Source organism: Streptomyces spinosus (genome assembly GCF_020400655.1).
Taxonomy (GTDB): Bacteria; Actinomycetota; Actinomycetes; order Streptomycetales; family Streptomycetaceae; genus Streptomyces; species Streptomyces argyrophylli.
Window position 1 is genome coordinate 225,609 of the sequence record NZ_JAINRC010000004.1, and the last position, 113,952, is coordinate 339,560.

At 72.7% G+C, this 113,952-nt stretch carries 99 protein-coding genes, 1 tRNA gene and 3 pseudogenes (2 of these 103 running past the window's edge); 45 read left to right on the forward strand and 58 right to left on the reverse strand.

All coding sequences use genetic code 11. The annotated features are described in order from the left end of the window. Positions 1-246 carry the final stretch of a MocR-like pyridoxine biosynthesis transcription factor PdxR gene (gene pdxR, locus LG395_RS10275; RefSeq protein WP_225809165.1) on the forward strand. It extends 1,194 nt beyond the left edge of the window, so only the last 246 of its 1,440 coding nucleotides appear in the window; its start codon lies off the left edge, out of view; it ends in the stop codon at positions 244-246. A gap of 33 nt (positions 247-279) precedes the next feature. Here the strand turns inward: pdxR and LG395_RS10280 are convergent. The 3 genes and pseudogenes from LG395_RS10280 to LG395_RS10290 all read right to left on the reverse strand — a co-directional run bounded on the left by LG395_RS10280 (position 280) and on the right by LG395_RS10290 (position 2,010). After that, positions 280-808 (reverse strand): annotated as a pseudogene (locus LG395_RS10280) (SAM-dependent methyltransferase). A gap of 86 nt (positions 809-894) precedes the next feature. Further along, positions 895-1,149: a DUF397 domain-containing protein gene (locus LG395_RS10285; protein WP_171157330.1), complete on the reverse strand. Its 255-nt coding sequence runs from the start codon at positions 1,147-1,149 to the stop codon at positions 895-897. Then, on the reverse strand, positions 1,150-2,010 hold the full coding sequence (locus tag LG395_RS10290) for a Sco1979 family transcriptional regulator (protein ID WP_171157327.1): 861 nt from the start codon (positions 2,008-2,010) through the stop codon (positions 1,150-1,152). A gap of 212 nt (positions 2,011-2,222) precedes the next feature. Here LG395_RS10290 and LG395_RS10295 point away from each other — a divergent pair. The 3 genes and pseudogenes from LG395_RS10295 to LG395_RS10305 form a co-directional block, all read left to right on the forward strand. Next, positions 2,223-2,876, forward strand: a pseudogene (locus tag LG395_RS10295) (ATP-binding protein); the annotation flags it as partial. Between the two features lie 455 nt (positions 2,877-3,331). Next, positions 3,332-3,778 carry a hypothetical protein gene (locus LG395_RS10300; protein ID WP_171157326.1) on the forward strand — a complete coding sequence of 149 codons (447 nt, stop codon included), beginning with the start codon at positions 3,332-3,334 and terminating at the stop codon, positions 3,776-3,778. A gap of 356 nt (positions 3,779-4,134) precedes the next feature. Then, positions 4,135-6,279 carry an ATP-binding cassette domain-containing protein gene (locus LG395_RS10305; RefSeq protein ID WP_263982406.1) on the forward strand — a complete coding sequence of 715 codons (2,145 nt, stop codon included), beginning with the start codon at positions 4,135-4,137 and terminating at the stop codon, positions 6,277-6,279. A gap of 16 nt (positions 6,280-6,295) precedes the next feature. Here LG395_RS10305 and LG395_RS10310 read toward each other — a convergent pair whose 3' ends face one another. The 4 genes from LG395_RS10310 to LG395_RS10325 form a co-directional block, all read right to left on the reverse strand. After that, a complete protein-coding gene (locus LG395_RS10310; protein ID WP_171157321.1) occupies positions 6,296-6,472 on the reverse strand; it encodes a DUF8839 family protein in 177 nt (58 codons plus the stop codon). A 205-nt stretch (positions 6,473-6,677) separates the two neighbouring features. Continuing rightward, the gene (locus LG395_RS10315) at positions 6,678-7,364 is read right to left on the reverse strand and encodes a DUF899 domain-containing protein (RefSeq protein ID WP_171157319.1); all 687 of its coding nucleotides are present in this window, start codon (positions 7,362-7,364) and stop codon (positions 6,678-6,680) included. Positions 7,365-7,670: 306 nt separating this feature from the next. Next, positions 7,671-9,440 carry an FUSC family protein gene (locus LG395_RS10320; protein WP_225809167.1) on the reverse strand — a complete coding sequence of 590 codons (1,770 nt, stop codon included), beginning with the start codon at positions 9,438-9,440 and terminating at the stop codon, positions 7,671-7,673. A 217-nt stretch (positions 9,441-9,657) separates the two neighbouring features. Continuing rightward, on the reverse strand, positions 9,658-10,425 hold the full coding sequence (locus LG395_RS10325) for a nucleotidyltransferase domain-containing protein (protein ID WP_171157317.1): 768 nt from the start codon (positions 10,423-10,425) through the stop codon (positions 9,658-9,660). 178 nt (positions 10,426-10,603) lie between these two features. Between LG395_RS10325 and LG395_RS10330 the strand changes: the two genes are divergently transcribed. Next, on the forward strand, positions 10,604-11,023 hold the full coding sequence (locus tag LG395_RS10330) for a RidA family protein (protein WP_225809168.1): 420 nt from the start codon (positions 10,604-10,606) through the stop codon (positions 11,021-11,023). Further along, complete coding sequence (locus LG395_RS10335) at positions 11,020-11,475, forward strand: GNAT family N-acetyltransferase (protein ID WP_225809169.1); 456 nt, start codon at positions 11,020-11,022, stop codon at positions 11,473-11,475. The genes LG395_RS10330 and LG395_RS10335 overlap by 4 nt, the downstream gene beginning before the upstream one ends. A gap of 47 nt (positions 11,476-11,522) precedes the next feature. Here LG395_RS10335 and LG395_RS41640 read toward each other — a convergent pair. Both LG395_RS41640 and LG395_RS10340 read right to left on the reverse strand, forming a co-directional pair. Beyond that, positions 11,523-11,641: pseudogene (locus LG395_RS41640) on the reverse strand (aspartate/glutamate racemase family protein); the annotation flags it as partial. A gap of 304 nt (positions 11,642-11,945) precedes the next feature. Then, positions 11,946-12,641, reverse strand: coding sequence for a uracil-DNA glycosylase (locus LG395_RS10340; protein ID WP_171157314.1), 696 nt, complete (start codon positions 12,639-12,641; stop codon positions 11,946-11,948). Positions 12,642-12,884: 243 nt separating this feature from the next. Here LG395_RS10340 and LG395_RS10345 point away from each other — a divergent pair, with 243 nt between their 5' ends. Next, positions 12,885-13,565 (forward strand): RNA-binding S4 domain-containing protein, encoded by a 681-nt coding sequence (locus LG395_RS10345; RefSeq protein WP_225809170.1) that lies wholly within the window; start codon positions 12,885-12,887, stop codon positions 13,563-13,565. A 79-nt stretch (positions 13,566-13,644) separates the two neighbouring features. Here the strand turns inward: LG395_RS10345 and LG395_RS10350 are convergent, their stop codons facing one another. The 3 genes from LG395_RS10350 to LG395_RS10360 form a co-directional block, all read right to left on the reverse strand. Then, positions 13,645-14,103: a DoxX family protein gene (locus LG395_RS10350; RefSeq protein WP_225809171.1), complete on the reverse strand. Its 459-nt coding sequence runs from the start codon at positions 14,101-14,103 to the stop codon at positions 13,645-13,647. Positions 14,104-14,251: 148 nt separating this feature from the next. Beyond that, positions 14,252-14,932: a class I SAM-dependent methyltransferase gene (locus LG395_RS10355; protein WP_225809265.1), complete on the reverse strand. Its 681-nt coding sequence runs from the start codon at positions 14,930-14,932 to the stop codon at positions 14,252-14,254. A gap of 74 nt (positions 14,933-15,006) precedes the next feature. Then, entirely contained in the window at positions 15,007-15,918 is a 912-nt protein-coding gene (locus LG395_RS10360) for an acyltransferase domain-containing protein (protein WP_225809266.1), read from the reverse strand. 127 nt (positions 15,919-16,045) lie between these two features. Between LG395_RS10360 and LG395_RS10365 the strand changes: the two genes are divergently transcribed. Further along, on the forward strand, positions 16,046-16,369 hold the full coding sequence (locus LG395_RS10365) for a DUF6343 family protein (RefSeq protein ID WP_225809172.1): 324 nt from the start codon (positions 16,046-16,048) through the stop codon (positions 16,367-16,369). A gap of 48 nt (positions 16,370-16,417) precedes the next feature. Here the strand turns inward: LG395_RS10365 and LG395_RS10370 are convergent, their stop codons facing one another. The 3 genes from LG395_RS10370 to LG395_RS10380 form a co-directional block, all read right to left on the reverse strand. Next, on the reverse strand, positions 16,418-16,798 hold the full coding sequence (locus LG395_RS10370) for a tetratricopeptide repeat protein (RefSeq protein ID WP_014672069.1): 381 nt from the start codon (positions 16,796-16,798) through the stop codon (positions 16,418-16,420). Positions 16,799-16,888: 90 nt separating this feature from the next. Continuing rightward, complete coding sequence (coaE, locus tag LG395_RS10375) at positions 16,889-17,542, reverse strand: dephospho-CoA kinase (RefSeq protein ID WP_225809173.1); 654 nt, start codon at positions 17,540-17,542, stop codon at positions 16,889-16,891. A gap of 45 nt (positions 17,543-17,587) precedes the next feature. Continuing rightward, complete coding sequence (locus LG395_RS10380; RefSeq protein ID WP_103812881.1) at positions 17,588-18,526, reverse strand: PAC2 family protein; 939 nt, start codon at positions 18,524-18,526, stop codon at positions 17,588-17,590. Positions 18,527-18,732: 206 nt separating this feature from the next. Between LG395_RS10380 and LG395_RS10385 the strand changes: the two genes are divergently transcribed. Next, positions 18,733-19,692, forward strand: coding sequence for a right-handed parallel beta-helix repeat-containing protein (locus LG395_RS10385; RefSeq protein WP_225809174.1), 960 nt, complete (start codon positions 18,733-18,735; stop codon positions 19,690-19,692). 71 nt (positions 19,693-19,763) lie between these two features. Here the strand turns inward: LG395_RS10385 and rpsA are convergent, their stop codons facing one another. After that, positions 19,764-21,254, reverse strand: coding sequence for a 30S ribosomal protein S1 (rpsA, locus tag LG395_RS10390; RefSeq protein WP_046426488.1), 1,491 nt, complete (start codon positions 21,252-21,254; stop codon positions 19,764-19,766). 369 nt (positions 21,255-21,623) lie between these two features. Here rpsA and LG395_RS10395 point away from each other — a divergent pair, with 369 nt between their 5' ends. Together LG395_RS10395 and hrpB are read left to right on the forward strand one after the other, a co-directional pair. After that, positions 21,624-22,460, forward strand: a complete 837-nt coding sequence (locus tag LG395_RS10395; protein ID WP_225809267.1) for a class I SAM-dependent methyltransferase — start codon at positions 21,624-21,626, stop codon at positions 22,458-22,460. A gap of 85 nt (positions 22,461-22,545) precedes the next feature. Continuing rightward, complete coding sequence (gene hrpB, locus LG395_RS10400) at positions 22,546-25,071, forward strand: ATP-dependent helicase HrpB (RefSeq protein ID WP_225809175.1); 2,526 nt, start codon at positions 22,546-22,548, stop codon at positions 25,069-25,071. 408 nt (positions 25,072-25,479) lie between these two features. Here the strand turns inward: hrpB and LG395_RS10405 are convergent, their stop codons facing one another. Further along, a complete protein-coding gene (locus LG395_RS10405; RefSeq protein ID WP_225809176.1) occupies positions 25,480-27,264 on the reverse strand; it encodes a lytic transglycosylase domain-containing protein in 1,785 nt (594 codons plus the stop codon). A gap of 318 nt (positions 27,265-27,582) precedes the next feature. Between LG395_RS10405 and LG395_RS10410 the strand changes: the two genes are divergently transcribed. Continuing rightward, a complete protein-coding gene (locus tag LG395_RS10410) occupies positions 27,583-28,452 on the forward strand; it encodes a DUF4184 family protein (protein WP_225809177.1) in 870 nt (289 codons plus the stop codon). 918 nt (positions 28,453-29,370) lie between these two features. Here LG395_RS10410 and polA read toward each other — a convergent pair. Then, positions 29,371-32,097 carry a DNA polymerase I gene (gene polA, locus LG395_RS10415; protein ID WP_225809178.1) on the reverse strand — a complete coding sequence of 909 codons (2,727 nt, stop codon included), beginning with the start codon at positions 32,095-32,097 and terminating at the stop codon, positions 29,371-29,373. 678 nt (positions 32,098-32,775) lie between these two features. Between polA and LG395_RS10420 the strand changes: the two genes are divergently transcribed. The 9 genes from LG395_RS10420 to LG395_RS10460 all read left to right on the forward strand — a co-directional run bounded on the left by LG395_RS10420 (position 32,776) and on the right by LG395_RS10460 (position 42,806). Next, complete coding sequence (locus LG395_RS10420) at positions 32,776-35,088, forward strand: FdhF/YdeP family oxidoreductase (RefSeq protein WP_225809179.1); 2,313 nt, start codon at positions 32,776-32,778, stop codon at positions 35,086-35,088. A 46-nt stretch (positions 35,089-35,134) separates the two neighbouring features. Then, positions 35,135-35,626 (forward strand): hotdog fold thioesterase, encoded by a 492-nt coding sequence (locus LG395_RS10425; protein WP_225809180.1) that lies wholly within the window; start codon positions 35,135-35,137, stop codon positions 35,624-35,626. A gap of 65 nt (positions 35,627-35,691) precedes the next feature. Continuing rightward, complete coding sequence (locus LG395_RS10430; protein WP_171157301.1) at positions 35,692-36,114, forward strand: hypothetical protein; 423 nt, start codon at positions 35,692-35,694, stop codon at positions 36,112-36,114. Next, entirely contained in the window at positions 36,111-36,746 is a 636-nt protein-coding gene (locus LG395_RS10435) for a Tat pathway signal sequence domain protein (protein ID WP_225809181.1), read from the forward strand. Before LG395_RS10430 ends, LG395_RS10435 begins: the two co-directional genes overlap by 4 nt. Before the next feature lie 291 nt (positions 36,747-37,037). Continuing rightward, positions 37,038-38,270 (forward strand): branched-chain amino acid ABC transporter substrate-binding protein, encoded by a 1,233-nt coding sequence (locus LG395_RS10440; protein ID WP_225809182.1) that lies wholly within the window; start codon positions 37,038-37,040, stop codon positions 38,268-38,270. A gap of 111 nt (positions 38,271-38,381) precedes the next feature. After that, complete coding sequence (locus LG395_RS10445) at positions 38,382-39,311, forward strand: branched-chain amino acid ABC transporter permease (RefSeq protein WP_225809183.1); 930 nt, start codon at positions 38,382-38,384, stop codon at positions 39,309-39,311. Between the two features lie 5 nt (positions 39,312-39,316). Then, positions 39,317-41,143 (forward strand): branched-chain amino acid ABC transporter permease, encoded by a 1,827-nt coding sequence (locus tag LG395_RS10450; RefSeq protein ID WP_225809184.1) that lies wholly within the window; start codon positions 39,317-39,319, stop codon positions 41,141-41,143. A 5-nt stretch (positions 41,144-41,148) separates the two neighbouring features. Next, a complete protein-coding gene (locus LG395_RS10455; protein ID WP_225809185.1) occupies positions 41,149-42,093 on the forward strand; it encodes an ABC transporter ATP-binding protein in 945 nt (314 codons plus the stop codon). Then, on the forward strand, positions 42,090-42,806 hold the full coding sequence (locus LG395_RS10460; protein ID WP_014672089.1) for an ABC transporter ATP-binding protein: 717 nt from the start codon (positions 42,090-42,092) through the stop codon (positions 42,804-42,806). Before LG395_RS10455 ends, LG395_RS10460 begins: the two co-directional genes overlap by 4 nt. 68 nt (positions 42,807-42,874) lie before the next feature. Here the strand turns inward: LG395_RS10460 and LG395_RS10465 are convergent, their stop codons facing one another. Beyond that, positions 42,875-43,531, reverse strand: a complete 657-nt coding sequence (locus LG395_RS10465; RefSeq protein WP_171157295.1) for an ANTAR domain-containing response regulator — start codon at positions 43,529-43,531, stop codon at positions 42,875-42,877. Positions 43,532-43,630: 99 nt separating this feature from the next. Between LG395_RS10465 and LG395_RS10470 the strand changes: the two genes are divergently transcribed. Beyond that, positions 43,631-43,705, forward strand: a tRNA-Leu gene (locus tag LG395_RS10470). A 105-nt stretch (positions 43,706-43,810) separates the two neighbouring features. Continuing rightward, on the forward strand, positions 43,811-44,584 hold the full coding sequence (locus tag LG395_RS10475; RefSeq protein ID WP_225809186.1) for a transcriptional regulator: 774 nt from the start codon (positions 43,811-43,813) through the stop codon (positions 44,582-44,584). A 29-nt stretch (positions 44,585-44,613) separates the two neighbouring features. Here the strand turns inward: LG395_RS10475 and pyk are convergent, their stop codons facing one another. Beyond that, positions 44,614-46,050 carry a pyruvate kinase gene (gene pyk, locus LG395_RS10480; protein WP_171157293.1) on the reverse strand — a complete coding sequence of 479 codons (1,437 nt, stop codon included), beginning with the start codon at positions 46,048-46,050 and terminating at the stop codon, positions 44,614-44,616. Positions 46,051-46,267: 217 nt separating this feature from the next. Here pyk and LG395_RS10485 point away from each other — a divergent pair, with 217 nt between their 5' ends. Beyond that, positions 46,268-48,073 (forward strand): bifunctional metallophosphatase/5'-nucleotidase, encoded by a 1,806-nt coding sequence (locus LG395_RS10485; RefSeq protein ID WP_225809187.1) that lies wholly within the window; start codon positions 46,268-46,270, stop codon positions 48,071-48,073. Positions 48,074-48,096: 23 nt separating this feature from the next. Here LG395_RS10485 and LG395_RS10490 read toward each other — a convergent pair whose 3' ends face one another. The 4 genes from LG395_RS10490 to LG395_RS10505 all read right to left on the reverse strand — a co-directional run bounded on the left by LG395_RS10490 (position 48,097) and on the right by LG395_RS10505 (position 54,403). Continuing rightward, positions 48,097-49,509 carry a lysine N(6)-hydroxylase/L-ornithine N(5)-oxygenase family protein gene (locus LG395_RS10490; protein ID WP_225809188.1) on the reverse strand — a complete coding sequence of 471 codons (1,413 nt, stop codon included), beginning with the start codon at positions 49,507-49,509 and terminating at the stop codon, positions 48,097-48,099. Next, entirely contained in the window at positions 49,506-50,888 is a 1,383-nt protein-coding gene (locus tag LG395_RS10495) for a pyridoxal phosphate-dependent decarboxylase family protein (RefSeq protein WP_225809189.1), read from the reverse strand. The genes LG395_RS10490 and LG395_RS10495 overlap by 4 nt, the downstream gene beginning before the upstream one ends. Before the next feature lie 543 nt (positions 50,889-51,431). Next, positions 51,432-53,924, reverse strand: a complete 2,493-nt coding sequence (gene pepN / locus LG395_RS10500; RefSeq protein WP_225809190.1) for an aminopeptidase N — start codon at positions 53,922-53,924, stop codon at positions 51,432-51,434. A gap of 128 nt (positions 53,925-54,052) precedes the next feature. Then, on the reverse strand, positions 54,053-54,403 hold the full coding sequence (locus tag LG395_RS10505; protein ID WP_171157288.1) for a chorismate mutase: 351 nt from the start codon (positions 54,401-54,403) through the stop codon (positions 54,053-54,055). A gap of 645 nt (positions 54,404-55,048) precedes the next feature. Between LG395_RS10505 and LG395_RS10510 the strand changes: the two genes are divergently transcribed. Further along, positions 55,049-55,930, forward strand: coding sequence for a hypothetical protein (locus LG395_RS10510; protein ID WP_171157287.1), 882 nt, complete (start codon positions 55,049-55,051; stop codon positions 55,928-55,930). 59 nt (positions 55,931-55,989) lie between these two features. On the opposite strand, the gene LG395_RS10515 is transcribed toward LG395_RS10510, so the two are convergent. After that, a complete protein-coding gene (locus tag LG395_RS10515; protein WP_225809191.1) occupies positions 55,990-57,429 on the reverse strand; it encodes an MFS transporter in 1,440 nt (479 codons plus the stop codon). Positions 57,430-57,542: 113 nt separating this feature from the next. On the opposite strand from LG395_RS10515, the gene LG395_RS10520 reads away from it, so the two are divergent. Further along, the gene (locus LG395_RS10520) at positions 57,543-58,022 is read left to right on the forward strand and encodes a MarR family winged helix-turn-helix transcriptional regulator (protein ID WP_171157283.1); all 480 of its coding nucleotides are present in this window, start codon (positions 57,543-57,545) and stop codon (positions 58,020-58,022) included. A gap of 88 nt (positions 58,023-58,110) precedes the next feature. Here the strand turns inward: LG395_RS10520 and LG395_RS10525 are convergent, their stop codons facing one another. The 4 genes from LG395_RS10525 to LG395_RS10540 all read right to left on the reverse strand — a co-directional run bounded on the left by LG395_RS10525 (position 58,111) and on the right by LG395_RS10540 (position 66,271). After that, entirely contained in the window at positions 58,111-58,842 is a 732-nt protein-coding gene (locus LG395_RS10525) for a vWA domain-containing protein (protein WP_225809192.1), read from the reverse strand. 164 nt (positions 58,843-59,006) lie between these two features. Continuing rightward, complete coding sequence (locus LG395_RS10530; RefSeq protein ID WP_171157279.1) at positions 59,007-60,470, reverse strand: glutamate synthase subunit beta; 1,464 nt, start codon at positions 60,468-60,470, stop codon at positions 59,007-59,009. After that, entirely contained in the window at positions 60,463-64,977 is a 4,515-nt protein-coding gene (gene gltB, locus LG395_RS10535; RefSeq protein WP_225809193.1) for a glutamate synthase large subunit, read from the reverse strand. Before gltB ends, LG395_RS10530 begins: the two co-directional genes overlap by 8 nt. A 562-nt stretch (positions 64,978-65,539) precedes the next feature. Then, entirely contained in the window at positions 65,540-66,271 is a 732-nt protein-coding gene (locus tag LG395_RS10540) for a VIT1/CCC1 transporter family protein (RefSeq protein ID WP_171157275.1), read from the reverse strand. A gap of 262 nt (positions 66,272-66,533) precedes the next feature. Here LG395_RS10540 and LG395_RS10545 point away from each other — a divergent pair, with 262 nt between their 5' ends. The 7 genes from LG395_RS10545 to LG395_RS10575 are packed head-to-tail and all read left to right on the forward strand — an operon-like array spanning position 66,534 to position 74,495. Next, complete coding sequence (locus LG395_RS10545; protein WP_225809194.1) at positions 66,534-67,874, forward strand: ADP-ribosylglycohydrolase family protein; 1,341 nt, start codon at positions 66,534-66,536, stop codon at positions 67,872-67,874. Next, on the forward strand, positions 67,871-68,989 hold the full coding sequence (locus LG395_RS10550; protein ID WP_225809195.1) for an ADP-ribosylglycohydrolase family protein: 1,119 nt from the start codon (positions 67,871-67,873) through the stop codon (positions 68,987-68,989). The genes LG395_RS10545 and LG395_RS10550 overlap by 4 nt, the downstream gene beginning before the upstream one ends. An 8-nt stretch (positions 68,990-68,997) precedes the next feature. Beyond that, on the forward strand, positions 68,998-70,182 hold the full coding sequence (locus LG395_RS10555) for an ADP-ribosylglycohydrolase family protein (RefSeq protein WP_225809196.1): 1,185 nt from the start codon (positions 68,998-69,000) through the stop codon (positions 70,180-70,182). Further along, on the forward strand, positions 70,170-71,531 hold the full coding sequence (locus LG395_RS10560) for an ADP-ribosylglycohydrolase family protein (RefSeq protein ID WP_225809197.1): 1,362 nt from the start codon (positions 70,170-70,172) through the stop codon (positions 71,529-71,531). Before LG395_RS10555 ends, LG395_RS10560 begins: the two co-directional genes overlap by 13 nt. Beyond that, entirely contained in the window at positions 71,528-72,421 is an 894-nt protein-coding gene (gene rbsK, locus LG395_RS10565) for a ribokinase (RefSeq protein WP_225809198.1), read from the forward strand. Before LG395_RS10560 ends, rbsK begins: the two co-directional genes overlap by 4 nt. After that, entirely contained in the window at positions 72,418-73,686 is a 1,269-nt protein-coding gene (locus LG395_RS10570) for a CaiB/BaiF CoA transferase family protein (RefSeq protein WP_225809199.1), read from the forward strand. The genes rbsK and LG395_RS10570 overlap by 4 nt, the downstream gene beginning before the upstream one ends. Further along, positions 73,683-74,495: an HpcH/HpaI aldolase/citrate lyase family protein gene (locus LG395_RS10575; RefSeq protein ID WP_171157263.1), complete on the forward strand. Its 813-nt coding sequence runs from the start codon at positions 73,683-73,685 to the stop codon at positions 74,493-74,495. Before LG395_RS10570 ends, LG395_RS10575 begins: the two co-directional genes overlap by 4 nt. A 66-nt stretch (positions 74,496-74,561) precedes the next feature. Here the strand turns inward: LG395_RS10575 and lgt are convergent, their stop codons facing one another. The 11 genes from lgt to hisI all read right to left on the reverse strand — a co-directional run bounded on the left by lgt (position 74,562) and on the right by hisI (position 83,462). After that, a complete protein-coding gene (gene lgt, locus LG395_RS10580) occupies positions 74,562-75,518 on the reverse strand; it encodes a prolipoprotein diacylglyceryl transferase (RefSeq protein ID WP_225809200.1) in 957 nt (318 codons plus the stop codon). A gap of 91 nt (positions 75,519-75,609) precedes the next feature. After that, positions 75,610-76,383 carry a DsbA family protein gene (locus LG395_RS10585; RefSeq protein WP_171157259.1) on the reverse strand — a complete coding sequence of 258 codons (774 nt, stop codon included), beginning with the start codon at positions 76,381-76,383 and terminating at the stop codon, positions 75,610-75,612. A gap of 111 nt (positions 76,384-76,494) precedes the next feature. Then, on the reverse strand, positions 76,495-77,313 hold the full coding sequence (trpA, locus tag LG395_RS10590) for a tryptophan synthase subunit alpha (RefSeq protein ID WP_171157257.1): 819 nt from the start codon (positions 77,311-77,313) through the stop codon (positions 76,495-76,497). After that, the gene (gene trpB / locus LG395_RS10595; RefSeq protein WP_171157256.1) at positions 77,310-78,593 is read right to left on the reverse strand and encodes a tryptophan synthase subunit beta; all 1,284 of its coding nucleotides are present in this window, start codon (positions 78,591-78,593) and stop codon (positions 77,310-77,312) included. The genes trpA and trpB overlap by 4 nt, the downstream gene beginning before the upstream one ends. A 115-nt stretch (positions 78,594-78,708) precedes the next feature. Beyond that, complete coding sequence (gene trpM, locus LG395_RS10600) at positions 78,709-78,897, reverse strand: tryptophan biosynthesis modulator TrpM (RefSeq protein ID WP_171157254.1); 189 nt, start codon at positions 78,895-78,897, stop codon at positions 78,709-78,711. 20 nt (positions 78,898-78,917) lie between these two features. Continuing rightward, positions 78,918-79,727, reverse strand: a complete 810-nt coding sequence (gene trpC, locus LG395_RS10605) for an indole-3-glycerol phosphate synthase TrpC (RefSeq protein ID WP_225809201.1) — start codon at positions 79,725-79,727, stop codon at positions 78,918-78,920. A gap of 133 nt (positions 79,728-79,860) precedes the next feature. Further along, the gene (locus LG395_RS10610; RefSeq protein WP_171160088.1) at positions 79,861-80,304 is read right to left on the reverse strand and encodes a DUF2752 domain-containing protein; all 444 of its coding nucleotides are present in this window, start codon (positions 80,302-80,304) and stop codon (positions 79,861-79,863) included. 136 nt (positions 80,305-80,440) lie between these two features. Then, positions 80,441-80,698 (reverse strand): HGxxPAAW family protein, encoded by a 258-nt coding sequence (locus LG395_RS10615; protein ID WP_171157250.1) that lies wholly within the window; start codon positions 80,696-80,698, stop codon positions 80,441-80,443. Positions 80,699-80,858: 160 nt separating this feature from the next. Further along, a complete protein-coding gene (locus tag LG395_RS10620; protein ID WP_225809202.1) occupies positions 80,859-81,497 on the reverse strand; it encodes a TIGR02234 family membrane protein in 639 nt (212 codons plus the stop codon). A gap of 52 nt (positions 81,498-81,549) precedes the next feature. Next, complete coding sequence (locus tag LG395_RS10625) at positions 81,550-83,049, reverse strand: anthranilate synthase component I (RefSeq protein WP_225809203.1); 1,500 nt, start codon at positions 83,047-83,049, stop codon at positions 81,550-81,552. Between the two features lie 11 nt (positions 83,050-83,060). Next, positions 83,061-83,462, reverse strand: coding sequence for a phosphoribosyl-AMP cyclohydrolase (hisI, locus tag LG395_RS10630; protein ID WP_225809204.1), 402 nt, complete (start codon positions 83,460-83,462; stop codon positions 83,061-83,063). Between the two features lie 118 nt (positions 83,463-83,580). On the opposite strand from hisI, the gene LG395_RS10635 reads away from it, so the two are divergent. Together LG395_RS10635 and LG395_RS10640 are read left to right on the forward strand one after the other, a co-directional pair. After that, the gene (locus LG395_RS10635) at positions 83,581-84,216 is read left to right on the forward strand and encodes a TIGR03085 family metal-binding protein (RefSeq protein WP_171157242.1); all 636 of its coding nucleotides are present in this window, start codon (positions 83,581-83,583) and stop codon (positions 84,214-84,216) included. A gap of 12 nt (positions 84,217-84,228) precedes the next feature. After that, the gene (locus LG395_RS10640) at positions 84,229-84,627 is read left to right on the forward strand and encodes a VOC family protein (protein WP_171157240.1); all 399 of its coding nucleotides are present in this window, start codon (positions 84,229-84,231) and stop codon (positions 84,625-84,627) included. 7 nt (positions 84,628-84,634) lie between these two features. Here the strand turns inward: LG395_RS10640 and LG395_RS10645 are convergent, their stop codons facing one another. The 10 genes from LG395_RS10645 to hisD all read right to left on the reverse strand — a co-directional run bounded on the left by LG395_RS10645 (position 84,635) and on the right by hisD (position 92,347). Continuing rightward, entirely contained in the window at positions 84,635-85,888 is a 1,254-nt protein-coding gene (locus tag LG395_RS10645; protein ID WP_225809205.1) for an MFS transporter, read from the reverse strand. A gap of 21 nt (positions 85,889-85,909) precedes the next feature. Beyond that, positions 85,910-86,497: an ArsR/SmtB family transcription factor gene (locus tag LG395_RS10650; protein ID WP_225809206.1), complete on the reverse strand. Its 588-nt coding sequence runs from the start codon at positions 86,495-86,497 to the stop codon at positions 85,910-85,912. A 114-nt stretch (positions 86,498-86,611) separates the two neighbouring features. Next, the gene (gene hisF / locus LG395_RS10655; RefSeq protein WP_171160086.1) at positions 86,612-87,367 is read right to left on the reverse strand and encodes an imidazole glycerol phosphate synthase subunit HisF; all 756 of its coding nucleotides are present in this window, start codon (positions 87,365-87,367) and stop codon (positions 86,612-86,614) included. 25 nt (positions 87,368-87,392) lie between these two features. Continuing rightward, positions 87,393-87,782 carry a RidA family protein gene (locus LG395_RS10660; protein WP_171157234.1) on the reverse strand — a complete coding sequence of 130 codons (390 nt, stop codon included), beginning with the start codon at positions 87,780-87,782 and terminating at the stop codon, positions 87,393-87,395. Continuing rightward, complete coding sequence (priA, locus tag LG395_RS10665; protein WP_171157232.1) at positions 87,779-88,504, reverse strand: bifunctional 1-(5-phosphoribosyl)-5-((5-phosphoribosylamino)methylideneamino)imidazole-4-carboxamide isomerase/phosphoribosylanthranilate isomerase PriA; 726 nt, start codon at positions 88,502-88,504, stop codon at positions 87,779-87,781. The genes LG395_RS10660 and priA overlap by 4 nt, the downstream gene beginning before the upstream one ends. A 3-nt stretch (positions 88,505-88,507) precedes the next feature. Continuing rightward, positions 88,508-89,164: an imidazole glycerol phosphate synthase subunit HisH gene (gene hisH / locus LG395_RS10670; protein ID WP_171157230.1), complete on the reverse strand. Its 657-nt coding sequence runs from the start codon at positions 89,162-89,164 to the stop codon at positions 88,508-88,510. Further along, the gene (locus tag LG395_RS10675) at positions 89,155-89,319 is read right to left on the reverse strand and encodes a CG2302 family histidine operon protein (RefSeq protein ID WP_014672133.1); all 165 of its coding nucleotides are present in this window, start codon (positions 89,317-89,319) and stop codon (positions 89,155-89,157) included. Before LG395_RS10675 ends, hisH begins: the two co-directional genes overlap by 10 nt. Before the next feature lie 3 nt (positions 89,320-89,322). Next, entirely contained in the window at positions 89,323-89,916 is a 594-nt protein-coding gene (hisB, locus tag LG395_RS10680) for an imidazoleglycerol-phosphate dehydratase HisB (RefSeq protein ID WP_171157228.1), read from the reverse strand. Further along, complete coding sequence (locus LG395_RS10685) at positions 89,913-91,025, reverse strand: histidinol-phosphate transaminase (protein ID WP_171157226.1); 1,113 nt, start codon at positions 91,023-91,025, stop codon at positions 89,913-89,915. The genes hisB and LG395_RS10685 overlap by 4 nt, the downstream gene beginning before the upstream one ends. Then, a complete protein-coding gene (hisD, locus tag LG395_RS10690) occupies positions 91,022-92,347 on the reverse strand; it encodes a histidinol dehydrogenase (RefSeq protein WP_225809207.1) in 1,326 nt (441 codons plus the stop codon). The genes LG395_RS10685 and hisD overlap by 4 nt, the downstream gene beginning before the upstream one ends. 197 nt (positions 92,348-92,544) lie before the next feature. On the opposite strand from hisD, the gene LG395_RS10695 reads away from it, so the two are divergent. From LG395_RS10695 to ybaK, 4 genes are all read left to right on the forward strand, one after another. Beyond that, the gene (locus tag LG395_RS10695; RefSeq protein ID WP_171157222.1) at positions 92,545-94,122 is read left to right on the forward strand and encodes an oxidoreductase; all 1,578 of its coding nucleotides are present in this window, start codon (positions 92,545-92,547) and stop codon (positions 94,120-94,122) included. Positions 94,123-94,305: 183 nt separating this feature from the next. Continuing rightward, positions 94,306-95,379 carry a hypothetical protein gene (locus tag LG395_RS10700; RefSeq protein WP_225809208.1) on the forward strand — a complete coding sequence of 358 codons (1,074 nt, stop codon included), beginning with the start codon at positions 94,306-94,308 and terminating at the stop codon, positions 95,377-95,379. Between the two features lie 11 nt (positions 95,380-95,390). Further along, the gene (locus LG395_RS10705) at positions 95,391-96,131 is read left to right on the forward strand and encodes an LON peptidase substrate-binding domain-containing protein (protein ID WP_225809209.1); all 741 of its coding nucleotides are present in this window, start codon (positions 95,391-95,393) and stop codon (positions 96,129-96,131) included. A gap of 18 nt (positions 96,132-96,149) precedes the next feature. After that, on the forward strand, positions 96,150-96,650 hold the full coding sequence (ybaK, locus tag LG395_RS10710; RefSeq protein ID WP_171157217.1) for a Cys-tRNA(Pro) deacylase: 501 nt from the start codon (positions 96,150-96,152) through the stop codon (positions 96,648-96,650). 508 nt (positions 96,651-97,158) lie between these two features. On the opposite strand, the gene LG395_RS10715 is transcribed toward ybaK, so the two are convergent. The 4 genes from LG395_RS10715 to LG395_RS10730 all read right to left on the reverse strand — a co-directional run bounded on the left by LG395_RS10715 (position 97,159) and on the right by LG395_RS10730 (position 101,046). Further along, positions 97,159-97,782: an AAA family ATPase gene (locus LG395_RS10715; protein WP_225809210.1), complete on the reverse strand. Its 624-nt coding sequence runs from the start codon at positions 97,780-97,782 to the stop codon at positions 97,159-97,161. A 34-nt stretch (positions 97,783-97,816) separates the two neighbouring features. Beyond that, entirely contained in the window at positions 97,817-98,638 is an 822-nt protein-coding gene (locus LG395_RS10720; RefSeq protein ID WP_171157213.1) for an ABC transporter permease, read from the reverse strand. A gap of 112 nt (positions 98,639-98,750) precedes the next feature. Continuing rightward, positions 98,751-99,764 carry an ABC transporter ATP-binding protein gene (locus LG395_RS10725; protein WP_171157211.1) on the reverse strand — a complete coding sequence of 338 codons (1,014 nt, stop codon included), beginning with the start codon at positions 99,762-99,764 and terminating at the stop codon, positions 98,751-98,753. A gap of 58 nt (positions 99,765-99,822) precedes the next feature. Then, positions 99,823-101,046: an NYN domain-containing protein gene (locus LG395_RS10730; protein ID WP_225809211.1), complete on the reverse strand. Its 1,224-nt coding sequence runs from the start codon at positions 101,044-101,046 to the stop codon at positions 99,823-99,825. 223 nt (positions 101,047-101,269) lie between these two features. Here LG395_RS10730 and LG395_RS10735 point away from each other — a divergent pair, with 223 nt between their 5' ends. Next, positions 101,270-101,437 (forward strand): hypothetical protein, encoded by a 168-nt coding sequence (locus LG395_RS10735; RefSeq protein ID WP_171157207.1) that lies wholly within the window; start codon positions 101,270-101,272, stop codon positions 101,435-101,437. 81 nt (positions 101,438-101,518) lie between these two features. Here the strand turns inward: LG395_RS10735 and dnaE are convergent, their stop codons facing one another. Beyond that, positions 101,519-105,058, reverse strand: a complete 3,540-nt coding sequence (gene dnaE, locus LG395_RS10740) for a DNA polymerase III subunit alpha (RefSeq protein ID WP_171157205.1) — start codon at positions 105,056-105,058, stop codon at positions 101,519-101,521. A gap of 211 nt (positions 105,059-105,269) precedes the next feature. Between dnaE and LG395_RS10745 the strand changes: the two genes are divergently transcribed. The 4 genes from LG395_RS10745 (at position 105,270) to LG395_RS10760 (ending at position 109,973) form a co-directional block, all read left to right on the forward strand. After that, a complete protein-coding gene (locus LG395_RS10745; protein WP_225809212.1) occupies positions 105,270-106,595 on the forward strand; it encodes a DUF2252 domain-containing protein in 1,326 nt (441 codons plus the stop codon). A gap of 67 nt (positions 106,596-106,662) precedes the next feature. Next, on the forward strand, positions 106,663-107,343 hold the full coding sequence (locus LG395_RS10750; protein ID WP_225809213.1) for a hypothetical protein: 681 nt from the start codon (positions 106,663-106,665) through the stop codon (positions 107,341-107,343). A 66-nt stretch (positions 107,344-107,409) separates the two neighbouring features. After that, a complete protein-coding gene (locus LG395_RS10755; RefSeq protein ID WP_225809214.1) occupies positions 107,410-108,222 on the forward strand; it encodes a thioredoxin domain-containing protein in 813 nt (270 codons plus the stop codon). A gap of 80 nt (positions 108,223-108,302) precedes the next feature. Then, entirely contained in the window at positions 108,303-109,973 is a 1,671-nt protein-coding gene (locus LG395_RS10760) for an alkaline phosphatase D family protein (protein WP_225809215.1), read from the forward strand. Between the two features lie 18 nt (positions 109,974-109,991). On the opposite strand, the gene LG395_RS10765 is transcribed toward LG395_RS10760, so the two are convergent. After that, complete coding sequence (locus LG395_RS10765) at positions 109,992-110,564, reverse strand: dienelactone hydrolase family protein (protein ID WP_225809216.1); 573 nt, start codon at positions 110,562-110,564, stop codon at positions 109,992-109,994. A 105-nt stretch (positions 110,565-110,669) separates the two neighbouring features. Here LG395_RS10765 and LG395_RS10770 point away from each other — a divergent pair, with 105 nt between their 5' ends. Beyond that, positions 110,670-111,776 (forward strand): mechanosensitive ion channel family protein, encoded by a 1,107-nt coding sequence (locus LG395_RS10770; protein WP_171157193.1) that lies wholly within the window; start codon positions 110,670-110,672, stop codon positions 111,774-111,776. A gap of 13 nt (positions 111,777-111,789) precedes the next feature. Here LG395_RS10770 and LG395_RS10775 read toward each other — a convergent pair whose 3' ends face one another. Then, positions 111,790-112,530, reverse strand: a complete 741-nt coding sequence (locus LG395_RS10775; protein ID WP_171157191.1) for an SDR family NAD(P)-dependent oxidoreductase — start codon at positions 112,528-112,530, stop codon at positions 111,790-111,792. A 117-nt stretch (positions 112,531-112,647) separates the two neighbouring features. Then, positions 112,648-113,952, reverse strand: the 3' portion of a protein-coding gene (locus LG395_RS10780; RefSeq protein ID WP_171157189.1) for a Na+/H+ antiporter. 282 nt of this gene lie beyond the right edge of the window; 1,305 of the gene's 1,587 nt are visible here — the last part of the coding sequence; its start codon lies beyond the right edge, outside the window; the stop codon is at positions 112,648-112,650.

The window sequence follows — 113,952 nt, forward strand, 5'->3', positions numbered from 1 at the left end:
CACATCGAGGTGACGGGGATCGCGGCCGGGCTGCACGCGGTGCTGCGGCTGCCGCCCGGCACGGAGCGGTCGACGGTGAAGGCCGCCGTGTGGCAGGGCGTCGCGCTCGACGGTCTGGCCGCGTTCCGGCATCCACGGAGTCCGACGGACGCCGGCGACGGCCTGGTGGTGGGATACGCGACCCCGGCCGAACACGTCTACGGGGCCGCTCTGGAGGGGCTGTGCGGGGTGCTGCCGCCGGGGTAGGCGCGGACCGCCCGGGGAAGGTGGGGCGCCGGCCTACGGCCTGTGGGCCACCGCGCCGTACCCCGGAAGCACGCCGTCGTCCTGGTCCGGGACCGGTTCGCCCAGGTCCGGGCGGACCGGTTCGCCCAGACCTGGGTGCCACGTCTGGACGATCTCGAGGCCGGGGCCGAGCAGTTCGGGGCGGTGAAGAAGCGGGCGAACTCCTCGCGGGAACGCGGGGCGAGGGCGACTCCGGCGAGCTTGGGCTTCTCGACGGCCGCCGCCGGCTCCTCGGGGGCGAAGTCGGCCGTGGCGTGGTGCGGGTCCGGCTCGGTGGGTATGCCGGTGCCGATGTCGACGAACCGCCGTACGCCCTGCTCGGGCGGCCGGCGCGTGGCGCGGTGCATGAACGCGCGGTCGACCCGGGCCGTCACCGGCGCCCGGGGCCGAGGGCCGGCATCCGCCGGCCCGTCGCCTCGTCGTCGGGGTGGTCGTCCTTGCCGCCGAGATACCAGTCGTACATCCGCGCGGGATGCGGCTCGCCGGTGTCGGTCCCGACGACCGTCGGCTTCTGCCCCGTCATGCGGCACCCCGTGGGCGTCAGACAGGAAGAGTCATCAACTTGCTTGCACGGTAAGGGGGTCGAGTCAGAAACAACACACCTCGAAGTCAGGACAGCAGGAAATCGGCCTCCCCCGCCTTGGCGCCCTCTATGAACGCGGTCATCTCCGCCGTGGTGTAGATCAGGGCCGGTCCGTCCGGGTCGGTCGACTGGCGTACGGCGATCCGCCCGTCGGCCAGCTTCATCGCCTCCAGGCAGTTACCGCCGTTGCCGCCGCTCCAGGGCTTGTGCCACCCCTCGCTTCCCAACTCCCGCGCGGGCATGCCGTTGTAGACGTGTCCGCGCGGCTTGATGCGATCCATTCACAGCTCCTTGCGGAGATCCCGGAGGATCTCCTTCGTGCGTTGTGCAGTAGCGGCCTGCGCCGCCATGCGGTCCATGACCTCCAGGTGGGTCGCCACCTCGGTGCGCGCGTCGAGGTAGACGGCGCCGGTCAGGTACTCGCTGTAGACCATGTCGGGCAGTTCCGGCATGGCGAATCGGAACAGTACGAAGGGCCCGTACGTGCCCGGGTGCGGCCCGTTGGCGAACGGGGCGACCTGGAGCGTCACATGGGGCAGCTCCGTGGCCTGGAGCAACTTGTCGATCTGCGCGCGCATCACCTCCGGGCCGCCGACCGGGCGGCGCAGGGCGGTCTCGTCCATCACCACCCAGAAGCGGGGGGCGTCGGGACGGGTGAGCAGTTGCTGGCGTTGCATGCGCAGCGCGACGTGCCGCTCGATGTCCTCCGGGCTCGTCTGCCCGACGGCGCCGGACTTCAGCACTCCGCGCGCGTAGTCCTCGGTCTGCAGCAGGCCGGGGACGAAGTGCGGTTCGTAGGAGCGGATGAGGCCGGCCGCACCCTCCAGGCTGACGTACATGGAGAACCAGCCCGGCAGGATGTCGTGGAACCGCTGCCACCAGCCGGGCTTGTTCGCCTCCTCGGCCAGCTGGACGAAGAACTCGGCCTCGTCGTCGGGTACGCCGTAGGCCTTCAGCAGCAGTTGGAGGTACGGGATCTTGAGGGAGACCTCGGCCATCTCCATGCGGCGGACGGTGGCGGGGGCGACGCGGAGGACGCGGGCGGCCTCCTCGCGCTTCAGTCCGGCGCGTTCCCGCAGGTCCAGCAGGCGCCGGCCGAGGACCACCTGGCCCACCGTCGGCGCGGACCGCGGTTCGCTCACGCTCCCACCTCCACCGAAAGTTCGCTGACAGCCCTGCGGCGCCGCTCGAAGGTTCATTCGAAGACCGGGCCGGACCTCCGACGACTCCAATTGGCGCCGCGCGACGTGCTGTTGCCAGCAGTCTGCCACGAGCCCTGACCGAGTCACACAGCACTCTGCAATTTTCAGAGTGACTCTTGCCAAGTGTCCATGGCAGGGCGATAGTGGCAGGCGTGATTCCGTCCGCGCCTTTAGGAACAGACGCCGCCGCAGACCGTTCCGGTCGCGGCGCCGCTGCGGGTTCCCCCGCGCGAGCCGGTTCGAACGCGGGGGAGGCGACGACCTCCCCGGGGAGCACTGCGGAGCGCAGGTTCCGGTTCGAGCTGGCCGCACACCCGGGCTCCGTCGCCCAGGCCAGACGCCTGACGCGGGCCCGGCTGTCCGGCTGGGCGGTGTGCGCGGACACCTGTGACAGCGCTGCCCTGGTCATATCCGAGCTGGTCACCAACGCGATCGTGCACACCGCGAGCGGCCGGGTCGTGTGCGAGCTGCACGACCACGACGACATGGTGCGCATAGCCGTACGTGACGAGGGCTGTGCTCCTGGCGAACCCCACCCTTCTCCGCAGCGACCCGACGAGGAGCACGGGAGGGGGTTGCTCCTCGTCGACGCGCTGTGCCGGGCCTGGGGTGCCCAGGAGCACGGCCCCGGCCTGCTGGTCTGGGCAGAGCTGCCACGGCAGGACGACACCGCCCACGACACCGCCGAACCGCGCGACGACCTGGGCTGGGGCGCCCGCCCCAAGCCGGGCCGTCCGGACGACTCCGACGACGACCGCCCGGCCGAGGCGAGTGGGCGGGTGGCGCAGGACGAGCGGCGGGGCACGGCACCGGGGCAGCACCGGGACGCCGTACGGGAGGAACACCGGGACCCAGCCTCCGGCCGGCAGCGGGACGTGGCCTTCGGGCAGCTCGGGGACACGGCCCGGGAGCACCGCCGGGACGCCGTACCGGAGCAGCAACGGCGGACTCCCCGGCTGAACGGGCCGGGGAAGGCGGGGCAGCTCGGGCCTGGGGGGGCCGTGCAGCTCGGCCCCGGCGTGTTCGCGCCCGTGCCGCTCGGGCAGCTCGGGCCGGGTACGCCGAGCCCGCACGGGCGGGGGGAGCCGGAGCAACACCGGCATCTCCCCGCCGGGCAACCGGCACACCGGCTGCCCGAGCAGCACGGCTATGGGGCGGCGGAACAGCACCCGCACGCCGCGCACCCGGAGCAGCACCGGCTCCCGGCACCGGATCAGCCACCGCACCACGCACCGGCGTCCCCCCTTCACGGGGAGCGGCCGTGACCGGCGGGCGGCCCGGTGGCGGCGGCGCCGGCCAGGAACACGCCATCGGGCTGGACACGCTGGTACGGCTGCAGCGCCGGCGCCCGGCCCCCGGTCCGGCCCACCGCCTGTCCCTGCCGGACGGCATGACGGCTCCGCTCGGCTGCGACGCCGTCGCGGTGCCCGACCGCCTGGGTCCGCTCGTCGTACCCCGGTTGCCACGGCTGGGATGCGTGTACGCCGACGGCTCCCACTGGTGGTGGATCGTCCCGTCGGACTCCGACTACGCCCTGCCCTGGCCGTCCCCGGCCCACTACGCCGTCGGTGCCCTGGTCACCGGTACCGCCCGGCTCATCCATCGCCCGCAGGGCACGGTCCCGTACACCCCGCCGATCCCGCTGTACCTGGCCCTGTGCCGGGTGACGGGGACGGCGCCGGACTGGTCGCGGGCGGTCTCGGCGTAGCCGTCGCCGCCCGGGCACGGCCGTTTTCCGCCGTCCTGCGCGCCGTCCGGCGCCACCGGCGCTGCCCGCGTCCGGCCGCCATTCCCGCCCCCCTGTCCCCCAGGCCCGCCGGTCCTGCGGTCCGAGCCATGCCCCCACGCCACCCAGCGCCCGCCCGCCGCACCGCTCACGCGGATCGTGCTCCCTCCGCGCCCCTCGTACATCCGCTCGCGCCCTGCCGAGCCGGGACCCCCGGCCGCGATAGTGGCCGTTCCGTCGGGGTGCGGGAGGTCGCGGTGAGGGAGAAGCGGGAGGCGTCCGAGCCGGTGGTGTCGGCGTCGGAACGGCTGCTGTTCGGCGGACCGCTGCGGTACGACATGGGCTGGAACCAGCATGCGGACGCCTTCCTCACGCTGTCCTTCCGGGCGATGCTGACCCGGCTGCCCGGCATGCTGTCGTCCAGTCTCCGGCTGGCCCGGCAGGCCGACGCGCGCGCCGCGCGGGTGGTACTGGCCGCCGAGGCGGGCCGTGGCGTGGCCCAGGCGGTGAGCCTGCTGGCCGTGAACAACGCGCTCGGCAGGCTGCTCACCGGCCCCGGTATCGAGCAACGGCTGCGCGCGGCCGCCCCCGCCCTCGTCGTGATGGCCGCCGTGAGCCTGGTCGCCGCGCTGCTGCGGGCCGCCTCCGTCTACGCCACCGGGCGGCTGGAACCCAAGGTGGAGCGGGTGGCCACCGAGCTGTATCTGGAGCGGGCGGCGAACGTCGAGCTGGCCGCGATCGAGGACCACGCCTTCCACAAACTGCTGGACACGGCCCAGTACGGCGCCCGGTCCGCCCGGCACATGATCGGCTACAGCACCCGGGTGATCAACGCGATGATCTCGCTGGCCGCCGCGGCGGGCGTACTCACCGTGCTGCACCCGGCGCTGCTGCCCCTGCTGGTCACCATGACCCTGCCCAGCGCCTGGAGTGCGCTGACCAACGCCCGGCGCCGCTACGAGTCCTTCCACACCTGGGTCCAGCACGCGCGGGCCGGTCAGCTGATCAGCGGCCTGCTCACCGAGCCGGCCGCCGCACCGGAGATCCGGGTGCACGGCGTGGGTCCGTTCCTGCTGCGCCACTTCCGGTCCATGTCGGAGACCGCCGAGGCGGAGCAGGCCCGGCTGTCCCGGCTGGCCGCGCGGACCGGTCTCATCGCCGCGGCCTGGACGGGCCTGGCGACCCTCGCCACGTACGCGACGCTGGGCGCACTGCTGCTGGCCGGCACGATGGCCCTGGCGGTGGCCGGTACGGCGGTGATCGCCATCCGCACGGGTGCGGCGAGCCTGGACACGCTGGTGCTGGAGATCAACCAGCTGCACGAGGAGGCCCTCTTCGTCGGCGATCTCCAGCGGCTGTATGCCGCGGCGGCCGAGCGGGCCATCCCGGCGGGCGGCGAGCCGCTGCCGGAGGACCCGAAGGAGATCCGCTTCGAGAACGTCACCTTCAGCTACCCGCACGACGAGCCTCCGGCCGAGGGGCACCGGGCCGAGCAGCACCCGGCCGGCGGCCACGCGACCGCCCCGCCCGCGACCGTCCCCCACCCGGCCGGAGAACGCACGACCGGGAACCGCACGGGCGGAGAACCCACGACCGGGGACCAGCCGACCAGGGAGCACCAGCCGGGCGCGGGACGTGGGACCGGCAAGGAACCGGCCGGCGTGGAGGCGACCGGCAAGGACCCGTCCGGCAGGCCTGCCGCCGGCGGGCGCCCGGCAGCCACCACCCGTCGTCCCGCCGGCGCCACCCCACGCCCCGCCCTCGACGACGTCACCCTCACCCTCCCTCTCGGCCGGATCATCGCCCTCGTCGGTGAGAACGGCTCGGGCAAGACCACGCTGGTCAAGCTGCTCGCGGGGCTGTACACACCGGACCGGGGCCGGATCCTGTGGGACGGCGTCGACGCGGCCCGTGCCGACCGGCGGCTGCTCGCCGAGCGCATCGCGATGGTGGCCCAGGACTTCAAGCGGTGGCCGTTCACCGCCCGGGTGAACGTGGCCGTCGGCCGCTCCACCGCGCCGATGACCGAGGAACGGCTGGCCACGTCCATCGCCGAGGCGGGCGCCGAGGACGTGGTCGCGGATCTGCCACGCGGCCTGGACACGCTGCTGGCCCGGAACTTCAGCGGCGGACACGAGCTGTCCGGCGGCCAGTGGCAGCGGCTCGGCATCGCCCGGGCCGCCTACCGGCGAGGGAGCATCCTGATCGTGGACGAGCCGACGGCGGCGCTGGACGCGCGGGCCGAGCTGGAGGTGTTCGAGAAGATCCGGGCGCTGGCGGGCGGCGGGCAGACGGTCGTCCTGATCACCCACCGGCTGGCCTCGGTCCGGCACGCCGACCTGGTGCACGTGCTGGAGCACGGACGGCTGGTGGAGTCCGGCACTCCGGATGAGCTGCTGTCCAGGGGCGGTGTCTACGCGGAGCTGTACTCCCTCCAGGCGCGGCAGTTCACGGCGCGGGTGCCGGCCCCGGAGCCGGGCTGAGCCGCCCCGGCGGCACTCATTCGACCGTCCCGCCGCCGCGGACGATCACGAGGAAGGTGTCCGTCGCGAGGTCCATGACGACCTCGGCGGGCAGCCCTTCCAGTCGCCGGGCGTGGGCGAACTCCTCCGCGGGCCAGGAGCCCCGGGGACCACCGGCGGGAAAGCGTTCGAGCACCGTTCGCCCGTTCACCATCTCGCACCTCCAGAAAGCGTCGTACGTGTAGGGAGTTAACGCCCTGGAGAGGGGAAACGGCTCGGTCGGTGACGGGACTGAGACATTGTCGGAACCGGGTCGGCGCGGACCGTGAGGGTCCGCTCACCTTGTGACACGAACCGCACGCTCCGTATCGGGAGGTGCACCATACGTCCCGGAGTTCACGCCACGGGTATCAAAGGCATCAGTAGTCGTACTCGTCGTGCAGCCGGAGCCGCTCGCTTCCGGCCGGGCTGCGGCCGAGTGCGGTCAGGTCGAGCAGGGCCGAGGTGGTGCCCAGCCCCTCCAGCCCGTCGTCGTACACGGAGTAGGTGTGGAAGACGCGGTCGTGGTCGCGCAGGAAGCAGCTGAGCCCCGGGCGCTCGACCGGCCCGCCGTCCGTCTCGACGGTGGCCTCGAAGTCGCGGTTGAAGTCGCGGCCACGGTCACGGCCGCGCTCACGCTCGCCGTCGTCGTAGCCGTGCGCCGAGGAGTACCAGGGCACCGCCCAGCCCATCCGCGCCTTGAACGGCAGGATCCGGGTGAACGGTGCCCGCGAGACGGCCGCGAAGGAGGTGTTCCGGGCACGCAGGTGGGCGAGGTGGCCGACCTGGTCCAGGAAGGCCGCGCAGCACGGACAGCCGGTCTCCCATTCCGGGGCGAACATGAAGTGGTGGACGACGAGCTGGGCGCGCCCCTCGAAGAGGTCGAGCAGGGTGGCCTTGCCGTCGCCGCCCTCGAAGACGTAGTCCGGGTCGACCTCGACCATGGGCAGCCGCCGCCGCTCGGCGCCCAGTGCCTCGCGCGCCCGCCTGACCGCCTCCTCCTTGCGCAGCAACTCCTCGCGCGCCGCGCGCCACTGCTCGCGCGAGACGATCTCCGGGTACGACATGGGTCCTCCTGTCCGACGGTCGGTCCGGGATGGTGACCGCCGGCGGCAGCGGAACTCATCGCGCGGAACGGAGGATTTTCCGGCCAAGTCCTGCCCGGCTTTCGGCCAGGAGCGGTCCCAAGTGCCGCTCCCCCGGGGCTTCGCCCGTGGTCGCGCGCGGTCGGCGCCGGCAGCCGCTCCCTCAGCTCCCGTAGCACCGTGGGCACTTCGAGGGTGCGGTGCCGTCAGCTACGGGGAGGCCGGTGCCGGGGAGTGCGGCGCGGTCCAGGTCCTGCCACCGGCGCGCAACCCGCCGGGCGGATACGGCTAAGCGGCAGCCGCCGTGCCCACCGGTACCCGCATTCCCCGCCGCTCCAGCTCACCCAGCGCGTCTTGGAGGCGGCGGAGGTGGCGGGGGGTGAGCCGGCCGGTCTCGTCGAGGTGCACCGCGCAGGCCGTGGTCGTGTCCACGAGCCGTTCCAGCACCTCGGCGACGGCGTCCGTGCCCTCCGTGTGGCGGGCGAGGGCGGGCAGTTCCGCGGCGGCGACGGCGATGGCGGTCCGGGCCTCGGCGAGGGTCCGGTAGGCCTCCCGGCGCAGCGCCCACCGCTCGGCGCGGTCGCCGGACTCGCCGAGGACGTGCACGAGGTAGGCGTCGGCGGCGCTGCCTGCCGCGGCGAGCCGGGCCCGTACGCCGCCACCCCGCTCCCCCGGCATCGGCAGATGCCCCACGACCAGCACGAGCACGCAGGCCAGCAGCGTCTCGCCGATCCGGCTGACCGAGGCCTGCGGCTCCCCGCCGGCCATGACCAGGGCGAGGACGAGGACGGTGACGGCGGCGGTGAGCGCCGCGAAGTGCCGGGTGGCGACCGGGATGACCGCCCCGCAGACCGTCACCAGCGCGACCAGCCCGGCGGGGCGGGGCAGCAGCGCGGCGAGAGCGGCGAACACCAGGGCGCCGAGCACGGTCCCGGCGGCCCGGCACAGCACCCGTGAGGCGAGCGGGCCGAGGTCGGGCTTGACGAGGAAGACGGCGGTGGCGGGCAGCCAGTACCAGTGCTCGTGCTGTCCGTACCAGCGGGCGTGGTGCAGGGCCTGGGCGATGGCGGCGCTGGCTCCGAAGCAGAGGGCTACGCGCATCCCGTACTCGCGTCCGCCGGTGCCCAGCGCGGCCCGCACGGCGTGCCGGAAGCCGCGGCGGCGGCCGAGCAGACCTCGGTGGGCGCCGTCGCCCCGGTCGAAGGCGTCGGCGGCGTGCAGCAGGGCGTCGTCCAGGGCGCGCAGGGCGGGCGCCGACCGGTGCGGTGCGGGCAGCGGGCCGGTGCCCCTGTCGCCGCGGACGGCGGCGGCGAGCCGCCGGGGGCCCTGCGCCGCCCGCGCCGGTACGGCCTCTCCCGCCCAGTACAGGGCAGTGGCGGCCTCGGCCAGGGGCAGGGCGGCCGCGAACCGGGCGTGCAGCCGGCGTTCGGCGGCGGAACCGGTGTACCGGCGCAGCCGGGGTCCGGCGAGGGCGTCCTGGGCGTGGTCGAGCGCGGCGGTCAGCGCGGCCCGCCGGGCGGTGGCGTCCTCCCCGCCCACGGCGTCGAGGAGCGCGGCGATGGCGTCGTACACCCCGGCGACGGCGGCTCGCTCGCCGTCGAACCGGAAGTCACCGGCGAGCGAGCCGGGGCTGGGCAGGGCCAGGCGCAGCGCCAGCAGCCAGCCGGCGCCGGCCAGGAAGGCCAGGGCCCGCTGCCAGCCGTTCTCGGCCGCGGGCATCCCGGCGCCGATGGCCGCGGCGACGAGCAGTTGTGTGCCGGCGGCGGAGGCGACGGGCCCGACCGCGCTGACGCCGCCGGCGACCAGCCCCAGCCCGGTGAGGGCGAGGGTCAGCGGTACGGCGGCGAGCCCCTGCCCGGCGCACGTGCCGAGGAACAGCCCCAGTGCCCCGGCCAGCGCGGGCACCCCGAGCCGCTGCACGGACGCGCGCCGGCTGCCGGGCCTGTCGTTGATGCCGGCGAGCATCGCACCGATGGCGGCGAGCACTCCGGAGGCCGTCTGCCCGCCGAGCATCCCGGCCAGCAGCAACGGTCCGGCGGCGAGCGCTCCCCGGCACACCGCACTCCAGGGAACGGGACCGCGCTGGGCACGGAAGGCATGAGCGAGCCAGAGGGGTACAGCACGCCGCGACACAGGGCTCCTGTTCACACGAGGGCGGGGGTGGGCCTTCGGACGACGGTGGCCGGTGGAGGTACCTCCACGGTAGATCGCGTTCCCCGCGTGAACGGCACGCTCACGTTTCGGGCAGGTGAAAGGTGCCGGGTGCGAGGTTTCTTTATGAACGCAACGCCCCGGCGACGATGTCCTCGACCGCCGCCACCGCATCCGCCAAGGCGCCGGGGTCGGCCCGCAGCGCGGCCACGACCGCGTCGACCTCCCGCAGCCCCGCCCGCTCCAGGAGGCGTTTTTCGTTGGTCACCCATTCGCCGCGGGCCGCGAGGACGGCGTGGGCGGACTGTGCGGCGGCTGTGGCCAGGGCGCCGGCGGTTTCCGTGAGGCGGGCGTGGGGGGCGTGGTGGGACTTGGCGTAGGAGAGGGTGGCGCGGGCGGTGCCGGACCAGCGGTCGAAGGCGGTGCGGCGGAGTGCGGGTGGGTAGGCGGCCGGACGCGGGAGGTCGCCGCGCAGGACCTGGTGGAGCGCCAGTTCCGCGACGACCAGGTAGGTGGGGATGCCGGCCAGGTGGAACAGCAGCGGCTCCACCCGGAAGCGGCCCTGCTCCGCCTCGGCCAGTTCGTGTGCGACGACGTCCAGGTCCCGGTAGTGCACGTCGACGCGGCGTCCGTCGATGGTCAGCCAGGCCCCGCCGTTGAAGACACCGCCGCCCCAGCCGCCGATGTCGCAGACCTCGCCCGGCCAGCCGAGGGCACGCAGGTCGTCGGGGTCGAAGGGGCCCCGGTAGTAGACGGCCAGGTCCCAGTCGCTGTCCGGGCGGTGGGTGCCCTGGGCGCGGGAACCGCCGAGGGCCACGGCCCGTACGGCGGGCAGGGCGGCCAGGCGGTCGGCGGTGCCGGCGAGGAAGTCGGCGTCGGAGGACTGTGGCATGCCCTCAGCCTGGCGCAGCCACGCCCCGGTCCGCTGCCGGAATACGGCGAGCGCCTGTGAGGGCGCCCGTGCGGCTGGGGGTGACGGTGCCGGTGTAATTCGGATGCGGGCGGGCCCGGTGAGGTCCGATCATCGGGGGGTTGCCCGCCGACCGTTGCCGTTCGAGGAGCCGCTCACCGTGATCCGGCGCGTCACCGCCCCCGCCCTCTTCCCGCCGCCCACCTACTCCCACGCCTCCGTCGTCGAGGCCGGCACGAAGCTCGCGTTCCTCGCCGGGGCTGTGCCGCTCGACGAGCGGGGAGAGATCGTCGGCCCCGGCGACCCCGTACGGCAGGCCGAGCAGGTGATCGCCAACCTCGGGGAACAGCTCCGTGCCGTCGGCAGCGACCTGGAGCACGTGCTGTCGACGGACGTGTACGTCGTGAGCGGCGAGCCCTCGGCGCTGTCCGCGGTGTGGGAGGTGGTGGAGTCCTCGGGGCTGGGAGCGGGGCCGCACTCCTCCACCCTGCTCGGTGTCGCCTGCCTCGGCTACACCGGCCAGCTGGTGGAGATCACGGCCACCGCCGTGGTGCCGGAGCGGGCGGGAGACGGCCGATGACGGAAGCGGTCGTCCTGCGCCGCGCCGTCGCGGCGGACGCCCGCGCCGCCGCCGACGTCTACTTGCGCTCCTTCGACGCCGCCCTGCCGACGGTCGTCCGGCCGCACACCGACGACGAGGTCCGGGACCACATCCGGGACGTCGTGGTGCCGCTCCGGGAGACCTGGGTGGCCGAGGCGGCCGGGGCCGGGGTGGTCGGCCTGATGGTCCTGGACGGGGAGTCGCTGTCCCAGCTGTACCTGGACCCTGAGTGGCGGGGGCGGGGCATCGGCGACCGGTTCGTGGCGCTCGCCAAGGAACGCCGTCCCCGGGGCCTCAGCCTGTGGACCTTCCAGGTCAACGAGCCCGCCCACCGCTTCTACGAGCGGCACGGGTTCCTCGCCACCGAGTCCACGGACGGCAGCGGCAACGAGGAACGGGAGCCGGACGTCCGGTACGTCTGGCGTCCATGACGGTCACCTCCGGTGCCGGGCGCCCGCCCCTCCCATGGGCGCGCCGGCTCTCCCACCACCCGTCGCGCTCCCGTCATCCCGGCGCAGCCCAGGACCAGGACCTCGGCGCCGGCCCCCGCGCCCGTTCGGCGGCGGCCGGGAACGCCGACTCCGTGCGGGCCGGGTCCTGCGCGAGGCCGAGCCGCCGGGGTGCTGGCGGAGCTGCGGGACCCGCTCGCCGGGCGGCCCGGGCGACGACGGAGGACGACGCCGGATCGATCACGGTCGAGAAGTGACACCACCTTCTCGCCCCGCAAGGCGGGTTGTACGACGCCATCGCCTCCGGCGCCCCCGACCGAGCCCGTGCCCACGCCCTCGGTCACGTCCGCGCCAACCACCGCTCGACGGTACGGCACCTGTGCGGCCCGGCCCCGGCGGACGCCACCGCCACCGACCCCGGCCGGGGCATCCCAGCCGCGCCTGCGCGAGCTCTACGGCAGCCCGGCCGCCTGCGCCGCCGTGCGCAGTACCTCGCGGAGCATGCCGGCGGTGAGCCGGCCGGTGAAAGTGTTGCGCTGGCTGACATGGAAGCAGCCGAAGAGGTCCAGGCCGTCGAGCGCGACCCGGGTGCCGTGGGCGAAGGCCGGGCGGGGGCGGGGCACGGTCCAGCCCGCCGCCGCGAACGCGGGCAGCGCGGCCTGCCAGCCGAAGGCGCCGAGCACGACCACGGCCCGCAGGGTCGGCCGGAGCAGCGTCAGCTCCTGGACCAGCCAGGGACGGCAGGTGTCGCGCTCCCCCGGGGTCGGCTTGTTGGCGGGCGGAGCGCAGTGCACGGGCGCCGTGATCCGCACGCCGTACAGCCGAAGCCCGTCGTCGGCACTGACCGAGGTGGGCTGCGAGGCCAGCCCCACGTCGTACAGCGCCTGGTACAGCACGTCTCCCGAACGGTCCCCGGTGAACATGCGGCCGGTGCGGTTGCCGCCGTGCGCGGCCGGGGCCAGCCCGATGATCGCCAGCCGCGCGTCGGCCGGCCCGAACCCGGGCACCGGCCGCCCCCAGTACGTCCAGTCGGCGAACGCGGCCCGCTTTGTACGGGCCACCTCCTCACGCCATTCGACCAGCCGGGGGCACGCCCGGCAGTCCGCGACCCGCCGGTCGAGCCGGGCCAGGGCACTGCTGTCGTCCATGCGGCCACGGTATGCCCTGGGGGCGGGCGGCCCGCCGCGGGGAGGCCGGGTGCGGCGCGAGCCCGCGTACGGCCGGCGCCCGGGGCGCCGCCGCCCTCTGCGCCGAGGCACCACCCGGCAGGGTCCGGCTCAGCCGGTGCTCCGGGTGCGGTGGTTCCCGGGGTCCGCCGCGGCCACCGCGGCCACCGCGGCCACCGCGAAAACGCTTCCTGGTCCGCGGGTCCGGGGCGTTAAGGTCGGTGCATGGCTACCGATGACGCGGACGAGAACGTGGACCGTGGGACCGTCGAGGAAACCGGCGAGCCGGCCGCGGCCGGCCCCGCCCCCGACGGCCGGCCGCTCGATCCCAGGATCGCCGCCGCGGTGGCCGCCGCCGAGGCCGCCGGGCCCGCCGGCGGTGAGACCGTCCGTATCGACAGCTGGATCTGGGCCGTCCGCCTGATCAAGACCCGTTCCCTCGGCGCCACCGCCTGCCGGGGCGGGCATGTGCACGTGAACGGTGAGCGGGTGAAGCCCGCCCACTCCGTGCACGTCGGCGACGAGGTGCGGCTGCGGCACGAGGGCCGGGAACGGATCGTGATCGTCAAGCGCCTGATCCGCAAGCGGGTGGGCGCACCCGTGGCCGCCCAGTGCTACATCGACAACTCCCCTCCGCCTCCGCCCCGCGAGGCCACGGCTCCCGCCGGCCTCCGCGACCGTGGCACCGGCCGCCCCACCAAGCGGGACCGCCGCGAACTGGAACGCCTCCGCGGTGTCACCGGCCCGGGCATCCCGGCCGGCTTCCCCGGTTTGACCGATCCGGGCGGCCCCGGCGCGTCCGGCGGTCCTGGCGGGACCGGCGGCCGCGGCGGACGCGGTGGCCCTCGCGCTTCCGGTGGACGCGGCACCTCCGGCGGCTCGGGAGGACGGCCGCGCGGACGCTGAGCCGGCGAGACCGCGCTCGCGCCGGGCCGTCAGCTGCCGGGGCACCCGAAGCGTCCTTACCCGGCCCATGGCTCCGGTGTCACCGTCGGCCCAGCAGCCGCAGCAGTTCCCTGTTATGCGCTCGGCGGGTCCAGGCGATCAGGGCGAGGGGGACGATCAGGATCAGCGGGGTCGCCGCGTTCTGGCCGTCGAACGCGGTGACCTGGACGGTGAACGCCCCCACCATGAGCGCGGCGAGGGCGGTCGCCGCCACGGACTGCAGCACGGGGACCAACAGGGCGACGGCTCCGGCGAGTTCGAGTGCGCCGATGGTGTACATGGCCCCGCTGCCCCAGCCGATCCTGTCGAAGGACTCGACGGCCGTGGGGTGGGCCATGAGCTTGGGCAGGGCGCTCGCGACGCCGTAGAACAGTGCGAGCAGCACCTGCACCGCGCGCAGGGCGACCCGGGCTCCGCGCGCCCGGCCGGTGAGCACGCCGGCACGCTCGCCGGCGGGCGTCGTCATCGTGGAACTGGCGGGGGCGGTGGTCTTGGACATGAGGGCTCTCCTGGTGTGGCGGTCCCGATTGCTGTCACCGAGGCAGACCGGCCGGCGCTCCGGAACTCATCGGCGCACACCGCACCGGTCGAGCACGCTCGCCGTCCCGGTCGATGACGCGCGAACCCGCGTGCGGGAGCCAGGGTGACTACGCCGAGGGAACCGCCCGGACCCACATCCCGTCCGGTGTCAGATACCTGTCCACCCGCAGTCCCGCTTCCGCCAGCGCCGACTCGAACTGTTCCTTCGTCAGGGGTCTGGAGAGGAACGTCTGCGTCCAGACCGCGTCCGGGAACACATACTCCGCGTGGACCGAGTTCACCCCCTCCCCGGCCGGCCGCACCGAGGCGATCCGCACGGTGAAGCCGCTCGGGTCGACCCGCTCCCGGGGCACGTCCGTGTGATGGTCGGCGCCCTCGCGCTGGATCAGCACACATCCGCCGTGCGCGACGTGCCGGGCGCAGGTGCTCAGGATGCCCCTGCGCACGTCCTCGTCACCGGCGTGCACCAGGAACGACGCGAGCATCACCACGTCGAACCTCTCGCCCAGGTCGAGGCCCTCGATGGAGCTGTGTATCGTGCGCGCTCCGCGGACCCGGGCCAGCATGTCGGCCGACTCGTCCACCGCCGTCACCGTGAAGCCGCGCTCCAGCAGCGGATGGGTCACCCGGCCGACGCCGCTGCCGAGTTCCAGGATGTGCGCCCCGGCCGGTACGGCCGCGGCGATGATGTCCGGCTCCTCCCCCACCGGCAGGCGCGCGTACAACTCGACCGCGCAGCCGTCCGGGGTGATCACACCCGGTCCCGTGCCCTCGTAGCCCTCACGCATCTCGATCCTCATGCCCGGACAACGGTCCGCCTCCGCACGCCCGTTCCCACCCTCCCCCGGTTCACTCGTTCGAGCTATTCGGTCCGGAAGGGGAACCATCCGTGCCCGATGTACCAGTGGCCGCCCGCCCGCAGATGGTCCCCGACCGCCCGCTCCACGGACGTCCGGCGGGGCAGCGTGGCCACCGGCAGGTCCGGGTCCCCGAAGACGAACTGGACGGGCTCGGTGTCGGCCGGCTCGCCCTGCTCACGGGCGATGCGGAACCGTTCCTGGAACCGCACGATGTTGGAGTCGGCGGGCAGATACCGCCGCAACTGCGGGTCCAGCAGCCAGGAGTGGCACAGCACCGCCACCGGCCGCTCCTCGGGGAAGTGCCGGGCGAAGAACGCACGGGCCAGCGCCAGGGAGCGGTCGCAGGCGGACGGGGTCAGCGGGCCGTGGAAGTCGGGGACGTGCAGGTTCAGGCAGGGCGTCCCGGGAGTCGCGTCGAGTCCGGCCGGCGCCGTCACCCGCGCGTCGAGGTCCCCGAGCCTCGCCCGCTCGAACTGCAGCCGCCCCAGTTGGTACAGCTCGCCGCGGAAGTGCCGGACCAGCCAGCGCAGTGACCGCATCCCGGCCCTGCCGTGACGCCTGCGGTGAAGGGCGAGGTGACGGCCGAGGTCGGCCAGGGTACGCCGGGAGATCTCGGCCGGGATGCCGCGCGCCCGGTGGTACGCCCGGGTGCGGGGCAGCGCGGCGAGGAGGACGTGCACGGCGAAGGTGTCCGTCGGACCGGCCGGGGCCGAGGCGAGCAGGCCGGGCAGGTCGGGCGTGCGGCCGGTGTCCTCCGGCTCCCGGAAGAGCTCCTCGACGCATTCCGCCAGGAGCCGGAGCGTGCCGGGATCAGCGGTCAGCCCGCGCCACTGGGCGACCAGTTCGTTGACGTCCTCGTGCGGCACGGCCAGGTCGAGGAGCAGTGCGGGCAGGTCGTCGGCGTCCGGCAGCACGGGCGGTCCCCCTTCGGCCTCGACGGGCGGCTCGGCACGCCCTCTCATCGAGGGCTCCCGTCGCCCCGTCGAGTGTTGATGCACGTCGTCGTCGAAGAGTACGTTGCAAAGGAGGAGTGGTGGTCCGATGCGTACGGGCAGTGAACCGGCGACCGCGCGCAGTGCGCTGCGGGCACGCTTCTGGCTGTGCCTGTGGGGGCTTGGCTGGGCGGTGTTCGGCACGGCGGCGTTCGCGCTCGCCGGGCGCCCGGGCTGGGCGGCGGCCTGTGGGGTGCTGTGGCTGCTGGTCACCGTCGACCTGACCGTGATCCTGCGGCACATCCGGCAGGGCCCGCACTACCAGCCGGGCCGGGACGTACCCCCGTACCCGCCGCCGGACGGCCCGCCGTATCCGGAGCGGCCGAAACACCACCACCCGTACCGGGGGGCATCGCGGCACCGCCATCCGTGACCGGCCGGCGCCGTCGGGTGACGACCGGCGCGCCGCTGCGCCCGTCCGTCACTCCTCGAAGCGTGCCGCCTTCAGGTACTGCGGGTTGGGGTCCAGCGCCGCCGCCAGCCGGAAGTGGCGCTTGGCCTGGTCGGGGCGGCCCTGACGCTCGTAGGTGCGGGCCAGCGCGAAGTGCGCGTACGCGTTGTCCGGCTCGCGCTCCAGCACGATGGTGAACTCGAGCTCGGCGGGACGCAGTTGCGCCGCGGCGAAGAAGGCGCGGGCGCGCAGCAGCCGGGCGGCGGTGTTCTCGGGGTGCGCGGCGATGACGCCGTCGAGCAGCTTCACCGCGCCCCGGGGGTCCCGCGCGTTGAGCAGTTGCTCGGCGGCACGGAAATCGATGACATGCGTTTCCGGAGTACGTCCGGTGGAACCGCTGGTCTCGGGCACGGCAGAGTCCTTCCCTCACTGCCGCGCTTCAACGCGCCGAGCCGGGCCGCTATTCCGTACCGGCAGGCTCTGACGGGCGTTTCGCGCCGCCTATCCCGTTCTGTCCGCTCCGTCGTCGCCCTCCGTGCCCTCAGGGGCCGCGCCGGCCTGCCGCGCCCGGTGGGCGAGGTCGTCCCAGACCTCGGCGACGCGCCTCTTCAGCGCGTCCAGGGGCACGTCGTTGTCGATCACGATGTCCGCGATCTCCCGGCGCTGCTCGCGGGTCGCCTGCGCGGCCATACGCGCGCGTGCGTCCTCCTCGGTCATCCCGCGCAGCCGTACCAGCCGGTCGAGCTGGGTAGCGGGGCTCGCGTCGACGACGATCACGACGTCGTAGAGCGGGGCGAGGCCGTTCTCGGTGAGCAGGGGCACGTCGTGGACCACCACGGCGTCCTCGGCCGCGGCTCTCTCCAGCTCGCGGGAGCGGGCGCCCACCAGGGGGTGCACGATCGAGTTGAGGAGGGCGAGCTTGTCGGGGTCGGCGAAGACGATGGAACCGAGCCGGGGCCGGTCGAGGCTGCCGTCGGCGGCGAGGACGTCCGTTCCGAAGGCGTCGACCACCGCCGCGAGACCGGGCGTGCCGGGCTCGACGACCTCGCGCGCGATGCGGTCCGCGTCGATCAGTACGGCCCCGTGCCGCACGAGCAGCCGCGACACCTCGCTCTTGCCGGCGCCGATCCCGCCGGTCAGGCCCACTGTCAGCATGAGCGGAAGCTTAGGCCCTGGCTGCGCCGGCGGGACCGGCGGAGGTCAGTTGTCGCCCTCGCGCTCCGCCAGGAAGCGCTCGAACTCCCGCCCGATCTCGTCGGCCGACGGGATCTCCACGGGCTCGGCCAGCATGTTGCCCCGGGTCTCGGCGCCCGCTGCGGCGTCGTACTGGTGCTCAAGGCCCTGGACCAGCGCGGTCAGTTCCTCGTCGCCCTCCTGGATCTGCCGGTCGATCTCGGTCTGCGTGCGGTGCGCGTCGGTGCGCAGCGCGTGGGCGACGCCGGGCAGGACCAGGCCGGTGGCGGCCGTGATGGCCTCCAGGACGGTCAGCGCGGCGTCCGGGTACGGCGAACGGGCGATGTAGTGCGGGACGTGTGCGGCGACGCCCAGGACGTCGTGCCCGGCCTCCATGAGGCGGTATTCGAGCAGCGACTCGGCGCTGCCGGGCACCTGCGCCTCCTCGAAGGGGCTGCGGTGGCCGGGGACGAGGTCGGTGCGGTTGCCGTGCGGGGTCAGGCCCACGGGGCGGGTGTGCGGGACGCCCATGGGGATGCCGTGGAAGTTGACGGACAGGCGGACGCCGAGCCGTTCCACTATCTGCCGCACGGCCGCCGCGAACCGCTCCCACTCCACGTCGGGCTCGGGGCCGGACAGCAGCAGGAACGGGGCACCGGTGGTGTCCTGGACGAGGCGGACCTCGATGGCCGGGGTCTCGTAGCCGGTCCAGCGGTCCCGCTTGAAGGTCAGCAGGGGCCGGCGGGCGCGGTAGTCCACGAGCCGGTCGTGGTCGAACCGGGCCACGACCTGGTGGGGCAGCGAGTCGAGCAGCCGGTCGACGATCTGGTCGCCGGTCTCGCCCGCGTCGATGTATCCGTCGAAGTGGTAGAGCATGACAAGGCCGGCCGACTCCTGGGCGAGCGCCATGTCCACCACGGCGAGGCCCTTCGGCTCCCATGCGTACAAACCCTGCGGATCAAGCACTGTGACCGCTCCTCCTCGTGTTCCCCATGGACAACGCGCCCCGGAACAGGGGAATTCCCGCGACACGCCGCTGATCAGCGAACTCCCACTGGACATCTTGACGGTCCGTCACCTGGTCCGTACCTTCACGACAGCCCGAGTTCAGCAGGCCGGTCGTCGTTCACGTATGAGGAACGGTGAGGAACGGCACGACAGGAAGGCACTCCATGCGCATCCGCACGCCGCTCACCTCCCTGTTCGCCGCCCTCGCCGCCGGCGGACTGCTCGTCACCGCCGCCGGCCCGGCCCCGGCCGCCACCACGATCGAGGTGACTACCGCCGCCCAGCTGAAGGCCGCGCTCGGCGCCGCCGCACCCGGCGACACGATCCACCTGGCGGACGGCACGTACACCGGGAACTTCAAGGCGACGACGCCGGGCACGGCGTCCGCCCGCGTCACCCTCACCGGCTCCCCCAGGGCCGTGCTCACCGCCGGCGGCGGCTACGGCCTCCACCTGAACGGCGCCTCCTACTGGACGGTCCAGGGCGTGACCGTGACCGGCGGCCAGAAGGGCATCGTGATCGACACGGCCGGCGGGGTCGTGGTCGACGGCGTCACGGTGCACGGCCTGGACATGGAGGGCGTGCACTTCCGCTCGTCCAGCACGGACGGCGTGATCAGGAACTCCAGGATCTACGACACGGGCAACGACGGACGCGGCATGGGCGAGGGCGTCTACGTCGGGACCGCGAACACGCTGTCCGACAGGAGCGACCGCGTACAGATCCTGGACAACACGATCGGCCCCGGCGTGGGCGGCGAGAACGTCGACATCAAGGAGGGCACGACCGGCGCCCGGATCATCGGCAACACCTTCGACGGCAGCGGCCTGACCGGCGCCAACTACGACGACTCCTGGGTCGACGTGAAGGGCAACGACGTCCTCGTCCAGGACAACACCGGCACCGGGACCAGCAACGACGGCTACCAGACCCACACCCAGCAGCCCGGCTGGGGCTGCGGCACGGTCTTCAGGGGCAACCGGTCGGACCTGACGGCCGCCACCGGGACGACCCGCCTGGCGATCGACGTCACCAACCTCGGGGCCGGCTGCACGACGACGGTCCACAGCAGCAACACGGTGACGGGCGGCAAGGGTCTGACCAACATCACGGTGACCCCGTGAAACACCGAGGGGCCGCACCTCGAAAGGTACGGCCCCTCAGCCTGCTATCGGCTAAGCCCAGCGGCTAGCGTTCAGCTCTGCCCACCGGCCAGCTTCTCGCGCAGCGCGGCCAGCGCCTCGTCCGAGGCCAGCGCACCGGAGGTGTCCGCGCCCTCGGAGGAGTACGAACCGCCGGTCGCGGCCGGAGCCGCAGCCTCGCCACCCTCGGCCGCGGCAGCGGCGTCGGCCTCGCGGGACTTGATGACCTGCTGCTGGTGCTGCTCGAAGCGGGACTGCGCCTCGGCGTACTGGCGCTCCCACTCCTCGCGCTGCTTCTCGTAGCCCTCGAGCCAGTCGTTGGTCTCGGGGTCGAAGCCCTCGGGGTAGATGTAGTTGCCCTGGTCGTCGTAGGACGCGGCCATGCCGTACAGGGTCGGGTCGAACTCGACCGCGGACGGGTCGGCACCGAAGGACTCGTTGGCCTGCTTCAGCGAGAGGCTGATGCGACGGCGCTCGAGGTCGATGTCGATGACCTTGACGAAGATCTCGTCGTTGACCTGGACGACCTGCTCCGGGATCTCCACGTGGCGCTCGGCCAGCTCGGAAATGTGGACCAGACCCTCGATGCCCTCGTCCACGCGGACGAACGCACCGAACGGCACCAGCTTCGTGACCTTGCCGGGCACGACCTGGCCGATCTGGTGGGTGCGGGCGAACTGCTGCCACGGGTCTTCCTGGGTCGCCTTCAGCGACAGGGAGACGCGCTCGCGGTCCATGTCGACGTCGAGGACCTCGACGGTGACCTCCTGGCCGACCTCGACGACCTCGGACGGGTGGTCGATGTGCTTCCAGGACAGCTCGGAGACGTGGACCAGACCGTCGACGCCACCCAGGTCCACGAAGGCACCGAAGTTGACGATCGAGGAGACCACACCGGAGCGGACCTGACCCTTCTGGAGGGTCGTGAGGAACGTCTGGCGGACCTCGGACTGGGTCTGCTCCAGCCAGGCACGGCGGGACAGGACCACGTTGTTGCGGTTCTTGTCCAGCTCGATGATCTTGGCCTCGAGCTCCTTGCCGACGTACGGCTGGAGGTCGCGGACGCGGCGCATCTCGACCAGGGAGGCCGGGAGGAAGCCACGCAGGCCGATGTCGAGGATGAGACCACCCTTGACGACCTCGATGACGGTACCGGTGACGATGCCGTCCTCTTCCTTGATCTTCTCGATGGTGCCCCAGGCACGCTCGTACTGGGCGCGCTTCTTCGAGAGGATCAGGCGGCCTTCCTTGTCCTCCTTCTGGAGGACCAGGGCCTCGATCTCGTCGCCCACGGCGACGACCTCGTTCGGGTCGACGTCGTGCTTGATCGAGAGCTCGCGGCTCGGGATGACACCTTCGGTCTTGTAACCGATGTCGAGCAGGACCTCGTCCCGGTCGACCTTCACGATGACGCCGTCGACGATGTCGCCGTCGTTGAAGTACTTGATCGTCTCGTCGATCGCTGCGAGGAAGGCTTCCTCGTTACCGATGTCGTTGACCGCTACCTGCGGGGTGGTGGCGGTGGTCTCGGTGCTGCTCGTCATGTGGGAAAGGGCTCCGGTACGGACATTGAAGTCGTAGGTACTGCTTACGCCGGGAGCCCGTTTCGCTCTGCAGAAGCCGGACAGCCAAGGAAGCGCCACTTTGAGCACCGGGTGCCCGGTGGCGCCTCGACAACCGAGGGGACATACAACAGATGCGAGCGCAGCCTGCTACGTCTGAGGTGCGCAGGCCCGCAGCGCAACTTGTAGCATACGGGGGCAGCCGGACATGGTCAATGCGCGAAGGCGCACACCCGGGGCAGATCGCCGTATTTCCGGCAGAAGAAACGTCCCGACAGGCCACGCGGGCAGGGGGACCGCTTCCGCACGGACCCCCGGCGGGCTGGACGGAAGAGTACGACGAGGGAGCCGATCATCCAAGAGCCTGAAGCGCACGGACCACAGGGGGCGGACGGGTTCGAGCCCGAGGCCACGCGTCGTGAAGCGGACGTCACGGAGAGCGCGCGGGCCAACCGGGGCTGGTGGGACCGCAACGCCGACGAGTACCAGACCGAGCACGGCACGTTCCTCGGCGACGACCGCTTCGTGTGGGGCCCGGAGGGCCTGGACGAGGTGGAGGCCGAGCTGCTCGGCCCGCCGGAGGAGCTGAAGGGCAGGTCGGTCCTGGAGATCGGCGCGGGCGCGGCGCAGTGCGCGCGCTGGCTGGCCGCCCAGGGTGCGCGCCCGGTGGCCCTGGACCTGTCGCACCGCCAGTTGCAGCACGCGCTGCGGATCGGCGGGTCGTTCCCGCTGGTCTGCGCCGACGCCGGCGCGCTGCCCTTCGCGGACGGCTCCTTCGACCTGGCGTGCTCCGCGTACGGGGCGCTGCCGTTCGTGGCCGACCCCCGGCTGGTGCTGCGCGAGGTCCGCCGGGTGCTGCGGCCGGGCGGGCGGTTCGTGTTCTCGGTGACGCACCCGATCCGCTGGGCGTTCCCGGACGAGCCGGGCCCGGAGGGCCTGTCGGTGTCCTCCTCCTACTTCGACCGCACGCCGTACGTCGAGCAGGACGAGCAGGGCCGCGCGGTCTACGTGGAGCACCACCGCACGCTCGGCGACCGGGTGCGGGACATCGTGGCCGGCGGCTTCCGCCTGGTGGACCTGGTGGAGCCGGAGTGGCCGGCCTGGAACACCTCGGAGTGGGGCGGCTGGTCGCCGCTGCGCGGGAACCTGATCCCGGGCACGGCGATCTTCGTGTGCGAGCGGGGGTGATCCCGCCGGGTGGCGCGGGCGCTGCCCGGGACCGGCCGGCACGCGCGCGTACCGGCCGTTCGCGGACCCGTACGACACTGGGGGCGTGATCCGTTACGACGCCCTGGACGCCCTGCCCGTGCGCGGCGCCCTTCCTGCCCTGGCCGAGGCCCTGGAGGGGCACGGCACCGCCGTCCTCGTCGCGCCGCCCGGCACCGGCAAGACGACGCTGGTGCCGCTGGTGCTGGCCGGGCTCGTCGGCGACGGCCCCGCGCGGCGGGTCGTGGTGGCCGAGCCGCGGCGGATCGCGGCGCGGGCGGCGGCACGGCGCATGGCGTGGCTGCTGGGCGAGAGGCCCGGCGGGAGCGTCGGCTTCACGGTACGCGGCGAGCGGGCCGTGGGGCGGCACACGCGCGTGGAGGTCGTGACGACCGGTGTCCTGCTGCAGCGGCTCCAGCGCGACCAGGAGCTGGCCGGAGTGGACGTCGTCGTCCTCGACGAGTGCCACGAGCGGCATCTGGACGCGGACACGGCGGCCGCGTTCCTGTGGGACGTGCGGCAGGCGCTGCGGCCGGAGCTGCGGCTGGTGGCCGCGTCGGCGACCACCGACACCGAGGGGTGGGCGCGGCTGCTCGGCGGGGCGCCGGTGGTCGAGGCGGCGGGCGTGGCGCATCCGGTGGAGGTCGTGTGGGCGCCCCCGGCGCGTCCGGTCCGGCCGCCGCAGGGGATGCGCGTGGATCCGGCGCTGCTCGCCCATGTGGCGTCGGTGGTGCGGCGGGCGCTGGCCGAGCGGACCGGGGACGTGCTGTGCTTCCTGCCCGGCGTCGGCGAGATCGCGCGCGTGGCGGGCCTGCTGGGGGATCTCGGTGACGTGGACGTGCTCCGGGTGCACGGGCGGGCGCCGGCCGCCGTGCAGGACGCGGTGCTCGTGCCCGGGGAGCGGCGCCGGGTGGTGCTGGCGACGTCCGTGGCCGAGTCGTCGCTGACCGTGCCGGGGGTACGGGTCGTGGTCGACTCCGGGCTGGCGCGGGAACCCCGCGTGGATCACGCGCGCGGGCTGAGCGGACTGACGACCGTACGGGCGTCGCGGGCGGCGGGGCGGCAGCGGGCGGGGCGGGCCGGGCGTGAGGCGCCGGGTGCCGTGTACCGGTGCTGGGCTGAGGCCGAGGACGGCCGCCTGCCGGCGTTCCCGGCGCCGGAGATCAAGGTGGCCGACCTGACCGCGTTCGCCCTTCAGGCGGCCTGCTGGGGCGATCCGGACGCCTCGGGGCTGGCGCTGCTCGATCCGCCGCCGGCCGGGGCGATGGCCGCGGCGCGCTCGGCTCTGACGGCGGTGGGGGCGGTGGACCCCGCCGGGCGGGCCACGGAGGTCGGCGCGCGGATGGCCCGGCTGGGGGTGCACCCGCGGCTGGGGCGGGCCTTGCTGGACACGGGCGGTCGAGGGGCCGAGGTGGTCGCCCTGCTCTCCGAAGAGGTGCCCCGGGAGTACGGGGACGATCTCGCCGGCGCGCTGCGCCGTGTCCGGCGCGGTGGTGACGCGTACGCCGCGCGGTGGTCGGCGGAGGTCCGGCGGCTGCGCGGCGTCTCGGAGGAGTTCTCCCACCCGCCGGCCCGCGACGGCCGGCGAGAGGGCGCCGTCCGGGGCGGCCCGGGCATCGGTGACGACCGGCTCGCCGGACTCGTCGTCGCCCTGGCCTTTCCCGAGCGGGTCGCCCGGCTCGACGGCGGGTCGTACCTCATGGCGTCCGGGACGCGGGCGGAACCGGCCGAGGGGTCGGCGCTGCGCGGTGCTCCCTGGATCGTCGTGGCCGTCGCCGACCGGCCCTCCGGCAAGGGCCACGCGCGCGTGCTGCTCGGCGCGACCGTGGACGAGGACGTGGCGCGGGCCGCCGCCGGCGCGCTTCGGACGGAGGAGGACGAGGTGCGCTGGGCCGACGGGGACGTCGTGGCCCGGCATGTCGAACGGCTGGGCGCGATCGAGATCGCGGTTCGGCCCCTGAAGGACGCCGGCCCGGCTCTCGTACGCGGCGCCCTCCTCGACGGGCTCCGGCAGGACGGGCTCGGGCTGCTCCGCTGGCCGCCGCAGGCGGAGCTGCTGCGGCAGCGGCTGGCGTTCCTCCGGGCGCACCTGGGCGAGCCGTGGCCGGACGTGTCCGACGCCGCGCTGCACGCGCGCGTGGACGAGTGGCTGGAACCCGAGCTGAGCCGGGCCGGGCGGCGGGCCGATCTCGCCCGGATCGACGCCGGACAGGCACTCGCGCGGCTGCTGCCCTGGGCGAGCGGGGAGGCCGCCCGGCTGGACCAGCTCGCCCCCGAGCGGATCGCCGTACCGAGCGGGTCCATGGTCCGGATCGACTACCGGGATCCCGAGCGCCCGGTCCTCGCAGTCAAGCTCCAGGAGATGTTCGGGCTGCGGGAGACGCCGGCCGTCGCGGGCGTGCCCCTGCTCGTGCACCTGCTCTCGCCCGCCGGGCGGCCCGCCGCCGTGACGGCCGACCTCGCCTCCTTCTGGGCGGACGGCTACCGGGCCGTCCGCGCGGAGCTGCGCGGACGCTACCCCAAGCACCCGTGGCCGGAGGACCCCGCGACCGCCGAGCCCACACGGCACACGACCGCGCGGCTCAGGCGCTGACCCGGTCGGGCCCCCCGCCCCGCGCCCGGTGTCCGCAGGATCCGGCGACCGCGCGGGGCCGGTGCCGCGCGGAACACGGCGCGGGCGCGCGGGACCGGGCTTGTCTTGCGGCGCGCCCCGGCCTGCCTTCCGGACGGGGCGCGGCCACGGGTGCTCGGGCACCGTCGTCGGCGGCGCTTGGGGGACGTCCGGCGCGACCGGTGAGTCCGGCGCGCCGACCGCGAGGACCAGGGCGAGTGTGCGGTGGCCCCGGCGGCTCCGGTGCCGCTGCCCCAGCCGGGTCCCCAGCCGGGTCCTGATGTGCCGTCAGACAGATTCGGCACCGTGGCAATGGCGGGAGCAGCGGTGCGCGTACGGAGAGGGCGCCCGCCCGCCGGAGCGGGTCGGGCGCCCTGTAGCCGCCGCGCGTCAGGAGGCCGGCGTGCCCGGGTCCGGGCTCGCCGGGGAGTCGGCGGCGGCGACCTTCAGTTCGACCGTGAGCGTGGCGCCGCCCGTGGTGGTGATGCGGAGCAGGAACGTGCCGGTGGTGTCGTCGGCGTACAGCTTCGGCAGGGTGAGCAGGCCCTTGTCGTCCGTCAGGAGGCCGGTGAGGGTGCGTACGGACTTGCCGTCGGCGTCCTTGAAGTAGGGGCCCTTGTCGTTCTCCGTGGCGTCGTCCGCCGACTTGACCAGTGTGGCGGTGGCCGCGACCTTGTCCGCGACGGCGCCCTTGTAGGTCGCCTTCACCTGGAGCTGGTCGGCGAACTCGCCGCCGGGCGTGCAGCTCAGCGGAGTGTCGTCGGTGCGGACCAGGGTGTCGGCGGCGCGCGCGGTGACGGTCGCCGCGAAGTCGACGCCCTTGACGGAACGGCCGACGACGGCGGCGGTGACCTTGAAGTCACCGGTCTTCTCGCCGGCCTGGAGCGCCGGGGCGAGCGCGATGCCCTTGGCGTCGGTAGCCACGGTGGCCACGGTCTCGCCGCCGGCGAAGGTGGCGTCGGTGTCCCCCGTGATGGTGAACCGGATCCTGATCTTGGCGACGGACTTGCCGCCCTTGGTCTCGGCACGGACGCTGACCGGCTCGGCGAACGCGTCGCCGGCCATGGCGCTGAGCTTGCCGGTGCCCACGCCCACCAGGTGGTCCACCAGATCGGTGGGCGTCTGCGGGTCCGTCGGCGGGGCGGGCGGCGGCGGCGGGGCGGGGGGGGGGGGCGGAGCGGGCGGCGTCGGCGACCCGGGGTCGGGGCTCCCGCTGCCGCCGTGGCCGCTCCCGCCGTGGTCGCTCCCGCCGTCGCCGCCAGGCTTGTGGGGCTTCGAGTCCGGCTTCGTCCTCGGCGGGCCCGAGGGCCTCGGGGAGTGCGTACCGCCGGAGTTGTCGTCGCTGCGGTGCTCGGGCACACCGCCGGTGCCGTCGGGGACGGCGTGGCTGCCCTTGCGGTAGTACTCCAGCCAGTTCAGGACCAGGTTCAGGTAGTCCTGCGAGTTGTTGTAGCTGAGGATCGCGCTGTGCAGGCCGCTCTCGGTCGACATGTCCCAGTCGTTGCGGCACAGGTAGTGGCCCGCGGCGAGCGCGGCGTCGTAGACGTTGTTGGGGTCCTTCTTGCCGTCCCCGTTGCCGTCGCGGCCCGCCCAGGTCCAGGTGGACGGGATGAACTGCATGGGCCCGACGGCCTGGTCGTAGGTGCTGTTGCCGTCGTACGCGCCGTCGTCGGTGTCCGGGATGAGCGCGAAGCCGTTGCCGTCGAGCTGCGGTCCGAGGATCCGGCCCACAGTGGTGCCGTCGGCGTCGACCCGGCCGCCGCGGGCGTGCCCGGACTCCACCTTGCCGATGGCTGCGAGCAGTTGCCAGGGCAGGTTGCAGCCGGGCTTGGACGAGCGCAGTTCCGCCTCGGCCTTCTTGTAGGCGTCGAGGACCGTCGCCGGGATGCCCGCCTCGGCCGCGCCGCGGGAGACGGGGGTGCCGGCGCTGGACGAGGGGCTGGGGTTGGGGCTCTTCAGCGGCGGCAGGTCCGTGTAGTACGGCGAGTTGCCGGTGGCGTTGCCGTCGGCGGACCCGTCCGTGGCGGGGGCGCTGGCGCCGGCCGCCGTCTGTCTGCCCTCGTCCTCGTGAGTCACTCCCGGAGCCTGGGACGCGGAGAGAGCCGCGACCGCCGCCGCGGCCACGGCGGTGGTCGCCGCTCCCTTGCGCAGCCGCCTGCCGAAATGCGCCGCCATAGAGTGAACCCCTCCCATTGGACGCCCGTGCGTCCGTCTCCTTCTGTCTGCCTCGCTCTGGTGTGACGGTTGACCCGGTGCTGTGGTTGCGCCTGTTCCGCCCTTCCCTCCGTGCGACGGGTGTACGGCCGTGCGCCCGCACGGCGACGCAGGTGACCCTACGACAAGTTGCTTGGATGCTGCACCGGTTCACGCCCGGATTTCACCGGTTGGCCAACTGTCGTTGCCCGCACCGCCCCGGACGGCGCTCACGCATACTGGGCTGACCTGATCACCGGCGCCGCGTCTCGGGGCCGCCGACCGCTCCAGGGGGCTCTGGTGCCGTTCACGCTCAGCCATGCGGCGGCCGTGCTGCCCGCGATCCGCCGGGACGGCAGCGGCCGTGGCCCATTGGTGCCGACGGTGCTCGTCGCCGGTTCCCTCGCGCCCGACATGCCCTACTACGCGGCCGGTGTCCTGCCGGGCGGAATGGAGTTCGGCGCGGTCACGCACGCGTTCGCCGGCGTCCTCACCGTCGACGTGCCCATCGCCTGGGCCCTGACGGGGCTGTGGCTGCTGGTACGGGAGCCGTCGCTCGCCCTGCTGCCACGGGCCCGGCAGGGCCGGCCGGCCGCTCTGCTGCGCTGCGGTGCGCCCCGCGCGCGGGTACGGGCCGCGTCGGCGGGGTGGTGGTACGCCTCCGCGGTGCTCGGCGCGCTCACCCATGTGGTGTGGGACGCGTTCACGCATCACGACCGGTGGGGCACGCGCCTGGTTCCGGCCATCGGGCGGGAGCGTCCGGCGGGCGTGCCGCTGTTCACGTGGCTGCAGTACGGCTCGTCGGCGGCGGCCGCCGTGGTGATCGCCGTGTTCCTGGTACGCGGGCTGCGGCGGGCGCCGGACGGGGTGCCGGTGGGGGTGCCGGTGCTGTCCGTGCGGGACCGGTGCCGGGCGCTCGTGGTGATCGGCGGCTGCGCGCTGGCCGGGGCGGTGCAGCGCACGGCGGGGTGGTGGGAGCGGCGGGGCACGGCCGCGGGGCCGTGGGAGCTGGTGCCCACCCTGTGCTTCGGGGCGGGCGCCGGGCTGGTCGTGGGACTGCTGCTGTACGCCGTCGGGATCAGGGTCTGGCGTCCGGCCGCCGGTCCCGGGGATCCAGGGGATCCCGGTGGGGTGGTCGGTGCGGGCCGCGGGCGGCCGGTCGCTCGGTGACGGAGGCGACGAAGACCGTGAGCGTCGGCCGGGGGCGTGCTCTCGGGATCAGGGTGAGGACGAGGGCGGCATAGCCGCGGGCAAGGTCGGCCCACTCACGCCAGTCGGTGGTGCGGGCCGCGCGGCCGGCGATCCTGCGCCGGAGATCCTTGGAGACGTTGCGGACGGTCGTGGCCAGGTCGGCCGGGATGCGGGCGGTGCTTGCGTCGGCCGCGAGGGCCGGCACCGGCGCGGCGGGCACGGCCTGCGTCGAGGCGGTGTCCGCCCAGACCCCGGCTGATGCCTCGGGCGTCCGGCGGTGAAGCATGCGTATACCCATGCCCGCAGTGTTGCGGCTGCGGGGGGTGGGAGGCGTTCTGGCGGGGTCCGTTCGGGTTGTGACGGATCCCTCTGGGGGATCGGCCGGGCGTTCGAGCCAGGTGGGTTGGCGAGGGGAGGGGCGAGGGCCGGGGCGAGGCCGGTCTGGACCCGGTGGGACGGCGGCGCCGGGCCGGGCCGAGGGGGCGCCGGGCTGCCTCGTGGGGGCGGCGGCAGGGACCGCCGGGCCGCGACGTGATTGGTGGCGACGCCGGGCCGGGTCGTGGGGGGTGGCGACGCCGAGCCGCGACGTGGGGGCCGCCGGGCTCCCTCCTGGGGGCGGCGGCACCGCCCCGCGTCCTGGGGGTGGCGATGCCGGGCCGGGTCGTGGGGGTGGCGATGCCGGGCCGGGTCGTGGGGGTGGCACCGCCGGGCCGGGTCGTGAGGGGCACCGGGCCGTCTCGTGGGGTGGCGACGCCGGGCCACGACCTCGGGGGCGACGCCGGGCCGCCTGGAGGAGGACCACCGAGCCGCGTCGAGGGGGACCGCCTTGCGGCGGAGCTTGGCCCGGTCCTGGCCGCGACGCCCGCCTCGCTTCGGTCCCCCCTCACGCGCCGTCGGCTAGTGGGCCGCCGATTCCCAGTCCGGGCCGACGCCCACCGAGACGTCCAGCGGGGCCCTGAGCTGGACGGCGCCCGCCATCTCACGGCGGACGATCTCCTCCGCCGCCGCCCGCTCGCCGGGGGCGATCTCCAGCACGATCTCGTCGTGGACCTGGAGGAGCATGCGGGACCTGAGGTCCGCCGCCCGCAGCGCGCTGTCCACTTTGAGCATGGCGATTTTCACGATGTCCGCCGCCGTGCCCTGGATGGGCGCGTTCAGGGCCATCCGCTCGGCCGCCTCGCGGCGCTGGCGGTTGTCGCTGTTGAGGTCGGGGAGGTAGCGGCGGCGTCCGAAGAGCGTCGCCGTGTAGCCCGTCGCCCGGGCCTCGTCGACCGCCCGGCGCAGATAGTCCCGCACGCCGCCGAAGCGCTCGAAGTACGCGTCCATCAGGGCGCGGGCCTCGGCCGCTTCGATATTCAGCTGCTGGGAGAGGCCGAACGCGGACAGGCCGTAGGCCAGGCCGTACGACATCGCCTTGATCTTGCGGCGCATCTCCGCGTCGACCGCGCCCGGCTCGACGCCGAACACCTGGGAGGCGGCCGTGGTGTGCAGGTCCTCACCGGAGGTGAACGCCTGGATCAGGCCCGCGTCCTCCGAGAGGTGGGCCATGACGCGCAGCTCGATCTGGCTGTAGTCGGCGGTCATCAGGGACTCGAAGCCCTCGCCGACCACGAAGCCCCGGCGGATCGCCCGGCCCTCGTCCGTGCGGACGGGGATGTTCTGGAGGTTGGGGTCGGTGGAGGACAGGCGCCCGGTCGCGGCCACCGTCTGGTTGAACGTGGTGTGGATACGGCCGTCACCCGCGATGCTCTTGATCAGGCCCTCAACGGTGACCCGCAGCTTGGCCTGCTCGCGGTGCCGGAGCATGATCACGGGCAGTTCGTTGTCCGTCTGGCCCGCGAGCCAGGCCAGGGCGTCGGCGTCCGTGGTGTAGCCGGTCTTGGTCTTCTTCGTCTTGGGCAGCGCCAGCTCGCCGAAGAGGACCTCCTGGAGCTGCTTGGGCGAGCCCAGGTTGAACTCGTGGCCGGCGGCCGCGTGCGCCTCCTTCACGGCCTGCTGCACGGCGCCGGCGAACATCTGCTCCATCGCTTCGAGGTGCGGCCGGTCCGCCGCGATGCCGTGACGCTCCATGCGGGCGAGCAGCGCGGAGGTGGGCAGCTCCATGTCCCGGAGCAGGTCGGCGGCGCCGACCTCCTCCAGGCGCTCCTCGAAGGCCGTGCCGAGGTCCAGGACGGCGCGGGCCTGGACCATCAGGGCCTCGGCCTCGGCGCCCTCGTCCGCGCCGAAGGCCAGCTGGCCGTCGGCCGCCGCGGCGGGGGCCAGCTCGCGGTGCAGGTACTCCATCGACAGGGCGTCAAGGTCGAAGGAGCGGCGGCCGGGCTTGATCAGGTAGGCGGCGAGCGCGGTGTCCATGCGCACGCCCTCGACGCTCCAGCCGTGCTCGGCGAGGACGCGCATGGCGCCCTTGGCGTCGTGGAACACCTTGGGGCGGGCAGGGTCGGCCAGCCAGGCGGCGAAGGCGTTCTCGTCGGCCTCGTCCAGCTCCGACGGGTCGAACCAGGCCGCCGCTCCCCCGGCCGTGGCGAGGGCGACCTCGGCGACCGAGCCGGCGCCCAGCGCCCAGGTGTCGACGGTGGCGACGCCCAGGGGGCCGGCGCCGTGCTCGGCGAGCCAGGGGGCCAGCTCGCCGGTGCGCAGGATCGTGCCGTCGATCTCGACGCCGTCGGTGACGACCGGTGTGGCCTCGGCCTCCTCCGTGCCGGGGTCGACGGCGAAGAGCCGCTCGCGCAGCGACGGGTTGCGGATCTCCAGGGTGTCCAGGACCATCGCGACGGCCTTGCGGTCGTACGGGGCCCGCTCCAGGTCGGCGACCGTCTTCTCCAGCTCGACCTGGCGTTCCAGTTCGGTGAGGAGGCGGTTGAGCTTGACGGACTCCAGGTGGTCGCGGAGGTTCTGCCCGGCCTTGCCCTTGACCTCCTCGACCCGCTCGACGAGCTCGGCGAAGGAGCCGAACTGGTTGATCCACTTGGCGGCGGTCTTCTCGCCGACACCGGGGATGCCGGGGAGGTTGTCGGACGGGTCGCCGCGCAGCGCCGCGAAGTCCGGGTACTGGGCGGGCGTCAATCCGTACTTCTCGAAGACCTTCTCCGGGGTGAACCGGGTCAGCTCCGAGACGCCCTTGGTCGGGTAGAGCACGGTGGTGTGCTCGGTGACCAGCTGGAAGGAGTCGCGGTCGCCGGTGACGATCAGCACCTCGAAGCCCTCGGCCTCGGCCTGGGTGGCGAGGGTGGCGATGATGTCGTCCGCCTCGTAGCCCTCGACGGCGAAGCGGTGCGCGTGCATCGCGTCGAGCAGCTCGCCGATCAGCTCGACCTGGCCCTTGAACTCGTCCGGGGTCTTGGAGCGGTTCGCCTTGTACTCGGTGAACCGCTCGGAGCGCCAGGTCTTGCGGGAGACGTCGAAGGCCACCGCGAAGTGCGTGGGCGCCTCGTCACGCAGGGTGTTGGCCAGCATCGACGCGAAACCGTAGATCGCGTTCGTCGGCTGGCCGGTCGCGGTCGTGAAGTTCTCCGCGGGCAGCGCGAAGAACGCGCGGTAGGCCAGCGAGTGCCCGTCCATGAGCATCAGCCGGGGACGGGAACCGCCGGGGGTCTTGTCGGTCTGCTTCGATGCTGTCTTCGCCACGTCCCCGATCCTGCCACGACCCACTGACAGCGCGGGCCGGCCGGTTCCGGCGGAGCACAGCCGGTCGCCTCCCGGTCGCTCACGGCGACAGGGACCCCGCGCACGCGAACGCGGCGGGGTGGGTGGGCGGGCAGGCGGGCGCGGTGGGGCGGGCGGAAGCGGGCGCGATGGGGCGGGGCGCGCGGCCGAGCGGGAGCAAGGTGCCGCGGTGGGGGCGCCGGCACTGGCCCGGGGAACGGGCCCCGCCGCCCCGCGCACCACGCCCCGCCGACCCAAGCAAACAGGCCCCGCCGCCCCGCGCACCACGCCCCGCCGACCCAAGCAAACAGGCCCCGCCGCCCCGCGCATCACGCCCCGCCGACCCAAGCAAACAGGCCCCGCCGGCCCAAGCAAACAGGCCCCGTCGGCCCGCGGCACCACGCCCCGCCGGCCCAAGCGAGCAGGCACCGCCGCCCGCGCCAACGGCCGCCGGCCCACGCGAGCCGGAACCCCGTAGAGCCGGCGCGAGCCACCGCGGCAGGGCCCGCGCACCCGGCGCGCCTCGGCCGACGCGGAGGAACGCCGTAGGCGCCCGCGAGCGATGCCGCCGCCCGCCTCCGGCCGGACCGGCGGCGTTGTCAGTGGGCCGTGGGAGGATCGTCGGCGTACTTGTCACGCGCAGTCGAAGGGGAGCGTGCGATGGCGACGAAGCCGCCCAAGGGTGATCCGGTCCAGGACGCGCCGCAGGTCGCGGAGCCCCGGCACGCGGCGGCGGGGTTGCCGGCCATCGGGCACACGCTGCGCATCGCCCAGCAGCAGATGGGCGTGAAGCGCACCGCGCTGACGCTGCTGCGCGTGAACCAGAAGGACGGCTTCGACTGCCCGGGCTGCGCCTGGCCGGAGCCGGACCACCGGCACACGGCGGAGTTCTGCGAGAACGGCGCCAAGGCGGTGGCCGAGGAGGCCACCCTGCGCCGGGTCACGCCCGAGTTCTTCGCCTCGCACTCCGTGGCGGACCTGTCCGGCCGCAGCGGCTACTGGCTGGGCCAGCAGGGCAGGCTCACGCACCCCATGTACCTCCCCGAGGGCGGCACGCACTACGAGCCCGTCTCCTGGGAGCGGGCCTTCGACATCGTGGCCGAGGAGATCGCCGCCCTCGGTTCCCCGGACGAGGCCGTCTTCTACACCTCGGGCCGCACCAGCAACGAGGCCGCGTTCCTGTACCAGCTCTTCGCTCGTGAGCTGGGCACGAACAACCTGCCGGACTGCTCGAACATGTGCCACGAGTCGTCCGGGTCGGCGCTCAGCGAGACCATCGGGATCGGCAAGGGCAGCGTCCTGCTGGAGGACCTGTACAAGGCCGACCTGATCATCGTCGCGGGCCAGAACCCGGGCACGAACCACCCGCGGATGCTGTCCGCGCTGGAGAAGGCGAAGGCCAACGGCGCGAAGGTCATCAGCGTCAACCCGCTGCCCGAGGCGGGCCTGGAGCGCTTCAAGAACCCCCAGACCCCGCAGGGCCTCCTCAGGGGTGCCGCCCTCACCGACCTGTTCCTGCAGATCCGCATCGGCGGTGACCAGGCCCTCTTCCGGCTGCTCAACAAGCTGATCCTGGAGACCGAGGGCGCGGTCGACGAGGAGTTCGTCCGCGAGCACACCCACGGCTTCGAGGAGTTCGCCGAGGCCGCGCGTGCCGCCGACTGGGAGGAGACGCTGACCGCGACCGGCCTCACGCGCGCGGAGATCGAGCGGGCCCTCGGCATGGTCCTCGCCTCGCGGCGGACCATCGTCTGCTGGGCGATGGGCCTCACCCAGCACAAGCACTCCGTCCCGACCATCCGCGAGGTGGTCAACTTCCTGCTGCTGCGCGGCGACATCGGCCGCCCGGGGGCGGGCGTGTGCCCGGTGCGCGGGCACAGCAACGTGCAGGGCGACCGCACCATGGGCATCTTCGAACGGCCCGCGCCGGCGTTCCTGGACGCCCTGGAGAAGGAGTTCGGGTTCGCTCCGCCGCGCGGGCACGGCTTCGACGTCGTACGGGCCATCCGCGCGCTGCGCGACGGCGAGGCGAAGGTCTTCTTCGCCATGGGCGGCAACTTCGTCTCCGCCTCGCCCGACACGGAGGTCACCGAGGCCGCGATGCGCCGCGCGCGGCTGACCGTGCACGTGTCGACCAAGCTGAACCGCTCGCACGTGGTCACGGGCGCGCGGGCGCTGATCCTGCCCACGCTGGGCCGGACCGAACGCGACGTGCAGGACGGCGGCGAGCAGTTCGTGACGGTGGAGGACTCCATGGGCATGGTGCACGCCTCGCGCGGGCGGCTGCGGCCCGCGAGCCCGCACCTGCGCTCCGAGCCGGCCATCGTCTGCGGTCTCGCGCGCCGGGTGCTCGGCGAGCGCAGCGTCGTGCCGTGGGAGGAGTTCGCCAAGGACTACGCGACCGTCCGTGACCGCATCGCACGCGTGATCCCCGGTTTCGGGGACTTCAACGCGCGCGTGTCCCGGCCCGGCGGCTTCGCGCTGCCGCACGCCCCGCGCGACGAGCGGCGCTTCCCGACCGCCACGGGCAAGGCGAACTTCACGGCGGCGCCGGTGGAGTATCCCGCGCTGCCCGAGGGCCGGCTGCTGCTGCAGACCCTGCGTTCGCACGACCAGTACAACACCACGATCTACGGCCTGGACGACCGCTACCGGGGCATCACGGGCGGACGCCGGGTGGTGCTGGTGCACCCCGAGGACGCCCGGTCGCTCGGGGTCGCCGAGGGGTCGTACGTCGATCTGGTGAGCGAGTGGCGGGACGGCGTGGAGCGGCGGGCACCCGGTTTCCGGGTCGTGCTGTATCCGACGGCCCGGGGGTGCGCGGCCGCGTACTACCCCGAGACGAACGTGCTGGTGCCGTTGGACGCCACCGCCGACACCAGCAACACCCCGGCCAGCAAGTCCGTCGTCGTACGGCTGGAGGACCACACCGGCACCGACGGGAGCCGTCTGGAACAATCGGCGACCGACTGAGCGTTTGCTCAGCGAGCAGAAGGCGGACGACGGACGGAGCCGGCCCATGGGTGAGCAGCAGCACGTGAAGTTCCCGCAGGAGGTCCTCGACGAGTACACGGCGCTCGGTGTGGACCTGCCCGCCCTGTTCTCGGCCGGGCATCTCGGCACGCGGATGGGCGTGCAGATCCTGGAGGCCTCGGCGGACAAGGTCGTCGGGACGATGCCGGTGGAGGGCAACACCCAGCCGTACGGGCTGCTGCACGGCGGCGCGTCCGCGGTGCTGGCGGAGACGTTGGGCTCGGTCGGCTCCATGTTGCACGGCGGCGCCTCGAAGATCGCGGTCGGGGTGGACCTGAACTGCACGCACCACCGGGGGGTCCGCTCGGGCCTGGTGACGGGCGTCGCCACGCCGGTGCACCGGGGGCGGTCGACGGCGACGTACGAGATCGTGATCAGCGACGAGGAGGACCGACGCGTCTGCACCGCCCGGCTGACCTGCCTGCTGCGCGACGTCCGTCCGGGCGACGGGGCGCCCGCGGAACCCGCCGCGAGCTGAGCCGGGTCTTTTCCGGTCTGATCCGGACCGTTGCCCCTCGCCCTCCCTCCCTCTAACTTCGGCACATGGGACGGCGAGGAGGCCCCCGGCGGGGGGTGGAGTTCCTGGCGCTCGGGCTGGCGTTGCCGGCGCTGCTGTGCCCGACGGGCTGCACCGGACCGGACGGCTCCGCTCCCTCCCCCACCCGCACCACGGTCACGGCCACGGGCTCACCCACGGCACGGCCGGCCTCGGACGCCGAGCTGTGCGCCAGGCTCGTCACCTACTGGGCCCGCAGGATGCTCGCCGACGACACCTACGGCGACTACCAGTCGATGGGCCTGTCCCACGGGCAGTACCAGATCCTCATGGACGTCGTGGCGGCGGGACGCTCCGCGCGGCAGCGTCAAGGCACGATCACCGCGCAGCGGTTGATGGACCGTCAGGCGCGGGCGGCGTGCACCGCGCGCTACCGCCACGGGACCCCGAGCGGAGGCCCCTGGACGTGAGCGGCATCGGCCCGCCGGAGCCCGGCGAGGGCACGCACGCGCGGGACGGCGGGCGGCCGCGCGACCCCCGTCCGCCCGGCCGGGCACGCGCGGCCCTGACCGCCTGGTACGCCCGCCGGCGACGGATCGCCATCGCCCTCGCCATCGCGGCCGTCGCCCTCGCGGGCGGCGGCTACCTGTACGCCACCAGGCCGCACCGGCCGCCCCCGCGCGAGGACCGCACGCCCACGCAACTCCCTTACCCCGCCCAGGTGGTGGACATGACCTACCTGGACGGCCAGGCCACTCCCGCGGGCGCCCCGCCGCGCAGCTTCAGCTTCGCCGTGCTGCTGAGCGTGGCCTCGGGGCCGCCGGTCACCGTGACCCGGGTGACCCAGCCGTACGCAGGGCTGTCCCTGGATACGGAGCCATCTGCTCCGTTTCGAACGAAGTCGGGTTCCGCCCGCAAGATCACGATCACGATGCACGTGACGGAATGCGAAAAAGCCCCCAAGAACGCCGGACTCCCTTTCCTGGACGTAACTCTGCGTAATACGCGCGCAATACAGGTACAGAGCTTCATCCTGGGCCCCCGTTACGCACAGGAGCTCTCACGCGCCCTGCAAGTAGCCTGCAGCAACAAAGTTGGGTAATCACCAAAACGGCTGAGACACCTGGATGGATCAAGGCGGGTCCTGCGGGTTCTCAGAATGCGGACGGTGCGAATCCACCTGAATTCCACCTTCCACCCCACCAGGTACCGCTCTGCATTACGTCGTGTCATAACAAGAGCGTCACAGCCTCGGTCAGACACTCCTCCACGTTCCCCACACACGCTTAGAGTCACGGCCAGTCACCGCGCCTTCGGATTGTCCAAATTCAGCGCGGCGCGCGACTCGGCCGCTTCCACGGGGAGGCGGTTGTGCCTGGGGAAAGGACTGATCGTGCGTCAACGTTCGCTTATCGCCATCACCGCCGCGCTGGCGGCGGGAGCGCTCACCCTCACCGCCTGCGGCTCGCGCGACAGCGGCGACAAGGGATCCGACTCCGACAACGGCGGCGGCACCGTCGTCATCGGCGTCGACGCCCCCCTGACCGGCGACCTGTCCGCCATGGGCCTCGGCATCAAGAACTCCGCGGACCTCGCCGTCCGCAACGCCAACAAGCAGAAGCTCGTCAAGGGCGTCACCTTCAAGATCGAATCCCTCGACGACCAGGCGCAGCCGTCCGCCGGCCAGCAGAACGCCTCGAAGTTCGTCTCCGAGCAGGACGTCCTCGGTGTCGTCGGCCCGCTCAACTCCTCGGTCGCCGAGTCGATGCAGAAGGTCTTCGACGACGCCAAGCTGGTCCAGGTCTCCCCGGCCAACACCGGCCCGGCGCTGACCCAGGGCCCGGACTGGCAGAACAAGAAGGTCCGCCCCTACAAGGCGTACTTCCGCACCGCGACCACGGACGCCATCCAGGGCCCGTTCGCCGCCCAGTACGTCTTCAACACCGCCAAGAAGAAGAAGGTCTTCGTCATCGACGACAAGAAGACCTACGGCTCCGGCCTGGCCGCCACCTTCACCTCGGAGTTCAAGAAGCTCGGCGGCAAGGTCGTCGGCACCGAGCACATCAACCCCGACGCCAAGGACTTCTCCGCGGTCGCCACCAAGGTGAAGAACTCCGGCGCCGAAGTCGTCTACTACGGCGGCGAGTACCCGCAGGCCGGCCCGCTCAGCAAGCAGATCAAGGCCGCCGGCGCCAAGATCCCGCTGGTCGGCGGTGACGGCATCAAGGACGACACCTTCATGAAGCTGGCGGGCTCCGAGGCCACCGGCGACCTCGCCACCTCCGTCGGCGCCCCGGTCGAGGACCTGCCCTCCGCCAAGCAGTTCGTCGCCGACTACAAGGCCGCCGGCTACAAGGAGGAGTACTCGGCGTACGGCGGTTACGCCTACGACTCCGCCTGGGCGATCATCGAGGCCGTGAAGAAGGTCGTCGACGCCAACGGCGGCAAGCTGCCCTCCGACGCCCGCGCCAAGGTCACCGAGGCCATGCAGGGCGTGGCCTTCGACGGCGTGACCGGCAAGGTCTCCTTCGACGAGTACGGTGACGCCACCAACAAGCAGCTCACCGTGTACGCCGTGAAGAACGGTGCCTGGGTTCCCGTCAAGTCCGGTACCTACACCGGCTGATCCCCGCCCGAACCCCCCACGAGCCGCGCGGGGCGCTGTTCCACTGGCGCCCCGCGCGGACTCGCATCCGGCCACATCCCTCGCACTTTCCGAACGCTCGGAGGACATGCGGTGAACGAACTGCCGCAGCAGCTGGTCAACGGCCTGCTACTAGGATCCATGTACGGGCTGGTCGCCATCGGCTACACAATGGTCTACGGCATTGTCCAGCTCATCAACTTCGCCCACGGCGAGATATTCATGACGGGAGCGTTCGGCGCTCTCACCGTCTGGCTCTGGCTCCCCGGCGGCACCACCATGTGGATCGCTCTGCCGCTGATGATCATCGGTGCCGTCGTCGTCGCGGTCGCCATCGCCGTCGGAGCGGAACGATTCGCCTACCGGCCACTCCGCAACGCCCCGCGTCTCGCGCCCCTGATCACGGCCATCGGCCTCTCGCTGGCACTCCAGCAGGCCGTATGGGCCTGGTACCCCGAGGCGAAGTCCGCGCGCACCTTCCCGCAGATCTCCGGCGGCCCCTTCGAGATCGGCAGCGTCACCATCCAGACCGGCGACATCTTCCTCGTCTGCGCGGCCCCGATCAGCATGGCCGTCCTCGCCTGGTTCGTACTGAAGACCCGCACCGGCCGCGGCATGCAGGCCACCGCGCAGGACCCGGACACCGCCAAGCTGATGGGCGTCAACACCGACCGCATCATCATGATCGCCTTCGCGCTCGGCGCGGCGTTCGCCGCCGTCGGAGCCGTCGCCTACGGCCTGAAGTACGGCGAGATCAACTTCCGGATGGGCGTCATCCTCGGTCTGAAGGCGTTCACCGCGGCCGTCCTCGGCGGCATCGGCAACATCTACGGCGCCATGATCGGCGGCGTGGTCCTCGGCGTGGCCGAGACCCTGGCCACCGCCTACATCGCCGACATCCCGGGCATGGACAAGTTCGGCAGCCAGTCCTGGGCCGACCTCTGGGCGTTCGTACTCCTCATCCTCGTACTGCTGTTCAGGCCACAGGGCCTGCTCGGCGAGCGCGTCGCGGACAGGGCGTGAGACCGATGACCACACAGACCACCGCACCCGACACTCCCGGCGCCCGCAAGGCGGACGCCCCCACCGGCCTGCTGCCCCTGCCCGAGAAGGCCGCCCGCGCCCTCGCCCTCGGCGGCAGCGCGCTGACGATCGTCTCCACCTTCCTCGCCTGGACCTGGACCGCCGACTTCCCCGGCGACCTCACCGTCTACGGCTACCCGGGCGGCCTCCAGGTCCTCGTCCTCATCGGCGCGCTCCTCGCCACCCTCTTCGCACTCGCCTCCTACGGCATCCGCGGCCTGGCATGGCTGGTCCCCGCCGGCGCCGACGCGGCCCTGCGGTTCGCCACCCTCGCCACCTTCGCCACCAGCTGGTACACAGTCCTCGCCATCAGCACCGAGCTCGGCGGACTCGTCAACCTGGAACCCGGCGGCTTTCTCGTCGCCGTCAGCAGCTTGGCCGCCCTGGCCGGCGCCCTCGCCCTGCCCTTCCAGCGCCCCGAGCCCGACCCGATCGACCCCGACGACACCGGCTGGGAGAAGTTCAAGCACGGCGCCACGTACAAGTGGGAGACCACCAAGGCGGTCTTCGCCGCCGGCTCCCCCCGCCCCGTCGCCACCCTGCCGTCGTACGCCGAGATCCTGATCATCGTCGCGATGCTCGCCCTCGGCCTCGTCGTCTTCACCTACGGCATCGGGACCGAGTACGACGAGCTGTTCATCGGCTTCCTGATCACGACGGGCCTCGGCTTCGCCACCCTGAACAAGGCCGGCCTCATCGCCCACGCCTCACAGATCGCCTCCCGACACACCAGCATCACCATCTGCGGCGCCTTCGTCGCGGCGGCACTGTTCCCCTTCACCCAGACCAACGACCAGTACGCGACCATCGGCGTCTACATCCTCATCTTCGCCACAGTCGCCCTCGGCCTGAACATCGTCGTCGGCCTCGCCGGCCTCCTCGACCTCGGATACGTCGCCTTCCTCGGCGTCGGCGCCTACGCCGCGGCCCTGGTCTCCGGCTCCCCCAGCTCCCCCTTCGACGTGCACTTCCCCTTCTGGGCCGCCGCACTCGTCGGCGCCGCCGCCTCCCTCGTCTTCGGCGTGCTCATCGGCGCCCCGACCCTCCGGCTGCGCGGCGACTACCTCGCCATCGTCACCCTCGGCTTCGGCGAGATCTTCCGCATCACCGCGAACAACCTCGACGGCACCTCCGGGCCCGACCTCACCAACGGCTCCAACGGCGTCTCCTCGATCCCCAACCTCGACGTCCTCGGCTTCGACTTCGGCGCCCCGCACGACGTGGGCGGCTTCACCATCGGCCGGTTCGCCAACTACTTCTTCCTGATGCTGATCGTCACCGCCGTCGTGGTGCTGGTCTTCCGCCGCAGCAGCAACTCCCGCATCGGACGCGCCTGGGTCGCCATCCGCGAGGACGAGACCGCCGCGCTCGCCATGGGCATCAACGGCTTCCGCGTCAAACTCGTCGCCTTTGCCGTCGGCGCCTCCCTCGCCGGACTCGCCGGCACCGTCCAGGCCCACGTCACCTACACCGTGACCCCCGAGCAGTACCTGTTCGCCGGCCCCATCCCGCCCAACTCCGCCTTCCTGCTCGCCGCGGTCGTCCTCGGCGGCATGGGCACCATCAGCGGCCCCCTCATCGGCGCCGCCCTGCTCTTCCTCATTCCGAACAAGCTCCAGTTCCTCGGCAACTACCAGCTCTTCGCCTTCGGCCTGGTACTCATGCTGCTGATGCGGTTCCGCCCCGAGGGCCTCATCCCCAACCGGCGCCGCCAGCTCGAATTCCACGAAGAGGCGGAAGCACCCACCCTCCTGACGAAGGCGGGGGCCTGACCACCATGACCACCGACACCACCACCAAGGACACCACCCCCGGCGCCCCCACGCCCGGCGAGACCGTCCTCGACGCCCGCGGCGTCACCATGCGCTTCGGCGGCCTCACCGCCGTACGCGGCGTCGACCTCACCGTCGGCGCCGGCGAGATCGTCGGCCTCATCGGCCCCAACGGCGCGGGTAAAACCACCTTCTTCAACTGCCTCACCGGCCTGTACGTCCCCACCGAGGGCGAAGTCCGCTACAAAGGCAACGTCCTGCCGCCCAAATCCTTCAAGGTCACCGCGGCCGGCATCGCACGCACCTTCCAGAACATCCGCCTGTTCGCCAACATGACGGTCCTGGAGAACGTGCTCGTCGGCCGGCACACCCGCACCAAAGAAGGCTTCTGGTCCGCCGTACTGCGCGGCCCCGGCTTCCACAGGGCCGAAAAAGCCTCCAAGGACCGGGCCATGGAACTGCTCCGGTTCGTCGGCCTCGACCACAAGGCCGAACACCTCGCCCGCAACCTCCCCTACGGCGAACAGCGCAAACTCGAGATCGCCCGCGCCCTCGCCAGCGAACCCGGCCTCCTCCTCCTCGACGAACCCACCGCCGGCATGAACCCGCAGGAGACCCGGGCCACCGAGGAACTCGTCTTCGCCATCCGCGACATGGGCATCGCCGTCCTCGTCATCGAGCACGACATGCGCTTCATCTTCAACCTCTGCGACCGCGTCGCCGTCCTCGTCCAGGGCGAGAAGCTCGTCGAAGGCGACAGCGCCACCGTCCAGGGCGACGAACGCGTCGTCGCGGCCTACCTCGGCGAACCCTTCGAAGACGCGCCCGGCGCCGACGAAGTGGCCGAGGTCGAAGCCGCCGAAGCACACGCCGGGACCACGGACGAGGCCACCGGCGCACGCGCCGACACCACGACCGACGCCGCGCCCGGCAAGGAGAACGACCGATGACCGCACTGCTCGAAGTCGAGGACCTCCGGGTCGCCTACGGCAAGATCGAAGCCGTCAAGGGCATCTCCTTCAAGGTCGAAGCCGGTCAGGTCGTCACCCTCATCGGCACCAACGGCGCCGGCAAGACCACCACCCTGCGCACCCTGTCCGGCCTGCTCAAGCCGGTCGGCGGACAGATCAGGTTCAACGGCAGATCACTGAAGAAGATCCCCGCCCACCAGGTGGTCTCCCTGGGCCTCGCCCACTCCCCCGAGGGCCGGCACATCTTCCCCCGCATGAGCATCGAGGACAACCTCCGCCTCGGCGCCTTCCTGCGCAACGACAAACCCGGCATCGAGAAGGACATCCAGCGCGCCTACGACCTCTTCCCCATCCTCGGGGAACGGCGCAAGCAGGCCGCCGGCACCCTCTCCGGCGGTGAACAGCAGATGCTCGCCATGGGCAGGGCACTGATGTCCCAGCCCAAGCTGCTGATGCTGGACGAGCCGTCCATGGGCCTGTCGCCGATCATGATGCAGAAGATCATGGCGACGATCGCCGAACTGAAGGCCCAGGGCACGACCATCCTGCTCGTCGAGCAGAACGCCCAGGCCGCCCTCTCCCTCGCCGACCAGGGACACGTCATGGAGGTCGGCAACATCGTCCTGTCCGGCACGGGACAGGACCTCCTGCACGACGAGTCCGTCCGGAAGGCCTACCTCGGCGAGGACTGACCTCCTGGACACGGCAAAGGCCCGCGCCCCCTTCTCCGGGGCGCGGGCCTTCGCCGTACGAGACGGGCTCAGTCCTTCTTGGACGCCTTCTTCTCCTCGCTGTCCACGATGACCGCCTCCGCGACCTGCTGCATCGACATACGGCGGTCCATGGACGTCTTCTGGATCCAGCGGAACGCGGCCGGCTCGGTCAGCCCGTACTCCGTCTGCAGGATCGACTTCGCGCGGTCCACCAGCTTGCGGGTCTCCAGCCGCTGGGTGAGGTCGGCGACCTCCTTCTCCAGCTGCTTCAGCTCGGTGAACCGGGAGACGGCCATCTCGATCGCGGGGACGACGTCGCTCTTGCTGAACGGCTTGACCAGGTAGGCCATGGCACCGGCGTCCCGGGCACGCTCGACGAGGTCGCGCTGCGAGAAGGCGGTGAGCATCAGGACCGGCGCGATGGACTCGCCGGCGATCTTCTCGGCCGCGGAGATGCCGTCCAGCTTGGGCATCTTCACGTCCAGGATGACCAGGTCCGGCTTGTGCTCGCGGGCCAGCTCGACGGCCTGCTCCCCGTCCCCGGCCTCGCCGACGACGGTGTACCCCTCCTCCTCCAGCATCTCCTTGAGATCGAGCCGGATCAGGGCCTCGTCCTCGGCGATGACGACACGGGTCGTCAGCGGAGGCACGTGCGACTTGTCGTCGTCGGGCACGTCTACGGGCTGGGGCGACTCGGGGGTCACGGGGGCTCCTCGTTCAGGGCAGGGTGCTGCTGACAAGAGCCTACCTAGCTACGGTATGGTGGACGCGCGGAGGGTCGAGGGAAACCTTTGATTCCGCGGGCCCCGGTAGCCCAATTGGCAGCAGGCAATGGATTCAAAACCCATACAGTGTCGGTTCGAGTCCGACCCGGGGCACCTTTCCTTGGATTCCAAGGTCAGCCAATGAAGCGGATGCTCTCATTCTCGTGAACATCCGCTTTTTGTCGCGTGTCGTGCTGATCGCTCACGCACCGTGTGAGCATGTACGACATCAGCACGGGCGAGCGAGCGGTGGCGCTGGCAGCGCAAGGGCGAAGCCTCAGCTCCGTCAGCCGGGAGACGGGGATATCCCGATACGCGATCCGCTCCTGGCAGACGCGCATCGAGCCGGCCGAACGCGTGGGCAAGCCCTGTCCGCGCTGCCGGGAGGTCCCCGATCCACCCGAGGACCCGGCTGCCTATGCCTACCTCCTCGGCCTCTACCTCGGCGACGGCTGCATCAACGCCCACCGCAGAGGCGTCTACACCATGCGCGTGGTGCTGGACAATGCATGGCCAGGCATCATCGACGCGTGCGAGGCGGCACTCCGCGCCGTGCGCCCGGACAACAGCGTCTTCCGTGTGCGGAAACGAGGCTGTGCAGCGGTCACCAGCACCAGCAAGCACTGGCCCTGCCTCTTCCCCCAGCACGGCCCCGGCAAGAAACACGAACGGCCCATCGTCCTCGAACCCTGGCAACAAGCCATCGTCGACGGCCACCCCTGGGAGTTCATCCGGGGCCTCATCCATTCCGACGGCTGCCGCATCACCAACTGGACGACCCGGCTCGTCGGCGGCGAGCGCAAGCGGTACGAGTATCCGCGCTACTTCTTCAGCAACAAGTCGGACGACATCCGGAAGCTTTTCACGGACGCCTTGGACCTGGTCGGCGCCGAGTGGACCACCCTGGCCCGCGGCAGCGACCCGTTCAGCATCTCCATAGCCCGCAAGGCCTCCGTAGCCCTCATGGACACCCACGTCGGCCCCAAGCACTGAACCGGGCCCCCAGGAGGGGGCCCCGGTCGTCACTTCGGGCTGTCGTCCTCGCCGATGTGGTGGACGCGGACCATGTTGGTCGAGCCGGAGACGCCGGGCGGGGAACCGGCTGTGATGACCACGACGTCGCCCTTCTGGCAGCGGCCGTACTTCAGGAGCAGTTCGTCCACCTGGTCGACCATCGCGTCGGTGGAGTCCACGTGCGGGCCGAGGAAGGTCTCCGCCCCCCAGGTGAGGCTGAGCTGGGAGCGGGTGGCCGGCTCGGGGGTGAAGGCGAGGAGCGGGATCGGGGAGCGGTAGCGGGAGAGGCGGCGGGCGGTGTCGCCGGACTGGGTGAACGCGACCAGGAACTTCGCGCCGAGGAAGTCGCCCATCTCGGCGGCGGCGCGGGCGACCGCGCCGCCCTGGGTGCGCGGTTTGTTCCGCTCGGTGAGCGGCGGCAGGCCCGCCGCCAGCATGTCCTCCTCGGCCGCCTCGACGATCTTCGCCATGGTGCGTACGGTCTCGACCGGGTATGCGCCGACACTGGTCTCGCCGGAGAGCATGACCGCGTCCGTGCCGTCGAGGACGGCGTTGGCGACGTCGGAGGCCTCGGCGCGGGTGGGCCGGGAGTTCTCGATCATCGAGTCGAGCATCTGGGTGGCGACGATCACCGGTTTGGCGTTGCGTTTGGCGAGTTTGACGGCGCGCTTCTGGACGATCGGCACCTGTTCGAGCGGCATCTCCACGCCGAGGTCTCCGCGTGCGACCATCAGCCCGTCGAAGGCGGCCACGATGCCTTCGAGGTCGGCCACGGCCTGCGGCTTCTCGATCTTGGCGATCACGGGGAGGCGGCGGCCCTCGTCGGCCATGATCCGGTGCACGTCCAGGACGTCGTCGCCGTTGCGGACGAAGGAGAGGGCGATGACGTCGAAGCCGGTGCGCAGCGCCCAGCGCAGGTCGTCCTCGTCCTTCTTGGAGAGGGCGGGGACGGAGACGGCCACTCCGGGGAGGTTCAGGCCCTTGTGGTCGGAGACGACGCCGCCCTCGACCACGCGGGTGTGTACGCGGGGGCCGTCGACGCCGGTGACCTCCAGGGAGACCTTGCCGTCGTCCACGAGGATGCGCTCGCCGGGGGTGACGTCGGCGGCGAGGCCGGCGTGGGTGGTGCCGCAGCGGTGGCGGTCGCCGTCGACGCCTTCCTCCACGGTGATGGTGAAGGTGTCGTCGCGTTCAAGGAGTACGGGTCCTTCGCTGAAGCGGCCGAGCCGGATCTTCGGGCCCTGAAGGTCGGCGAGGATCCCGACGCTGCGGCCGGTCTCGTCGGCCGCCTTTCGCACGCGCTGGTAGCGCTCCTCGTGTTCGGCGTGGGTGCCGTGGCTGAGGTTGAACCGGGCGACGTCCATTCCGGCCTCGACCAGTGCCTTGATCTGGTCGTACGAGTCGGTGGCGGGCCCCAGTGTGCAAACGATCTTTGCTCGGCGCATGGGTCGAGCCTATGGCTTACCGGCGGGTAGGGAATTGGCGCCGTATGACGACTCAACGGACTTTCGGCAAAGGGTTATTGACAAGTGTTGAATTGTGCGGCGGTTCGCTCCTATGAGCGATGGTCACCAGATCGCAACCTCCCGGACCTGTTGCCGTAAGTCATGCCCAGGTCAGAATCTACGCGCGTTGTCGTTCCACCGCCAAGGAGACCGAGACATGCCGTTGAACCGCCGGAAGTTCCTGAAGAAGTCCGCCGCGACCGGAGCGGGAGTGGCGATCGCCGGCGCGGCGGCGGCTCCGGCGGCCGAGGCGGCGGAGACCGGGAAGCCCGGTCATCCCGTGAAGCGGTACTCCCTGACCGTCATGGGCACCACCGACCTGCACGGGCACGTCTTCAACTGGGACTACTTCAAGGACGCCGAGTACGCCGACAAGGCGGGCAACGCGATGGGCCTGGCCCGGATCTCCACCCTGGTCGAGCAGGTGCGCAAGGAGAAGGGGCGCTGCAACACGCTGCTCCTCGACGCCGGTGACACGATCCAGGGCACCCCGCTCACCTACTACTACGCCAAGGTGGACCCGATCACCGCCAAGGGCGGCCCGGTGCACCCGATGGCGCAGGCGATGAACGCGATCGGGTACGACGCGGCGGCGCTCGGCAACCACGAGTTCAACTACGGCATCGAGACGCTGCGGAAGTTCGAGGACCAGCTCGACTTCCCGCTGCTCGGTGCCAACGCGGTGGACGCGAAGACGCTGAGGCCCGCCTTCCCGCCGTACTTCATGAAGACCTTCCACGTGCCGGGCGCCAAGCCGGTGAAGGTCGCCGTCCTCGGCCTGACCAACCCGGGCATCGCGATCTGGGACAAGGCGTACGTCCAGGGCAAGCTCGCGTTCCCGGGCCTGGAGGAGCAGGCGGCCAAGTGGGTGCCGAAGCTGAGGTCGATGGGTGCCGACGTGGTCGTCGTCTCGGCGCACTCGGGCACCTCGGGCACGTCGTCGTACGGCGACCAGGTGCCGTACGTGGAGGACGCGGCGGCCAATGTGGCCAAGCAGGTGCCGGGCATCGACGCGATCCTGGTGGGGCACGCGCACCTGGAGATCCCGGAGCTGAAGGTCGTCAACGAGCAGACCGGGAAGACGGTCGTGCTGTCCGAGCCGCTGTGCTTCGCCGAGCGGCTGACCCTCTTCGACATCGAGCTGGTGTTCAGCAAGGGCCGCTGGGAGGTCGAGTCGGTCTCCGCGTCGCTGCGCAACTCCAACACGGTCGCCGACGACCCGAAGATCACGAAGCTGCTCATGGACGAGCACGAGAAGGTGGTGGCGTACGTCAACCAGGTCGTGGGCCGGGCGACCGAGACCCTGACGACCGTGGAGGCCCGTTACAAGGACGCCCCGATCATCGACCTGATCACCAAGGTCCAGGAGGACGTGGTCAAGGCCGCGCTCGCGGGTACCGCGTACGCCTCGCTGCCGGTGATCGCCCAGGCGTCGCCGTTCTCCCGGACCTCGCAGATCCCGGCCGGTGACGTCACCATCCGGGACCTGTCGAGCCTGTACGTGTACGACAACACGCTGGTCGCCAAGTTGCTGACGGGTGCCCAGGTCCGCGCCTACCTGGAGTACTCGGCGGAGTACTACGTCCGGACGGCCGCCGACGCCACGGTGGACGTGGAGAAGCTGACCAACGCCGGTGGCCGCCCGGACTACAACTACGACTACGTCTCGGGTCTGTCGTACGACATCGACATCGCCCAGCCGGCCGGGTCGCGGATCAGGAACCTGACGTTCGGCGGGGCCGCGCTGGACGACGCCCAGCAGTTCGTGCTGGCCGTGAACAACTACCGGGCCAACGGCGGCGGTGCCTTCCCGCACGTGGCCACCGCCAAGGAGCTGTGGTCGGAGTCGACGGAGATCCGCACCCGGATCGCCGAGTGGGTGACCGCGAAGGGTGTCCTGGACCCGAAGGACTTCGCGTCGGTGGACTGGAAGCTGGTGCGCGACGGCAAGCCGGTGTTCTAAGGGTCACCCTTCCGGGGCGGCGTTCACCTGCCCTCGACGAGCGGGGTCAGCCGCTGCGGTTGCCTGCCCTGCGGTACCCGGGCCGCCGGCTCCTGAAGTCCGAAGGAGGTGAAGGCGGTCCGGGTGGGCAGCGGGTACGGCTCCTTCCCGGTGAGCGCGTTGAGGATGGTGGCGCTGCGCCAGGCGGCGAGGCCGAGGTCGGGGGTGCCGACGCCGTGGGTGTGCAGTTCGGCGTTCTGGACGTAGACCGAGCCGGTGACCGAGGGGTCCAGCACGAGGCGGTACTCCTCGTCGATGCGCGGGCGCTCGCCGCTGTCGCGGCGGATGTAGGGGTCGAGTCCGGCGAGGATGCGGTCGAGGGGGCGTTCGCGGTAGCCGGTGGCGAGGACGACGGCGTCGGTGGTGAGCCGGGAGCGGCTGTCCTGCTGGAGGTGCTCCAGGTGCAGCTCGATCTTGCTGGTGGCCATCCGGCCGGCGGTGCGGACGCGGACGCCGGGGGTGAGGACGGCGTCGGGCCAGCCGCCGTGCAGGGTGCGTCGGTACAGCTCGTCGTGGATGGCGGCGAGGGTGCCGGCGTCGACGCCCTTGTACAGCTGCCACTGGGCGGCGACCAGCCGGTCGCGGACGGGTTCGGCGAGGGCGTGGAAGTAGCGCGTGTAGTCGGGTGTGAAGTGTTCCAGGCCGAGCTTGGAGTACTCCATGGGCGCGAACGCCTCGGTACGGCCGATCCAGTGCAGTTTCTCCTGGCCGGCGGGGCGGTGCCGGAGCAGGTCCAGGAAGACCTCGGCGCCGGACTGTCCGGAGCCGACGACGGTGACGTGTCCGGCGGCGAGGATGCGGTCGCGGTGTTCGAGGTAGTCGGCGGCGTGGACGACGGGCACGCCGGGCGCGTCCACCAGGGGCCTGAGGGGGTCGGGCACGTAGGGGGCGGTGCCGATGCCGAGGACGACGTTGCGGGCGTAGGTGCGGCCGAGGGCCTCGGCCTCGCCGTCGGTGCCGAGCTGGGTGAAGTCGACTTCGAACGCGTCCTGTTCGGGGTTCCAGCGGACGCCGTCGACCTGGTGACGGAAGCGCAGTCCGGGCAGTTGCCCGGCGACCCAGCGGCCGTAGGCGTCGTACTCGGCGCGCTGGATGTGCAGGTGCTCGGAGAAGTAGAAGGGGAAGAGCCGTTCGCGCGTCCTGAGGTAGTTGAGGAAGCTCCAGGGGCTGGTGGGGTCGGCGAGGGTGACCAGGTCGGCGAGGAAGGGGACTTGGACGGTGGCGCCGTCGACGAGCAGGCCGGGGTGCCAGTGGAAGTCGGGGCGCTGTTCGTAGAAGACGGCGTCGAGTTCGGCGAGCGGCTGGGCGAGCGCGGCGAGGGAGAGGTTGCTGGGGCCGATGCCGACGCCGACCAGGTCGCGTGGGGAGGCGGCTTCGGGGCGTGGGGGGTGGGTCATCCGGGGAGGCTTCTTTCGGCGAGTTCGACGAGTTTGAGCAGGTGGGTGAGGTCGTCCGGCCGGGTGTGGGGGTTGAGGACGGTGGCCTTGAGCCAGAGCCGGCCGTCGAGCCGGGCGCGGCCGAGGACGGCCCGGCCCTCGTGGAGCAGGCGTCGGCGTACGGTGGCCACGGTGTCGTCGTCGGCCTCGGCGGGGCGGAACAGGACGGTGCTGATGACGGGGCGGTCGTAGAGTTCGAAGCCGGGGTGTTCGCGGATCAGTGTGGCGAACTCGCGGGCCCGGGCGCAGACCTGGTCGGTCAGGGCGCCGAGTCCGCTGCGGCCCAGTGCCTTCAGGGTGACGGCGATCTTCAGGATGTCGGGGCGGCGGCTGGTGCGCGGGGAGCGGCCGAGCAGGTCGGGGAGTCCGGCGTCGGTGTCGTCGTCGGCGTTGAGGTAGTCGGCGCGCTGGTGGAGTGCGGTGAGTTCGTGGGGGCGGGCGACGGCGAGGAGTCCGGCGGCGACGGGTTGCCAGCCGAGTTTGTGCAGGTCGAGGGTGACGGTGTGGGCGGCTTCGAGTCCGGCGAGTCTGTCGCGGTGCCGGTCGCTGAAGAGCAGGCCGCCGCCGTAGGCGGCGTCGATGTGCAGCCGGGCGCCGTGGGCGGTGCACAGGCCGGCGATCTCGGGCAGCGGGTCGATGAGGCCGGCGTCGGTGGTGCCTGCGGTCGCGGCGACGAGCAGGGGGCCGGGGAGCGCGGTGAGGGCTTCGTGCAGGGCGGCCGGGTCGAGGGTGCCGCGCGGTGCGGGGACGACGACGGGGTCGGGCAGGCCGAGCAGCCAGGCGGCGCGGGGCAGCGAGTGGTGGGCGTTGGTGCCGCACACGAGGCGTACGCCGCCGTGTGCTTCGCGGGCGAGCAGCAGGGCGAGCTGGTTGGACTCGGTGCCGCCGGTGGTGACGAGGGCGTCGGCGAGCCCGGCCGTGCGGGCGAGGGTGCGGGTGACGACGGCCTCGAGGGCGGAGGCGGCCGGGGCCTGGTCCCAGGAGTCCAGGGAGGGGTTGAGGGCGCTGGCGGCGAGGTCGGCGGCGGTGGCCACGGCGAGCGGTGGGCAGTGCAGGTGGGCCGTGCACAGCGGGTCGGCGGGGTCGGCGGAGCCCGCGGCGAGCGCGTGCACGAGGGTGCGCAGGGCGTCCGGGTCGCCGGTGTCGGGCAGGACGTCGCCGAGGGCGTCGGCGACGCGGGTGGCGACGGCGTCGGGTCCGCCGGCGGGCAGTGGTCCGCCGCGTTCGTCGTGGCCGGCGGCGAGTGCGTCGAGCACGGTGTCGAGGAGGGGCCTCAGGGCGGCGGGGCCGGTGGGGCCGGAGGCGAGGGGCGGCAGGCTCGTGGGCTCTCCTGCGCTCATGGGCTCTCCTCCGGGCAGGGGAACGTCCGGCGGGCGTCCAGGGCCCGGGGCTTCCGGCGTGTGGGTGGAGTTCCAGCTTGTACCGGAAGGGGGCCCTGTGTCCCGGAAGCCGGGCGAACGGAACCCGAAAGTGTGTACTGCCGTGCCCCTGCGAGGGGTTGGCGGGCCGGGCTCCCCCGGATCCGCGCCCGGTGGCCGGCGGCGTGGTCGGGTGCTCTCGGGCGGGGTGGGGGCCGGGGTTCCGGTGCGGCGGCACGGGCGGCGCCAACTCCGGGCCGCCGCAAGGGAACGGCTCCCTGAAGGAGGGCGCCGCGGTGGCGCCACGGGCGGCCGGCCGGGGGCGGTGGGGTGGGGCGCGCCACGTCGGCCGGCTCGGGCGGCCGGCCGGGCCGGCCACCGCGGACGCCGCGCCGCCTCTGCGGGCTTCGCCGGTCTCCGCCCGCGTGCGGGGGGGGAGGCGGCGGCGGCCGGTCCACCGCGTCGCGGGCGGGGACCGGCCGGTCGCGGGTCGTCGCAGCCGCGCCGGCCTGGGCCGGCCGGCTGCTACTCCGCCCGGTGCTCGCCGCGTACCTTCAGGGCGCGGGACAGGTCGTCCAGGCGGTCGGCGAGGGTGCGGCGCAGGGCCGGGGTGAGGTCGGCCTCGCGCAGACAGGCCTCGCCGAGGCGGACGTTGTCCGCGTCGACGGCGTGGGCCGGGAAGCACCAGCGGCCGGCGGCGACGGCGATGGCGGGGCCGCGGCGGGCGGCGACGGCGACGGCGTCCGTGTAGAAGCGCGGCACGTACTCCCGTACCAGTTCGGCCTGTTCGGGTTGCCAGAAGCCCTGGGCGGTGGCCGTGAAGAGGTAGTTGGACAGGTCGTCGCTCGCGAACATCGCCTCCCAGGCGGCGCGTTTGGCCTCCGGGTCGGGCAGGGCGGCGCGGCAGCGGGCGGCGCCTTCCTGGCCGGTGGCGCTCGGGTCGCGGGCCAGCTCGGCGGCGATGGCGTCCTCGTCGGTGGCGCCGAGCACGGCGAGCCGGGCGAGGATGCGCCAGCGCAGTTCGGGGTCGAGTTCCGGTCCGCCGGGCACGGTGCCGTCGGCGAGCCAGGCGGCGATGGTCTCCGGGTGGGCGGCGACGTCGATCAGGTGCCGTACGGCGATCAGCCGCAGGCCGGGGTGGTCGCCGTCCTCGGTGCGCCGCAGCAGGTCGCGGCAGAGCGAGGTGAGGGTGGCCAGGGCGGCCGGGCGGTCCTGGAGTGTCAGGTACTGGTCGGCGAGCTGACCGGCGGCGAAGGCGAGGACGCCCTCGGCGACGGCCAGGTCGGTCTCGCGGGGCAGGTGGGCGCGGGCCGTCTCCAGGTAGGCGGCGGGCGCGAGTTCGCCGTCGCGGACGGCGTCCCTGAGGGCGTTCCAGACGATCGCGCGGGTGAGCGGGTCGGGCAGGCCGGACAGGCTGGTGCGCAGGGTGTCGAAGGAGGCGGTGTCGAAGCGGATCTTGGCGTAGGTGAGGTCGCCGTCGTTGAGGAGGACGAGTGCGGGGCGCTTGCCGATGGGCTGCGGTGCGGTCTGCGGGACGTCGAGGCCGATGCGCTCGCGCAGCTGGAGCCGGCCTTCCTCGGCGACGTCGTGGTCGTACAGGCCGGCGCTGAGGCGGTGCGGGCGGCTGCCCGCGCGGTCGGCGGTCAGCGCGCAGGTGCCGCCGGTGGGGGCGATCCGCGGGGTGAGTGTGTCGACGCCGGTGGTGCGCAGCCAGCTGTCGGCCCAGGCGTGCACGTCGCGGTCGGTGGCGGAGGCGAGGGAGTCGATGAAGTCGGCGAGGGTGGCGTTGCCGAACCTGTGCCGGGTGAAGTGGGTGTTGATGCCGGCGAGGAAGTCCTTCTCGCCGAGCCAGGCGGCCAGCTGGCGCAGTGCGGAGGCGCCCTTGGCGTAGGAGATGCCGTCGAAGTTGAGCAGGGCGGAGGCCGTGTCGTCGACGTTCTCGGGGGCGACCGGGTGGGTGGTGGGCCGCTGGTCGGCGTCGTAGCCCCAGGACTTGCGGGTGACGCCGAACTCGGTCCAGGGGTCGGTGAAGCGGGTGGCCTCGGCGGTGGTCTGGTAGCCCATGTACTCGGCGAAGGACTCGTTCAGCCAGATGTCGTCCCACCACTTGAGGGTGACGAGGTCGCCGAACCACATGTGGGCCATCTCGTGGGCGATGACCATGGCGCGGGTCTGCCGCTCGGTGTCGGTGACGGCGGAGCGGTAGACGAATTCGTCGCGGAAGGTGACCAGGCCCGGGTTCTCCATGGCGCCGGCGTTGAACTCGGGGACGAACGCCTGGTCGTAGGAGTCGAAGGGGTAGGGCTCCTCGAACTTCTCGTGGTAGCGGTCGAAGCAGGCGCGGGTGATGTCGAGGATCTCGTCGGCGTCGGTGTCGAGGTGGGGCGCGAGGGAGCGGCGGCAGTGGATGCCGAAGGGCAGTCCGCGGTGTTCGGTGCGCACGGAGTGCCAGGGGCCGGCGGCGACGGCGACGAGGTAGGTGGAGATCAGGGGGGTGGGCGCGGCCTGCCAGAGGCCGTCGCCGCGGTGTTCGGTGACGCCGTTGGCGAGGACGCTCCAGCCTTCGGGTGCCTTGACGGAGACCTCGAAGACGGCCTTCAGGTCGGGCTGGTCGAAGGCGGCGAAGACGCGCTGGACGTCGTCCAGGAACATCTGGGTGTAGACGTAGGTCTCGCCGTCGCTGGGGTCGGTGAAGCGGTGCATGCCCTCGCCGGTGCGGGAGTAGCGCATGACCGCGTCGACGCGCAGTTCGTGCTCGCCGGCGGTGAGGTTCTTCAGCGGCAGCCGGTCCTCGCTGAGGGACTCGGGGTCGAGGGGCTGTCCGTCGAGCGTGACACCGCGCAGCTCGGCGGGCTTCAGTTCGACGAACGTGTCCCCGTCGGACCGCGCCGTGAAGCGGATCGCGGTACGCGATGCGAAGGTCTCGTCACCGGTCGTGAGGTCGAGTTCGACGGTGTACCGGTGGACGTCGAGGAACTGTGCTCGGAGCTGCGCTTCGTCGCGCGTGAGTACGGACATGCAGGCCATGCTGCCTGATGGGGCCGACAGCGCACAGGGGCGGATCGGTACACGGCTTTTGTCCCCTGCGCGCCCCCGTGGTCCCTCACCCGGTCGGACCCCTCGGGGTGTCCCGGCCGGGGTCCTGTTCAGTCCTCGTGCGCCGGCTGTCCGTTGTGGGTGTCCTCGGCGATGCGTTCGTGGTGCCGGATCACCTCGGCGATGATGAAGTTCAGGAACTTCTCGGCGAAGGCCGGGTCGAGCTTGGCGTTCTCGGCGAGGCGGCGCAACCGTTCGATCTGCCGGGCCTCGCGGGCCGGGTCGGCGGGCGGCAGCTGGTGCAGCGCCTTGAGCCGGCCGACCTGCTGGGTGCACTTGAAGCGCTCGGCGAGCATGTGGACGACGGCCGCGTCGATGTTGTCGATGCTGTCGCGCAGCCGCTCCAGTTCCTGGCGGACCTGGGGGTCGTCGGCACCGGTGCCGGTGTTGCTGGTGGTCATGGGGGTTCACCTTATGCGTTTCGGGGGCCGGGCCCCATGGGGTGTCCGGGGAGTGGATCACCGGCCTTCCCGGGGCGTCACCGGGTGCTGGGCCCGCGGTGGTCGCTGTGCGGGTGCGGGCCGGTGCCGTGGGAGGGCGAGAACGAGGTCTGGCCGCCGGAACCGGTCCGCGGCGCACCGTCCGGACCGGGCCCGCGGCGGGAGCCGGTGCGGCAGGAGCCGGTGCGGCAGGAGCCGGTGCGGCAGGAGCCGGTGCGGCAGGAGCCGGTGCGGCAGGAGCCGGTGCGGCGGGAGCCGGTGCGGCGGCACCGGGTGGGTGCCGCTCCCGCCTGCCGGCGGGCGTACGTGAGAGGGCCCTTGCCCTGCCGCCGACCCGGTGGCCGGGCACTCGCCGGGACGCTTGGGGCGTGCTGCCCGGCCGGCCACGAGCGGTGCCCCTTCCCGGCTGCCGACCACGGGCGGTGTCCCTTCCCGGCTGCCGTCCGCGCGCCGGTCGCCCACCGGGCCGCCGCGTGCCGCACGCTCACGGGGCGCTCCCCGCCCGCCATCCGCGTGGCGGCCGGGGGGCGGCCGTCCGGCGGCACGCTTCCCGTGCCGCCGTCCCGCCTACAGTGGTAGGGGGTTCCGGCTTCAGGGGGTGCCGAGGTGGCGAACGGCGGTCCGGTCCAGCACGGCTACCCGCACCTGGAGACGGTGCGGGCCGCCATCACCGCGCTGTACCGGCGCCTGTCCCGCGACACCATCGAGACGTTCTCGGCCAGTGTGGCCCCGGCCGACGTGGCCTTCTGCGACACCGACGACCTGCATCTGGGCGCGCAGCGCGTGGCGCGGGAGATCGTGCGGCACTTCCGGCTGCCGGACGCGCGGCTGATCGTCGGCTTCCGGGAGATGACGCACGCGGCGAACGTCGAACTCGCGGCGGGTCCCGAGTACTTCGTCGAGCTGAACGACCGGTTCCGTACCCACCGCAGGGACATCGGTGCCGCGCTCGCCCACGAGGTGGCGCACGTGTACCTGCACCGCCTCGGTCTCGCCTTCCCCGGCACGGCGGAGAACGAGATCCTCACGGACACGGCGACGGCCTATCTGGGCGCGGGCTGGCTGCTGCTGGACGCCTACCGGGAGGACGGGGTCTCGTCGCAGAAACTCGGTTATCTCACCCCGGAGGAGTTCGGTTACGTCCTGGCCAAGCGGGCCCTGCTGTTCCAGGAGGACCCCTCGGTGTGGTTCACCAGTCCGCAGGCCTACACCGCCTACGTCAAGGGGATGGCCCGGGCCCGCCAGGACGAGCAGCAGCCGCCGCTGACGGGGGCCGGGTGGGCGGGCCGCCGCCGTTACGCCCACGACCGCCGGCACGCCTCCGGCGCCCCGCCGGCCGCCCCGTACGCCTTCACTCCCGACAGCGGCGGCCGTCTCGGGGTGACCTTCCCGTGCCCGACCTGCCACCAGCGGATCAGGGTTCCGGTGCGGGGGCGGGTACGGGCGCGGTGCGGGTTGTGCCGGACGGTGCTGGAGTGCGACACGTAGCCGCCGCCGAGCGTGTGACGAAGGGGGGTACAGGGTCCCGTCCCGGCCGGGGCGCGGTGTCAGCCCTCGTGCTCCGGCACCGCCCGCCGCGGGAGCGCCGCGCACAGCGCCCCGCACACCACGAACGCCCCCACGACCCACGGCATCGCGCCGGTGAGCGCACCGCGGAGCCCTTCCCCCGCGGCCCCGAAGAACACCGTGCCGATCACGGCCGCCCCCAGCGCGCCCCCGAACTGCTGAGCGGTGGAGAAGATCCCGGACGCTCCCCCGGCCAGTTCCCCCGGCACGGCCGACAGCACCACGTTCACCAGCGGCACCACCAGGAAACCCACTCCGGCGCCGGCGAGCAGCAGTCCCGGGACCAGTGGCCACGCGCCCGCGTGCACCGCCGGCGCGTCGTCGATCGCGGCCCACACCCAGCCGAACCCGCCGGCCATCAGCAGCGCCCCGGCGCCGAGCACCAGCCGCCCGTACTTCACGGCCAGCCCGTCCGCGACGGGCGCGGTCAGGAACCCGCCGGCCGAGAAGGCGACGGTGACCACCCCGGCCTGGAGCGGGGTGTAGCCCTCGCCGCCCTGCAGCCAGACCGCGAAGACCAGGAAGAAGCCCTGCATGCCGAGGGAGAAGAGCAGCTGGACGAGCACGCCCACCGAGAACGCGGGGAGCGCGAACGCGCGCGCGGGCAGCAGGGGTACCGTGCCCGGCCGGTGCCGCCGGGCCTCGTACACGCCGAGACCGGCCACGGTCACCGCGCCCGCCGCGAGGCAGAGCCAGCCCCACAGCGGCCAGCCGTCCTCCCGGCCCTGCACCAGCGGCAGCACGATGGCGACCAGTCCGCAGGCCAGCACCACACTGCCGAGGGCGTCCGGCCGGCCCGCCGACCGTTCACGCGTGGCCGGCACCAGGATCAGCCCGCCCACGCAGGTCGCCACCGCGACCGGGACGTTGACCAGGAACACCGAGCGCCAGCCCCAGCCGAACAGATCGGCGTCGGTGAGCACTCCGCCGAGCAGCAGCCCGACCGCCGAGGCGAAGCCGGCGACGGCGCCGTACATCCCGAAGGCGGCCCCGCGCTCCTTGCCGTGGAACAGGGTGCGGAACGAGCCGATCACCTGTGGCACGAGCACGGCGGCCAGGACGCCCTGGACCGCCCGGGCGGCGATGAGCTGTCCCGGTGACTGGGCGATGCCGCAGGCCAGGCTGGCCAGCCCGAAGCCCGCCGTTCCGGCGAGGAAGAGGGGGCGGCGGCCGACGCGGTCGCCGAGGTGGCCGGAGACGATCAGGGCGGCGGCGAAGCCCAGCAGGTAGGCGGAGACGACCCATTGCAGGTCGCTCGCGGAGGCGTGCAGGTCGCGGCTGATGGACGGGACGGCGACGTTGACGATCGTGCCGTCCAGCAGGTCCATCAGGGCCGCGATCATCATCACGACGGCGGCGGCCCAGCGGCGGGGATGGGGTTGCGTCGTGGCCGGCGGGTGTGCGGTGGCGGTCGTGGACATGGGTGGCCCCCTCGCTCGATTTATTTCGTTCGACCGAACGAAATAGTTCCACCGACACGTCCGCTCCGCAAGTACTTAGTTCGCCCGAACGAACTTTTTGCTAGCCTGAGTCCATGACCGAGGGAGACGACAAGCGGGACCGGAAGCGGGACGAGACGCTCCGGCGGCTGATGGAGGTGGGCCGCGTCCACAGCGGCGTCACCGTGATGTTCCATTCGGCGGTCGCGGCGAAGCAGGGCCTGAACGCCACGGAGGAGAAGACCCTCGACCTGCTGGAGCGGCACGGCCCGCTCACCGCGAAGGACCTGGCCCGGCTGACCGGCCTCGCCCCCGCCTCCGTCACCGGCCTCGTCGACCGCCTGGAGAGCAAGGGGTTCGCCCGGCGGGTCGCCCACCCGACGGACAAGCGCCGGGTGCTGGTCGAACTGGACCAGGAGAAGATCGGCGAACTCGCCGTCTTCTTCGAGGACTGGGCGCGCGACATCGTGGCGGCGTGCGAGGAGTTCAGCACCGGGGAACTGGAGACGGTGGTGCGCTTCCTGACGGTGATGGCGGAGCGGCAGCGGGAGGCGGCAGCGCGGCTCGGCTCCTGAGCCGCCACCCGGGCCGGCCCGGCGGACACCGCACCACTCGGCCGCGCTTGCCGTGCGCCCGGCGGGAGGAAAGCGCGGAACCTACGCCCTACACCCCGTCGGGCCGTACGACGCCCGTCGCGCGTGCGGCCGCCAGCCACCTCGGGAACTCGCCGACGAGACGGTCGTACAGTTCGGCGTCGGAGACCCGGCGCGGGTCCTGGCCCGCGTGGAAGAAGCCGGCGTTGTCCACGATCCGTTTGCCGGGCACCGCCAGTTCGTCCAGCTTGCGCAGGAAGTCGAACTGCCGGCTGTCCGGGTCGCCGAACCCGACGAACTGCCAGAACAGCGGGAGCCGCGCGGCCTTGCAGAGGTAGCGTTCGGCGGCGGGCCTGCTGATCGGGCCGCCGTCGGTCTGGAAGACGACGAGGGCGGGGGCGGTGGCGCCGCTGTCCAGGTAGTGGTCGATGACGGCGTCCATCGCCAGGTGGTAGCTGGTCTTGCCCATGTGGCCGAGCCCGGCCACGATCCGCTCGATCCGGCCCCCGTGTCCGGAGAGGGTGATGTCGGTGACCGCGTCGACGTCCGTGGAGAAGAACACGACGGGCACGCGGCCGTCGTCGTCCAGCTGCGCGGACAGGCCCAGCACCCGGTCGGCGAGCGCCTGCACGCTGCCGTCCTGGTAGTACGGCCGCATCGAGCCCGAGTGGTCGACGACGAGGTAGACGGCGGCCCGCAGCCCGTCCAGGCCGTGCTTGCGCAGCGACACCCCCGCCGACCGGTAGGCGCCGACCAGCGCGGGCGCGGTCTCCTCCACCTTGCGCAGACTGATCGCGGCCATGATCCCCCCCTCGGCGGTTCCGGCGCCCGAGCGTACCCGTACGGCGAACATGCGACGACGCCTGCCCAGTCGTCCGGTCGGGGACAGGCGGGCAGGCGCCGTTCATGTTCCGTACGCCTTTGTACGGGACGTCTGTGCGGGACCTCAGGTCCGTTGTGCGCGCGTCAGACCGCCAGGGCGCGGTCCGTCGGGCGGATCGGGGCCGGCAGGTCGCTGGCTCCGGTCAGGAAGCGGTCGACTCCGCGGGCGGCCGAGCGGCCCTCCGCGATCGCCCACACGATGAGGGACTGGCCGCGGCCGGCGTCACCGGCGACGAACACACCCGGCACGTTGGTCTGGAAGTCGGCGTCGCGGGCGATGTTACCGCGTTCGTCGAGCTCCAGGCCGAACTGCTCCACCAGGCCGTTCTCCCGGTCGGTGCCGGTGAAGCCCATGGCGAGGGTCACCAGCTGGGCCGGGATCCTGCGCTCGGTGCCCGGCTTCGGGGTGAGCCTGCCGTCGACGAACTCCACCTCGGTGAGGTGCAGCCACTGCACGTTGCCGTCCTCGTCGCCCTCGAAGTGGGTCGTGGAGACGGAGTAGACCCGCTCGCCGCCCTCCTCGTGCGCGCTGGTGACCTTGTAGAGCATCGGGAAGGTCGGCCAGGGCTGGTTGGTCGGGTGCCGCTCGTCGCTCGGGCGGGGCATGATCTCCAGCTGGGTGACGGACGCCGCGCCCTGCCGGTGGGCGGTGCCCACGCAGTCCGCGCCGGTGTCACCGCCGCCGATGACGACGACGTGCTTGCCCTCGGCCGAGACCGGCGGGGTGACGAAGTCGCCCTCTTGCACCTTGTTGGCCAGCGGCAGGTACTCCATGGCCTGGTAGACGCCCTTGAGCTCGCGGCCGGGCACCGGCAGGTCACGGGCGGTCGTGGCGCCGACGGCCAGGACGACCGCGTCGTACCGCTTCTTCAGGTCGCGGGCGTTGATGTCGCGGCCGATCTCCACGCCGGTGCGGAAGCGGGTGCCCTCCGCGCGCATCTGCTCGATACGGCGGTTGATGTGCCGCTTCTCCATCTTGAACTCGGGGATGCCGTACCGCAGGAGGCCCCCGACGCGGTCCGCGCGCTCGTAGACGGCGACCGTGTGGCCGGCCCGGGTCAGCTGCTGGGCGGCGGCGAGGCCCGCCGGGCCGGAGCCGATGACCGCGACCGTCTTGCCGGACAGGCGCTCGGGGATCTGCGGGGCGACGTCCCCGGTCTCCCACGCCTTGTCGATGATCGAGACCTCGACGTTCTTGATGGTGACCGGCGGCTGGTTGATGCCCAGCACGCACGCCGACTCGCAGGGCGCCGGGCACAGGCGACCGGTGAACTCCGGGAAGTTGTTGGTCGCGTGCAGCCGCTCCTGGGCGGCGGCCCAGTCCTCACGGTAGGCGTAGTCGTTCCACTCGGGGATCAGGTTCCCCAGCGGACAGCCGTTGTGGCAGAAGGGGATGCCGCAGTCCATGCAGCGGCTGGCCTGCTTGCTGATGATCGGCAGCAGGGAGCCGGGGACGTAGACCTCGTTCCAGTCCTTCTTGCGCTCTTCGACGGGACGGGTCCTGGCGACCTCACGGCCGTGGTTCAAGAAGCCCTTCGGGTCAGCCATTGATCGCCGCCTCCATCATCTTCTCGGTGATCTCGGTCTCGGTGAGACCGGCTCGCTCGGCGGCGTCCTTGGCGGCGAGCACTGCCTTGTACGTGCTGGGGATGATCTTGCTGAACCGTTCCACGGCCGTGTCCCAGTCGGCGAGCAGCTTCTCGGCGACCGTCGAACCGGTCTCCTCGGCGTGGCGGCGCACCACGTCGTGCAGCCACTGCTTGTCGGTCTCGTCCAGCGCCTCGACGGAGCCGGCGTTGCCGGCGTTGACGTTGTCGCGGTCCAGGTCGACGACGTAGGCGACACCGCCGGACATGCCGGCCGCGAAGTTGCGGCCGGTCGGTCCGAGGACGACCGCGTGCCCGCCGGTCATGTACTCGCAGCCGTGGTCGCCCACGCCCTCCGAGACGACCAGCGCGCCGGAGTTGCGGACGCAGAACCGCTCACCGGTACGGCCGCGCAGGAACAGCTCGCCGCCGGTGGCGCCGTAGCCGATGGTGTTGCCCGCGATGGTCGAGTACTCGGCGAGGTGGTCGGCGGCCCGGTCCGGGCGGACGATGATCCGGCCGCCGGAGAGGCCCTTGCCGACGTAGTCGTTGGCGTCACCCTCCAGGCGGAGCGTGACACCGCGCGGCAGGAAGGCGCCGAAGGACTGGCCGGCCGAGCCGGTGAAGGTGATGTCGATGGTGTCGTCGGGCAGGCCCGCGCCGCCGAACTTCTTCGTCACCTCGTGGCCGAGCATGGTGCCGACCGTGCGGTTGATGTTGCGGATGGCGACCTGGGCGCGCACCGGCTGCGCCTCCGTGGCGTCCGAAGCGCCGAGGGCGTCGGCCGCGAGCTTGATCAGCTCGTTGTCCAGGGCCTTCTCCAGGCCGTGGTCCTGGGCGACCACCCGGTGGCGGACCGCGCCCTCGGGCAGGTCCGGCACGTGGAACAGCGGCTCCAGGTCCAGGCCCTGCGCCTTCCAGTGGTCGACCGCTCGCTCGACGTCCAGCACCTCGGCGTGGCCGACGGCCTCCTCGATGGAGCGGAAGCCCAGCTCGGCGAGGAGCTCGCGGACCTCCTCCGCGATGAACCGGAAGAAGTTCACCACGTGCTCGGCCTTGCCGGCGAAGCGGTCGCGCAGCGTCGGGTTCTGGGTGGCGATGCCGACCGGGCAGGTGTCCAGGTGACAGACGCGCATCATCACGCAACCGGAGACGACGAGCGGCGCGGTCGCGAAACCGAACTCCTCGGCGCCGAGCAGCGCGGCGATGACCACGTCACGGCCGGTCTTCAGCTGGCCGTCGGTCTGGACGACGATGCGGTCGCGCAGACCGTTGAGCAGCAGGGTCTGCTGGGTCTCGGCGAGGCCCAGCTCCCAGGGGCCGCCCGCGTGCTTCAGCGACGTCAGCGGGGAGGCACCCGTGCCGCCGTCGTGACCGGAGATCAGCACGACGTCCGCGTGCGCCTTGGACACACCGGCCGCGACCGTGCCGACGCCGACCTCGGAGACCAGCTTCACGTGGATCCGCGCCTGCGGGTTCGCGTTCTTCAGGTCGTGGATGAGCTGGGCGAGGTCCTCGATGGAGTAGATGTCGTGGTGCGGCGGCGGCGAGATCAGGCCGACGCCCGGCGTCGAGTGGCGCGTCTTGGCGACCCACGGGTAGACCTTGTGGCCGGGCAGCTGGCCGCCCTCGCCGGGCTTGGCGCCCTGGGCCATCTTGATCTGGATGTCGTCCGCGTTGACCAGGTACTCGGAGGTCACGCCGAAGCGGCCGGAGGCGACCTGCTTGATCGCCGAGCGGCGCGCCGGGTCGTACAGGCGCTCCGGGTCCTCGCCGCCCTCACCGGTGTTGGACTTGCCGCCCAGCTGGTTCATGGCGATGGCGAGGGTCTCGTGCGCCTCCTTGGAGATGGAGCCGTACGACATGGCGCCCGTGGAGAACCGCTTGACGATCTCGCTCGCCGGCTCGACCTCGTCGAGGGGGATCGGCTGCCGGCCGGACTTGAAGCCGAACAGGCCGCGCAGCGTCATCAGGCGCTCGGACTGCTCGTTCACCCGTCCGGTGTACTTCTTGAAGATGTCGTACCGGCCGGTGCGCGTGGAGTGCTGGAGACGGAAGACCGTCTCCGGGTCGAACAGGTGCGGCTCGCCCTCGCGGCGCCACTGGTACTCGCCGCCGATCTCCAGCGCGCGGTGCGCCGGGGCGATGCCGGAGGCCGGGTAGGCCTTGGCGTGGCGGGCGGCGACCTCCTGGGCGATGACGTCGATGCCGACGCCGCCGATCTTGGTGGCGGTGCCGTTGAAGTACTTCTCCACGAAGGTCTCGTCCAGGCCGACGGCCTCGAAGACCTGGGCGCCGCGGTAGGAGGCGACGGTGGAGATGCCCATCTTGGACATGACCTTCAGGACGCCCTTGCCGAGGGCGTAGATCAGGTTGCGGATGGCCTTCTCGGGCTCGATGCCGTTGATGAAGGTGCCCGCGCGCAGCAGGTCCTCCACCGACTCCATCGCCAGGTACGGGTTGACGGCGGCGGCGCCGTAGCCGATGAGCAGGGCGACGTGGTGGACCTCGCGGACGTCACCGGCCTCGACCAGCAGGCCCACCTGGGTGCGCTGCTTGGTGCGGATGAGGTGGTGGTGGACGGCCGCGGTGAGCAGCAGCGACGGGATCGGCGCATGCTCGGCGTCGGAGTGCCGGTCGGACAGGACGATCAGGCGGGCGCCGTTCCCGATCGCCGCGTCGGCCTCAGCGCAGATCTCCTCGATGCGGGCGGCGAGGGCCTCACCGCCGCCGGAGACCCGGTACAGACCGGACAGCGTGGCGGCCTTGAAGCCGGGCATGTCGCCGTCGGCGTTGATGTGGATGAGCTTGGCCAGCTCGTCGTTGTCGATGACCGGGAAGGGCAGCACGACGGACCGGCAGGAGGCGGCGGTCGGCTCCAGCAGGTTGCCCTGCGGGCCCAGCGACGAGCGCAGGGAGGTGACCAGCTCCTCGCGGATCGCGTCCAGCGGCGGGTTGGTGACCTGCGCGAACAGCTGGGTGAAGTAGTCGAAGAGCAGCCGCGGGCGCTCGGACAGGGCCGCGATCGGCGAGTCCGTGCCCATGGAGCCGATCGGCTCGGCGCCGGTGCGCGCCATCGGGGCGAGGATGACGCGCAGCTCCTCCTCGGTGTAGCCGAAGGTCTGCTGGCGGCGGGTGACCGAGGCGTGGGTGTGGACGATGTGCTCGCGCTCGGGCAGGTCGCCCAGCTCGATCTCGCCGGCCTCCAGCCACTCGGCGTACGGCTTCTCCGTGGCGAGGGACGCCTTGATCTCGTCGTCCTCGATGATGCGGTGCTCGGCGGTGTCGACGAGGAACATCCTGCCGGGCTGGAGGCGGCCCTTGCGGACGACCTTGGCCGGGTCGATGTCGAGGACGCCGACCTCGGAGCCGAGGACGACGAGGCCGTCGTCGGTGACCCAGTAGCGGCCGGGGCGCAGACCGTTGCGGTCGAGCACGGCGCCGACCTGGGTGCCGTCGGTGAAGGTGACGCAGGCGGGGCCGTCCCAGGGCTCCATCATCGTGGAGTGGAACTGGTAGAAGGCGCGCCGGGCCGGGTCCATGGAGTCGTGGTTCTCCCACGCCTCCGGGATCATCATCAGCACGGAGTGCGGCAGCGAACGGCCGCCCAGGTGCAGCAGCTCCAGGACCTCGTCGAAGGAGGCGGAGTCGGAGGCGTCCGGGGTGCAGACCGGGAAGATCCGCTCGATGTTCTTCTCGTCGGAACCGAACAGGGCGGAGACGAGCTGGGACTCGCGGGCGCGCATCCAGTTGCGGTTGCCCTTGACGGTGTTGATCTCACCGTTGTGCGCGACGAAGCGGTACGGGTGCGCGAGCGGCCACGACGGGAAGGTGTTCGTGGAGAACCGGGAGTGCACGAGCGCGATCGCGGAGGCGAAGCGGCGGTCGGACAGGTCCGGGAAGAAGGGCTCCAGCTGGCCGGTGGTCAGCATGCCCTTGTAGACGATCGTCCGGGCGGACAGGGACGGGAAGTAGACCCCGGCCTCGCGCTCGGCGCGCTTGCGCAGCACGAACGCCTTGCGGTCCAGCGCGATGCCCTCGCTGGCGCCTGCGGTGACGAAGATCTGCCGGAAGACCGGCATGGTGGAGCGGGCGGTGGCGCCCAGCAGCTCGGGGGCGACCGGGACCTCGCGCCAGCCGAGGACGGTCAGGCCCTCGTCGGCGGCGATCGTCTCGATCCGTGAGACGGCGTCCTCGATGCCGTCCTCCGGCAGGAAGGCGATGCCTACGGCATAGGAGCCGGCCGCGGGAAGGTCGAAACCGGCCACTTCTCGGAGGAAGGCGTCCGGCACCTGCGAGAGGATGCCCGCGCCGTCGCCGGAGTCGGGCTCGGAACCGGTGGCACCACGGTGCTCCAGGTTGCGCAGGACGGTAAGGGCCTGCTCGACCAGGGTGTGGGACGCCTCGCCGGTGAGGGTGGCGACGAAACCGACGCCGCACGCGTCGTGTTCGTTGCGGGGGTCGTACATACCCTGCGCAGCAGGGCGAGCATCCATGAACGACCAGTTCTGGCCATTCGCGGAGTGCTGGGACGGCTGGCGCGGCGTACGCATCGGCTCTCCCGTCGTCGTCATGTGGCATGTGGCAGGTGCCGAGGGACGACGTTGGCCCTCTGCGTGAGATCTTCGATGAGATCAAAATTTCGTGCAGGTTACATGATGGAGCGGTTCTCGGGAACCGGAAACACCGTTCCAGCATGCGGACGCCGCGGTCGCGGCCGGGGTGCCGCGCGGACGCGGCGGGTGCCGTGCGGTGGCGGCACTGTGCCGTGCCGGGACGGCGATGCCGTGCGGTGGCGCCGGGGGCCGCGCGGTGGCGGCCGACGGGTACGGGGGGACCGTCGCGGACACGATCGGTCGGATCGGTGTCCGGCGGCCCGAAGGGGGTCCGGGGAGAGCGTCGTCGCCCGCCCCGCGGGGGTGCGGCAGGCGTCATTGCCCACAGCGCTTACGGCTCATGCCCGGTGGTCATGCGCTCGAAACCAGCGAGTAACGGGTACGTATGCGGCCCATCGCATAGGTACCGGTCGAGCTATCCTACGGCCGTTCCGAACAGAGTGCCCAGGGCGTACGTCACACCGGCCGCCGCGCCACCGAGCGCGAGCTGCCGCAGACCGCTGAACCACCAGCTGCGCGCGGTCACCTTGGCCACGACGGCACCGCACCCGAACAGACCGGCGAGGGCCAGCAGGACGGCGGGCCACAGCGCGGTCGCACCGAGCAGGTACGGCAGCAGGGGCAGCAGGGCGCCGAGCGCGAACGAGCCGAAGGACGAGACGGCGGCGACCAGCGGCGAGGGCAGGTCCCCGGGGTCGATGCCCAGCTCCTCGCGGGCGTGGATCTCCAGCGCCTGCTCGGGGTCCGCGGAGAGCTGCCGGGCAACCTGCCGGGCCAGCCCCGGCTCGACCCCGCGGGCCACGTACAGCGCGGCCAGCTCGTCCTCCTCGTCCTGCGGATGCCGGCGCAGCTCGCGGCGCTCGACGTCGAGTTCCGCCTCGACGAGTTCCCGCTGGGAGGCCACGGAGGTGTACTCGCCGGCCGCCATGGAGAAGGCACCGGCCGCGAGGCCCGCGAGACCGGTGATGATGATGGTGTGCTGGCTCACGGACCCGCCGGCCACGCCGGTCATCAGGGCCAGGTTGGAGACGAGACCGTCCATGGCGCCGAAGACGGCGGGACGCAGCCATCCGCCGTTCACGTCGCGGTGCGTGTGGTTGTCACGGTGCGCCTCGTGCAGCGCGGCCTCGGTTTCGAGAATGGCCATCCGGGACCCCCAGGGAAGCTAAGCCAAAGCTAACTTTGGACGAGTTCTACATTTCGACAACACAGAACTTACGCTTTTCATTTCGCCCGCGCCAGCAAGGAAAGGCTGGGCTAACCTGCGACTTCTCCCATGAGCGCTCAGATGTGCGATTGTCATCTCAGATGCTGACCGGGTGACAGAGCCCCGACCCCGGCTCAGACGGCCGCCTCCCGTGGGACACATCCGCAGAGGGTCCCGTGGGACCCGCCGAAGGAGGCCGCCCATGGCATCGATCGCCCGCACTCCCCCGGCCCCGGCGCCCGGCGACGCCGCCGGACTGCGCGAGCGGGCCCGCGGCGCGCTGCTGGGCCTGGCCGTCGGCGACGCGCTGGGCGCACCGGCGGAGAACCTCAAGCCCTCCGAGATCCGCGCCCGCTGGGGCCGGATCACCGGATACGTGAGCGAGCAGCCGTACGGCACGGACGACACCGAGTACGCGATCTTCTCCGGTCTGCTGCTGGCCCGGCACGGCTCGGCGCTCACCCCGGAGCACGTCGAGGCGGCCTGGCACGAGTGGATCGCCGACCGGGCGGAGGGTCCCTTCCGCGGCGCGGGCTTCAGCGAGCGCGGCACCCTGGAGAACCTCCGCCGCGGCCTCGCCGCCCCCATCTCGGCCCAGCACCGGCACGCCTGGAGCGACGGGCTGGCGATGCGGGCGGCGCCCTTCGGGGTCTTCGCCGCCGGGCGTCCCGCCGAGGCGGCCCGGCTGGCGGCCGTCGACGGCTCCGTCAGCCACGAGGGAGAGGGCATCTACGGTGGCCAGGCGGTCGCGGCGGGCGTGGCCGCGGCGATGACCGGCGCGGCGGCCCCCGTGGTGATCGCCGCGGCCCTCGCGGTGATCCCGGACGACTCCTGGACGGCCCGCTCCCTGCGGCGCGCGGTGTCGGTGGCGCACCGCGGCGAACGCGCGGTGCGCTCCGCGGTCGTCATCGGCGGCTATCCCTGGACCGACCTGGCCCCGGAAGCGGTCGCCCTCGCCTTCGGCGCGTACGCGGCTGCCGACGGCGACTTCCGGGAGGCGGTCCTGACGGCCGTCAACATGGGCCGCGACGCGGACACGACGGCGGCCGTGGCGGGCGCCCTCTCCGGCGCCACCCAGGGCCTCGCGGCGATCCCGCCGCACTGGTCGTCCGCGATCGGCCCGGCCCGGGGCCGCTGCCTGCCGTCCATCGCCGGCCACCACGTGCTGGACGTCGCGGACCTCCTGCTGACGGCGGCGGAAACGGGCACGGCGGGGACCGAAACCGGCACGGCGGGGGCGGCAGCCGGGGTGGCGGGGAGACGGGAGGTGATCCCGGCGGCCGTGGCGGCGCCCTTGGCCGCGGTCCTGCCGGCGGCCGTGGCGCTGGGGGAGCGGGCGGCGGCCGACGCTGTCGTGGAGCCGGCCGAACTCCTCCCCCTGCCCGACACCGTCCAGCCGGCCGAACTCCTCACACCCCCTCCCCCCGCCCCTCGGCCGACCGAGCCGGATGGCGGGCGGGCGGGGGACCGGGGGTCCAGTGAGCGGAGCCCCCTGGTGGGCACCGGGCGTGCCGGGCAACCGAACGGGGAGGGACGGCCATGACGGCGCGCCGTATCGAGGGTCTCCTCCTCGGCCTCGCCGCCGGGGACGCCGCCGGCTGGCCCGCCGCCCGGCACCGCGCCGCCCGCATGCCCGAGTGGACCCGCCGCCTCACCCGGGAACTGGACACCTTCGCCGAGCAGAACGCCACCACCACCCTCCCGGTGCCGATCGCCCTCAACCAACCCCCCGAACCCCTCCGCCTCGGTCCCTCCGACGACGCCGAGTGGGCGGTGTTCGCCGCGGAGGCGGTCCTGCGCGCCGGCGACGACGACGTCCTCGGCGACCTCAGCCGGGCCCGCCGCATGCGCGCCGCCATCGATCTCACCTGGACCGCCGTGGCCTGCGAGGTCGCCGCCGCGGCGGACCGTGCCCCGGAGATCGAGTCCGCCGTCCTGCCGCTGCGCGCCCGCATCTCCGTGCGCGCCGGCCTCGGCAACCTCGCCACCGGCCTGCGCCCGCCCGCCACCGGTCACGACAACCCGCACTACTTCGACGACGCGGCCTGCGTCCGCGCCTGCGTCCTCGCCGTGGCCCACCCCGGCGACCCGCGACAGGCCGCCGCGCTCGCCGAGTTCGACGCCCGCTACACCCAGGACGGCGACGGCGTGCACGGCGCGCGGGCCATGGCGGCGGCCCTCTCCCTCGCCCTCGCCGACGCGGACACCGACGCCTGTGTGACCGCCGCGCTCGCCGAACTCCCGGCGGACACCGAGATCGGCCGCAACGCCCGGCACGCCCTGGCCCTGGCCGAGGACGGCGAGTCCGCCTTCGCCCTCGTCCCCCGCCTGGAACACCAGATCGTCGACCACGTCTACAGCTACGGCATCGCCGCCGCCGAGACCGTCCCCGTCGCGCTCGCCCTGGCCACCGCGGCCCGGGGCCGGATCGCCGAGGCCGTACCGGCCGCCGCCTGCCTGTCCCGGGTCGCCGACTCCGCGCCCGCCCTCGCCGGCGCGCTCACCGGCGCCCTCGGCGGCGGCGCGGCCATCCCCGCGGCCTGGCGGGAATCCTGCCGCGTCCTGCCCGGCTGCACCCTGCCCCGCCTCACCGGAACCGACCTCGTGGAACTCGCCGGACTCCTGGAAGCCGCACAACCGGCCCGCCCAGGAGGATGATTCGGGGCATGACGCCCAAAGAAGAAGAAAGCAGCGGCCCCGCCGCGAACGGTCTCGCCGACCGCGTCACCGCCGCACTGGTGGGAGCCGCCGTCGGCGACGCCCTCGGCGGCCCGGTCGAGGGCTACTCCCCCGACCAGATCACCGAGCGGCACGGCGGTCGCGTGCGCGGCATCGTCGGCCCCTGGCACGGTGACGCCTGGCGCACCGCCCGCCCCATCGCGCCGTACCACAAGGGTGACGGCCACGTCACCGACGACACCCTGATGACGCACGCGCTGATCCGCGTCTACGACCGCGTCCGCGACCACCTCGACGCGTACGCGATCGCCGAGCACCTGGTCCCCGACCTGATGACCACCCCTCGCTGGATCCCCGAACTGGAGGCCGAGGCCCTGCCGCTGCACCGCCTCTTCCTCGCCGAGAAGTGGCTGGTGGCCAGGCTCGCCTACGGTCACGCCGACCCCCGGGAAGCGGGCACCGGCAACATCGTCAACTGCGGCGCCGCGATGTACATGGCCCCGGTCGGCCTGGTCAACGCGGCCAACCCGGCCGCCGCGTACGCCGAGGCGCTGGACGTCGCGGGCGCGCACCAGTCGTCGTACGGCCGGGAGGCGGCCGGTGTGTTCGCGGCGGCGGTGGCCGCCGCGACCGCCCCCGGCGCGACCCCCGGCTCGGTGGTGGACGCCTGCCTGTCGCTGGCCAAGGACGGCACCCGCACGGCGATCGAGAAGGTGTGCGAAGTCGCCGCCGGGCACCGGGACTTCGAGTCGGCGCTCGGTCCGCTGCGCGCGGCGGTGGAGCCGTACGACACCGTCGGACCGGACTACCGCGCCCCCTCCCTCGCCGCCCGCCGCCCCTCCCGGCTGCACTCCATCGAGGAACTCCCGGTCGCGCTGGGCATGCTGGTCGTCTCCGGCGGCGACTACCGGCAGGCGGTGCTCGGCTCCGTCAACTACGGCCGTGACTGCGACTCGATCGCGACGATGGCCGGCGCCCTCGCGGGCGCGCTCGGCTCGCCCGCCCCCGAGGAGTGGGCGAAGACGGTCGCCGACGCCAGCCGTCTCGACCTGTGGGCGCCGGCCCGGACGCTCACCGAGGTCTCGTGCGAGATCTTCGACCGGGACGTCCGCCGCCGGCGCGCCCACGAGGAGGCGTTCACCGCGCTCGGAGGCCGGCCGTGCTCCGACTGACCTGGGTCCAGCCGGAGGACCTGCTCGGCCACGAACTGCGCCAGGCCCGCCTGGACGGGCGTGAGCCGAAGGCGATCGAGGCGCGCTGGCGGGCGGCGGGCGGCCCGGACGCCCCGGAGCGCGCGGGCGCGTCCCCGCACCGCGTCTCCCGCTACCTGCGCCTGCTGGCGGAGGACCTGCTGGACGAACTCGCCGATCTGCCCAGCCGTCTCGCCGACGACGAGCCGACCGACCTGGCCCGCATCAGGGCCCGGTGCCCCGACTGGCCCACCGGACGGTCCGTCACCGCACCGGACCCCCTCGCCCTGGAGGCCGCCTGGCTCGGGCGGGCCATCGGCTGTCTCCTCGGCAAGCCGGTCGAGAAGCTGCCGCTCGACGGCATCCGCGCCCTCGCCCGGGCGACCGGGAACTGGCCCCTTTCCACCTGGTTCACCGCCCGGGGAGTCCCCGGCGACCTGCTGGCCGCCCATCCCTGGAACCGCCGCTCGGCCGCCACCTCGCTCGCCGAGAACATCGACGGCATGCCCGAGGACGACGACCTGAACTACCCCCTGCTCAACCTCCTTCTGCTCCAGCGCCACGGCAGGGCCTTCACCACCGACGACGTGGCCCGGCTCTGGCTCGAAGAACTCCCGCCCGGCCGCACCTTCACCGCCGAGCGGGTCGCCCACCGCAATCTCCTCGCGGGCATCGAACCCCCGCACACGGCCCGCCACCGCAACCCGTTCCGCGAGTGGATCGGCGCGCTGATCCGCGCCGACATGCACGGCTGGAGCAATCCGGGCGACCCGGCCGCCGCCGCCGAACAGGCCCACCGCGACGCGGTCCTCACCCACACCGCGAACGGCGTCTACGCGGCGATGTTCACGGCCGCCGTCATCGCCACGGCGGCCACCGGCACGCACGACGTCCACGCCTGTCTGCGCGCCGGCCGCGCGGTGGTCCCGGCCCGCTCCCGCCTGGCGGAGGCGATCGACCACGCCGTCCGGCTGGCCACCGTCACGGACGACTTCGACGACGTCGTCGACGAACTCCACGCCGTCTACGGCCCCACCCACCACTGGGTCCACGCCCTGCCCAACACCGCCCTGACCGTCGCCGCCCTCACCCACGCCGGCGGCGACTTCACCGGCTCCGTCTGCCGTGCCGTCTCCGGTGGCTGGGACACCGATTCCAACGGCGCCACCGCCGGAAGCATCGCCGGCCTGCTCGCCGGCTCCCCCGGCGCGCTCCCCGACCGCTGGCGGGCCCCGCTGAAGAACCGGCTCGCCACGACCGTCGCAGACTTCGACGGCACCGGCTTCGACGCCCTCGCCCACCTCACCCACCTGGAGGCGACCCGACCATGACCCACATCGCCGTCCTCGGCAGCACGAACATGGACCTCGTCACGTACGTCGCCAAGGCCCCGCGGCGCGGGGAGACGGTGACGGGACGGGAGTTCCGTACGGTCCCCGGCGGCAAGGGCGCCAACCAGGCGATCGCCGCGGCCCGCGCCGGCGCCACCGTCTCGATGATCGGCGCGGTCGGCAACGACGCCTTCGGCGCGCGGCTGCGTGCCACCCTCGAACACTCCGGCGTGGACACCGACTTCCTGCGCACGGTCGAGGGCCCGTCCGGCACCGCGCACATCGTGGTGGACGACGAGGGCGGCAACGCGATCGTCGTCATCCCCGGCGCGAACGGCACGGTCGACCACCTCTGTCCCGGGGACGAGGGGGTGATCGCGACCGCCGACGCCCTGCTGCTGCAACTGGAGATCCCGACGGCGGCGGTCGTCGCCGGCGCGGAGGCGGCCCACCGGCACGGCGTCCGCACGGTGCTCACCCCGTCCCCCGTCCAGCCGCTGCCGCCCGAACTCCTCGCGGCGATCGACCTGTTGGTGCCGAACGAGTACGAGGCGGTCACCCTCACCGGCCGCACCGACCCGCGCGAGGCGGCCGCCGCCCTGCTGGACCTGGTGCCGCAGGTCGTGGTCACCCTGGGCGCCACGGGCTGCCTGTACCTGACCCGGGGCGCCGAACCGCTCGTCGTCCCCGCGCCGCCCGTGCGAGCCGTGGACTCCACGGGCGCGGGCGACACGTTCGCCGGCACGTTCGCGGTGGCCCTCGCCGAGGAGAAGCCGGTGCGGGAGGCCCTGTCCTGGGCGGCGGCCGCGGCGGCGATCTCCGTCCAGCGGGAAGGCGCGTCGGCGTCGATGCCGTACCGCCCGGAGATCGAGGCCCAGTACAGCGCATGAACACGACGAGACCGACACGTACGACGGCCGAGACGGCCGAGACGGCCGAGACGGCCGAGACGGTCACGCCGGCACACACCTCCCCGGCCCTGGACGGGCTGCGGGTGCTGGACCTCGCGACCCTCTTCGCCGGGCCGATGGCCGCGACCCTGCTCGGTGACTTCGGCGCCGAGGTGATCAAGGTGGAGCATCCCCGGCGGCCCGACCCGTCCCGGGGCCACGGTCCGGCCAAGGACGGCGTCGGCTTGTGGTGGAAGGTGCTCGGCCGCAACAAGCGGGCCGTCACCCTCGACCTGTCCACGTCCGGCGGCCGGACCACCCTGCTGCGGCTGGCCGCCACCGCCGACGTGGTGATCGAGAACTTCCGCCCCGGAACCCTGGAGAAATGGGGCCTCGGCTGGCCGGAGCTCTCCGCCGCCAACCCCCGGCTGGTCCTGGCCCGGGTGACCGCGTTCGGCCAGTTCGGTCCCTACGCGCACCGCCCCGGCTTCGGCACCCTCGCCGAGGCGATGAGCGGCTTCGCCGCGGTCACCGGCGAACCGGACGCGCCCCCGACGCTGCCGCCCTTCGGACTCGCCGACTCGATCGCCGGCCTGGCGACCGCCTACGCCGTGCTGACGGCGCTGGCCGCACGCGAGCGCACCGGCACGGGACAGACGGTCGACATGGCGATCATCGAACCGATCCTGTCGGTCCTCGGCCCCCACGCCACCTGGTACGACCAGCTCGGCTACGTCCAGCAGCGCACCGGCAACCGGTCCGCGAACAACGCCCCGCGCAACACCTACCGCACCGCCGACGGCACCTGGGTCGCCGTCTCCACCTCCGCCCAGTCGGTCGCCGAGCGCGTGCTACGGCTGGTGGGCCGCCCGGACCTGATCGAGGAGCCGTGGTTCGCCACCGGCGCCGACCGCGCCGCCCACGCCGACGTGCTGGACGAGGCGGTGGGCTCCTGGATCGCCGGCCGCACCCGCGCCGAGGTGCTCGCGGCCTTCGAGAAGGCGGAGGCCGCGGTGGCCCCGGTGCAGGACGTCCGGGACGTCCTCGTGGACCCCCAGTACCAGGCGCTGGACACGGTCACCACCGTCGACGACCCGGAACTGGGCCCGCTGCGCATGCAGAACGTCCTCTTCCGGCTCTCCGCCACGCCCGGCGCGATCCGCTGGGCAGGCCGCCCGCACGGCGCCGACACCGACGCCGTGCTCACCGAACTCGGCCTCACCCCGGACGCCATCGCGGCGCTGCGCGCGGAGGGCGCCCTGTGACCCGCTTCCCGCTCACCTGGCTCTACGTGCCCGGCGACCGTCCGCACGTGGTGGCCAAGGCCCTGGTGGCGGGCGCCGACGTGGTGGTGGTCGACCTGGAGGACGCGGTCGCCCCGGACCGCAAGGAGTACGCCCGCGCGGCCACCGCGGAGCTCCTGGCGGAGCCCCAGCCGGTCCCGGTGCACGTGCGCGTCAACGCCCTGGACAGCGTCTGGGCCGCCGCCGACCTCCGCGCCCTGGCCGGTCTGCCGGGCCTGTGCGGCGTGCGGCTGCCGAAGGTGACGGCCCCGGGCGAGGTACGGCGGGTCGCCGTGGCCACACCGGTCCCGCTCTACGCGCTCCTGGAGTCGGCCCTCGGCATCGAGCACGCCTACGCCATCGCCACCGCCCACCCCGCCCTGCGGGGCATCGCCCTGGGCGAGGCCGATCTCCGCGCCGACCTCGGGGTGCGGGCCGACGCGGGACTGGACTGGCCGCGCTCGCGGGTGATCGTCGCCGCCCGCGCGGCGGGCCTGCCCCCGCCGTCCCAGACGGTCTACCCGGACATCCGTGACCTCGACGGCCTGGCCGCCTCCTGCGTCCACGGCCGGGCGCTCGGGTTCCTGGGCCGCGCCGCGATCCACCCCCGCCAGCTGCCGGTGATCGAGCGGGCCTACCTGCCCTCGCGGGCCGAGATCGAACACGCGGAGACGGTCGTCAAGGCGGCCTCGGTGAACGAGGGCGCCCAGGCCCTGCCCGACGGCCGCTTCGTCGACGCGGCGGTGGTGGCGATGGCACGGCGGACGCTGTCGCTGGCTGCCCGGGGCTGACCCTCCGCACACGCCGAGGGCGCCCGGAGGTCTTCCGGGCGCCCTCGGCGTCGTACCACGAACGGTTCAGCTCTTCTCGGCCGGCGCCGCCTTCTCCTCGCCCTCGGCATCGGCAGCGGCGTCGGCGCCTGTGCCGGCGCCGGCCTCCGCGTCCTCGACGGCCGCCGCGTCCCCGACGGCCGCCGTGCCCTTGGCCGGGCCGTCGGAGACCCCCGGCTCGACCACGGCTTCGCGTCCCGGCCGCTTCTTCGACGACACCACGATGTACGCCACCGCCAGCAGGAAGACGAGCAGCGCGGTCCAGTCGTTCAGGCGGAGGCCCAGGATGTGGTGGGCGTCGTCCACCCGCATGTACTCGATCCAGCCCCGGCCCACGCAGTACGCGGCGACGTACAGGGCGAACGCCCGGCCGTGCCCCAGCTTGAAGCGGCGGTCCGCCCAGATGACCAGCAGGCCGACGCCGACGCACCACAGGGACTCGTAGAGGAACGTCGGGTGGTAGTACCCCGGCACCCGGCCGCCCTCGGAGGAGGTGATGTGCAGCGCCCAGGGCAGGTGGGTCTCCCGGCCGTACAGCTCCTGGTTGAACCAGTTGCCCCAGCGGCCGATGGCCTGCGCGAACGCGATGCCGGGCGCGACGGCGTCGGCGTACGCGGGCATCGGGATGCCCCGGCGCCGGGCGCCGATCCACGCGCCCAGCGCGCCGAGCGCGATGGCGCCCCAGATGCCCAGGCCGCCCTCCCACACCTTGAAGGCGTCCACCCAGTCGCGGCCCTCGCTGAAGTACAGCTCGTAGTCCGTGATCACGTGGTAGAGCCGGCCGCCGACCAGGCCGAACGGCACGGCCCAGACGGCGATGTCGGCGACCGTGCCGGACTGCCCGCCGCGGGCGATCCAGCGCTTGTTGCCGAACCAGACGGCGACGAAGACACCGATGATGATGCAGAAGGCGTAGCCGCGCAGCGGGATGGGGCCGAGGTACAGCACCCCGTGCGCCGGGCTGGGGATGGAGGCAAGGTTCATGGGGTTCATGGCAAGTCCGACGCTACCGTGCCGGGCCGTGGGGACGGCAAGCGGACCGGCTACGGGTCCATAACGGGGGCGTGAGAAACGCTTACCCGCGGTCGGCGGCCTCCACCAGTTGCCTGAGCTTGGCCGGGGTCATCGTCTGGTCCTGGTAGATGTTCTTGCCGCCGAGCAGCACCGTGGGCGTACCGCTGAAGCCGCCGGAGCGGAACGCCTGGTTGGACTTGTCCACCCAGCTGTCGTGCGTGCCGTTCTGGACGCATCTGCGGAAGGCGGGTGTGTCCAGGCCCTTCACCTTGCCGGCCAGCTCGGTCAGCTTGGCGTTGTTCGCGAAGGCGTCGTCGGTCTCCTTGGGCTGGTTCGCGAACAGCACGTCGTGGTAGTCGCGGAACCTGCCTGCGTCCTGGGCGCAGGCCGCGGCGTTGCCGGAGCGCAGCGAGCCGGTGCCGCCGAGGTTGCCGTCGATCAGCCGGACGAGGTGGTACTCGATCCTGAGCTTGCCGGCGTCGGCCAGTTCGTGGAGGGTCGGCCGGTACGCCACCTCGAAGGCCTGGCAGGCCGGGCAGCGGAAGTCCTCCCAGACGGTGAGCGTCGACCTGGCGCCGTCCTTGCCGACCGGGATCGCGAGGCCGTCCTTGCCCTGCGCCCCCGACGGTGCGACGGCCGGGCCCGCGCTGCCGCTCTTGTGCTTGCCGGCGTTCGCGGCGACCACGCCGATCACCGCCGCCAGCCCCAGGACACAGATGACGCTCGCGCCCACGATGAGCGCGCGCCGTCGCTTCTCCCCGGCCTTCTGCTTCTCGCGTTCGACCGCCAGCCGTTCCCGGGCGGTGCGCTTTCCGTCACGGTTCTTCTCGCTCACACCCCCAGAACGAACCGGGGAGGCGCAGCGCGCCTCCCCGGCCCGAGGTCCACTCGTTCGAGTGACCACATCATCTGTCACGGGACATTCGCCGACCGTCACACCGGTCCGTCACGCCTGTCCGCGCACGCCTTTCGCCAGCTCACCGGCCAGCTCACGGACCGCCGCGATGCCGGAGGCGTGGTCGGGGGCGTCCAGCATCCGCTTGACGAAGGCCGAGCCGACGATCACGCCGTCGGCGAAGCCGGCGACCTCGGCGGCCTGGGCCCGGTTGGAGACGCCGAGCCCGACGCAGACGGGCAGCTCGGTGCCGGTGGCCCGGGTGCGCCCGACCAGGTCCTGGGCCTGGGTGCCGACGGACTCGCGGGTGCCGGTGACGCCCATGAGGGAGGCCGCGTAGACGAAGCCGCTGCCCGCCGCGGTGATCTCGGCGAGCCGCTCGTCCTTGCTGCTCGGCGCCACGACGAAAACCGTGGCGAGGCCGTGCTTCTCGGCGTGCTCCCGCCACGGTGCCGACTCCTGCACGGGCAGGTCGGGCAGGATGCAGCCCGCGCCGCCCGCCTCGGCCAGCTCGGCGGTGAACCGCTCCACGCCGTAGCGGTCGATGGGGTTCCAGTACGTCATGACGAGCACCGGCTTCCCGGTGGCCTCGTGGGCCTCCCGGACCGTGCGCATGACGTCGGCGATCCGCACCCCGCCCCGCAGGGCGATGTCGTCGGCGGTCTGGATGACCGGGCCGTCGAGCACCGGGTCGCTGTGCGGCAGTCCGACCTCGACGACGTCGGCGCCGCCGTCGAAGACGGCCCTGATCGCCTCGATGCCGCCGTCCACGGTGGGGAAGCCGGCCGGAAGGTAGGCGATGAGCGCGGAGCGGCCCTCGGCCTTGGCGGCGGCGAGGGTGTCGTTCAGCAGCTGTACGTTCCCGCTCACTTGGCGTCCCCCTCGATCTCGGCGGTGTCGGCTGCGTCGGCCGCCACCTCGGCGTCGGTGTCGTAGAGGCCGAAGTACCGGGCGGCGGTGTCCATGTCCTTGTCGCCGCGGCCGGACAGGTTGACGACGATCAGGCCGCCCTCGCCGAGTTCCCTGCCGACCTCCAGGGCGCCGGCCAGCGCGTGGGCGCTCTCGATGGCCGGGATGATGCCCTCGGTGCGCGACAGCAGGCGCAGGGCCTGCATGGCGGCGTCGTCGGTGACCGCGCGGTACTCGCCGCGGCCGGAGTCCTTCAGGTAGGAGTGCTCCGGGCCGATGCCCGGGTAGTCCAGGCCGGCCGAGATGGAGTAGGGCTCGGTGATCTGGCCCTCGTCGTCCTGGAGGACGTAGGACCGGGAGCCGTGCAGGATGCCGGGCTCGCCGGCGGTGAGGGTGGCCGCGTGCTCGCCGGTCTCGATGCCGTGGCCGGCGGGCTCGCAGCCGATGAGGCGGACGCTCTCGTCGGGGATGAAGGCGTGGAAGAGGCCGATGGCGTTGGAGCCGCCGCCGACGCAGGCGACGGCCGCGTCGGGGAGGCGGCCGGTGCGCTCCAGGAGCTGGCGCCGTGCCTCCACGCCGATGACCCGGTGGAAGTCGCGGACCATGGCGGGGAACGGGTGCGGTCCGGCGACCGTGCCGAAGAGGTAGTGGGTGTGGTCGACGTTGGCGACCCAGTCGCGGAACGCCTCGTTGATGGCGTCCTTGAGGGTGCGGCTGCCGGACTTCACGGCGACGACCTCGGCGCCGAGCATGCGCATGCGGGCGACGTTGAGGGCCTGGCGCCGGGTGTCGACCTCGCCCATGTAGATGGTGCAGTCGAGGCCGAACAGCGCGCAGGCGGTGGCCGTCGCCACGCCGTGCTGGCCGGCGCCGGTCTCGGCGATGACCCGGGTCTTGCCCATGCGCTTGGTGAGCAGGGCCTGGCCGAGCACGTTGTTGATCTTGTGGGAGCCGGTGTGGTTGAGGTCCTCGCGCTTGAGGAACACACGGGCGCCACCGGCGTGTTCGGCGAAACGGGGCACCTCGGTGAGCGCCGACGGGCGGCCGGTGTAGTGGACGAGCAGGTCGTCGAGCTCACGGGCGAACTCGGGGTCGTGCTTGGCCTTGTCGTACTCGACGGCGACCTCGTCCACGGCGGCGACGAGGGCCTCCGGGATGAACTTGCCGCCGAACGCGCCGAAGTAGCCCTCGGCGCTGGGCACCTGGCCGGCGGGGTCGGGGATGAAGAACTCGCTGGGCATGCGGAAACCTCACGGTGAGTGCGGTGGGACAACACTGTTCGCCGTGGGGGCGGGGCCGGTCGTACGGCCTCGGGCCGTGTGTGGTTGCTCGCGCACACACGGCGGTGGCCGCACGTCAGACGGGGATCCCGCGCCCCTTCGGGGCGCGCTGCCATCGGCGTCCGTTGACCTGCCCGGGTTCGTCGCCGATGACGTACCGGACGCGACGGCCGTGCACGCGGCGCGCGGGGGCGCGGCAGCCACGCGGACGGCAGCCGCGCGCCAGGCGCGCGTGCCGGTCCACGGTCGTCACGGTGAGAGTCATCGCCGCCAAGCCTAGCGTGATCAGGCGCGCCCGTGCCGCAGTGCCGGGTGCTCGCCGGCCGCCACCAGGTCGGCGACCGCCGCCTTCGGGTCGCGGCCCGTCACCAGGGACTCGCCTACCAGCACCGCGTCGGCGCCGGCGTTGGCGTACGCGATCAGGTCGTGCGGGCCGCGGACGCCGGACTCGGCGACCTTCACGAGGGTGTCCGGGATCTCCGGGGCGACCCGCTCGAACGTGCCGCGGTCCACCTCCAGCGTCTTCAGGTTGCGCGCGTTGACGCCGATGACCTTGGCGCCCGCGTCCACCGCCCGCTCGACCTCGTCCTCGTCGTGCACCTCGACGAGGGGGGTCAGGCCGATGGACTCCGCCCGCTCGATCAGCGACTCCAGGGCCGGCTGGTCCAGCGCGGCCACGATCAGCAGCGCGAGGTCGGCGCCGTACGCCCGGGCCTCCCAGAGCTGGTACGACGTGACGATGAAGTCCTTGCGCAGGACGGGGATGTCGACCCGCGCGCGCACCGCCTCCAGGTCGGCGAGCGAGCCGCCGAAGCGGCGCTGCTCGGTGAGGACGGAGATGACGGCCGCGCCGCCCGCCTCGTAGTCGGCGGCGAGTCCGGCGGGGTCGGCGATGGCGGCCAGCGCGCCCTTGGAGGGGCTGGAGCGCTTCACCTCGCAGATCACCTTGACGCCGTCGCCCTTGAGCGCGGCCACCCCGTCCTTGGCGGCGTGGGCCTTGGCCGCGCGCTCCTTGAGCTCGTCGAGGGTGACGCGTGCCTGCCGCTCCGCGAGGTCGGCACGGACTCCGTCGATGATCTCGTCGAGCACACTCACGCGAGCGGCCCCCTTCCAGACGGTGGTTCCTTCGGGTTCTGAAAACCCGTGGTCAAACCGATGGTATCCGCAGCGGCGCCGAGGCTTCGCATCCGGTGGCGGCCGGTCCCACTACCTGGACATTCGTTGATGATCAAGGATGGAGCCAGCCACCGAACGGCAGGTTCCGGACGACGGTGAACACCAGCAGCAGGACGCCGGCCGCCCACAGCGGTGCCGGTCCGGGCTCGATCCGCGCCGGTCTGCCGCGTGCCGCGCGGACCACCCAGACGGTCCACAGCACGGCGAAGCCCAGGTAGGCGGCGACGGCCGGCGCGTTGTCGCGCAGGGCGGTGACGAGGTCACCGTGCACGAAGGCGTGCGCACTGCGCAGCCCGCCGCAGCCGGGGCAGTACAGACCGGTCAGCCGGTACAGGGGGCAGACGGGGTAGTGGCCGGGTTCACCCGGATCGACGGCGCCGACGTAGGCGAAGGCCCCGCCGACGGCCGCGAGCAGCCCTGCGGGGGCCGCGACCCGGCGCCAGAGGGGGGCGGGCCGCGGCACCGGGCGGCCGAGGGCGTTCGCCGGGGCGTCCACAGGTGCGTCCACGGCGGCATTCTCCCCCGCCGCCGGCCGGCGTGCCCGCTCGCGCCGCGGCCGGCGGAACCGCCCCCACACACGCGAAAGGCGGCCGGCAGCAAGTGCCGGCCGCCCTCGCGGAAGATCCCGGGGCTCAGCCCTCCGCGGCGGCCGGCTCCCGCGTGGCGGCGGGCGCGGTGTGCGGCAGCGTACGGGACTCCTTCGGCTGCCCCAGACCCATGGCACGCATGATGCCGCCGACCACACCGCCGAGGAGCGTGAGGGCCATGCCGGCCCAGAAGCCGACGGGCTGGGCCATCACCATGAACGCGCCCGCGACGCAGAAACCGATGAAGGCGATGATGACACCGGTCCAGGCGGCCGGGGTGTGACCGTGGCTGCTGCCCGCCATGACTTGCTCCTCGTTGCTGTGTACGTGTCGTACTGTCCGAGCCGGACGCTCACCGTCCATTGTCCCGTACGCGCACGCGTGCCCGACGCGGGGGTGGCGTCTGTTTCACCACACTCGGCGCGCACCCTCCGGATCCGGCCCGTGGGGCGCCCCCGCGGATTCAGGCGCCCGTCGGGTCCTCGCCCCGGTCCAGCGCCTTCCAGATCTCCTCGGGCCGCTCCGGGTCGACCGGCCGGGCCGCGCGCCGCGGACGGGCGGTGCCGCGCTCGTAGCGGCCGGACATCGCGGGCCACAGACGGCCGTAACGCAGGGCGAGCAGACCGGCGAGCAGGAGCAGCACGCCGCCGGCGGCCGCGACGTAGGGCCAGCCGGTGTGGCTGAGGGCGCCGACCGTGGCGGAGGTGTCGCCGCTCGCCTTGGCGGCCTGCTCGTCCAGCGCGGAGCTGTCGGAGGCGGACGCGAGGGCCGCGGCGGCGATCCCGGCGCCGGAGAGCGCGAGCAGCCCCGAGACGAGGAACCGGCCGGCCCTGCGGACGGCGAAGACGGCGACGAGCGCGGCGAGGCCCACTATGGCGAGGGCCGCGGGAACGCCCGTGACGTCGCTGCCCTTGGCGGTCAGCGGGAACGCGCCGCCGGCCACCGTCGCGGTGCCCTCCGCCCAGCGCTGCCGGGTCGCGAGCAGCGCCACGGCCGCGCCGAGCGCACCGCACAGGAGGGCCACGGCGAGGCTCCGCCGGCCGGCCCGGGCGGACGCGGCGGCTGGGGAACGGGGGTCAGGTACGGCAGTCACGTACTCCACTATCGCCTGAACCCCGGGTGGGACGTCACCCGGGGTTCGTATGAGAAGCGTCCTACGCGCGAGCCGGCGCGTCCTGCCCGCCCAGCCGGTTGGCGGTGTGCACCGCCCGCAGCACCGCAGCCGCCTTGTTGCGGCACTCCTGGTCCTCCGCGACCGGGTCGGAGTCGGCGACGATGCCGGCGCCGGCCTGGACGTAGGCCGTGCCGTCGCGGAGCAGGGCCGTGCGGATGGCGATCGCGGTGTCGGAGTCGCCGGCGAAGTCCAGGTAGCCGACGCAGCCGCCGTACAGGCCGCGCCGGGACGGCTCCAGTTCGTCGATGATCTGCATCGCCCGGGGCTTGGGGGCGCCGGAGAGGGTGCCGGCCGGGAAGCAGGCGGTGAGCACGTCGAAGGCCGTGCGGCCGGGGGCGACCCTGCCGGTGACGGTCGAGACGATGTGCATCACGTGCGAGTAGCGCTCGACGGACATGAAGTCGACCACCTCGACGGAACCGGGCTCGCAGACCCGGCCGAGGTCGTTGCGGCCGAGGTCGACCAGCATCAGGTGCTCGGCGCGTTCCTTGGGGTCGGCGAGGAGTTCCTCGGCGAGGGCCTGGTCCTCCTGCGGGGTGGCCCCGCGGTGCCGGGTGCCGGCGATGGGGTGGACCATCGCGCGTCCGTCCTCGACCTTCACCAGCGCCTCCGGGGAGGAGCCGACGACGTCGAACCCGTCGAAGCGGAAGAGGTACATGTACGGCGAGGGGTTGGTGGTCCGCAGCACCCGGTAGACGTCCAGGGCGGTGGCCGTGCACGGTGTCTCGAAGCGCTGGGAGGGCACGACCTGGAAGGCCTCGCCCGCGCGGATGCGCTCCTTGACCTCCTCGACGGCCCGCTGGAAGTCGGGGCCGCCCCAGCGGGCGGTGTACTCGGGCAGCTCGGAGGGCGGCAGGTGGGCCGGGGGCTGGGCGACGGGGCGGGAGAGGTCGGCCTCCATGGCGTCGAGGCGGGCGACGGCGTCCGCGTACGCCTCGTCGACGCCGGTGTCGAGGTCGTTGTGGTTGATCGCGTTGGCGATCAGCAGGACCGAGCCCTCCCAGTGGTCCATCACCGCGAGGTCGCTGGTGAGCAACATGGTCAGCTCGGGCAGCCGCAGGTCGTCGCGTTCGCCGGGGCCGATCTTCTCCAGCCGGCGGACGATGTCGTAGCCCAGGTAGCCGACCATGCCGCCGGTGAAGGGCGGCAGGCCCTCCTGGTGCGGGGTGTGCAGGGCCTGGAGGGTGGCGCGCAGGGCCGCGAGGGGGTCGCCGTCGGTGGGGACGCCGACGGGCGGCGTGCCGAGCCAGTGGGCCTGCCCGTCCCGCGCGGTGAGCGTGGCGGCGCTGCGGACGCCGACGAAGGAGTAACGGGACCAGGAACGGCCGTTCTCCGCGGACTCCAGCAGGAAGGTGCCGGGACGCTCGGCGGCCAGCTTGCGGTACAGCGCGACCGGGGTGTCGCCGTCGGCGAGCAGCTTGCGCGTGACCGGGATGACACGCCGGTCGGTGGCCAGCTTGCGGAAGGTCTCCAGTTCCATGGCCGCTGACCTTACTGACCGGATCCGGGTACGCCGGGACCGGCGTCCTTCAGGAGCACGTCGGCGTCGAAGCAGGTGCGGGCACCGGTGTGGCAGGCGGCGCCGACCTGGTCGACCTTGACCAGCAGGGTGTCGGCGTCGCAGTCCAGCGCGACCGACTTCACCCACTGGACGTGGCCGGAGGTGTCGCCCTTGACCCAGTACTCCCGGCGGCTGCGGGACCAGTAGGTGCAGCGGCCGGTGGTCAGCGTGCGGTGCAGGGCCTCGTCGTCCATCCAGCCGAGCATGAGCACCTCGCCGGTGTCGTACTGCTGGGCGATGGCGGGGACGAGCCCGTCGGCGCTGCGCTTGAGCCGCGCGGCGATCTCCGGGTCGAGGCTGCTGGGCGGGAGGGCACCGGTCGCACTGGTCATGGGTCACATTGTGCCGCCCGGGACCGGCGGCGGGACACGGCCGTCCGAGGAACGGTCACGGCGGCGCGGAGCCCCTCCACGGGTGGGCGGACCTGGTACGTGGCCGTAGGCTGACAGCATGTCGACCTTCGCCAAGCGTGAACGGCTTCTCCTCGCCGACCTCTTGGAAACCGTCGGGCCGGACGCCGAGACCCTCTGCGAGGGCTGGCGGGCCCGGGACCTGGCCGCGCACGTCGTCGTGCGCGAGCGCCGCCCGGACGCGGCGGGGGGAGCGCTGATCAAGCAGCTCGCGCCGCGTCTGGAGAAGGTGATGGCCGAGTACACGGCGAAGCCGTACGAGGAGCTGATCCAGCTCGTCCGTACCGGCCCGCCGCGCTTTTCGCCCTTCCAGCTCAAGCAGGTCGACGAGGCGGCCAACATCGTGGAGTTCTACGTCCATACGGAGGACGTCCGCCGCGCCCAGCCGGACTGGAGCCCGCGCGAGCTGGACCCGGTCTTCCAGGACGCGCTGTGGTCCCGCCTTGAGCGCACCGCGCGGCTGATGGGCCGGGGCGTGCCGACGGGTCTGGTGCTGCGCCGTCCGAACGGCCAGACGGTGGTGGCGCACCGGGGCACCCCGGTGGTCACGGTGACCGGTGAGCCGGCGGAACTGCTGATGTTCGCGTACGGCAGGCAGCGCGCGGCCGAGGTGGAGCTGGAGGGCGACGCGGAGGCGATCGCCACGCTGCACGAGAGCAGGCGGCTGGGCATCTGAGAGGACCGGCCCGTGATCAAGGTGGCGATGACCGGAGTGTACGTGGACGACGTGGCGGTGGCGCACGCCTTCTACACCGAGGTCCTCGGCTTCGAGACCCGTACGCGCATGGACCTCGGCGACGGCACGCTGTTCGTGACGGTCGGGGCGCGGGAGGGCGCCCAGCCGGATCTCCAGTTGCTGCTGGAGCCCGGCCAGGGCCCGATCGCGGAGCCGTACCGCAGGGCGCTGTACGAGGCGGGGCTGCCGTGCATCGTCTTCTCCGTGGATGACCTGGCAGCGGAGTACGAGCGGCTGCGCGGCCTCGGCGTCCGGTTCACGCACCCCCCGCAGGAGCAGGGGCCGGTCGTCGCGGCGGTGTTCGACGACACCGTGGGCAATCTGGTGCAGCTGGTTCAGCCCAGGCAGTGAGCGCCGGTCAGCCGGGGAGTTCGGCGCGGCGCAGGGCCGGTACGGCGAGGGCGACGGCCCCGCCGAGCCCGCAGACGGCGGCGCTGGCGGTGAACACCGGGCCGGGGCCCCAGGCCCCGATCGCGGCGGCGGCGAACGGCATGCTCAGCGGGGTCAGGCCGAGGCTGACCCCGCTGGAGACGGAGGTGACCCGGCCCAGGTAGGCGGGCTCGGACGCGGTCTGGAGCAGGGCGCCGCACATCGCGCCGCTGAGCCCGGTGAGCAGGCCGACCAGCACGGCCGTGGCGACGGCGGCGGCGAGATGCGGTACGTAGGCGAGGGCGCCGACGGCCACGCAGCCCGCGATGAGGGCGCACCCGGCGACCAGCCCGGCGCGCGGCAGCCGCCCCCGGACGGTCAGCAGCAGTGACACGGCCCCCGCGCCGACCGCGAACCCGGCGAGCACCCAGCCCATGCCCGCGGCACCCCAGCCGCGCCGGTCGGCGAGCAGGGTCAGACCGACGTTCAGCGGTCCGACGAAGCCGAGGTCACCGAGGGCGATGGCGACCATCAGCGGCGCGAGCACCCGGTGCCGCCGGATGTAGCGCAGCCCGGCCCTCAGGTCGCCCCACGCGGTTCCCGCCGTGCCGGGCGTGCCGTCCTGCGGTAGTTCCCGTACCCGCACGGACACCAGCAGCGGGAGCGACACGGCGATGAGGAGCCCGGCGACGGCGAAGGCGGCCGGGGCTCCGCCGGTGGCCACGGCGAGTCCGCCGAGCGGGGCGCCCACGACGCTCGCGAAGCGGATGGCGAGGCCGCGCATGCCCTGGACGCGGGCGAGCTGGTCCTTCTCGGTGAGACGGGCCGGCAGGGCGCCCACGGCGGGCATGAACACGGCGTCGACGGTGCCGAAGACCAGCGCCAGCAGGGCGAGCGGCCACAGCCCGGGGCTGGTCAGGAACAGCAGGGCGGCCACGGCGAGGACGGCGGCACAGCGCACGGCGTCACTGCCGATGACGACCCGGCGCGGTCCGAACCGGTCGGCGACCACTCCCCCGCCGAGCATCAGCACGGCCCTGGGCAGCGCGCTGGCCGACATCACGAGCCCGGCCTGCGCGGGGCTCCCGGCCTGGACGGCGGCCCAGGACAGGGCGAGGTAGTAGACGCTGTCGCCGAGCATCGAGGAGGTGTAGGCCCCGAGCCACCGCAGCACGTTGGGGTCGCGGTGGGCCCGCGCGGCGGCGGGCGGTACGAGCGTGGCGGTCGCGGGAGGGCTGGTCACGGGGGCTGGTCCTCTCAGACGTCAGACGCGGAACGGGAAGCCGTACACGTGCAGCGCGACATGCTCACGGCCCTCGGTGTCGCCCGCGGCCTCGCGGGCCCGCCCCTGTTCGTCGTACCGCTTGATCACGTCGGTCAGGTCCTTCTTCAGCTCGGCCAGTTCGCCGGCGGTGAGCCGGAGCAGGGACTCCGAGTCGTGGGCCGCGGTGTTCCAGCCGGGCCCCCAGTGGGCGAGCTCGTCGAGGTACCTGCGGTACATCCCGGCGCGCTGCTCCAGGAACATCCGCGAGGCCGCCAGGTGTGCCGCCGCCTTCTCGGGGGCGTCCCGGAAGTCCTCGTCGCGGATGCTGACGCCGTCGGACGCCGGCTGCCACCAGCGCTCGCGCGCGTCCGCGCTGCGCGGCTCGGCCTCCTCGACGAGACCGTGCTCGGCCAGCTTGCGCAGGTGGTAGCTGACGAGGGAGACGGCCTCGTCGACCTGTTCGGCCAGCTGTGAGGCGGTGGCGGCCTCCGCGACGAACAGCAGGCGGTACAGCTTCATGCGCAGCGGATGGGCGAGCGCCTTGAGCGTCCCGATGTCCGTGATCCGGAGGTTCTCCTCGCGTGCCATGACGGGAACCCTAGATGCGCAAGGAAAGTTGCGCAATCTTTTTTGCGCAACTTTCCTTGCGCTTCCGGGGAAAAAGGGGCTCCGGCCGTCCGGCCGGGGCCCTGCGGGCGGCGGCTACCTCACCGGGTGCCCCGCCCCCCGCAACGTCTCCTTCACCTGGCCGATCCTCAGGTCCCCGAAGTGGAACACCGAGGCCGCCAGGACCGCGTCCGCGCCCGCGTCGACGGCCGGGGGGAAGTCGGCCAGCCTGCCCGCGCCGCCGGAGGCGATCACCGGGACGGTCACGTGCTTGCGCACCGCCGCGATCATCTCCAGGTCGTAGCCGTCCTTCGTGCCGTCCGCGTCCATGGAGTTCAGCAGGATCTCCCCCGCGCCCAGCTCGGCCGCCCGGTGCGCCCATTCGACCGCGTCGATGCCCGTGCCGCGCCGGCCGCCGTGGGTGGTGACCTCGAAGGTGCCCCCGGGGGTGCGGCGCGCGTCCACGGAGAGGACCAGCACCTGCCGGCCGAACCGCTCGGCGATCTCGCGGATCAGGTCGGGGCGCGCGATGGCCGCCGTGTTGACGCCCACCTTGTCGGCGCCCGCCCGCAGCAGCCGGTCCACGTCCTGTGCCGTGCGGACGCCGCCGCCCACGGTCAGCGGGATGAACACCTGCTCGGCGGTGCGGCGGACCACGTCGTACGTCGTCTCCCGGTCGCCGGAGGACGCGGTGATGTCCAGGAACGTCAGCTCGTCGGCGCCCTCGGCGTCGTACACCTTGGCCATCTCGACCGGGTCGCCGGCGTCGCGCAGGTTCCGGAAGTTGACGCCCTTGACGACCCGGCCGTTGTCCACGTCCAGGCAGGGGATGACTCGGACCGCCAGGGTCATGAGATCCACGGCTCCTTCGAGGCCTTCAGCCTCTGAATGCTTCTAGTTCCACTTCGACCAGGATGCGCGGGTCGACGAAGCCCTCGACGACCAGCAGGGTGGAGACCGGGCGGACGGCGTCGAACAGCTCCTGGTGGGCCCGCCCGACGGCGTCGACGTCCCGCGCGTGGGTGAGGTACGTCCGCGTACGGATCACGGACTCGATGCCGAGCCCGAACTCGCCGATCGCCTCCAGGGCGCTGGTGAAGGCCACCTTGGCCTGTTCGTACGGGTCGCCCTCCCCGTACAGCACGGTGCCCTTGAAGGACGTCGTGCCGCCCACCAGCACCCGGTCACCCGCCGCGACGGCGCGCGCGAATCCGAAACTCTCTTCCCAGGGACTTCCGCTCTGCACGCGCCGCACGGCTCCGCTCATGACGACACAGCCTCCAAGGCCTCTTCCAGGGTGAATGCCTTCGCGTACAGCGCCTTCCCTACGATGGCGCCCTCGACACCGAGGGGTACCAGTTCGGCGAGCGCGCGGAGGTCGTCCAGGGACGACACGCCGCCGGAGGCCACGACCGGGCGGTCCGTGGCGGCGCACACGTTCTTCAGCAGCTCCAGGTTGGGGCCCTGGAGGGTGCCGTCCTTGGCGATGTCGGTGACGACGTAGCGGGCGCAGCCCTCCTTGTCGAGGCGCGCCAGCGTCTCGTAGAGGTCGCCGCCGTCACGGGTCCAGCCCCGGCCGCGCAGCGTGGTGCCGCGCACGTCCAGGCCGACGGCGATCTTGTCGCCGTGCTCGGCGATCACCCGGGCGACCCATTCGGGGGTCTCCAGGGCGGCCGTGCCGAGGTTCACCCGGGTGCAGCCGGTGGCGAGGGCGGCGGCGAGGGTGTCGTCGTCGCGGATGCCGCCGGACAGCTCCACCTTGATGTCCATGGCCCCCGCGACCTCGGCGATCAGGGCGCGGTTGTCGCCGGTGCCGAACGCGGCGTCCAGGTCGACCAGGTGCAGCCACTCGGCGCCGGAGCGCTGCCAGGCGAGGGCGGCCTCCAGCGGGGAGCCGTAGGAGGTCTCGGTCCCGGACTCGCCGTGCACGAGGCGGACGGCCTGGCCGTCGCGGACGTCGACGGCGGGGAGGAGTTCGAGCTTGGCCATGGTCTACAGGGTTCCGATCCAGTTGGTGAGGAGCTGGGCGCCGGCGTCGCCGGACTTCTCGGGGTGGAACTGGGTGGCCCACAGGGCGCCGTTCTCCACGGCGGCCACGAACGGCTTGCCGTGCGTCGACCAGGTGACCTTGGGGGCCTCGATCACCGGGTTGTGGCTCTCCAGGGCCCAGTCGTGGACGGCGTAGGAGTGCACGAAGTAGAACCGCGCGTCGGCGTCCAGGCCGGCGAACAGCCGCGAGTCGGCCGGGGCGTCCACGGTGTTCCAGCCCATGTGGGGCACCACGTCGGCCTCGAGCGGCGCGACCGTGCCGGGCCACTCGTCCAGGCCCTCGGCCTCCACGCCGTGCTCGATGCCGCGCGCGAAGAGGATCTGCATGCCGACGCAGATGCCCATGACCGGGCGCCCGCCGGACAGCCGGCGGTCCACGACCCAGTCGCCCCGGGCGGCGCGCAGGCCCTGCATGCAGGCGGCGAAGGCGCCGACGCCCGGAACGAGCAGGCCGTCGGCGTTCATCGCCTTGTCGAAGTCACGCGTGATCTCGACGTCGGCGCCCACGCGCGCGAGTGCCCGCTCGGCGGAGCGGACGTTACCGAAGCCGTAGTCGAAGACGACGACCTTCTTGGCCGTGGACGCGGCGCTCAATTCCACACCTCCAGCCGCATGACGCCCGCCACCAGGCACAGGCCCGCGCCGATCGAGAGCAGCACGATCAGGCTGGTGGGCATCTTCTGCTTGACGAAGGAGATGATGCCGCCGACCAGGAAGAGGCCGACGACGATCAGGAGGGTCGACAGACCGGTCATGGGTTACAGCGCGCCCTTCGTCGACGGGAGGATGCCGGCCGCGCGCGGGTCGCGCTCGGAGGCGTAACGCAGCGCCCTGGCGAGCGCCTTGAACTGGCACTCCACGATGTGGTGCGCGTTGCGCCCGTACGGGACGTGCACGTGCAGCGCGATCTGTGCCTGGGCGACGAAGGACTCCAGGATGTGCCGGGTCATCGTCGTGTCGTACTCGCCGATCATCGGCGCCATGTTCTCGGGCTCGGTGTGCACGAGGTACGGGCGGCCGGACAGGTCGACGGTCACCTGGGCGAGGGACTCGTCCAGCGGGACCGTGCAGTTGCCGAAGCGGTAGATGCCCACCTTGTCGCCGAGCGCCTGCCGGAAGGCGGCGCCGAGCGCGAGGGCGGTGTCCTCGATGGTGTGGTGGGAGTCGATGTGCAGGTCGCCGTCGGTCTTGACGGTCAGGTCGAACAGACCGTGCCGGCCGAGCTGGTCGAGCATGTGGTCGTAGAAGCCGACGCCGGTGGCGATGTCGGTCCGGCCGGTGCCGTCGAGGTCTATCTCGACCAGCACCGACGTCTCCTTGGTGGTGCGCTCCACGCGTCCTGTGCGGCTCATGAACCCTGCTCCTTCTTCAACTCACGGACCGCGTCGAGGAACGCGTCGTTCTCCTCCGGGGTGCCCGCGGACACCCGCAGCCATCCCGGCACTCCGTTGTCCCGGACCAGGACACCCCGGTCGAGGATCTTCCGCCAGGCGTCGTGGGCGCTGGCGAACCGGCCGAACTGCACGAAGTTCGCGTCGGACTCGGTCACCTCGTAGCCGATCGCGCGCAGCTCGGCGACCAGCCGGTCCCGCTCCGCCTTGAGCTGCTCGACGTACCCGAGCAGGGTGTCGGTGTGCTCCAGCGCGGCCAGGGCGGTCGCCTGGGTGATCGCCGACAGGTGGTACGGCAGCCGGACCAGCTGGACGGCGTCCACGACCGCCGGGTCCGCGGCCAGGTAGCCGAGGCGCAGGCCGGCCGCGCCGAACGCCTTGGACATCGTCCGGGAGATCACCAGGTGCGGGCGGCCCGCCAGCAGCGGCAGCAGCGAGTCGCCGTGGCTGAACTCGACGTACGCCTCGTCCACGACCACCATCGACGGCTTGGCCGCCTGCGCCGCCTCGTACAGCGCGAGGACCGTCTCCGGGGGGACCGCGTTGCCCGTGGGGTTGTTGGGGGTGGTGATGAAGACGACGTCCGGCTCGCTCTCGGCGATGGCCCGCCGGGCGGCGGCGAGGTCGATCGTGAAGTCCTCGCCGCGCGGACCGGAGATCCAGCCGGTGCCGGTCCCGCGCGCGATGAGCGCGTGCATCGAGTACGACGGCTCGAAGCCGATCGCCGTGCGGCCCGGTCCGCCGAAGGTCTGCAGCAGCTGCTGGATGACCTCGTTGGAGCCGTTGGCGGCCCACACGTTCTCGACGCCTAGGGGGTGCTTGCCGGTCCTGCTGAGGTACCTGGCCAGCTCGGTGCGCAGCTGGACGGCGTCCCGGTCGGGGTAGCGGTTCAGGCCGCGGGCGGCCTCCCGCACGCGCTCCGCGATCCGCTCGACCAGCGGCTCGGGCAGCGGGTAGGGGTTCTCGTTGGTGTTCAGCCGTACGGGGACGTCCAGCTGGGGGGCGCCGTAGGGGGACTTGCCCCGCAGCTCGTCCCGTACGGGGAGATCGTCGATCCGCACGTCGCTCACTTGCTCCCGGGTACCTTCCAGCCGAACCTCGCCTTGACCGCCGCGCCGTGCGCCGGCAGGTCCTCCGCCTCCGCGAGCGTCACCACGTGGTGGGCGACCTCGGCGAGCGCGTCCCTGGTGTAGTCCACGATGTGGATGCCGCGCAGGAAGGACTGGACGGACAGGCCCGAGGAGTGGCAGGCGCAGCCGCCCGTGGGCAGGACGTGGTTGGACCCGGCCGCGTAGTCGCCGAGCGAGACGGGGGCCCAGGGTCCGACGAAGACCGCGCCCGCGTTGCGGACCCGGTCGGCCACGGCCGCGGCGTCGGCGGTCTGGATCTCCAGGTGCTCGGCGCCGTACGCGTCGACGACCCGCAGGCCCTCGTCGATGCCGTCCACCAGCACGATGGCGGACTGCCTGCCCTTCAGCGCGGGCACGATCCGGTCGTCGACGTGCTTGGTGGCCGCGACCTGCGGCTCCAGTTCCTTCTCGACCGCGTCCGCCAGCTCGGTGGAGTCGGTGACCAGGACGGCCGCCGCCAGCGGGTCGTGCTCGGCCTGGCTGATCAGGTCGGAGGCGATGTGCACCGGGTCGGCGCCGGCGTCCGCGAGGATCGCGATCTCGGTCGGGCCGGCCTCGGCGTCGATGCCGATCCTGCCGGTGAAGTAGCGCTTGGCGGCGGCGACCCAGATGTTGCCGGGCCCGGTGACCATGTTGGCGGGCGGGCAGGACTCGGTGCCGTAGGCGAACATCGCCACGGCGGTGGCGCCGCCGGCCGCGTACACCTCGTCCACGCCGAGCAGGGCGCAGGCGGCGAGGATCGTCGGGTGCGGCAGGCCGCCGAACTCGGCCTGGGCCGGTGAGGCGAGCGCGATGGACTCGACGCCGGCCTCCTGGGCGGGCACCACGTTCATCACCACGGAGGACGGGTAGACCGAGCGGCCACCGGGCGCGTACAGCCCGACGCGCTCGACCGGAACCCACTTCTCGGTCACCGAGCCGCCGGGCACGACCTGCGTGGTGTGGGTCGTGCGGCGCTGCGCGCGGTGGACCAGCCGGGCGCGGCGGACGGACTCCTCCAGGGCGGCGCGCACGGCCGGGTCGAGAGCGGCGAGCGCGTCGGTGAGGGCCTGGGCCGGGACGCGGACGGTTTCCAGCCGCACTCCGTCGAACTTCTCGGCGAAGTCGATCAGCGCCGCGTCGCCGCGATGATGCACGGCCTCGCAGATCGGGCGCACCTTCTCCAGGGCGGCCTGAACGTCGAAGTCGGCTCGGGGCAGCAGGTCGCGCAGGGCGGGGCCCTCGGGAAGGGCGTCGCCGCGCAGATCGATTCGGGAAATCACAGTCCCAATTCTCTCAGACCGCCGTCGGGAGCCGTCCGCGCGTATCAATGGCTGATACAGACCGTGGACCAATGACTGGTACAGAGGGTGGCCGGAACCCGGAAGATCACCTTCACGGGTGGTGTCCCGCCGGTCACACAGGGCATGAACGGCTGTACGAAATCCAGCTGACCGGAAGAGGAGAGAAGAGGAGAACGGTGACCGAGGGAGCCGGCATCCGCACAGGGGACCTGCCGGACGACCTGACCGCGACCGAGGCGGGCATGTGGCAGGCCTTCCGCAACGGCAGCGTGTACGACCTGAGCAGTGGCGACTACGCGGTGGACGATCCGCACGGCGGGCATCCGTGGGGACCGGAGCGGACCGTCCGGGCCCGGATCGTCTGCTGGCTGCTCCTCGACGGCCCGCCGGCGCTCGCCGGCCGGGTGTCCGCGCTGAAGCTCGTCGGGGTGCGCGTCACCGACCCGCTGGACCTGGCGGGCGGCCAGGTCACCCCGTACGTGGAGCTGCGCGGCTGCCGCTTCGACGAGGAGATCCGGCTGCCGGAGGCCCGGTTCACGACCCTTCGCCTGGTGGACTGCGCGGTGCCGCGGCTGGAGGCCGCCCGCGTGCACACCGAGGGTGATCTGCACCTGCCGCGCTGCCGGTTCCAGAACGGGGTGCGGCTGACGGACGCGCACATCGGCACCGACCTCCTGCTCAACCAAGCGGTCGCGTACCGGGACCGCGGCGGGCGGTCGATCGCGGCCGACGGCCTGACCGTCGGCCAGGACCTCCAGGCGGAGATGCTGGAGTCGCACGGCGAGTTCAGCCTGCGCGGCGCCCAGATCGGCGCCTCGCTCAGCCTGCGCGGCGCCAGGCTCGCCAACCCCTACGCCCGGTTCGCCCTGAACGCCCCCCAGCTGACGGTCGAACGGACCCTGTACCTGACCCCGGCCGGCGTGGGCAATCCGCTGCTGAGCGGGACCACGCCCGCGCGCGGGACACGCATCCAGCGGTTCGAGTCCCGGGGCGGGGTGCGCCTGGACGACGGGCGGTTCGGGGACGCCGTCGATCTGGAGCGGGCCCGGTTCGCCCTCACCGACGACCAGGAGCTGTCGCTGCGCCGGGTGCAGACGCCGGAGCTGCGCTTCCTCGGGGACAAGCCGGAGCGCGGCAAGGTGGTGCTGTCCGGCGCGCGGACCGTGAACCTGGTGGACCGGGCGAGCAGCTGGCCGGACGCGGGCCGTCTGCACATGGGCGGGTTCACCTACGAGAACCTGGTGCCGCAGGGCCCGTTCCCGCTGACGCAGCGCCTGGACTGGGTGGCGGCGGCCACCGCCGAGTACGCCCCGGAGCCGTACGAACGGCTGGCGGCGGTGCTGCGCGCGGCCGGGGAGGACGAGGACGCGCGCGAGGTGCTGCTCGCCAAGCAGCGCCGGCGGCGCGAGACGCTGCCGCTGGCCGGCAAGTCCTGGGGCTACCTCCAGGACTGGACGGTCGCCTACGGCTACCGTCCGGGGCGGGCGGCGGTGTGGATGGCGGTGCTGTGGGCGGCGGGCACGCTCGCCTTCACCCGAGCGGACCCCCCGCCGGTCGGCTCCGGCGGCCATCCGGTGTGGAGCCCGGCGCTGTTCACGCTGGACCTGCTGCTGCCGGTGATCGACCTGGGCCAGGCCGGCCAGTGGCAGCTGCGCGGCGGCTGGCAGTGGCTGGCGGTGGCGCTGATCCTGATCGGCTGGGTCCTGGCGACGACGGTGGCGGCGGGCGCGACCCGGCTGCTGCGGCGCAGTTGACGGACCCGGTGCGGGGACGGTGCCGTTCATCGACGGCAGACGGAATCCGCCCTCCATGCACACACCTCACACAAAACGTACATTCACCCTTTACCGGTCCTTGACTTACGGCCGTACAACTTTCCAGGACTTGCCCAGGCCCTCTGGCGCCGCCCCGACCTGCGGACTTTCAATGGTCGCACCATGGCTCTGCTGCCCTCGTTCATCCGCCCCACCCGGATGACCAAACGCTCCGCCCGCCCGGCCGGCACCCCGCCGGCCGGGGACGAGGCCGTCCTCGACGCGCCCGACGACCGCCTCTCGCCCGCGCTCGTCGCGGCCGGCCGGGGCGAGTACGCCGCCGCGGCCGGCCTGCTCGCCGCCACCCGCACCGCGGCCGAGTGGGAGAACCGGGACCGGTACGTACGGCGCCTGACCGCCTTCGCCCGCTCGCGCCCCGAGTGGTACGAGGAGTGGCGCGCCTCCGCCCCGGACGACCCGGACGTGCTGCTGCTCGGGGCCCAGCTGGCGGTCGACCGCGCCTGGCCCTCGCCCGCCCGGGCCGAGCTGCTGCGCGAGGTGAGCCCGCTCATCACCGCCGCCGCCCGCGCCGACGACCGCGACCCGGTGCCCTGGCGGATCGCGCTCGACCACGCCCGCGGCTCGCGGGCCGGGCACCGCTACTTCGAGGAGCTGTGGGAGGCGGCGGTCCGGCGCGCCCCGCACCACTACGGCTGCCACGTGGCCGCCCTGCGCTACCTGGCGGCCTTCTGCTGCGCCCAGTGGGGCGACACGCCCCACCCTCCCCACGGCTCGCACGGTGCGTGCTTCGACTTCGCCGAACGGGCCGCGCAGGACGCCCCGGCCGACTCGCTCGTCCAGGCGCTGCCCGCCCGGGCGGCCCTCGGCTGCCTGACCGACGACTGCGGCCCCGACGTGCCGCGCGCCCGGCTGGACGCGGCGGCCGACCGCGCCATCGAGCTGTCCGGGCGCTTCCCCGAGGCCGACCCCTGGCCCGCCGAGGTCCGCAACAAACTGCTGTACGTCCTGCTGCGGCTGGACCGCTGGGAGGACGCCCGCACGCAGCTGCGCCTGATCGGCCCCTACGCCACCTCCTTCCCCTGGGACCGGGTCTCGGACGACCCGCTCGGCCACTTCCTGCGCGTGCGCGAACACCTGGAGACGGCGGGCCCGCGACCCGTTCCGGCCCGGCTGCTGACCGCCTCCCGGGACCCTCTCGGCGGGCACGGCGGACACGCCCGCGCCGCCGACCACTAGGCTGGGGCGCCGTGACCACCGTCCGTCTGCCGCTCTTTCCGCTGAACTCGGTGCTGTTCCCGGGGCTCGTGCTGCCGCTGAACGTCTTCGAGGAGCGTTATCGCGCCATGATGCGCGCGCTGTTGAAGACTCCCGAGGAGGAGCCGCGCCGCTTCGCCGTCGTCGCCATCCGCGACGGCCACGAGGTCGCGCCGAGCGCCCCGGGCATGCCCGACCCCACGGCCGAACCCGACCGGGGCCCGGCCGCCGGCTTCGGCCCCGACCCGCTCAAGGCCCTCCACGGGGTGGGCTGTGTGGCCGACGCGGCGACCATCCGGGAGCGGTCCGACGGCTCCTTCGAGGTCCTGGCGACGGGCACGACGCGCGTCCGCCTGCTGTCCGTGGACGCGTCCGGCCCGTTCCTGACCGCCGAGCTGGAGGAGCTGCCGGAGGAGCCCGGGGACGAGGCGGGCGCGCTGGCCGAGGGCGTGCTGCGCTCCTTCCGCCAGTACCAGAAGCGGCTGGCGGGCGCACGTGAGCGTTCGCTGTCCACCGGTGCGGACCTGCCGGACGACCCGGGCGTGGTGTCGTACCTGGTGGCCGCCGCGATGGTGCACGACACGCCGACCAAGCAGCGTCTGCTCCAGGCCCCGGACACCGCCTCCCGGCTCCGGGACGAGCTGAAACTCCTTCGCGCGGAGACGTCCATCATCCGTAGTCTGCCGTCCTTGCCCGCGTTCGAGCTGACGCGGACGCCGACGAGTCTGAACTGAGGGAAACCCGGCACCCTGATGGCGAAGAAGTCGAAGAAGCAGCAGTCCGGGGGCACGCCCGCGACGGTGGCCCTGACGGCGGCGGGCGTGGACTTCACGGTCCACGCCTACGACCACGACCCGTCCCACCCCTCCTACGGCGAGGAGGCGGCGCAGGCGATGGGCGTCTCCCCCGAGCGCGTCTTCAAGACCCTGGTGGCCGACGTCGACGGCTCGCTCGTGGTCGGTGTGGTCCCGGTGGCCGGCTCACTGGATCTGAAGGCCCTGGCGGCTGCGGTGGGCGGCAAGCGGGCGGCCATGGCCGATCCGGCCCTCGCCGAACGCACCACGGGCTACGTCCGCGGCGGCATCTCCCCGCTCGGCCAGCGCAAGAAACTCCCGACGGTCCTCGACGACTCGGCGGAGTCCCACGCGACGATCTGCGTCTCGGCGGGCCGCCGGGGCCTGGAGGTCGAGCTGGCACCGGGCGACCTGGCGAAGCTGACGCAGGCGGTGCTGGCCCCGATCGGACGCGGCTGACCCCGGCACCGGCCGGCCCGGACGGATGGCGAAGGGGCTCGGCCCGGGGCCCCGACCGGACGACCCCGGGTCATCCGCACCGGCCCAGACGGGCCGCGGCCGGTTCCCAGGGGGCAGCCCCGGGTCACCTCGACGCGCCGCCGGGACCTAAAACGCGGGCCGGCGCCGGGCGACCTCGCGGAGCAGGCGGACGCGGTGCCGGCACCGGCCGGACGCGACTGGCCGGGGCGCCTGTCACCGGCCCGGACGAGCCGCGGCCGGCTCCCACGGGGCAGCCTCGGGGCACCCGCGCACGCGACCGCCTGTCAGCCGCCCAGGCGACAGCCCCGGGTCACCTCGACGGGCCGCCGGGACCTGGAGCGCGGGCCGGCGCCGGGGGACCTGGCGGAGCAGGCGGACGCGGTGCCGGCGGCGATCGGAACGCGGCCGACCCGGGCACTCGCCCGTTCGCCTGATGAGGGGGGCCACAGGACCGGGACGTGCGCGGGCCGGCGGACGGAGCCCCGGGTCACTGCTCCTCGGGGTCCCGGGGGCCGAACAGAGAGGTCAGTCCGAGATGCGCCAGCAGCCCCGCCAACGGCCACGCCAGCAGCGCCCCCTTCGCCGACAGCTTCAGCGGCGCCGGGAACGTCACCCCCTTGCCCACGGCCCGCGCGTGCGCGAGCACGTCGGACTCGGGCCCCAGCCACACCCCGAGCCGCCAGGCCAGCAGCGACCCGAGCAGGCCGCCGAGGCCGAGGGCCACCACGAGCGGCACACCGCCGCGCCGCCGCAGCAGGAACAGCACCACGGCGCTGACCAGACCGAAGGCGAGCCCCAGCAGAGTGAACGTTCCGTCAACGCCGACCGCCTGCTCGCCCTCGCTGTCCTTGACGTAGACGACCCAGCTCTTGGCGACCTCGTCACCGACCAGCGGCACGTGCGGCGCCAGCCACCACCACAGCAGCCCCAGCAGCACTCCGCCGAGCGCCACCGCCACCGTGATCACGGCGGCCTCCCGCAGTTCCGTCTTCATCCCGGGGCCGTCCTGTTCGTACGCGCCCGCGTCCGGCGTCCCGGCAGGCGGCGCCTGCCAGACCTGGTGCGGGGAGTTCTCGTGCGGCGGAGGAGGCGGAGTCAGCGGTGCGGTCACCCGACCATCGTGCCAGGTCGTGCTGTGGGCCGCGTCACCGGACGGCGGCCTTGCGGTACGCCCAGGCAGCCACGGCCAGCGAGACAACGCCGACGCCCGCGCACACCCCCAGGTCAGCGAGGACGACGGCCCAGTCGGGGTCCGCGGCGAAGGTCCGCGCGTACGCCTCGACGCCATAGGTCGACGGCAGCAGGTCACGGGCCAGCCGTACGACCTCCGGCATCCGGTCGGCCGGCAGCACGCCCAGCAGCAGCGCGGCCGACATGCCGAGCTGCCCGAGCAGCGTGGCCAGCTCCGGCCGGGGCGCGAGCAGCCCGCAGGCGGCGCCCAGCCCGGCCAGCGCGGCCCCGGCGAGCGGGATGACGGCCACCAGGATCCACAGGTTGGACAGCGGCAGCCCGAACAGCACACAGCCGAAGACGGCCGTCACCAAGGTCCCCGGCACGGTGAAGGAGGCGTAGGCCGCCGCCGCGCCCAGCACCACGGCCGCCGGCGGCACCGGCAGCGTGGCGTAGTGGTCGAGCCCGCCGCTGGCCCGCAGCTGGCCGAAGTACTGGGACAGCAGGTTCAACGCCACGTACGCGACGACCAGCACGGAGGACCCGGCCACCACGGACTGGGCCTCGTGGCCGCTGTCGACGACACCGCGCATCATCACGGTGATGCCGATGGACTGGAAGGTGGCCACGAACAGCAGCGGGATCCGCGCCACCCGGGCCCGGGACAGCTGCGCCCGGTAGACGGCAACCAGCGACGGCCACAGCCGCGCGGACGGCCCCAGCTCGGCCGCGCCGGCCGCCGCGTCCGGTACGGCCCGGGCACCGCCCGGCAGAACCTCGGCGGGTACGACACTCACGACGGGCTGCTCCTCTTCCCTACGGCAGTCGCCACGGCGGGCCTCCTGACCCCGGCGGTCGTCCTCGCCGCGGCGGTCACGCGGACCCGTACGCGTTCCACGACCGGTGCGCTCATGCCTTCACCAGCCCCTGCCGGGCCGCGCCGCCCAGCGCCAGGTAGACGTCCTCCAGGCTGGGCGTGGCGAGCGTGAAGTCGTCCAGGGCGGCGAAGGCGGCCCCGCCGGTCACCGTGGCGACGACGGCGCGGGCCTCCTCGGGCGCGAGCCGGAGCGTCCAGCGCCGGCCGGACTCCGCGGCCCGCTCGCGCAGCACGGCCACCTCGGGCACCTCCAGCGGCGCCCGCTCCCGCCACACCAGCTCCACCCGCACCTCGCCGGCGACCCGCGCCTTGAGTCCGGCAGGGGTGTCGCAGGCGATGACCCGGCCCTGGTCGAGCACGGCGACCCGGTCCAGGACCGTCTCGGCCTCGATGACGTTGTGGGTGACGAGCAGCACGGTCGTACCGCGCTCGGCACGCCGACGGTCCACGGCCGCCCAGACCGCGCGCCGGGCCACCGGGTCCATGCCGGTGGTCGGCTCGTCCAGCACGAGCAGCGGCCGTTCCCCGACGAGCGCGGCGGCGAAGCAGGCGAGCCGCCGCTGGCCGCCGGACAGCTTCTTCAGCGCCCGTCCGGCGATCGGGGTCAGTCCCAGTTCCTCCAGGACGGCGTCCCGCTCCGCCCGCGCCCGCCGGACGTCCAGGCCGCGCAGGCGCCCGGTGGTCTCGGCGGCGAGGGAGACGGTCAGCTCGTCCAAGGCGGTGGACTCCTGGCCCAGGTAGGCGAGGAGCCGGGCGGCCCGTTCGGGATGGCGCACGATGTCGTGGCCGAGGATCTCGACGCTGCCGGTGTCCGGCCGCAGCAGCCCGGTGAGCTGCCGCACGAGGGTGGACTTGCCGGCGCCGTTGGGACCGAGCAGTCCGAAGACCTCCCCGCGCCGCACGTCCAGTTCGACCCCGTCGGTGGCCCGCACCTCGGGGGTGCCCGGGGCACCACGCCGGCCCCTGACGGCCGGGTAGGTCTTGCCGAGCCCGCGCACGCGTACGACCTCGTCGTACCGAAGTGCCTGTCCCGCGCGCGTGCTCACAAAGGACGAGCCTACGGGGTCCGGGGCCTTTACTCGCCCTTGGGGGCGGCTCCGGCGTTCAGTCGGCGGCGGGCGCGTGCTGTTCGGCCGCCGCCGGGACGTCGACCTCCCGCCAGAACCCCGCCCGAATGGCGTAACGGTCGTGCTCGTCGATCTGGTCGTCCTTGTGCGCGAGCAGCCCGAACCGCGCCGCGTACCGCAGCAGCTCCCCGTCGATCCGGTGCGGGATGCGCGGGTACATCTGCGACAGCCGCTGCAGATGGCCCTGGTCGCCGAGCCGGGACATCCAGCGGCGGGCGAAGACCTGCCCGACCTCGTACGGATCACCGCCGACGGTGGTGATGTCCTCCTCCCGGTCGGCCCACCGCTGCTCGGCGGTGGTGAGCTGGGCCAGCGTCGGCATGGAGGCGACCTCGGCGGGTTCGGTCACCGCGCCCGGCCGGTCGACCCAGCCCTTGTCGGAGGACCAGCGCAGGGTCGCGGTCGCCGGGTGCTGCACGGGCTGGGCGCCGGGTGCGCGCAGCGCGGCCAGGTCCTTGGGGGTGGGAACGCCCTTGGGGGCGGTCACCCGCTCCTGGGCGCCGTTCTCGGCCACGGCGGCGGCCGGCGGGTGGGCGGACTGTTCGGCGGGCCGCTCGGCCGCGGTGCCGAGCGCGGACTCGGGCAGCGGCGCGGAGAGGATCGCGGCGATCTCGGGGCGGGGCGCGGGCGGCGGGGCGCAGACGCCGGTCAGTTCCTTGGCGCGGACGGCCTGGGTGATCCAGGCCCGGTCCAGCACGCGGCGCTCGTCGGCCTCGGCGACCAGGTCCTCGGACTGGTTGTAGTCGCCGTCGGCGGCCTGGACGGCCCACAGATGGACGGCGACGCCGTGCTCCTTGGCGGCCATCATGCCCGGCAGCAGATCACCGTCGCCGGTGACGAGGACGACGTCGGAGCAGGCGCGGTTGCGGGCCAGCTCGGTCAGTTCGGCGTGCATGGCGGCGTCGACGCCCTTCTGGGCCCAGCGGCCGTCACTGCGGGTGAGGGCGCCGAGGCGGACGGTGACCCGGGGCATCACGCGCAGCCGGCGATGCTCCGGCTGGGGGACCCGGTCGGGGGCGCCGTCGAACCAGTAGATGCGCAGCAGGGGGCGCTCGGTGTCGGACTCCGCGCGTTCCCGCAGCGCCTGGATCAGCGCGGCGTGGTCGACGGTGATCCGGGACCGCGAGGGCTCGCCGGCGAGGAGGCTGGCGGCGGCGCCCAGCAGATACCCGGCGTCCACCAGGACGATGCAGCGGTCCACGCGACTCACCCTCTTCCCGGGAGGTTTTGCTTCGGACTTCCTTCGAGTCTGCCCGACCGCGCGGGGGTTAACGGCCCGAACTCGATCTTCGGCGTGGCGTTTGCGGTGCCGGTACGCCCACCAACCTTGTCACACACGGTAATTATCCGACATGCGCTTGATGTCAGCGTATGTGAATCTGGTCCCGGCCCTGGCCCCTAGATCCCCCACAGGAGGCATCACCATGGCCAAGAACAAGAACCGCAAGCAGTCCGGCCCGCAGAACCGCGCTTCGCAGTCCGAGCACGCGCAGCGTCCGCAGGCGGAGGAGCACGAGCCGCCCATGGCGCACGCCCCGGGCAGCCCTTCGGAGGCCGCGCGCAAGAAGCAGAAGAGCTTCGGCCACAACTAAAGGGCAGTTGAAGCCCGGGCACATGTGAGGGGCGCACCCGTCGAGGGTGCGCCCCTTCGCGTGGGCGTCTTCCGCCGGGCGTCAGCCGGCCAGGCAGGACGGGCCGAGCAGCACCTTCAGGTCGCCGAACAGCGCCGGGTCGGGCTTGACCCGGTGCCGGTCCAGGCGGAGCACGGTGGTCTTGCGCGGTCCCTGGAGCTTGATCCGGACCTCGCTGTCGCCCTTGTGGTGGCTGAGGATCTCGCCGAGGCGGCTGACCATCGGCGGGGTCACCTTCACGGCCGGGATGGTGAGCACCACGGGGGCGTTGGTGCCCGCGTTGGACAGGTCCGGGACCATCAGCTCCATGGCGACGAGCCGGGGCACGTCCTCGCGCTTGTCGAGGCGGCCCTTGACGAACACCACGGCGTCCTCGACGAGTTGGGTGGACACCAGCTGGTAGGTGGCCGGGAAGAACATGCACTCGATGGAGCCCGCCAGGTCCTCGACGGTGGCGATGGCCCAGGCGTTGCCCTGCTTGGTCATCTTGCGTTGCAGGCCGGAGATGATGCCGCCGATGGTCACCACCGAGCCGTCCGCGTAGTCGCCGCCGGTGAGCTGGGCGATGCCCGCGTCCGCCTTGTCGGAGAGCACGTGCTCCAGGCCGAAGAGGGGGTGGTCGGAGACGTACAGACCGAGCATCTCCCGTTCCTGGGCGAGCAGATAGGTCTTGTCCCACTCGTCGTCGGTGAACTCGACGTCGAGGCCGAAGCCGGGCTGGTCGCTGGTCTCCTCGCCCATGCCGCCGAAGAGGTCGAACTGGCCCTCGGCCTCCTTGCGCTTGACCGCGACCACGTTGTCGATCATCGGCTCGTACTGGGCCGTGAGGCCCTTGCGGGTGTGGCCCATCGAGTCGAAGGCGCCGGCCTTGATCAGCGACTCGGTGGTGCGCTTGTTGCAGACCACCGCGTCGACCTTGTCGAGGTAGTCGGGGAAGGAGGCGTACTTCCCCTTCGCCTTGCGGCACTTGATGATCGACTCGACGACGTTGGTGCCGACGTTGCGGACGGCGGACAGGCCGAAGAGGATCACGTCGTCGCCCTGGGCGGCGAAGTTGGCCTCGGACTCGTTGACGTTCGGCGGGAGCACCCGGATGCCCATGCGGCGGCACTCGTTGAGGTAGACCGCCGACTTGTCCTTGTCGTCCTTGACCGAGGTGAGCAGGGCGGCCATGTACTCGGCGGGGTGGTTCGCCTTCAGGTACGCCGTCCAGTACGACACCAGGCCGTACGCGGCGGAGTGCGCCTTGTTGAACGCGTAGCCGGCGAAGGGGACCAGCACGTCCCACAGTGCCTGGATGGCCTCGTCGCTGTAGCCGTTCTTGCGGGCGCCGGCCTGGAAGATGACGAAGTTCTTCTCCAGTTCCTCCGGCTTCTTCTTGCCCATCACACGGCGGAGGATGTCGGCCTCGCCGAGCGAGTAGCCCGCGATGATCTGGGCGGCCTTCTGCACCTGCTCCTGGTAGACGATCAGGCCGTAGGTGACGTCCAGGACCTCCTTGAGCGGGGCCTCCAGCTCGGGGTGGATCGGCGTGATCTCCTGCTGCCCGTTCTTGCGCAGCGCGTAGTTCGTGTGGGAGTTCATGCCCATCGGGCCCGGCCGGTACAGGGCCGACACGGCGGAGATGTCCTCGAAGTTGTCCGGCTTCATCAGCCGCAGCAGGGACCGCATGGGGCCGCCGTCGAACTGGAAGACGCCCAGGGTGTCGCCGCGCTGGAGCAGCTCGAAGGTGGTCGGGTCGTCGAGCGGGAGGCTCAGGAGATCGATGTCGATCCCCTTGTTGGCCTTCACCATCTTGACGGCGTCGTCCATGATCGTGAGGTTGCGCAGGCCCAGGAAGTCCATCTTCAGCAGGCCGAGCGACTCACAGCTCGGGTAGTCCCACTGGGTGATGGTCACGCCGTCGGTGTGCCTCACCCAGACCGGGACGTGCTCGGTGATGGTCTCGCTGGACATGATCACGCCGGCGGCGTGCACGCCCATCTGCCGGACCAGGCCCTCCACACCGCGCGCGGTGTCGATGACCTTCTTCACGTCCGGCTCGTTCTCGTACATGCCCCGGACCTCGCCCGCCTCCGAGTACCGGGGATGGCTGGGGTCGGTGATGCCGGACAGCGGGATGCCCTTGCCGAGGACGTCGGCGGGCATGGCCTTGGTGATGCGGTCGCCCATCGCGTACGGGTAGCCCAGCACGCGCGCGGAGTCCTTGATCGCGTTCTTGGCCTTGATGGTGCCGTAGGTGCCGATCATGGCGACCTTGTCGGCGCCGTACTTCTCCGTCACGTACCGGATCACCTCGACGCGCCGGCGCTCGTCGAAGTCGATGTCGACATCGGGCATCGAGATGCGCTCGGGGTTGAGGAACCGCTCGAAGATCAGGCCGTGCGGGATCGGGTCGAGGTCGGTGATGCCGAGCGCGTAGGCGACGATCGAGCCGGCCGCGGAGCCCCGGCCGGGGCCGACCGCGATGCCCTGGCGCTTGGCCCACATGATGAAGTCGGCGACCACGAGGAAGTAGCCCGGGAACCCCATCTGGATGATGACGTCCATCTCGTACTCGGCCTGCTTCTGGCGGTCCTCGGGAATCCCGCCCGGGAAGCGGCGCTCCATGCCGCGGCGGACCTCCTCCTGGAACCAGGTGACCTCGGTGTAGCCCTCGGGGATGTCGAACTTGGGCATCAGGTCGCGCTTCTCGAACATGCCGGTGGTGTCCACCATCTCGGCGATCAGGAGCGTGTTGGCGCAGCCCTCCTGCCAGGCGTCCGAGGAGTCGATGGCGTACATCTCGTCCGTGGACTTCAGGTAGTAGCCCGTGCCGTCGAACTTGAAGCGGTCGGGGTCGGAGAGGTTCTTGCCGGTCTGGATGCACAGCAGGGCGTCGTGGGCGCCGGCCTCGTGCGCGTACGTGTAGTGCGAATCGTTGGTGACCAGGGGCGGGATGCCGAGCTTCTTGCCGATCTCCAGCAGGCCGTCGCGGACCCGGCGCTCGATCTCGATCCCGTGGTCCATCAGCTCCAGGAAGTACCTGTCCTTGCCGAAGATGTCCTGGTAGTCCGCGGCGGCCTTGAGGGCCTCGTCGAAGTGGCCGAGGCGCAGCCGGGTCTGCACCTCGCCGGAGGGGCAGCCGGTGGAGGCGACGATGCCCTCGGACCACTGGGCGATGGTCTCCTTGTCCATCCGCGGCCACTTCTGCAGCCAGCCCTCGGCGTAGGCGTCGGAGGAGAGGCGGAAGAGGTTGTGCAGGCCGGTCCTGTTCACGGCCCACATCGTCTTGTGGGTGTAACCACCCGAACCGGAGATGTCGTCCCTCTTCTGGTGCGGCTGGCCCCAGAGGATCTTGCGCTTGTTCCGCCGGGACTCAGGGGCGACGTACGCCTCGATCCCGATGATCGGGGTGATTCCGGCCTTCTTCGCGGAGTGGAAGAAGTCGTACGCCCCGTGGAGGTTGCCGTGATCGGACATGGCGATGTGCGTCATGCCCATCTCGTTGCACGCGTTGAACATGTCCTTCAGCCGCGCGGCACCGTCCAGCAGGGAGTACTGGGTGTGGACGTGCAGGTGCGTGAAGGGCGGCTTTGACACGGTGAGTCCTCCGGGGGAAACACTCGGCGACGGGCGGGCGGACGGTTCTGGGGTCAGCGTCGAAGTCTATGCCGCGCCGCTGACACCGAGATGAAGACTCGGCGCGAAGCGACTCGATCAAGCGTGGCGGGCGGGCACCTACGCGTACCTTCGTGCGTTGGGTACGGCAGAGACGCTGTCGTACAGGTAACGCACCAGGAGGCACCCCGCGATGTCGGTCCCCCAGCTCGACGAGGAGCAGCGCGGCGAGGAGATCCTCGCCGTCTTCGACACCGCCTTCGGCCGGCTCCTGGCCGCCGACCCGGCCGCGTTCCGGGTGAAGTTCCGCAAGATGGCGGCCTCGGCCTTCGCGTTCTACCGGGGCACGGCGGCCCTCTTCTACCACGACCTCGACGCCGAGAAGCGCGGCGGACCGTACCTGGACGAGCGCACCTCGCGCGTGTGGATCCACGGCGATCTGCACGCCGAGAACTTCGGCACGTACATGGACTCCAACGGCCGCCTGGTCTTCAACGTCAACGACTTCGACGAGGCCTACGTCGGCCCGTTCACCTGGGACCTGAAGCGCTTCTCGGCATCGGTCGCGCTCCTCGGGTACGCGAAGGCGCTCAGCGACGCGCAGATCACCGAGCTGGTGACGGTCTACGCCGCCGCCTACCGCGAGCGCGTCCACGCCCTGGCCACCGGCGCCAAGCGGGACGAGGTGCCGCCGTTCACGCTGGACACCGCGCAGGGTCCGCTGCTGGACGCGCTGCGTGACGCCCGCTCGCTGACCCGGTTCGGCCTGCTGGACTCGATGACCGAGATCCGCGACTTCGAGCGCCGCTTCGCGCCGGGCGGCGGCTCCGTCGAGCTGGACGCGGCCACCCGCTACAAGGTCCTGGCGGCCTTCGACGGCTATCTGGAGACGCTGCCGGACTCCTCCCTAACCCGCCCGGACTCCTACCGGGTGAAGGACGTCGTGGGCCGCCGGGGCATCGGCATCGGCTCGGCCGGCCTGCCGTCGTACAACATCCTCCTGGAGGGCCACAGCGACGCCCTGGAGAACGATGTCGTGATCTACATCAAGCAGGCCCAGACCCCGGCCGTCTCCCGGCACATCACGGATCCGGCCATCGCGGAGTACTTCCGGCACGAGGGTCACCGCACGGTGATCTCCCAGCGCGCCCTGCAGGCGCACGCCGACCCGTGGCTCGGCTGGACCGAGCTGGACGGCGCCGGCCAGCTGGTCGCCGAGGTCTCACCGTACGCCGTGGACCTGGACTGGGACGACATCGACGACCCGGAGGAGATCGCGGCCGTCGTCGCCGACCTCGGCCGGGCCACCGCGACCATGCACGCGGCGGCGGACGACACCTCCGGCGAGTCCCTGGTGCCGTTCTCCACCGAGCGGGCCATCGACGCGGCGCTCGCGGCCGACGAGGAGGGTTTCGCCCCACTGCTGGTGGACTTCGCCCACAGCTACGGCGCACGCGCGCGCGCCGATCACCAGATCTTCGTCGACCTGTTCCGCAACGGCCGGATTCCGGGGCTGTGACCTTCGCGATTCACAGGCACTCTTTAGGAGTCCCTTACCCGCGTACGTGACAGACTCTCCTTTCGCTATGGACATATCCGGGACCCAGCTCAGAGCCGTGCGCGCGGTGCTGTTCACGGCCTTCGTCGTGACGCTCAGCACCGCGTCGCACGTGCTGCTGTCCCGTGCTCCGCTGCCGTTGGCGACCGTGGGCGCGGTCGCCGCCGGGGTGTTCGTCACCGCGTACGCGCTGGCGGGCCGCGAGCGCGGCTTCGGCGGGATCGCGGCCCTGCTGGTGCCGCTGGAGCTGGCCGCCGACACGGTGTTCACCACCGGCCAGGACACCTGCTACGGGCGGGCGGGCGGCCCGGTCGCCGGTCCGCTGCGGGCGGTCGGCCTGGACGTGCTGTGCCAGGGCCGGGTGGGCACCCCGCTGACCGGGATGACCGGCGCTCCCGGCCATGCCGGGGCGGTGCTCGCCCACGCCAGCCCGGCCGCCGCCTGGCTGCTGCTCGCCGCGCACATCGGCGTGGGACTGCTCGCCGCCGCCTGGCTGCGCCGGGGCGAGCGTGCGCTGACCCGGCTGCTGCGGGCGGTCGCCGCGACCACGTTCCGGCCGCTGCTGCTGGCGGTGGCCGCGGTCGCCGCACGGCCGCGGCCGGCCCGCCGGCTGCCCCGTCCGGCCCCGCGCCGCGCCGCCGGCCGCGACCGGCTCCTCACCCACTCCCTGGGACGGCGTGGACCGCCGTGCTCACCGGCATTCGCCTGAGCACGACCAGTCCCCCACACGTATTCCGCGTACGTCGTGTGCGCGTCCCACATGGAGATCACCAATATGAGCAAGCGGAACAGCCAGGCTGCGAAGACGGCGGCCCGGGAGCGGCTGCGCCAGGAGCGCGAGCGGCAGGCCAAGCGGGACAAGGCCAAGCGGCAGCTCGTCGTGGCCGCCTCGGTCGTGGCCGTCCTGGCCGCGGCCGGCGGCATCGGCTACGCCGTCGTGCAGAACAACAAGCCCGCCTACTGGGAGGCCGCGAAGGACGACAAGCTCGTCAAGCCGGCCAACACCACGGGCACCGACGGCACGACGGTCGTCATCGGCAAGAGCAGCGCCAAGAAGACGCTGGTGATGTACGAGGACCCGCGCTGCCCGGTCTGCGCCGATTTCGAGCAGACGGTCGGCCCGACCGTCAAGAAGGACCTCGACGCCGGCAAGTTCAAGATCCAGTACGTCGGCGCCACCTTCCTCGACAAGAACCTGACCGGCGAGGGCTCCAAGAACGCCCTCAGCGCCCTGGGCGCCGCGCTCGACGTCAGCCCCGAGGCGTTCCTGGAGTACAAGACCGCGATGTACTCCAAGAAGTGGCACCCCGAGGAGACCACCGACAAGTTCAAGGACGACAGCTACCTGATCCAGATCGCCGACACCGTCCCCGCGCTGAAGGGCAACACGGCGTTCCAGAAGGCCGTGAAGGACGGCACCTACGACCGGTGGGCGCTGGAGGAGTCCAAGATCTTCGACAAGGACGGCATATCGGGCACCCCGACCCTGAAGATGGACGGCAAGACGCTGACGGGCTCCGACGGCAAGAACGCGCCCATGTCGGTCGCCGAGTTCAACACCGCGCTGGAGGCTGCCCTCAAGGGCTGAGCCGAGCATCCGTGGAAGAGCGGGCGAACTTTCGGGAGTTCGCCCGCTCTCGCGCGTACCGATCAGTAACCTGATCGTCCGTGACCAGTCGATACAGATCATCCGAGACCTCCCAGGGCCACGCCCCGCTCCCGCCCCGCCGCCGTACGGTCGTCAAGGCCGCGGCGGCGACCGCCGTCCTGGCCGGCCCGCTGGCCGCGGCGGCCCCGGCCCGCGCCGCCACGGACGCCCCCGCCTTCCTGCACGGTGTCGCCTCCGGCGACCCGCTGCCCGACGGCGTGCTGCTGTGGACCCGGGTGACCCCGGTCCCCGAGGCGATACCGGGTTCGGGGACCGGCCCGGACACCGAGGTCAGCTGGGTCGTCGCCAGGGACAAGGCGTTCACCAGCATCGTCGCCAAGGGCTCCACCACCGCGACGGCCGCCTCCGACCACACCGTCAAGGCCGACATCCGCGGCCTGGAGGCGGCCACCGACTACTGGTTCCGCTTCTCGGCCGGCGGCACCGACTCACCGGTGGCGCGCACCCGCACCGCGCCGGCGGCGGACGCGGACGTCTCCTCCCTGCGCTTCGGCGTGGTCTCCTGCGCCAACTGGGAGGCCGGCTACTTCTCCGCCTACCGCCACCTCGCGGCCCGGAACGACCTGGACGCCTGGCTGCACCTCGGCGACTACATCTACGAGTACAAGTCCGGCGAGTACGGGACCCGGGGCCAGGTCGTCCGCCCGCACGCGCCCGCCCACGAGATCCTCACCCTCGCCGACTACCGGATCCGGCACGCCAGGTACAAGACCGACCCCGACCTCCAGGCCCTGCACCTGAAGGCGCCGGTCATCGCGATCTGGGACGACCACGAGTTCGCCGACAACGCCTGGTCGGGCGGCGCCGTCAACCACACCGAGGGCGCCGAGGGAACGTGGGCGGCCCGTCAGGCCGCGGCGAAGCAGGCCTACTTCGAGTGGATGCCGGTCCGCCCGGCCGTCGCCGGCACCACCTACCGCCGGCTGCGCTTCGGCAAGCTCGCCGACCTCTCCCTGCTGGACCTGCGTTCCTTCCGCTCCCAGCAGGCGTCCACGGCCAGCGGCTCGGTGGACGACCCCGACCGCACGCTCACCGGGCGCGCCCAGCTCGACTGGCTGAAGGCCGGTCTGAAGGCCTCCGACACCAGGTGGCGGCTGGTCGGCAACTCGGTGATGATCTCGCCGTTCTCCTTCGGCTCCCTCTCCGCCGACCTGTTCAAGCCGCTCGCCAAGCTGCTCGGGCTGCCGCAGGAGGGCATCGCCGCCAACACCGACCAGTGGGACGGCTACACCGACGACCGCCGCGAACTGCTGGCCCACCTGCGCTCCAACGCCATCGGCAACACCGTCTTCCTGACCGGTGACATCCACATGGCGTGGGCCAATGACGTCCCGGTGGACGCGGGCACCTACCCGCTGTCGGCGTCGGCGGCCACCGAGTTCGTGGTGACCTCGGTGACCTCGGACAACCTGGACGACATCGTGAAGGTGCCCGAGGGCACGGTCTCCGCGGTCGCCGCCCCCGTCATCAAGGCCGCCAACCGGCACGTCCACTGGGTGGACACCGACCGGCACGGCTACGGCGTGCTCGACATCACGGCCGACCGCGCGCAGATGGACTACTACGTGCTGTCCGACCGCACCGACGCGAACGCCACGTCCAGCTGGGTGCGCTCCTACCGCACCCGCAGCGGCACGCAGAAGGTCGAGCGGACCTACGACCCGGTGTGACCGGCCCCGCGTGACCGCTCAGCCGAGCGATTCGAGGAAGCCGAGCGCCACCCGCCAGGTGGCCTCGGCGGCCTCCGCGTCGTAGTCCGGCAGCTCGGGGTCGGTGTACAGGTGCCCGGCCCCGGCGTACCGGTACACCTCCACGTCGGCGCCCGCCCGGCCCATCTGCAGATACCAGGCGCTCAGCCAGTCGTCCGTCTCGAACGGGTCCGGTTCCGCCACGTGCAGCTGCACCGGCAGGTCGTCCACCTGCGCGTTCGGCGCGATGTCCGACGTGCCGTGCAGGAGCAGCAGCCCGCGCGCCCTGGCGTCGCCGAGGGCCAAGGTCTGGGCGACGGAGGCACCGAGCGAGAACCCCGCGTACACCAGCCCCCGGTCCGAGTACGGCGCCGCCGCCAGCACCGCCCGCTTGAGCAGTTCCTCCTTGCCGATCCGCTCCTTGAACTCCATGCCCTCCTCGGCGGTGTCGAACGTACGTCCCTCGAAGAGGTCCGGCGTCCACACCTCGTGGCCCGCCGCGCGCAGCCGGTCCGCGGCATCGCGCACCGCGGGCCTGAGCCCGTAGGTCGAGTGAAAGAGCATGATGTTCATGAGGCCATGGTGCCAGCCGGCCACGGCGGTGCCCGTGCCGCCTTACCCAGGAACGCGCCGAACTCACATGTTCATGCCCTCCGTGCGCCGGTTAGGAGCGGAGGCATGGAGAACGTACTCCGTCCACTGATCGTGCTCGGCGGCACGGTGCTGCTGACCCTGGCCATCGGCTGGGGCACAGACCGGCTGCTGTGCAAGGCCGACGACCGCGACCACGACAACCCCCTGTGGGGGCTGCTGCGCCGTGCCCGCATCCCCTACCAGCTCGTCCTGTGCACCGCCCTGCTGCGCGGGTCGTACGACCAGGCGAAGCTGCTCGAGCGGCACCAGGTCGGCATCGGCCGGACGCTGACGCTGGTGCTGATCGGATCGGCCGCCTGGCTGGTGATCCGGATCGCCGCGGCGATCGTCGAGACCACCTACTCCCGCTATGCCCGCGTCCACCGCGACGCGGCCCGTGTGCGCCGGGTGCGCACGCAGGTGGAGCTGATCATGCGGGTGGTGTCGGCGATCGTCATCGTCGTGGCCGTCTCGTCGATGCTGCTGACGTTCCCGGCGATGCGCGCGGCGGGCGCCTCCCTGCTGGCCTCGGCGGGCATCATCGCCGCCATCGCCGGTGTCGCCGCCCAGTCGACGCTCTCCAACATGTTCGCGGGGCTGCAGATCGCCTTCGGCGACATGGTGCGCATCGGCGACACCGTCGTGGTCGACGGCGAGTGGGGCACGGTGGAGGAGATCACCCTGACCTTCCTGACGGTACGCACCTGGGACGAGCGCCGGATCACCATGCCGGTGTCGTACTTCACCTCCAAGCCCTTCGAGAACTGGTCCCGCGGCACCCCGCAGATGACCGGGATCGTCTACTGGCACCTCGACCACAGCGCGCCGGTCGAGGCGATGCGCGAGAAGCTGCGGGACATCCTGCGCTCCTGCACCGCCTGGGACGGCCGCGCGTGCAACCTTCAGGTGACGGACACCACACCGAACACCATCCTGGTGCGCGCGCTGGTGACCGCGAAGGACGCCGACGACATCTGGACGGTGCGGGTGACGGTCCGCGAGCAGATGATCAGCTGGCTGTCGGCGGAGCACCCCTACGCGCTGCCCCGGGTGAACACAGCGGATTCGGTGCTGCCGCCGTCGCGTGTCCCCTCCCCCGACCGCGCGTCCCTGCGCCGGGCCTACGAGTTCCCGCGCACCGGCCGGGGCTGACCGGTCACCCCGCTCAACGCCCCCGTTCGGCACCTCCGTTCACCTGGACGATCTGCGAGGTGACGTGCCCGGCGGCGGGCGAGGCCAGCCAGTGCAGGGTCTCGGCGACGTCCCCCGGTATGCCGGCGCGGCCGTTGGAGGTGTCCGCGACGAGCTTCTCCCGCCGGGCCGCGTCCATGGTGTCACCGAAGAACTCGGTGTCCTCGACGTATCCGGGCGCGACCACGTTGACGGTGATGCCGCGCGGGCCCAACTCCCGGGCCAGGTCGTGGGCGTACGGGTGCAGTCCGGCCTTGGCCGCCGCGTAGGCACCCGTGCCCGAGCCCCGGTAGGCGGCGATGGAGCTCAGGAACAGCACCCGCCCGCCGGGCGTGGCGAGCCGGTCCTTCAGCGCCTCGGTGAGGAGCGCCGCGGTCAGGGTGTTCTGCCGGAAGTTGAGGGTCCATGCGTGGGCGACCCGGTCGAGGGGGTCGTCGCTGCCGGCCGGGGGCTCCAGGTACCCGGCTCCTCCGGCGGCGTTCACGAGCACGTCCACGGTGCCCAGCTCCTCCGCCACGAACCGGGCCACCCCGCGTACGTCACCCGGTTCGGACAGGTCCGCCGCGTAGCCGAGCGCCCCGGGCACACCGGCCTTCTCCAGCACGTCCGCGCGCCGGCCGAGCAACAGCACCCGGTCCCCGTCCGCCGCGAACGCCCGCGCCGCCGCCAGCCCGATGCCCGTACCGCCGCCACTGATCACGATGTTGCGCGTCATGCTCCGAGAGTAGAAGCCGGGGACGGGCGGTGCCGGGAGTTGTCCACAGGTCCGGCACATTCGTATGACCGGCCGGGGGCTGGTGCGCGTGACCCACCGGGCGCCGGTGCGCGGCTCTCACCGCAGGCTGCGCACGTCGAGGTGCCGGAGCACCCGGTCCACGATCTCCGGGTCCGCCCCCGGTTCGCTCCGCGCCGCCAGTACCTCGTGGCGGGCGGCGCTCAGCATCTCGTTCTGGATGCGCCGCACCCGCTTCAGCCGCTTGGCCCGCTGGTGATGCGCCTCCCGCCGCTCCTCCTCCCCCATGTCCGGGCTGATCCGGATGCCGATGTCGAAGGCCCGCCGCAGCATCTGCTCGGACAGTTCCTCGGGCAGCTCCTCCACCTGCTCGATCTCCCGCAGCCGCCGCTTCGCCGCCTTCGCCGCCCGCACCGCGAGCTCCTTCTCGAACTCCTTCTCCCCTTCGGAGTCGGCCCGCACCCCCAGCCGCTTCACCAGCCAGGGCAGCGTCAGCCCCTGCACCACCAGCGTGACGACGATCACCCCGAAGGCGATGAAGACGATCTCGTCCCGATCGGGGAACGGTGCCCCGGCGTCCGTCTTGAGCGGCACGGCCAGCGCCAGCGCCACCGAGGCCACTCCGCGCATCCCGGACCACCACATCACGACGGTCTCCCGCCAGCTCACCGGGATCTCCTCGTCGTAGTCCCGGCGGGCGTGCAGCCGCTTGGTCAGCCAGGTCGCCGGCAGCAGCCACAGCAGCCGTACGACGATCACCACGCCCACGACGGCCGCCGCCCAGCCGAGCATCTCGCCCCACCGGCCCTGGGCCGTGCGGATGGCGTTGTGCAGCTCCAGTCCGATGAGTCCGAAGGCGACGCCGGTGACGAGCGTGTCGATGATGTCCCAGAAAGTGTGTCCGGCGAGCCGGGTCATCACGTCGTCGGCGTCGGTGGCGTACTCGGCGAGGAAGAGCGCCGTGGTGAGCACCGCGAGCACCCCGGAGCCGTGCAGCTTCTCGGCGAGCACGTAGGAGGCGTACGGCACCAGCAGCGTCATGCCGATCTGCAGGGTCGGATCGCCGAGGAGGTCCATCAGCTTGTTCGCGCCCCAGCCCAGCGCCAGACCCACGGCCACCGCGACGACCGCGGACAGCACCAGGTCGAGACCGGCCCGCCAGGGCGAGAACGCACCGCTCACGGCCGCTGCGATGGCCACGTGGTACAGCACGATGGCCGTGACGTCGTTGAAGAGGCCCTCGCCCTCCAGGATCGACACCAGGCGGCGCGGCAGCCCCAGCTGTCCGGCGACACTGGTCGCGGCGACCGGGTCCGGCGGCGCGATCAGGGCACCCAGCGCGACGGCGGCGGCGATCGGCAGCCCCGGCACGATGGCGTTGGCGACGAACGCCACGCACACCGT

Coding starts and splice junctions, on each gene's coding strand:
- LG395_RS10770 (WP_171157193.1), top strand. CDS start 110,670: ATGGAGAACGTACTCCGTCCACTGATCGTGCTCGGCGGCACGGTGCTG.
- LG395_RS10310 (WP_171157321.1), bottom strand. CDS start 6,472: ATGGTGAACGGGCGAACGGTGCTCGAACGCTTTCCCGCCGGTGGTCCC.
- trpM (WP_171157254.1), bottom strand. CDS start 78,897: ATGACTCTCACCGTGACGACCGTGGACCGGCACGCGCGCCTGGCGCGC.
- LG395_RS10755 (WP_225809214.1), top strand. CDS start 107,410: ATGAGCAAGCGGAACAGCCAGGCTGCGAAGACGGCGGCCCGGGAGCGG.
- LG395_RS10675 (WP_014672133.1), bottom strand. CDS start 89,319: ATGACCGGTCTGTCGACCCTCCTGATCGTCGTCGGCCTCTTCCTGGTC.
- LG395_RS10615 (WP_171157250.1), bottom strand. CDS start 80,698: ATGGCGGGCAGCAGCCACGGTCACACCCCGGCCGCCTGGACCGGTGTC.
- LG395_RS10745 (WP_225809212.1), top strand. CDS start 105,270: ATGTCGGTCCCCCAGCTCGACGAGGAGCAGCGCGGCGAGGAGATCCTC.
- LG395_RS10425 (WP_225809180.1), top strand. CDS start 35,135: ATGGGTGAGCAGCAGCACGTGAAGTTCCCGCAGGAGGTCCTCGACGAG.
- LG395_RS10385 (WP_225809174.1), top strand. CDS start 18,733: ATGCGCATCCGCACGCCGCTCACCTCCCTGTTCGCCGCCCTCGCCGCC.
- rbsK (WP_225809198.1), top strand. CDS start 71,528: ATGACCCACATCGCCGTCCTCGGCAGCACGAACATGGACCTCGTCACG.
- LG395_RS10340 (WP_171157314.1), bottom strand. CDS start 12,641: ATGGACGACAGCAGTGCCCTGGCCCGGCTCGACCGGCGGGTCGCGGAC.
- rpsA (WP_046426488.1), bottom strand. CDS start 21,254: ATGACGAGCAGCACCGAGACCACCGCCACCACCCCGCAGGTAGCGGTC.
- LG395_RS10570 (WP_225809199.1), top strand. CDS start 72,418: ATGAACACGACGAGACCGACACGTACGACGGCCGAGACGGCCGAGACG.
- LG395_RS10505 (WP_171157288.1), bottom strand. CDS start 54,403: ATGACCACCAGCAACACCGGCACCGGTGCCGACGACCCCCAGGTCCGC.
- LG395_RS10775 (WP_171157191.1), bottom strand. CDS start 112,530: ATGACGCGCAACATCGTGATCAGTGGCGGCGGTACGGGCATCGGGCTG.
- LG395_RS10350 (WP_225809171.1), bottom strand. CDS start 14,103: ATGTCCAAGACCACCGCCCCCGCCAGTTCCACGATGACGACGCCCGCC.
- LG395_RS10530 (WP_171157279.1), bottom strand. CDS start 60,470: ATGGCTGACCCGAAGGGCTTCTTGAACCACGGCCGTGAGGTCGCCAGG.
- LG395_RS10490 (WP_225809188.1), bottom strand. CDS start 49,509: ATGACCCACCCCCCACGCCCCGAAGCCGCCTCCCCACGCGACCTGGTC.
- LG395_RS10520 (WP_171157283.1), top strand. CDS start 57,543: ATGACCGAGGGAGACGACAAGCGGGACCGGAAGCGGGACGAGACGCTC.
- LG395_RS10430 (WP_171157301.1), top strand. CDS start 35,692: ATGGGACGGCGAGGAGGCCCCCGGCGGGGGGTGGAGTTCCTGGCGCTC.
- hisB (WP_171157228.1), bottom strand. CDS start 89,916: ATGAGCCGCACAGGACGCGTGGAGCGCACCACCAAGGAGACGTCGGTG.
- LG395_RS10515 (WP_225809191.1), bottom strand. CDS start 57,429: ATGTCCACGACCGCCACCGCACACCCGCCGGCCACGACGCAACCCCAT.
- pepN (WP_225809190.1), bottom strand. CDS start 53,924: ATGTCCGTACTCACGCGCGACGAAGCGCAGCTCCGAGCACAGTTCCTC.
- LG395_RS10355 (WP_225809265.1), bottom strand. CDS start 14,932: ATGCGTGAGGGCTACGAGGGCACGGGACCGGGTGTGATCACCCCGGAC.
- LG395_RS10335 (WP_225809169.1), top strand. CDS start 11,020: ATGACGGAAGCGGTCGTCCTGCGCCGCGCCGTCGCGGCGGACGCCCGC.
- LG395_RS10485 (WP_225809187.1), top strand. CDS start 46,268: ATGCCGTTGAACCGCCGGAAGTTCCTGAAGAAGTCCGCCGCGACCGGA.
- LG395_RS10545 (WP_225809194.1), top strand. CDS start 66,534: ATGGCATCGATCGCCCGCACTCCCCCGGCCCCGGCGCCCGGCGACGCC.
- LG395_RS10420 (WP_225809179.1), top strand. CDS start 32,776: ATGGCGACGAAGCCGCCCAAGGGTGATCCGGTCCAGGACGCGCCGCAG.
- LG395_RS10700 (WP_225809208.1), top strand. CDS start 94,306: ATGGCTCTGCTGCCCTCGTTCATCCGCCCCACCCGGATGACCAAACGC.
- LG395_RS10325 (WP_171157317.1), bottom strand. CDS start 10,425: ATGCCACAGTCCTCCGACGCCGACTTCCTCGCCGGCACCGCCGACCGC.
- priA (WP_171157232.1), bottom strand. CDS start 88,504: ATGGCCAAGCTCGAACTCCTCCCCGCCGTCGACGTCCGCGACGGCCAG.
- LG395_RS10455 (WP_225809185.1), top strand. CDS start 41,149: ATGACCACCGACACCACCACCAAGGACACCACCCCCGGCGCCCCCACG.
- hisF (WP_171160086.1), bottom strand. CDS start 87,367: ATGACCCTGGCGGTCCGAGTCATCCCCTGCCTGGACGTGGACAACGGC.
- LG395_RS10750 (WP_225809213.1), top strand. CDS start 106,663: ATGGACATATCCGGGACCCAGCTCAGAGCCGTGCGCGCGGTGCTGTTC.
- LG395_RS10550 (WP_225809195.1), top strand. CDS start 67,871: ATGACGGCGCGCCGTATCGAGGGTCTCCTCCTCGGCCTCGCCGCCGGG.
- LG395_RS10365 (WP_225809172.1), top strand. CDS start 16,046: ATGCGTACGGGCAGTGAACCGGCGACCGCGCGCAGTGCGCTGCGGGCA.
- LG395_RS10315 (WP_171157319.1), bottom strand. CDS start 7,364: ATGTCGTACCCGGAGATCGTCTCGCGCGAGCAGTGGCGCGCGGCGCGC.
- LG395_RS10650 (WP_225809206.1), bottom strand. CDS start 86,497: ATGGCACGCGAGGAGAACCTCCGGATCACGGACATCGGGACGCTCAAG.
- LG395_RS10305 (WP_263982406.1), top strand. CDS start 4,135: ATGGGCTGGAACCAGCATGCGGACGCCTTCCTCACGCTGTCCTTCCGG.
- LG395_RS10285 (WP_171157330.1), bottom strand. CDS start 1,149: ATGGATCGCATCAAGCCGCGCGGACACGTCTACAACGGCATGCCCGCG.
- LG395_RS10555 (WP_225809196.1), top strand. CDS start 68,998: ATGACGCCCAAAGAAGAAGAAAGCAGCGGCCCCGCCGCGAACGGTCTC.
- LG395_RS10765 (WP_225809216.1), bottom strand. CDS start 110,564: ATGAACATCATGCTCTTTCACTCGACCTACGGGCTCAGGCCCGCGGTG.
- LG395_RS10460 (WP_014672089.1), top strand. CDS start 42,090: ATGACCGCACTGCTCGAAGTCGAGGACCTCCGGGTCGCCTACGGCAAG.
- LG395_RS10405 (WP_225809176.1), bottom strand. CDS start 27,264: ATGGCGGCGCATTTCGGCAGGCGGCTGCGCAAGGGAGCGGCGACCACC.
- hisI (WP_225809204.1), bottom strand. CDS start 83,462: ATGACCAGTGCGACCGGTGCCCTCCCGCCCAGCAGCCTCGACCCGGAG.
- LG395_RS10635 (WP_171157242.1), top strand. CDS start 83,581: ATGTCGACCTTCGCCAAGCGTGAACGGCTTCTCCTCGCCGACCTCTTG.
- gltB (WP_225809193.1), bottom strand. CDS start 64,977: ATGTACGACCCCCGCAACGAACACGACGCGTGCGGCGTCGGTTTCGTC.
- coaE (WP_225809173.1), bottom strand. CDS start 17,542: ATGCTGACAGTGGGCCTGACCGGCGGGATCGGCGCCGGCAAGAGCGAG.
- LG395_RS10450 (WP_225809184.1), top strand. CDS start 39,317: ATGACCACACAGACCACCGCACCCGACACTCCCGGCGCCCGCAAGGCG.
- LG395_RS10540 (WP_171157275.1), bottom strand. CDS start 66,271: ATGGCCATTCTCGAAACCGAGGCCGCGCTGCACGAGGCGCACCGTGAC.
- pyk (WP_171157293.1), bottom strand. CDS start 46,050: ATGCGCCGAGCAAAGATCGTTTGCACACTGGGGCCCGCCACCGACTCG.
- LG395_RS10475 (WP_225809186.1), top strand. CDS start 43,811: ATGTACGACATCAGCACGGGCGAGCGAGCGGTGGCGCTGGCAGCGCAA.
- LG395_RS10625 (WP_225809203.1), bottom strand. CDS start 83,049: ATGGAACTGGAGACCTTCCGCAAGCTGGCCACCGACCGGCGTGTCATC.
- LG395_RS10495 (WP_225809189.1), bottom strand. CDS start 50,888: ATGAGCGCAGGAGAGCCCACGAGCCTGCCGCCCCTCGCCTCCGGCCCC.
- LG395_RS10660 (WP_171157234.1), bottom strand. CDS start 87,782: ATGAGCGGAGCCGTGCGGCGCGTGCAGAGCGGAAGTCCCTGGGAAGAG.
- LG395_RS10735 (WP_171157207.1), top strand. CDS start 101,270: ATGGCCAAGAACAAGAACCGCAAGCAGTCCGGCCCGCAGAACCGCGCT.
- LG395_RS10525 (WP_225809192.1), bottom strand. CDS start 58,842: ATGGCCGCGATCAGTCTGCGCAAGGTGGAGGAGACCGCGCCCGCGCTG.
- trpB (WP_171157256.1), bottom strand. CDS start 78,593: ATGCCCAGCGAGTTCTTCATCCCCGACCCCGCCGGCCAGGTGCCCAGC.
- ybaK (WP_171157217.1), top strand. CDS start 96,150: ATGGCGAAGAAGTCGAAGAAGCAGCAGTCCGGGGGCACGCCCGCGACG.
- lgt (WP_225809200.1), bottom strand. CDS start 75,518: ATGAACCTTGCCTCCATCCCCAGCCCGGCGCACGGGGTGCTGTACCTC.
- LG395_RS10345 (WP_225809170.1), top strand. CDS start 12,885: ATGGCTACCGATGACGCGGACGAGAACGTGGACCGTGGGACCGTCGAG.